We start from the raw sequence: 115,343 nt of genomic DNA on the forward strand, positions 1-115,343 counted from the left end.
CCCGCAGAGCAGGTATTTTGTCAGCAAGACCCTCGAGGGCAAGATCTCTATTGGATTGGCCCTCCAGGAGAAAAATTTGATGTGGCGGAGGACACTGATTTTGCGGCGGTTGAGCAAGGTTATGTGTCGATCACGCCATTGCAGGTTGATTTAACGGCCTATGGGGCTCAAGACGTAGTTGAAAACTGGTTAGCCAGCAATCAACATGAGGTTGACGGGGAATGGTAAATAAACGCATGCAAACATTGTTGATGCAGTTACGTCAGCAAGGTATCCAGGACGAGCGCTTGTTACAAGCTATCGAAGCGGTGCCGCGCGAGCGTTTTGTTGATGAGGCATTGGCGCATAAGGCGTATGAGAACACTGCATTGCCGATAGGTTCCGGGCAAACTATTTCTCAGCCTTATATGGTGGCACGAATGACCGAGTTGCTGCAATTGACACCCACTTCGCGCGTATTAGAGATAGGCACTGGGTCAGGATATCAGACTGCTATTTTGGCGCATTTGGTCGAACATGTATGCTCAGTCGAACGAATCAAAGGGCTACAGTGGCAGGCAAAACGCCGCCTGAAGCAGCTGGACCTGCATAATGTCTCCACCCGCCATGGTGATGGCTGGTTAGGTTGGGCATCGCGCGGGCCATTTGATGCGATCATTGTGACGGCTGCTCCACCAGAAATACCGCATGCTTTACTTGAGCAATTGGATGAGGGGGGGATATTGGTGCTGCCGGTAGGGGAACAGGCCCAGACCTTGAAATATGTGCAGCGCCGAAATCATGAGTTCCAGGTTGAAACGGTGGAAGCGGTGCGTTTTGTTCCTCTGGTTAAAGGGGAATTGGCGTAAATAAATACCTTGATACCCGGCATATTTCAAGCTGCATCAGTGTTGGCTGCTTGCGTTCACCCCAGTCACTTACTCGTGTAAGCGCTAGGGGGTTTATTCAATCGCCGCCCTCCTGCAACTCGAATTATTTGGGGTATATTCAGTCTTAATCGTTGACTAAAGTCGAAGTGCAGTTTTCTTGTGCTAAAGATGAGACAAAAATCAGTAACATAATTGTATGGCATGGCTGGGGCGCTATTGATAGCATGCGCGCATCTATATTGGATATATCGCTTAATATTGCTGTCATGGGGGAAGCATGAGCACGGGAAGCCCAATGATTACATTACGCCGGGTTGCGGCATGTACGGTTATGAGTTTATGGTTGGTTGGTTGTAGTAATGATAATACCACATCAGCACCAATCAGCAGTGTTGGTGGCGATCGTTCAGGCACGATGCTGAGCGGCTCGGACACCAATAGTTCGGGTGAGCGCATCGTTTATAACCGTAGTTACGACAATATTCCCAAAGGAAGCTACAGCGGTAATACTTATACCGTTAAACGTGGTGACACACTGTTTTATATTGCCTGGATAACGGGGAATGACTTCCGTGATCTGGCGGCAAAAAATAATATTGCCGAGCCTTATAGCCTGAATGTGGGGCAATCTATTCAGTTGGGCAATGGTTCTGGCGGCGGAATGTTAGCCGCGACGGACGCCACATCAGGTGGAATAACAAAACCGCCTGCAAATATTCAGAACACAACTACAACGGTTGATTCTCAATCAACTAGCGGGTATTCTGAAAACTCGGGTAAACAGAATGTTGGCAAAATGTTGCCATCGGCAGGGGCAGTTGCTGCGACAACCGCACCTGTTACCGCGCCAAGCAGCCCTATCAGTGACCCTACCAGTAATGGTGGCCCAGTCAGTAGCTGGAAATGGCCAACTGAAGGTAAAACGATCGATAGTTTCTCTGCTTCCGAAGGGGGCAACAAAGGGATTGATATCGCCGGTTCTCGCGGGCAACCCATCTTCGCCACAGCAAATGGGCGAGTTGTGTATGCCGGGAACGCACTGCGTGGTTACGGTAATCTTATCATCATCAAACACAATGATGATTACCTGAGCGCCTATGCTCACAACGATACAATGCTGGTCCGGGAACAAGAAGAAGTGAAGGCGGGTCAAAAAATAGCCACCATGGGTAGCACCGGAACCAGTTCAGTAAGATTGCACTTTGAAATTCGTTACAAGGGGAAATCCGTAAACCCGCTGCGTTACCTTCCGCAGCGATAGATTGGGCAGAATACGCTGTATTCTGTTCGCCGGATTCACGGGTAGGAGCAGCATATGAGCCAAAATACGCTGAAAGTTAACGAGTTGCATGAAGATGCTGATTTTGATGAAAACAGTACGGAAACTGAAATTTTCGACGAAAAAGCATTAGTAGAAAATGAGCCTACTGAAAGCGAGTTAGCAGAAGATGAGCTGTTGGCGCAAGGCGTTACCCAGCGAGTGCTGGACGCGACGCAGCTCTATCTTGGTGAGATTGGTTATTCGCCGTTGCTGACCGCGGAAGAAGAGGTTTATTTTGCCCGGCGTGCATTGCGCGGAGATGTGCCTTCACGTCGGCGTATGATTGAAAGTAACTTGCGGCTGGTAGTGAAGATTGCCCGCCGTTACAGTAATCGCGGTTTAGCGCTGCTGGATTTGATTGAAGAGGGTAACCTTGGTCTGATCCGCGCAGTGGAAAAGTTTGACCCTGAACGCGGTTTTCGTTTCTCCACTTATGCCACTTGGTGGATACGCCAGACCATTGAACGGGCGATAATGAACCAAACCCGTACTATTCGTCTGCCTATCCATATCGTCAAAGAATTAAACGTTTATTTGCGTACGGCACGAGAACTTTCTCATAAATTGGATCATGAACCGAGTGCGGAAGAGATTGCTGAGCAACTCGACAAACCGGTCGATGACGTGAGCCGTATGTTACGCCTTAACGAACGTATCACTTCTGTTGATACACCTTTAGGCGGCGATTCAGAGAAAGCCCTGCTAGATATTCTGTCTGACGAAAATGAAAACGGCCCAGAAGACACCACGCAAGATGACGATATGAAGCAAAGTATCGTGAAATGGTTGTTCGAATTGAATGCTAAACAGCGTGAAGTTCTGGCCCGTCGATTTGGTCTGTTAGGATATGAAGCAGCAACGTTGGAAGATGTGGGCCGCGAGATTGGTTTAACACGTGAACGTGTTCGCCAGATTCAGGTTGAAGGTCTGCGTCGTTTGCGGGAAATTCTGCAAGCTCAGGGCCTGAGTATTGAAGCATTGTTCCGCGAATAAATATTGTCTGAAAACAAAAAAACGGTGAACTAATGTTCACCGTTTTTTTATGCCTAAAATTGTCAGTGGCTAATGGTTTTTGTCCGGTTACACCATATTCTTCAGGCGATAAATCCACTCCAGTGCCTGGCGTGGTGACAGTGAGTCTGGATCCAGCGCTTCTAAGGCTTCGACTGCAGGTGATACTTCTTCATTGAGCAATGTCAGTTGCGAGCCATCAATCTTGCTTGCCGCGGCATTATTAGACAAAGATTCCAGCTCTTTCAGCTTTTGCCGCGCGCGCTTAATCACTTCCCGCGGTACACCGGCCAGAGCGGCTACCGCCAGACCATAACTTTTACTGGCCGCGCCATCTTGTACACTGTGCATAAAGGCGATGGTTTCGCCATGTTCCAGTGCATCAAGGTGAACATTAACCACACCCTCCATTTTTTCCGGTAGGGTTGTTAGCTCAAAGTAGTGGGTTGCAAATAGCGTCATGGCTTTGATACGGCTGGCCAGATTTTCAGCGCAGGCCCAAGCCAATGATAAACCATCATAAGTTGAGGTGCCGCGACCAATTTCATCCATTAACACCAAACTTTGCTCGGTAGCATTATGCAAAATATTAGCAGTTTCAGTCATTTCGACCATAAAGGTGGAACGACCTGATGCTAAATCATCAGCAGCACCGACTCGGGTGAAAATACGATCAACCGGCCCGATAGTGGCTTGATCCGCAGGAACATAACTTCCCATATGAGCCAGTAAGACGATCAATGCCGTTTGGCGCATATAAGTGCTTTTACCGCCCATATTGGGGCCAGTAATGATAAGCATGCGCCGCTGAGGTGATAATGTCAGCGGGTTAGAAATAAATGGCTCGCTGAGCACCTGCTCCACCACCGGATGACGACCACCGGTAATTTTTATCCCCGCTTTGTCACTCAGAACAGGGCAGTTATAGTTAAGTGTTTCTGCTCTTTCGGCCAAGTTCGCCAACACATCGAGTTCAGCCAGCGCATTGGCACTGATTTGCAATGCAGAGAGATGCGGTAACAGTAAATCGAAAATTTCTTCGTACAGCCCTTTTTCAATCGCCAGCGCTTTTCCCTTAGACGTCAGAACCTTATCTTCATACTCTTTCAGTTCTGGAATAATATAACGCTCGGCATTTTTTAGGGTTTGTCGGCGGACATAATGAATAGGTACCAGATGGCTTTGGCCACGGCTAACTTGGATGTAATAGCCATGGACACCATTAAAACCGACTTTTAGTGTATCCAGCCCCAACTTTTCGCGTTCACGAATTTCCAAACGATCAAGATAATCGGTTGCGCCGTCAGCCAGTGCCCGCCATTCGTCTAATTCTGCATTATATCCTGGGGCGATGACGCCGCCATCACGCACTAATACTGGCGGAGTTTCGACGATGGCGCGTTCCAGTAGGTCTTGTAACTCATCAAACTGGCCGACTTGTGAGCATAAATTTTGCACATGGGGAACATTCACCGGTTGCAATAAGCGGTGAATCTCTGGCAATTGTTGAAAAGCATGGCGCATTCTTGCCAGATCTCTTGGGCGAGCCGTCCGCAGAGCCAGGCGTGCCAGAATACGTTCTAAATCCCCGACCTGGCGCAACGGCGTTTGCAGTTCAGCCGTAATATCTTGCAGACCACCAATGGCTTGCTGGCGATCAGTCAACATTTTAAGGTCACGAATGGGGGCATGTAGCCAGCGTTTTAGCATGCGGCTGCCCATCGCGGTCACACTGCAATCAAGAATCGCAGCCAGTGTGTTCTCCGTCCCCCCTGACAAGTTTTGGGTCAGTTCGAGATTCCGACGGGTCGCGGCATCCATAACAATGCCGTCTTGCTGGCGCTCCATGGTCAAGCCACGGATATGGGGCAGTGAAGTTCGTTGGGTATCTTTGACATATTGCAGCAAGCAGCCGGCAGCCCGCAGTGCCTGATGCGCATGTTCAACACCAAAACCGATTAAATCTCGAGTGCCGAATTGCAGATTGAGCTGCTGCTTGGCGGTTTCCAGCTCAAACTCCCATAATGGGCGGCGGCGTAAGCCATGTCGCGGTTCGATTAACGACATTTGCTCGAAGTTTTCTGGATAAAGTAACTCTGCTGGATTGGTTCGTTGCAGCTCGGCCGCCATGGTTTCAAGGTCTGCGGGTTCTGCAACCCTAAAGCGCCCTGAACTGATATCCAGTGTTGCATAACCAAACCCACGAGCATCCTGCCAAATAGCTGCCAGCAGATTATCCTGCCGTTCTTGCAGCAAAGCCTCATCGCTCACCGTGCCAGGGGTGACAATGCGCACCACTTTGCGCTCAACAGGCCCTTTACTGGTGGCAGGATCACCGATTTGTTCGCAGATAGCTGCTGACTCACCCAATTGAACCAGTTTTGCCAGATAGTTTTCTATCGAATGATAGGGAACCCCGGCCATCGGAATCGGTTCACCGGCAGAAGCACCGCGTTTCGTCAGTGAGATATCCAGTAACTGTGATGCGCGTTTGGCATCATCGTAGAACAGCTCATAGAAATCTCCCATCCGATAAAACAGGAGGATTTCAGGGTGTTGGGCTTTGAGCCGAAGATACTGCTGCATCATCGGCGTGTGATTTTCCGTGCCTTTAATTATAACATTTTTGTCGTTGATTTTACTGTGTTTTTCCATTTTAGAAAACTCTGGAGTGAGTGTGTTTTAGTATACATAAACACACTCACTGCGAAAAAATGTATACTATATGTATATCAGCTACTCTTGCTGCTGAACAAAAAAAGAACTGGTATACAAATCATATGAAAATCAATCTAAATCAACAGCTTGTGGCTAAGACATTATCTATTGATTATAAGCCGAGGATCTTACCTGACGGCCAATTGATCTTTGAACTTAACGAAGACCGTAAACCGTACTTTATCACAGATGCTCATCGTGACGCGCCAGTCGGATTTGGTATAAAGGTTTCAACCAACAAGAAGGTGTATTATATCCAGAGAAGGGTTTCTGACTCGGATTCTGGTATGCAAGTGATTAGAGCTACCCTTGGAAGCGTTAGCGACTTTGATAACATCGCACAAGCCCGCGATGAGGCCCGTCGTTATGTTCAACAGATGAAACAGACGAAGCGCAATCCAAATAAAGTCAAACGAGAAACACATGCTTCAGAACTAATGATAAAAGAGATCTTTGAGCAATATAGAAGGCATTTAACTACCCGGTCAAGTATTCAATGTGTTGATCATGCGGTAGAATCACTCTTTTTGAAGTGTGCATCTGATGGCTAAAGTTGACGTAAAATGCCCGTTTTGTGAGCAAATCGAATCTGTTAAAAAGCATGGCCTGGGTAAGGCCAAACTTCAGCGCTATCGGTGCCAGTCGTGCTGCCGTACTTTCCAGCTCGATTATGCTTATCGCGCCTGCCAACCCGGCATGAAATCACAAATTGTCGACCTTGCAATGAACAATGCCGGTATTCGAGACACTGCCCGAGCTTTACATATCAGCATTAATGCCGTTGTGCGCACACTAAAAAACTCTCGCCGAGAGTTGTAACCACGCTTCCTCTGGATAACCTGCAAATTCAGCTTATCTGTGAAGTTGATGAAATGTGGTCGTTTGTTGGCAATAAAAAGCGTCAGCGTTGGCTGTGGTATGCATGGGAGCCTCGTCTCAAACGTATTGTTGCTCATGCTTTTGGGCGCAGGAGCAAAATGACGCAGTGCAAATTACTGGGTTTACTGTCGGGCTTCAGAGTCGCCTTCTGGTGTACAGACAACTTCAGTGCTTATGAGATGTTACCGGCTACAAAAGACATCACAGGTAAGCTTTACACCCAGCGGATTGAACGCAAAAACCTGAATCTTCGTAACCGGTTAAAACGACTGAATCGCAAAACGCTTGGGTACTCAAAATCGGCAGAAATGCATGACAAGATAATCGGCACGTTCATTGAGCGTGAGCATTACCTGCAATGACCCTATCTACACATTGAATACGTGACCCAGTTTTATCAACAATATTGTGGTGTTAGGTGTAACGGCCTGATGCCACGAAGATGACAGTAGTATCAGATAAAAGGCGCCTTTTTCTGTTTTGGATAAAAGAAAATCGTGTAGACGAGGTATAACCATACAATCATAGTGGAATATTGTGTCAATTAATCAAGAACAATAAAAAGATGTCGAAACACTAATTGAAAACAGAGCTTGACCAGATTAATTAAAATGATATTTATCACAAATATTTTTATGCGAGATATTGCGGCTGGGATATTTTAATTAATATTATTATGTAGTTAGCGTTTACTTCCCTCCTATTAACAAGATTAATCTTGCCTTTCCCGAGACTTTGTAGAATAAATAATAAGAAAACTATCAACTATAATCTCAACCACAACATCCTGATTCTGTGAATTTTATCCAGGCCGCACACGCGGGATCTCTCATTAATATAGACAAGAAACATCTGAAAATAATAAGCGTTACTTAATAATCGACTACTTTTCATAGTCACTTTTCATTATTCGCTATAGTGACTACACAAAGATGTATCAAAAATAATATTTGAGGAGATAAGAATGTCAGAATCCCCAATCAGTCAAACAGATAGCAAACATTCCAAACAACGTCGTGCCTTATTAAAAGGTGCAGTCGGCATGTCTGTACTGGGTATCGCCAGCGGGTTAACTTTAGCCGTGCCTGGGATATCTTATGCGGCAGCATTAACGCGTGAGGAACGCGATAAACTCACGCCGGATCAAATTATTGCCGGAATGAAGGAAGGTAACGTTCGTTTTAGAAGTGGCAAGATTCAACAACATGACTATTTGGCGCAAAAACGTGCCAGTGCTGAAGGTCAATTTCCGGCTGCAGTCATTTTAAGTTGTATTGATTCACGTGCACCGGCTGAGATTATTTTTGATACTGGGATTGGTGAAACATTTAATGCCCGCGTTGCCGGTAATGTTTCCAATAACGATTTACTCGGTAGCATGGAGTTTGCCTGTGCCGCGGCGGGAGCAAAAGTTGTACTGGTGATGGGGCATACTGCGTGTGGCGCAGTACGTGGGGCTATCGATGGTGTAGAGCTTGGTCATTTGACTGGGCTGTTGAACCAAATTAAACCTGCTATTGCTAAGACTGAATTTAGCGGTGAAAGAACCGGCAAAAACGCTGAGTTTGTTGATGCTGTCGCTAAAAGTAATGTGCTGCATACCATCAATGAAATACGCAAACAAAGTGAGATCCTTAGCGGATTAGAGAAAGAAGGGAAAATTAAAATCGTTGGCGCTATGTACAACCTCAATGGCGGTGCGGTTGAGTTTGTGAGCTAATTGTTTGTGAGATGATTGTTTGTGAGATGATTGTTTGTGAGATGATTGTTTGTGAAATAATTGCTTGTAAAGTAATTGTTTGTCAGCGTCGAGTGTAATAACTCGACGCTTATTATTAATGAGTCACGTTTAAACGCGATAATGTTTATTGATAAAGCTATGCCATGAATATGTTTCCTATCCCTAGGATTTCAGGAGCCTCACGATGATTCCTCCTATATCAACTTGTTAAACCTATCCAAAAACTCAAATAACAGATCATTATTTTAAATAGGTGAGGCTTCGATATGTTTCAATTTGATGCCAATGGCACGCTCGTTATCGCTTCGCTGGTGTTATTGCTTGGACGGCAATGCGTCAAGCACATTTCTATCTTGCAAAAATACGCCATACCCGAACCCATTGCGGGGGGATTATTACTCGCATTACTCTTTTTGCTTATTCATCAGACCACAGGTTGGGAAGCCAACTTTGATACCTCGCTGCGTGACCCATTAATGCTAACGTTTTTTGCCTCCATTGGGCTGAATGCAAATTTGGCCAGTTTACGGGCGGGCGGTAAGGTTTTGGTTCGATTTTTTGTCGTCGTGATAGGGCTATTGTTGCTGCAAAACATGGTGGGTATCGGTATGGCGACCTTGCTAGGACTGGATCCGCTGATGGGGCTGCTGGTCGGCACCATCACCCTTTCGGGAGGGCATGGAACCGGTGCGGCGTGGAGTGCTGTTTTTGCCGATGATTACGGTTTAAGTAACGCAACGGAAGTTGCTATGGCCTGCGCAACATTCGGTTTAGTCTTGGGCGGATTGATTGCTGGCCCAGTCGCACTTTATCTTATCAAGCACTCTGCTACGCCAGAGGGGAGGGCGGAAGATAGCTTGCAACCGACGACGTTCGAAAAACCTCAGTCTGGGCGAGTGATTACTGCATTGGTCTTGGTCGAAACTATCGCCATGATTACCATTTGTTTGATGGCGGGTCGCTATATTGCGGGATTGTTGGCAGAGACTATTTTCGCATTGCCGGTATTCGTGTATGTGCTCTTTATTGGGGTTATTCTCAGTAACTTACTTCTTTATACTGGATTTTATCAGGTATTCGATCGCGCGGTTTCGGTGGTGGGTAACGTCAGCCTTTCACTTTTCCTCGCCATTGCACTGATGAGTCTAAAATTATGGGAGTTGGCTTCTTTGGCATTGCCCATGTTGGCGATTTTAATTGTGCAGATGCTGACGATGGCGCTGTATGCCATATTTGTGACTTATCGGGTGATGGGTAAAAATTACGATGCGGCAGTGCTTTCTGCAGGGCATTGTGGTTTAGGTTTAGGGGCGACACCTACCGCTATTGCTAATATGCAGGCGATTACCGAGCGTTTCGGTCCCTCACATGTCGCGTTTCTTATTATCCCGATGGTCGGTGCATTCTTCTTGGATATAGCCAACGCGATTGTCATCAAACTTTCGTTATTATTGCCGATGTTTACGCCATTGGGGTAAAGCGAAGTACTCAATAGCAAACTTCAAAAATATTTTGGGTGCTATTAGGTGGCGCAATAACAATAAGAAGGTCATGTGATGACCTTCTTATTCATCCTTATAAGCGTCCCTATTCTTAAACCGGGAATTAACCACTGGGGCTTTTCTGTATCCATCACATACATCATCGGTAATAGTAAAAAGGAATTTTACCTTTCACGGAGATGAAGATGAAAATACAGGCATGGACAGAAAAGCTGCACGATGATCGTATAGAAAATATATGTATTCGAAACCGGATATTGCTGCGTTACTGGCTGACTGAACAGATCATGACCGGAGAGGCGGTATGAAAAGAATTCAGTTGTCTGGCGGCGTGAAGCCCCTTTATTTGATGATTCCTCTGCTGTTATCGGCATGCCACACCCCTCCATTCCAATCGCAAGTGCACAACACAATGTCTGTATCAGCAGAAAACATTGACCCGACCAAATCGCTTTTTCCTCTGGAGAATTATTCGCAGTCTGTCGATAAATGGCTCCCACCTGGCCCTGAAATGCATGTTCCAGTCATCGATGCCGCCACACAGCAACGGCATTTTTCTGCCCTACAATCCCACTATTTTGGCATGGGACAAGATGAACAATCGCCTTGGAATCCTCATCACATCAGTTCCATTCTGAGTCATGAAGCTGAAAGTATCCGAGATGCCAACATTAACAAGTACCTCAGTAAAAGCAGTGTTTCTTGGGGAGAAAACTTTAGGGTCCATTCTGATGACTGGAAACAGGCGATAAGAGATAACGCGAATACCAACATTGACCCTATTTATCGCCCCTATGCTCGGGGTATTACCGTCAAGGAGGCACTGGTCAGGATTCTCCCAACTGTCGATCCGGCTTATGACGACCCTCGCAAAGCTGGGCAGGGATACCCATTTGACAATTTACAGGAGTCCTCCATCCGTACTGGCACCCCTGTGTACGTCATCGCAGATAGTCGCGACAGAAGCTGGAAATACGTCATATCCCCATCTGTCACTGGATGGGTTCACAGCGAAGATATCGCGACAGTAGATCAGCCGTTTGTCACCGAATGGTTGGCGCTGGCGAAAGGAAACCTCGGCGCGTTCATTAATGAGCCTGTTTCCGTCCATGAAAATGGGCAGTATTATTTCACGGCTCGTCCTGGCACTATCTTGCCATTTCGTAATAAACAGTCGGACCTTTTTCTGACCGCAATACCAGTACGTGACGTTGACGGCCGCGCAAAAATTCGGTGGGTCAGCCTGAAAGAAGGCGAGTTCATTGCAATGCCTTGGAAAATGACGCCCAGTAATATTGCAACGCTGATGAAGTCGATGAAAGGCAGACCCTATGGTTGGGGAAATTATAATTTCTATAACGACTGTTCTGCCGAAATACGCAGCTTACTGATGCCTTTCGGTATATTTCTTCTCAGAAACTCCGCAAGTCAGATACAGGCGGCGACCAGAGTCGTTGACCTCAGTCAAGAGGATACCAACGCGCGGATCCGTTATCTCATGGAACATGGCAAGCCATTCACCACGCTGGTCTACATTCCGGGGCATATCATGTTGTATATCGGCAACGCGGTGATTAACGGGCAGAATGTACCGATGACCTATCAAAATATATGGGGGCTGCGACCAGCAGGATCTAATAGCCGGAGTATTATTGGCGGTTCAGTATTCTTCCCGTTATTAGCCTCCTATCCAGAGAACCCTGAATTGATGTCGCTGGCAGGTAAAGCGCAGTTTAAACTGGGATTTATTGAATAACGGATACGGTTTACTGTTCTGCGTGATTATTTTCTCGATGAGAATCACAGTCGCTCATTATTTACAAAAACTAACGCCAGCAATGATGTCTGGCGTCTTTCGAGGGTCTTCAGTTGTATTGAAAGTGGCCGCTGCGTTTGGTGTTATCTGGTCGCAGCGGCAGGGAAATGGAGGTATTTAGGGCGTAGCAGTAGTAACCCGACCAACTTGGCCGGGGTATTCATTAAAATGGTGAAAATAAAATACTTTTACTATCGCTATCAGCTTGGTCGATTAATGCAATTACAGATAATAAATAATCCTGAACATCTTGTCCTGATAACTCATATTTCATTAGGTTTCTAATCTCTTCGCGAAGCTCCCCAAGCTGCTCATCACTAAAAAGCTCCATATCGCAATTAGATAGCTCAGATAGCAAAGGATATCTACAGCGATCATTCCTAATTAAAAAGTTTTCATTCCCTGGAAAGTCTTCCAATGCGGTAATACTTTCGCCCAAAACCTTATCCCATAAATATACTATAAACATATGGTCACCTAATCACCGTTTTACCTGGGAACGTATTAATCAAATTACCTTGTTTGTCAGTGATGACTGTCATTATCGACGTTGGAGCACCGTTGCTCATAGCATCAACCCCGATGTTTTTCCCCATATCTACAGTACGAATATAGTTACCTGTCGAAGGTGAATATTGGGTCGTGACGCAAACTTAGTGTTGGTGTACTCTTTACCCTTTGGATGATTGATGGCAAAGATTGATGTGGTTTGTCCTCGCTGTTCTGAAACTCATGGGGTTATCCGAAACGGCCACTCCGGCTCAGGGGCGCAGCTCTATCGCTGTAACCAATGCCTGAAGACCTTCCAGCTCAGCTATCGCTACAACGGAGCTAAACCCGAAACCCATCAGGCCATCGTTGATATGGCGATGAACGGCTCCGGATGCCGCGATACAGCACGGGTTCTACGGATAAGCCTCAATACCGTTCTGCGTCATCTAAAAAACTTACGCCGCACCAGGTAGCGCAAAACGTAGAGCCTAGCGCAGAGGTGGTTATCTGCTGTGAAGCCGATGAGCAGTGGTCATATGTCCGCTGTAAAGGCAATCAACGCTGGCTGTTTTATGCCTATGACCGCATCCGAAAGCGCGTTATCGCCCATGTATTTGGCCCGCGAAATGCTTTGACATTAAAGCGTCTTCTGGTTTTGCTGAGCCAGTTTAGCATTGCCTTCTACATGACCGATGCCTGGCCGGTATACCGCACTTTATTGTCCTCAACCAGTCATGTTATCAGCAAGAAATACACCCAGAGGATAGAGCGACATAATCTGAACTTGCGAACCCATCTCAAACGGTTAGCCCGCAAGACTATCTGCTTCTCAAAATCAGAAGAAATGCACGATAAGATCATCGGATGGTATCTGACAATTAACCATTACCACTAAATCTGCGGCACGACCGAATATTGTACTGACGTTTTAACAACTGTGTCTGATTGCAATATCGTCTTCAGTTCATCTTGGGTGACAGTAAAATGTGATTTATTAGCTCCCCACTCACCACCATGTTTCTTCCAGGCATATTCCAATCCTGAGCCTGTAGAACCATCCCCAACTCTGAGGTTAACTCTCGACTGAACAATTGAACCTTTCCAGATTGGCTGCGCTGAGATCTCATCACTGGCCTTGTTAATCAGCTTAGATGCTTCTGTAACATCACCTTTCTTCAGCGCCGATTCCGCTGCTTTAATCGCCTTGCCCGCGGCATCGCCAACACCTGGTATAATACTTATCGCGACAACAAGGTAATCCAATGCACTTTGGGCTTCCGCAAGGCTTTTGATATCGCCGATGATAGGAACGAAGTCTATTCCAAATTCAGCAAATCCCTTCAGCAATTCATCACGATGTTCACTTATCTTCGCTGAACAAGCCTCTGCACTTAACCCGGCGCAGTTCTGCGCCTTGAACTCTTCAACTGCGGCAACCAACTCTTTCTGCGCATTTTGATATTTCTGTTCCTGCGATACACCAGCGGTTTTATTATCAATAATGTCATGGAGTGCATTATTCTCAACCGCATTTTTCCCAGCCTGCGCACCCGCAACCGTATCAGCGGTGCTGTCACCGGTCAAGCCACCCGCCAGCCCTGCTGCCAGTGTTGCCAGTGCACTGACCGTCTGTTTCTGGTCTTCCGAGAGAGTGTTTTTGTCCCAGCCCATTGCCGCGATGATAATCGGTGCCATCAGTTCTGCCGTCGCCGCACCCGCAGCGCCTGCCAATGCACTGTTACCACTGGCATAGGCAGTGACTGCACCCAGCACGGCGTGTGCCATGGCATTGGCGGCCTGATTATCGCCGGTGCTTTTCTTAATCACTTCTGCCAGATACGGTGCTGAAGCGCCCGCCAGTGCCTGCGCCATGTTACCGCCCGCTAGCCCCTGTATCGCTGCCGTTGCTGCTTGAATGCCTTGTTGCAGGGCACTGCCAGTACCGTAAGGCGCCATGGCGGTATTGCGTATCTGGTTGGTCAGTTGTTCTTCCGTTGGCGTCAGAATACCTTTTTGAGCCAGCGCTTCTTTTGCCGCCTGAATAGCTTCTGGGTCTTTCAGCGCTTTTTCTTCCGCTATTCTGCCCTGAGTGCGAACAATATCGCTGACCTGACCACCAATCTCGCCAATAAGCTGCGCTTCCCGCAGCCGGTTTTGCTCTTTCTCTTTATCAAAGATAGGGCCGATACTGCCGTTGGCGTTGTCGGTATCGCGACTCAGGTCATCGACATTCTGCTGCTGTTTATCGGTATCGCGAATAGTGATAGTGCCATCAGCGATGGCTGCTTGCGTCGTGCCCTCGGCATGACCATCATTGCCCAGACCCGACAGCACCACGCCGCCCAGATTACTCAGCAGGTCAGACCCCACCGGGCCACCGGTGCTCAGGCTTCCGCCCTGATGCTCGGCCTTGAAATCAGCTTTGTTTTCGATGTTACTGAAGCCCAGCGTACCGGTATCCAGACTGTTTTTGCTCTTGTCGGCGGTGCTGGCAATCACGGCACCATCCAACTGGGTATGTTCACCAACGGTGATATCAAAGCCACCTTTGCCTGCGAAGATACCGGTCTGCTCCTGCACCGAGTCATAATTACTGTGCAGCCAAGCGACCATTACTTTCTTCACTGGCATCTTTGGCGGTGGTCACCGCGGTGTTCAGTGCGCTGCCGACTGCGCCAGACAGGGCCAGCGTCAGGCCGCTACTTTTTTGCTCGATGCTGTGGGTTTGGCTACTTTGGTTAAAGCGATCGCCTACACGCTGAAACGACGGGCCACGCTCAGCCGGTTCCTGAAGGATGGCGGGTTGCCACTGGACAACAATCGCTGCGAGAGGGCCATCAGGCCGGTGGTGATGGGGCGTTCAAACTGGCTCTTCGCAGGTTCGTTTGCAGCGGGTGAGCGCGCAGCCAGAATCATGAGTCTGCTGGAAACGCCCAAGATGAACGGTCTTGAGCCGCATGCCTGGCTGACGGATGTTCTGCAACGGTTACCGGGATGGCCGGAAGATAATCTGGATGCGTTGCTACCTATGCAGGGGTTCACCTTCGGGGAGAGAGACTCCTGACAGAGAGCCCGATGTCCGCACTAAGGACTTGCGCACCTGACAACGTAAATAGCGGCAAGCAGCGTCTCACCTAGCTTCAGAGCCCTTACACAACTGACTCCGTTCCTGCGTCACAGGCGCAAAACACCTTACTCAGAACTTCACCACCTGACGAGCGCTTCCCGAGGAAAGCTGAAGCCGACCTCATAGGGCATGTCAATATGAGGTCACCGGATGCTTACCCTAATACACTGATTTTAAATGTTAATCAGCAAAAAGTTGGTTTTGCATGGGGTGTGGGGATTTGGGGATTTTGAGGTGAGAAGCAGGCTATCGTTAAATAGCCTGCCGGGAAGGATTAACTTATTTCTGCTAGAGTTGCGGAGCAAAAAAATCCCACCAACTATGGGCGGGATTTTCGTTATTTCAAAATATAGTCAAACTTCTCATCCCAGTTAAATAGAATATCTTGTTGTTTTGTTTGTTCGAAGATTTGAACAATTTTATCAAAGCATTCACCAAGACATCTTTTTGATTGCTCAGAGTTTAGCCAAACTATCGTTACTGGCCTTTCTACGTCATTACTTAGACGATCCCTGAGAGCATCAAGATTCTTCCCATAATAAGGGCCAAAATCTAATAACGTGGACATAACCTTATGGAAGTCAGGCTCAGTTTCTACGCTCGCCCCATCTAAAATTACTTCATTCATACTCACTTCCATTTGCCTATTGAAGTCGCGGTTTCATAGTGATCTGTCGTGATATATAGCAAACCATCATTTGAATACAATAGCCTTGTTCCTGGTTGATTGCTTCTCGATATAGTATTATTTAATCCTATATCCGCTTCTTGCCACACTCTTCCTGGTGCAGAAGGCAGTAAGTTAGTCGAGTTTTCAAAGATATCGCCCCCCAACTGACCTCCAGGATTCGTATTATTTAATGCCTTTCCTGGCTTCCACCCATTAGCCGCAGCTTGTACTTTATTTACATAGTTTTGAGGCAATTGAATCGCCACTGATAATCTAGACACTTCCGAGCCGTTGATAATACTGGTTTTCATATTCTGTCGGTGACATCTGATCGCTAGAACCATGCCGACGCTTACTGTTATAAAACATTTCGATGTAATCAAAAATATCGCTGCGGGCTTCTTCCCGCGTTCCGTAGATCTTTTTCTTTATCCGCTCGCGTTTCAATAATTGGAAAAAGCTTTCTGCAACCGCATTATCGTGGCAGTTACCGCGACGGCTCATACTGCCCTCCAGGCCGTGTGATTTCAGGAACGACTGCCACTCATGGCTTGTGTACTGACTGCCCTGATCCGAGTGAACCAGCACCTGTTTTTGGGGATTACGCCGCCATACAGCCATCAGCAGTGCGTTCAGGACAATGTCCTTTGTCATCCGGGATTGCATGGACCAGCCGATAATTTTGCGTGAGAACAGATCAACAACCACGGCAAGATACAGCCAGCCTTCGTGGGTCCTAATGTAGGTTATGTCCGTTACCCAACGCTCATCCGGAGCATCCGGATTGAACTGCCGCTGGAGCCTGTTGGGCGACACGATACTGGCCTCGCCTTTACGTGCCCGCGGGCTCCGGTATCCGACCTGAGCCTTTATCCCGACACGTTTCATCAGTCGCCAGACTCTGTTGACTCCGCACTGTTGCCCGCAGTCCCGCAGTCCCGCAGTCCCGCAGATCCAGATGGATCTTGCGATAACCATAGACGCATCCCGATTCCAGCCAGAACTGTTTTATCTGTCCTGTCAGTCTCAGGTCTGCCTGATGACGTTGTGAATGCGGCTGCTGAAGCCAGGCGTAAAAGCCACTGGGATGAACATCCAGCACCCGACAGAGCAGGCGAACAGGCCAGCAAAAGGTGTTGTCACGGATAAAGGCGTACCTCAGTCGGACAGCTTTGCGAAGTACGCCGCGGCTTTTTTTAATATGTCCCGTTCGTCGGTAACCCGCTTCAGCTCTTTCTGGAGACGGCGGATCTCGGCCTGAGCATCTGACTGTTCTTTATTAGTGGAAGAATCCGGACCGTACTTCTTTATCCAGGCGTAAAGGCTGTGGGTGGTGATATCGAGACGTATTGCAACGCTGGAAACAGAATGACCACGATCAACAACCTGTTTGACTGCTTCAATTTTAAACTCTTCGGGATAACGCTTACCGCTCATGGGCACCTCTCTTTAAGCCATCTTAAATGACTCTGAGGTGTCTGTTAAACCCGTGGCGATTCAGTATTAATTATGCAAAACAATGCAAGAATACACATCAGTAAATAAAATAACGCGCCAGAGAATATATAAATTATTATCGGCGGCGACTGGCTCACCGAGTCCGGCATCACCAACGCTGAACAACTGCAACTCACCGCCGCACCGGGGATTATTCGGGTGCAGCGGGGGGAAGAGGAAGGATTTAGGGCTTAAAAGCAATGTCCCGGCCAGTTGGCCGGGACATTTCATCTAATACACTTAAAGGTACTCTTTGGGGATACTTATTAACTGTTCATCTAACAACCAATTCTCTGGTTTAGATTTAGCGATGTTCCATTTAGCCCCACTAGTAAGCCACTTCTCTCTATATCGTTTTATCCCTGTTAACGTTGCATCCTCATAGCCAAATTCAACGCCACAACAATCACATATATTAAAAGTCGGATTCTTTCCATCATCTCCCCAAGGAGGATCTGACTGTTCAGCTCCACAGACTCGACATACATAAAACTCATTTTTACTGTGCATTAAAATAGTCCAGATTTGTTTCATAACCATGATCCGCCGGATTAGGTTTGAACATAGTCCGAGGAACGTTATCAGTTCTTTTTACTGCAAATGTGTTCGTAGCAGGATTGTAATATACAGTTTCCCCATTAGGTCGAACTTTGACCAAGGTTCCCGGTGGAGGATTGTTTACAAAGTCATGCGCAGCCTCTACATATTGCTTTGAGTTCTGAAGTTCAGGGAATTCCTGCTTATGCTTATCCCAGTGCCCATAAGCATTTGAGACTGGATCATTTTTCTTGGTTTCAGACCATATTTGAACGTCTTTAGCTTTTGAAGATACCTGTTGACTGCCTTCATTAATCAGCCTAGACGCTTCAGCAAGGTCGCCCTTCTTCAGTGCTGCTTCTGCTGCCTTGATCGCTTTACCCGCGATATCACCTGCACCAGGAATAAACCCTATCGTCGCAATCAAGTAATCCAATGCACTCTGGGCTTCCGCAAGGCTTTTGATATCTCCGATAATGGGAACGAAGTCTATCCCAAAACCCGTAAATCCTTTCAGCAGTTCGTCGCTATTGGCCTGCATCTTGGCTGAACACGCTTCTGCACTTATTCCGGCACAATTATGCGCCTTGAACTCCTCGACAGCAGCAACCAGCTCTTTCTGCGCATTCTGGTATTTTTCAGCCTGTGATACACCAGAAACATTCTGATCAATGATCTCGCGTAGCGCATTATTCTCCACCGCATTTTTCCCGGTCTGCGCACCCGCAACCGTATCAGCGGTGCTATCACCGGTCAAGCCACCCGCTAGTCCTGCTGCCAGTGTTGCCAGTGCACTGACCGTCTGTTTCTGGTCTTCCGAGAGAGTGTTCTTATCCCAGCCCATCGCCGCGATAATCACCGGTGCCATCAGTTCTGCCGTCGCCGCACCCGCTGCACCCGCCAGTGCATTGTTACCACTGGCATACGCTGTTACCGCACCCAATACCGCGTGCGCCATGGCGTTGGCTGCCTGATTATCCCCTGTACCGGCCTTTATCACTTCCGCCAGATACGGTGCCGAGGCGCCGGTCAGTGCTTGCGCCATATTGCCACCCGCCAGTCCCTGTATTGCCGCAGTAGCCGCCTGCATCGCACGCTGCACCGAGCCGCCTGTTCCCAGACCTGACTCGTTAAATGCCTGATTGTAAGCAGTTTGGTATATCTGGTTATTGATATCTTCAGCGGTAGCTACTTTGCCCGGATTGGCTTTTTCCCACTGTTCTTTTGCTGCCGTAATATCTTCAGGCCTGACGTCCTTCATCTTCTCGTTAGCCGCATTGGTCGCAATAATCTTGCCCTGCGTGCGCGCAATATCCATCGCCTGACCGCCAATCTCGCCAATCAACTGGGCTTCCCGCAGGCGGTTTTGCTCTTTCTCTTTATCAAATATCGGGCCGATGCTGCCGTTGGCATTCTCGGTGTCACGACTCAGGTCCTCAACATTCTGCTGCTGTTTATCCTGGTCACGGAGGGTGATAGTGCCATCCGCGATTGCCGACTGAGTGGTGCCCTCGGCATGGCCATCATTACTCAGACCTGACAGCACCACGCCACCCAAATTACTCAGCAAGTCAGACCCGACCGGGCCACCGGTACTCAGGCTGCCGCCCTGATGTTCGGCCTTGAAATCGGCCTTATTCTCGATATCACTGAAACCCAGTGTGCCGGTATCCAGGCTGTTTTTGCTCTTGTCGGCGGTGCTGGCAATCACGGCACCATCTAACTGGGTATGTTCACCGACCGTGATATCAAAGCCGCCTTTGCCTGCAAAGATGCCGGTCTGCTCCTGCACCGAATCATAATTGCTGTGCAGCTTGTCCTTACTCATGCTCAGGTTGGCAGAGCCACCGCCGCCGACCACTGCCACGCTGACACCACCGCTGGTACTGGTCTGCTTCGCATCATAGTTATCGCTGTCTTGCTGGCTTTGCAGCAGCAGGTCACGGCCGACATCCACCTTGACGGTTTCACCGCCCGCCTGAGCGCCCACCAGTGAGGTATCGCGGCCACTGTGCAACGATAGCGTGCCACCGGTGTCGACCTGGGTTTCCGTCCAGAAGGTGCCGTCTCCGTGCTCATTGCCCTGACCCTTGTTGGCGTTAGCAAAGATGCTCAGACCACCGCCAGAGCTACCGAACCCCAGACTGACACCCACACTGCCGCCGCTGCTGCTGTTACTGCCGTCAGTTTTTTGTGTATTGGCCGCGCCGAGTAGCAACACATCACGAGCCGCATCCAGAGTGGTATCGCCACCGGCTTTGAGTTGGCTGCCCTGCACCACGATATCGCCGTTCGTTGGGTTGCCATCACCGGTTGCGTTGATGGTTAGATTATTGCCCGCCGTCAGGGTCGAACCGGTCACGCTGGTCTGTTCCTGATGCTGCTGTGAGGAGGATTTTTGTGAGCCTAATGAGGCGCTGACGCCGAACATGCTGGTGGCATCGCCTCCCTGCGCCTGCACCAACTGCCCGCCTTGCACCGCCTGTACACCACTCAGCGCCGCTTTGACACCTTGCAATGCCGCCAGTCGGCCATTGCTTTCTTCACTGGCATCTTTGGCGGTGGTCACCGCGGTGTTCAGGGCGCTGCCGACTGCGCCAGACAGGGCTAGTGTCAGGCCGCTCGATTTTTGCTCGACACTGTGGGTTTGGCTACTTTGGTTCTCTGCCGCCAGAATACTGACGTTTTTCCCGGTCAGATTGATATCTTTACCGGCTAACACATCAGAACCTTTTACCGTCAGGTCTTCACCGGCAGTCATGTTGACATTGCCCAGTACGCTGCCGACGGTGCTGCCGACATTGGAAATTGATTGACCGGTGTCGGTGACTTTGGTGCTGTTGCTGCCGACCGTGACCCCAATACCGCCGGTGCTCATCAGGCCAGATTTTTTCTGCTCATACAGGTGAGACTCGCTTTCACTCTGCTGCGCGGTGCCGACGATAATGTTCTCTTGCGCCCGCAGATTGATATCGTTGTCGGCCACCACATTACTGCCAATGACCGCGATATTTTTACCACTGACATCGATAGAGCCGGCTGACAGCATGGAGCCAATCGCCAGCGTCTGGCTAATACTGTCTTCGGTGCGGGTGGTGGTGCTGGAGGCCAGTCCTTTTTTCGTGCCGGTATGATTGCGCTGCTCGTCATGCTGCTCAGTCTGGGTGGTGAGGGTGATATCGCCGCCCGCCGCCAGTTTTAGCGCGCCATCGGTTTGTATGCCACTGGCACTGATATTGATGTCTTTTACCGCATTAAGATTAATATCGCCCGTGGCATTCAACTGGCTGCCACGCAGGGTTTCATCATAGAGTTCCACTGAGCTGGCATGGCGCTTGCTCGAAGATTCACCGGTCACTTGCAGGCTGTCCGCTGCGGCACTCAGGTTGATATTTTGTGCCTGCACATCAATAGTATCGGCATTAATATTGGCCCCCACGGCGGTCAGATTGTTGACGTTAGCGGTCAGCGCACCGCCAACATTCACTTCGCTGCCCAGATGGCGGATATGTTCACTGGTCGAGCTGCTACGGCCAGAATTCGCCGTTATCTGGTCGCGGGTCTCCACTGTATTGAGTAGCCAGTCGCCGCCGGTATTGACCTGCAAATCCTGGCCGACATTGAGGCCAGCGCCTTGCATGATAAAGTCACGTTCAGTATTGATAACCGCGTTGTTACTGACATTGATGCTCGCCAGCGGCCCCAGCACGGTTTGGTTGCGCTGGACAGCCCCATTATCGCTGCTGAGTTGCTCACTGGCGGTGCGCAAAATGATATCGCGGCCGCTGTCCAGTTGCAGGTTGGTGGCAGTTAATCGGCTGCCGGTCAGGTCAATATCACTGTTCAGTGTACTGAGTAACATATTGCCACCGGCCTGAAGTAAGCCGCCACGGTTATTGAGTGTGATGTCTTGCGCCATGCTGAGGTTCAGGTTATTGGTGGCGATCATCGCCCCTGAGTTATTGAACCCCTGCATATCGGTTAACGTGATATTCTCTGCTGCAATCAATGATCCGTTAGCCTGTAGGTCACCCGGCTTCACGCCCGCCAAATAGACCACCGGCACCAGCACGGTTTGCCCGGCGACTTCACGGCTTTCCATCAGCACGATATTGGTGGTTAATGCCGCCATTTGTTCAGCACTGAGGTGAGTACCAAGGGCAATATTGAACGCTTTGCTGTACTCCAGGCCCGCCGCAAAGAGTGCTTCGAACTGTTCCTGCGCACTACGGTAATCATTGGCCACAGCCTGGCCGGTCAACGCCAGCACCTGGTCGCGTACTAAACGCTGTTCATAGGCGTTATCTCCCAACCGTTTGAATATCACATTCGGGTCATTATTCAATTGCTGGAGAAGGTAGTCTGATCCGCGCCAGTTATTCAGGTTGGCAAAGGCAGGATTCGTTTCTATCAGATACTGGCTGTTGACGGTGTAGTCAGTACTGAACTGATACAGCCCACCATTAGGTTGTGTCAGGGAGATACCGTTAAATTCGACAGCCAGATCTTTGCCAGTATTGCTGCTCCCTCCGGGAGGCGTAACAGCACCGGGGTTGGCCCCATTATTGATAGTGCTCCCGCTGCCACTGATGGTTTTTGCGGTGAGGCTGGAGGCGTATTGGTTGGTCGCCTGTTCACTCACCTCCGGACCCCAAGCGGTACCCCATAAATCACCTTTATAGGTACGATAACGCCACACGCCTGTGGAGGTTGTTCTTTCGATCAGCCGTTGCGCATTCCCCCAACCATCTTGTTGCACAGTGACACCGGTCAGATCAATCTCGCCTTGCGCACTGACTTTACTCCAGTAGTTTTCCAGTGTGCCGACTTGAGCGGTCAAGTTCCCGCCAGCCAATAGTTGCGCTTCAGGGCTGATGTTATCGATGCTGTTATAGGCGATAGTCGACGTATAATCTGTGCCGATATAATCGCTGTTCATCGAGCCACCATGAGGGGGCTCAGCATAGCGTCCCCCCGGAATATCGGGGTTATCTTCCGTCCAATAAGCCGAGCCATTCACCGTGTCGGCCACGACAAAATCACTGTTAGCGGTGAGAATATGGCGGCGATTGGTCAGCGTATTGGCGTAAACCAGCAGATCTTTGCCTGACTCAATTAAGCCAGAGATATTGAGTACCTGAGCAGCTTGCTGGTAGAGGCCATTACTGTCTAAAACGCCAGCCAGAATGACGTTACCCATCCCTAAAATGGTGGTCGTTGGCGCCGTGTCGGTGTCAGTGACGGTATCACTGTTTTCAATCACCGGAGCCAGTAAGGCTAAAGTACCATTTTCATCCGTGGCACCGATCAGGGCGTTCGGGCCGGAGTTAGTGATGCGCTCGCGTGCTTTGAGTGTGGCCTGTGCACTAATAATGGTGCCCGTATTGAACAGGGTGTTAACGTCAGTATTGAGCTGGCCACTGGTCAATATCTGTCCGTTGTTGACCAGTGCCCCTGCCGTTGTGAGGCTGGCTTGCGCCGCGATAATATTGCCGTTGTTCAGTAAGCTGTTTGAATCTGTGCTGAGTTGACCCCCTGACAATATCTGCCCGTCGTTGGTGAAGGAACCACGGGTGTTCAAGGTTAAATCCCGCCCAGCTTGAAGTATTGAGTCAGCTAGATGGCTGAAATCGCTCTGTAATTGAATGCTCAGATCCTCGCTGGCCGTTATCTTGCCTGCGTGGTTGTCCAACTGACCCAGATTCAACGACATGGTGTTCGCCGCCAATGTGCCGCTCTGGTTATCGAGGGTTTGACCGGCATTCGTGTTGGCATTGATGGTCAGTGCGCCAAGGGATGTGATATTGGCGCGTTGCGTGCTGATATCGCCCTGAGTGGCAGTGATGTTTATCTCACGGGCTTGCGTGTAGCTGTCACTCAGATCAACCCGGCTGCCCGCTAACGTCATGGCGCCTGCGGCGATGGTTTGCCCTTGTGCGATTAATTCTTGCCGGGTGGTGACTTTCAGATTGCCTGCATCCATCAGGCGACCATCACTTTGCACACCCGCGCCCAATAGGCTGCTACGATCGCTGTCTAGGCGCTGCGCATTGATGGCGATATTGCCCTTAGAGAGGAGGGTGCCGCCACGGTTATCCAGCGCACCGGCCAGATTCAGGTTAAAATCTGTTGCTCCCGTTTGCGCTATCACGCCGCCCACATTGGAGAGTGAATGAGTGTCGAGCGTCATTTGCTCGGCAACCAAACGGGCGCTGTCAGTGCGTAACATCAAGGCGGTCGAGGCGGACAGTTGGTTGGCCGACAAGTCTGCCCCCGTGAGATCGATATCCCCACCTTGGGCGGTCAGCGCCAAATCACTGCTTTGCGTTTGGCTGCCGCTGAGATCGAGACTTTGCCCGGTGAAGTGCTGCGCCGTCCCGCTAATATTCTTCCCTTGCGCGAGTAACTTTCCGCTGGCCTCAACACGCAGTGTGCCGCTGGTAATGCGGCTGTTGTCGGATTTAACGCCCGCCCCTAAGACGGAGTGGCGGCTGCTATTGACTTCAGCGGCGCGCAGCGAAGTGTCACCGGCGGCGGCAAGGGTACCGGTGTTACTGAGTTTGCCTGCCGTGGTGAGTTGGGTGTTGCCCTGCGCATACAGCACCCCCGCGTTTTCTATCTCGCCAGTGGTCTTCACCGTCAGTTGTTGGGCGCTGTTGATCTGCCCGCTGTTGACCAGCATGCCATCGGCGGTTATCGTGATATCACCCGCTGAAGCCCCTATCTTTCCGGCATTGCGCACGCCGACACCGCTTTCAGTACCGATCAGGCGAATTTTACCGGCGTACATGCCGCCCAAACTGGCGACATCCACTGCCACGGTAGGGCGCGGGCTGCCATCGCTGGCTTTGGCATTAATGGCCTGATGCGCGGCATCCACCTGATTACGCCCGGTGGTGACATTCAGTTCTTTGGCCCAAATACCGGCATTCACTTTGACGGAGCGCGCGATCAGATCGGTATGGTCCTGACGGCTGCTGTCCAGACCGTTGCCCTGAATAACAATTTCGCCCCGTTCGACATCGTAGCCGGTCAGTTGGCCGTTATTGAGTTGCACCTGACCGGTGGTCAGCGTGGCGCGGTTGGCGTTGATAAAGCCGCAGCCTTCACAGGTAATGCCAGCGGGGTTGGCAATCACCACCTGCGCTTTGCGCCCGGCCACCTCGATATAACCATTGAGCTTGCTGGGGTCGCGGCTATTAACCTCATTGAGAATAACGCTGGCTTCACCGCGCGCCAGCCACGGGTTACCGTCAACGACGCCGGCGATTTGCGTTTGATTGGGACCGTGGCCGTTATTGAGGATCACCCCGCGATTATCGACATCAAACTGGCTGTAGACGTTGCGAGAAACCCCGCCACTGCTGGGCGTTTGAATATTGACCTGTGGCGTACCGTTGGCGCTGTTGATAATGGTCGGCTGCTGGTTACCCGGTGCACTGGTATCGGCGACAATATTGGCCTGCACGGATAATGAGACGCAGCCCAATGCCAATAACAGGCTGAAGCTTAATGTTGATAAAGAACTGATACGGCGGCTCTGAGTATGACCCACACCTGACGAGGGCGACGAAGCCGCCCGACCGGAAGCCGCGATATCCGCGACCACCATCAACAGGCCTCGCGCCTTGTTGAATACGATTCGGTACAGGTTTTTATTCATGGTTCATTCTCAAAAAGTCAGGACTCATCAGGTACATTAGTATTGCCAGTTCAGGTTAAAGCCGAGGGTCACCGAGTCGGTTTTGAAGCCATCGGGTTTAGACAGGGGTTTACCGGCAAACAGGTCATATTGGGTATGAAACACGTGGCCACGCACACCGACAGCACCGCCCGCTAAGTGTTGGCCCAGCAGATAAGGGTCACTGCGACCACCCACCTCGCCATAATCAACACCGACATACAGCTCATGCCCTGGCAGCGGGGTATACCAGCCCAGATCATTGCGTACCGTCCAGCCGCGATCGGCATTGAGGGTGCGTTCGCCGTCAAACCCGCGCACTGACCAACGACCACCGATAGCGAACTGATCCTGCGGGGTCAGTGGCGTGTTGGTGCTCTGGCGCTGGTATTGCAGGTTGTAATGGAAGTTTTGTTGCTGGATCGTAAAAGGAATATCCAGTTGCGCATTCAGTCGCAGAATTTTGCTCAATGCAGTGGCTTCGCCAAAATATTCTTCCTGCGCCGGCACCGCGCCAAACCAGCGGGTGCCGCGCTGATAACTAATCCCCGCGTCCAGCGTGGACTGCGCGATAAAATGGCGATGTTGTAGCCCGACGCGCCAAGCCGAGGTGCGGCGGCGCTGGACTTCCACTTCGGTATCATTGATGTAGTTTTTCGATGAGCGGGTTAGCACATCGTAGGTGAAGGTGGTTTTCTGGCTGGCGTTGCGGTGCAGCAAACGGCTGAGTTGCAGCGAAACATTCTCACTTTCGCCCCGGTAGCTGTAGTCGCCATTCAGGCCCGCCACCGTTTGGTGGTAGTCATAGCTGCTGGCGGTAATACCTGCGGTCCAGTAACCGAACGGCAGAGAGTAATGCCCTGTCAGGTTGTTGGTGCCTTTTTCGCCCCGATTCTTAATGGAGCCGCCGGCAGAAACATAAAACTGGTCACTCAGGGATAAAGGATTATCGAGAAACAGCGTTGCACCGCCTTGATAACGGCCGGTGCTGCGCGTGCCCGAGTCATCCAGTGAAGCAGCCAGTCGCCACATTTTGCTCTGCTTCCAGCTCAGGGCGATATCTGTCTCACCGGGGGCATCGCCGGGGATCAACTCCATGCTGGCTTGCACAGTGGGGATACGTTGGAGATTCTCCAGCCCCTGCTCGATATCGCGCAGATCCAGCAGGTGACCGGCGCGGGCAGGGAAAGCGGTGAACAGCGTGACATGGCGATCACTCTCGGGTGTCAGGGCCACATGGCGTATCTTGCCGGGCACCACGTGTAGCACCAGCGTGCCACGGTTCAAATCTTGCTGCGGAGCCAGCACGCGTGTGGTGACATAACCGTGGTCGATCAGGCGGTTCTGCATCTCGCTCATCAGCAGGTTAATGCCTTTCGCGCCCAAACAGTGGCCTTGCGCCTGATTGGCCAGCCGTTGTAATGGCAGCCAGCGCGGCAAGGGCTCTGTTCCGCTCAATGTGATGTGGTCAATGGCGAAGCACGGTTTTTCCAACGGAAAAGAGAGGCGACCCAAAGAGGTTGAGGGTTCAGATAAACGCACATCCGGTGTTGAGGGGGCCAAACGCTCTTCCAGGGCACGTTGCCGTTCCTGTTGGTGAATACTTTGTTGGACTGGTGGTAATTCCGCGCCAAAGCTGGCGAACGGTATAGCCAATGCTGGCGATAATACACCCGCGATTAATATAAAATAACAGGAACGCGACACAATAAAAGCCTTCCCCCCTATTTTGGGGTAGGTAAATATAAGATGATTTGCGCGCATTATGCCTGCAAAAACGTTATTTTCAATGTATTTTTGTCGATAAAATGAGCGGGCAAGAACCCGCCCTTACTGGTGTGGGAAATATCCTACAATGCAGGAGTTAGTGCGGGAATATATTATTAAAAGATATTTGAATGGCAGCTCGAAGCCTGGGAAATAATATTCCGTCGACGTTTAAAAATGGGTCACGTATTCAATGTGTAGATAGGGTCATTGCAGGTAATGCTCACGCTCAATGAACGTGCCGATTATCTTGTCATGCATTTCTGCCGATTTTGAGTACCCAGGCGTTTTGCGATTCAGTCGTTTTAACCGGTTACGAAGATTCAGGTTTTCGCGTTCAATCCGCTGGGTGTAAAGCTTACCTGTGATGTGACTTTGTGCGTAACGATGCTAAGCATAATAAATTTGGCTTATTATTTAATGAATTGGCTGTTGCTGATGGTGCCGCCTTATTTCATTGCACTGCGGGTAAAGATCGTACCGGATGGACCGCGGTAATCCTGCAAAGTATTGCCGGTGTGGACCGCCAAACTATTATGGAAGATTATCTGGCGACTAATGAATATACCCAGGTGCGGGTCGATGCGACGTTGGCAGTACTCCCTGCGGAGGCTTCGGCTATCTATAAACCGATGCTCACAGTAGATGCCAGTTACCTTCAGGCTGGATTGGATGAGATTGTCACCCAATATGGGGATATGAATAACTATTTGAGGACAGGTCTTGGACTGTCGCAAGAAACAATTTATGTATTGCGTGCAAAAATGGTTGAATATCATTCTCTCCCAGGTCAAGAAGATAGTTACGGTAATACTGAAGCCGGAATACAGTTATTGAGTCAATTACAGAATAGCGATTTATCGGGCCGTAACACTGCTTACAATTATTATTTACAATCTGCTATTGATGCAGAAACATTAAGTGGCGTTGAGACAAGAGTTGGTGGTCAAGTATATGCCGATACGGCAAGTTACTTGCTACGACAACCTGCAACTATTGACCAAGCTTTGCAACCTTATCTTACTGGTATAGAACTTAGTGAGGGGCAAAATAAAGTATGGGCTCATATGTTGGCCGACGTTATTAGTGTTGATGGGTCGAGACAGGCGGTCAGTAGTGATGAACGTACTTATGGCGTTGTCGTGGGTATAACTCACCGGGTTAGCGAAAATTTGAGTGCTTACGGCGATCTTGGGTATGCGCGAGGAAAGGTAGAAAGTGGTGGAGGCCAAATTGACACTAACTCGACTTTTCTCGGTTTAGGGGGACGTTATGGCGTCGATAATCCCGAACAGGGGCTATACACGGAGCTTGGATTTAATGCGGGGGTTATCGACTACCAGAGCCAACGGGAGCTAGGAAGTGGTTTGGGGAAAACTAGCGGTGATACTGATGGCCATCAATTGGGAGCTAAATTATCACTGGGATATCTCTATACCACATCCACGATAACGCTGGAGCCATCAATAGGAATGAGAGTATCACACCTTCATCTCGATAATGTCCAAGAGACCGGTAGTGAATTATCACTCAATATGGACGGTTTTGATAACACGATGACGAGTGCTGTTACCAACATCAATGTAGGAGTTAAACCTTTTATCTCTGGACGTTGGTCTGTGACGCCTGTTATTCGATTAGGTTATGAACATACACTCAGCTCACCATCAGTCCACAGTAAAGGGCAGCTTTATGATTACGATATAGAGCAAAGTGCCGCATTCAGTAGCCGCAACCAGTTTCGGGGAGGAGTCAATTTGGCCGTTAACAATGGACCACTCTCTATGATTGCAGGGGGAAATATAATTGAGGGACAGGGTAATCATGGTCTGAGTGGAAACTTAGCTCTGGTTTATGCATTTTGATAACCGACTAAGTAAGTTAGTCGAATAATAACTTACCTGCGGCGTGAGCAAAGGCAAACTCTCGCCGATTGTGTAGCATTAGCCACGTGAGGTCAGCAAAAGTTGTGCTGTCGGTTTTCCAGGCAGCCAGCAGATAAAATGGCTCTGTCGCATTAACGGTGAGAAGACGAAAAGATGGAAGTAGCCTATTGATTCTCAAGCCTACACTTGTAGGCTAAATCCTTCATTAAAATAATACCCCGCCTATAAATTCCGTAAACGTATGCTAAAACCTTATCCTTTTGAAAAACTAACTAAAATACTCAATATCGATAAACATTCATCATACGGTTAAGCTATCACTCGTTTAATGAAATAAGGAAAGCGGCGGGGTGATGCGAAGCAACGGTATCCACCCATTCCTACATCATCACTTTCTGTTCATCGAGATAAATTGCATGGTTAAAATAATAATGAATCTGATGTTGGGTTTTAAATCAGACGGCGCAACATTTATTTTGTGAGCTAATAGAGACTGTAATTAAAATTGTGTAATTGCCTGTTTTTGATATGTTCACTCCAACAACGGAGACAGGCAAATTATGGACGAGAAGAAACTTAAAGCTCTCGCTGCAGAACTGGCTAAAGGCCTCAAAACCGAGGCCGATCTCAATGCGTTTTCCCGTATGCTGACGAAGCTTACCGTCGAAACAGCGCTCAATGCAGAGCTGACTGAACACCTCGGACACGAGAAAAATGCCCCAAAAACCGGTTCAAATACCCGCAACGGCTATTCATCCAAAACGCTGCTGTGCGACGATGGCGAGATTGAACTGAGCACGCCTCGTGACCGTGAAAATACCTTCGAGCCACAGCTTATCAAGAAAAATCAGACGCGTATCACGCAGATGGACAGCCAGATTTTGTCCCTGTACGCCAAAGGCATGACAACCCGTGAAATCGTCGCCACATTCAAGGAAATGTACGATGCGGACGTGTCACCCACGCTGATATCTAAAGTCACCGATGCGGTTAAAGAACAGGTTGCTGAATGGCAAAGTCGGCCTCTGGATGCGCTGTATCCCATTGTTTATCTTGACTGTATCGTGGTGAAAGTTCGTCAAAGTGGTAGCGTGATAAACAAAGCGGTGTTCCTCGCTCTCGGCATTAATACTGAAGGTCAGAAAGAACTTCTGGGCATGTGGCTGGCTGAAAACGAAGGGGCGAAGTTCTGGCTCAGTGTGCTGACGGAGCTTAAAAACCGGGGCCTTCAGGATATTCTGATTGCCTGTGTGGACGGCCTGAAAGGCTTCCCGGATGCGATAAACAGCGTGTATCCACAGACGCATATCCAGCTTTGCATCATTCACATGGTGCGCAACAGCCTGAAATACGTGTCGTGGAAGGACTACAAAGCCGTCACCAGCGGACTGAAAACGGTGTATCAGGCTCCGACAGAAGCGGCGGCACTGATGGCGCTGGATAACTTCGCGGCAACCTGGGACGATAAATACCCGCAAATCAGCAAAAGCTGGCGTGCGCACTGGGGAAATCTCAATACGTTCTTTGGCTACCCGCCCGACATCCGCAAAGCCATCTACACCACTAATGCTATCGAATCGCTGAACAGCGTGATCCGTGCAGCTATCAAAAAGCGCAAAGTGTTCCCGACAGACGACTCAGTGAGAAAGGTTATTTATCTGGCGATCAAGGATGCTTCAAAAAAATGGAGTATGCCGATCCAGAACTGGCGGCTGGCGATGAGTCGTTTTATTATCGAGTTCGGTGACCGCCTGAGCGATCACCTTTAATATGGTGGCAGTTACACAGAATTATTTACAGGGTCAGCTAATAGCAATTTTGTACAGGCTCACAATATTCAAATTAGTTGAGCGAATATTATCTATCTGCACCCGCAAACTCATAAGGCGTGATTATTTGCTCTCTGTTTGCATCCAAATAATCAGCCCACCATTGCATCATGAGTAATCGCTCTTCCATATGAACGGCCAAATGAGTGTAGGCTCCCCGAACTTCATTGCGCTCCATATGGCTCATCTGCCGCTCTACGGCATCTTTTGACCACAGTCGTGACTCAGTTAACGCACTGCATGCCATTGCTCGGAAACCATGTCCACATACTTCAGTTTTGGTGTCATAGCCGATAGTTCTTAATGCTTTATTTATAGTATTTTCACTCATCGGCTTATAGGGATTGTAATCACCGGGGAAAACTAATTCGTAGTCTTTTGATATCTCATATAGCTGGCGAAATAAGGCTAATGCCTGTTTTGATAACGGTACTAAATGAGGTAAGCCCATTTTTGCTCCTCGGCCAGAATAACGAACTTCAGGCAGCTCCTCCCTGTTTCCTGGAATAATCCACAGCGCTTTATCAAAATCAATTTCACACCAACGGGCAAAACGTAATTCACTGGAGCGGACAAATACCGTCAATGTTAGCATCACTGCCAAACGAGTTAATTCACGGCCTTTGGTATAGTTTTCTATACGTTGTAATAGCTCAGTCAGCCGGTTGAATGGTAACGCTGGGCGGTGTTGTGTTTTTCTTGGTTGAACCGCACCTTTTAAGTCATGCGCGGGATTATAACTAATCAAACCCTCCTGTACGGCATAGCGGAATATGGCAACTAATGTCGGCCCTAAGCGTGCAGCGGTAACTGCATTTCCTTTCTCAGCAACAGCGCGTAATGGTGCAATTAAATCGCGAGTCTGTAACTTTGCGATACCGTGGGAGCCAATTAGGGGGAATAAATGATTCTCCATCGCGCTCAGTATTTTTGTTGCGGTGATGGGTTTCCATTCAGCATGTCCCAGTGTTCCTGTATGCCATCTACGCGCTACTGTTTCAAATGTATCTCCTGGCTGGGCAATTTGCTTATCTGCTTTTTTTTGTTCTTTTGGATCAACACCTGCCACAATAAGTGTCTTAGCTGCATCACGTCTTTTTCTCGCTTCACTAAGTGAAACATCGGGATAGACGCCAAAAGCTAAAGTTCCCTGACGACCACCAAACCGATAATTCATCCGCCAGTATCTGGCACCGTTGGGCTGGATAAGTAGATATAAACCCGCACCGTCAGTGAGTTTGTATGCTTTATCTTGAGCGGTAGACGAACGTACTTTCAAATCAGTTAGTGGGGCCTTAGCCATTATTGATTGCTCCAGATGCTAAGTTGAAGGTGGGTTTTATTATGAAAATGATTGGTAACCGAATGATGAATAAGAGGAAAAAATTTATCGGATAGCGGTGCCTGATCTTGACATATGGCTAATGAACAGTAAGTAAGGACAGTAAGACACATAGGTTTAGCCTCTTATTTGATGGTATCTCAATACCAAACCAAATAATACCATCATAAATACCATCATCAAAATGAGCTCTGGAGAACCCGATTGAGATGTGGTGAGACGACGGATAACTGAATGGTCTTTGTTTTTATTTGATTTTTAAGTGATTTGAATCTGAATGAGACACTATGATAATCGGTTGTGGTGTCCCCGACTGGAATCGAACCAGTAACTAGCCCTTAGGAGGGGCTTGTTATATCCGTTTAACTACGGGGACCCGTTTATCGCCGGGTTTTACCACTAATGCAGTAAGCTGCCGGAGCATTATACGCATTTTGACCCAGATAATAAGCAGTTAGCTGCCTGTTTGGTTACTCTGTCACCAATTAGTCGTGAATAATGGGTACCGGTAAGCAAAAAACGCCCGCGTATAACAGCCAAATTCGAGCAGTTACTCCTGTGGGGGGATGAATCCCTGTCCACTTTGCTGCCAAGGTATTGAGCCATTAAAGACTAAATAGAAGATTTCCAACGAGCCAATCACAATATGAGTTAAGTCGCATAAAGCTACTAACTAAATAGTGCAAAGCTGTCGCGCTCTAGCTCTTTTTCACCATCCATACGGATAATCTTATGAATGGCCGCGGCTTTGGAGGGCAGTCTTTTGGCATTCACTGCAATTTCCTTTCCTTCACGTAACTCGTCACTTTCCACTGTCAAATCGCCTTTATCTTGAGGCTGTTTTTTATCCCTCATAGGGATCCCTAGTCAGTAAAGAAAATAAGCGAATAACCAAGTAATAAGCATAGTTGTAAATGATTGCTTGCCAATTTTGGCGTGATGAAGCGGACGTAAAAAGTCAGTTATTTGCGGCGTTGGCGGTTTTTTCTGCAGAATATTGATCTTAACCCGAATATTACCTCTATAAGGGTAGGAATAGCGTTAGGCCCATACTACGTAAGGATTAAGCCTTTATGTTATCATTTGGTTTTCCTGAACTGGCAATCCTACGGCGGAAGATAATCCCTCATGCTGGAAGCTAAAAATCTGACCTGCATCCGAGATGACCGCAGCTTATTCCAACAGCTGAGTTTCTGTGTGACTGCGGGGGAGATTGTGCAAGTCGAGGGGCCTAATGGCGCAGGTAAAACCAGTCTATTACGTATTTTGGCGGGGCTTGCCGATGCAGACGTTGGGCAGGTGAATTGGCTGGGGGAGAATATTCGTCGCGATCGGGCCCGCTATCATCAGGATTTACTCTTTTTAGGTCATCAGCCGGGAATCAAGTCTGTACTGACTCCTTTTGAAAATTTGGCATTTTATCAGTCTGTTTTTCAACAGGTTAATAGTGACGCTATCTGGCAAGCATTGTCTCAGGTGGGGCTGGTGGGATACGAAGATTTGCCCGTGTCACAGTTATCTGCAGGCCAACAACGACGGGTGGCTTTGGCCCGCTTATGGCTGAGTCAGGCTCCGCTATGGATTTTGGATGAACCGCTGACAGCAATTGATAAACAGGGCGTTAGCAGCTTATTGGCTCTGTTTGAGGAACATGCTGCCACCGGGGGCTTGGTGCTACTGACCACCCATCAGGATTTAGATGGGATGGGGCAGCACGTCCGTAAAATCCGTTTGACCAACACGCAGGAGAGTTAATGTTTATCAGCGTGTTGCGCCGTGAATTGAAAATTGCCTTCAGAAAAGGTGCAGAAATTGTGAACCCGCTCTGGTTTTTTCTGATTGTCATCACCTTGTTTCCATTGGGTGTTGGCCCTGAACCGCAATTATTGGCGCGTATTGCGCCGGGTATTATTTGGGTTGCCGCATTATTGGCATCGTTATTATCACTGGAGCGGTTATTTCGTGATGATTTCCACGATGGCTCTCTTGAACAGTTGTTGTTATTGCCCAGCCCGCTGGCACTCACGGTGTTAGGCAAAGTGTGTGCTCACTGGGTTGTTACCGGGCTACCTTTACTTATTTTATCGCCGCTGGTGGCTCTATTGCTTTCCCTCGACAGTAACACGGCCATCGCGATGGCGCTGACACTGCTTTTGGGGACGCCGACCTTAAGTTTTATCGGGGCGATTGGTGTGGCGCTGACGGTTGGCTTACGTAAAGGCGGGGTTTTGTTAAGTTTATTGGTGCTACCGCTGTATATCCCGGTGTTGATCTTTGCCACTGCGGCCATTGATGCCGCTTCGATGGCTCTGCCCATTGATGGTTATTTGGCTATTTTGGGGGCGATGTTAGCAGGAAGCGCGACATTGGCCCCTTTTGCTACCGCTGCTGCATTGAGAGTGAGTGTGCACTAGCTATTTATGGTGGCTGGCAAGCTGGCTATCAGCTAATACGATTTATAAAAAAGAAAAGAGTGCCGATTTTCAGAAGCTTAAAGGCGTTAGTTAACGCAGTCAGAGCTGATTGTGCGCCTTACCCTGCACCGGTGTTGCCAATGGGGCGATGCTCGGCCAATTTTAACGTGAGCAATGAAAAATGTGGAAATGGTTTCATCAATTCGCTAAACCCGAACGGCTTTATCAGTTGTGTGGCCGGTTTATTCCATGGCTGAGCATGGCGACAGTTATCTGCCTGATTGTGGGCTGGGGGTGGGGATTGGGGGTTGCCCCAGCGGATTACCAACAAGGTAATAGCTTTCGTATCATGTATTTACATGTGCCAGCAGCGATTTGGTCGATGGGAATTTATCTGTCGATGGCCATCGCGGCGTTTGTTGGTTTGGTCTGGCAAATGAAAATGTCCGATAACCTCGTGGCGGCGATGGCCCCGGTGGGCGCGGTGTTTACCTTTATTGCCTTGGTTACCGGTTCGGCCTGGGGGAAACCCATGTGGGGAACGTGGTGGGTTTGGGATGCGCGGCTGACCTCCGAGCTGGTGTTGCTGTTCCTGTATTTGGGTGTGATAGCGCTGTATAACGCCTTTGAAGACCGCAAACTGGCAGGGCGAGCCGCCGGTATTCTGGTGCTGGTTGGCGTGGTGAATATCCCCATCATTCATTTCTCCGTCGTGTGGTGGAATACCTTGCATCAAGGTTCGACCAACATGCAGCAAAGCATTGATCCGAGTATGCGCTCTCCGCTGCGCTGGGCTATTTTTGGCTATCTGTTTTTCTTTATCACTCTGACATTAATGCGCCTGCGTAATGTGATTTTACAGCAAGAGCGTCAGCGCCCTTGGGCTGCCGCTTTATTGCGAAAGGAGCCTCGTGTATGAATCCGGCCTTTAACTCTTGGGCGGCATTTTTTGCCATGGGCGGTTATGGTTTTTATGTCTGGCTGGCAGTGGCCGCAGCCCTATTATCCCTGTTGGGCCTGTGGGGGCATACCCGCTGGCAATATCATCAATTATTAGCAGATATTCAGCGCCGTGAGGCGAGAGAGCAACGCATTCGCCAGGTAAATCAGTCCCAACGTGATCAAGTCAAAAATGTTCCCCGTTCGCAGGAGAAACAGTCGTGAACCCTCGTAGAAAAAGCCGGCTCTCTTTAGCGATTGTGGTTCTCATTGGTATCGGTTTGACCACCACTCTGGTGCTGTATGCGCTGCGTTCTAATATTGATTTGTTTTATACCCCAAGTGAAATTTTACAGGGTAAAGGCGAGCGCCATGAGAAGCCAGAAATCGGCCAGCGCCTGCGCATTGGCGGCATGGTGATGCCGGGATCGGTGAAACGCGATGATAAAACGCTGGCAATGAGTTTCAAGGTTTTCGATGCGCGTGGTGCGGTTACCGTGACTTACACTGGCATTCTGCCCGATTTGTTCCGCGAAGGGCAGGGCGTGGTGGCGCAAGGAGTATTTGCTGAGGATAACACCATCAATGCCAAAGAAGTCTTGGCAAAACATGATGAAAAATATACCCCGCCGGAAGTGCAAGAAGCGATGAAAGAGAATCACACCCGCCCAGCGGAGGCTTACCGCAGCACCCACGGCGAGGGCACTGGCTCATGATGCCTGAAATTGGCAATTTCTTATTATGTCTGGCGCTGGCTATCTCACTGCTGCTGAGTTGGTACCCGCAGTGGGGGGCCGCGCGTCAGGATGCTCGCATGATGGCAACTGGTAGGCCATTGACCTATGGAATGTTCGCCACCATTACCCTTTCATTTATCTGCCTTGCATATGCATTTGTGGTAAATGATTTCACTGTCTCCTATGTGGCGGCAAACTCGAATTCACATTTACCGGTCTATTATCGGATTGCTGCTACTTGGGGGGCGCACGAAGGGTCACTGCTGTTGTGGGTGCTGCTGCTCAGTGGCTGGTCACTGGCGGTTGCGCTGTTTAGCCGCTCTATGCCGGATGATGCGGTGGCCCGAGTGCTGTCGGTGCTGGGGATGATAACGGCGGGCTTCTTGCTATTTATTATTCTGACCTCGAATCCGTTCAACCGCACCTTGCCGGACTTCCCCATTGATGGCAACGATTTGAACCCGTTGTTGCAGGATGTCGGGTTGATTTTCCACCCGCCTTTACTCTACATGGGCTATGTCGGCTTTTCGGTCGCATTTGCGTTTGCCATTGCCTCGTTAATGGCCGGGCGACTCGACAGTGCCTGGGCGCGCTGGTCACGCCCGTGGACTCAGGCGGCATGGGTGTTTCTGACCATGGGCATCGTGCTCGGCTCAGTCTGGGCTTATTATGAGCTTGGTTGGGGCGGTTGGTGGTTTTGGGATCCGGTAGAAAATGCTTCCTTTATGCCTTGGCTGGCGGGCACGGCACTGATTCATTCATTGGCCGTCACCGAAAAACGCGGGACATTCAAAGCTTGGACGGTATTGCTGGCTATTACCGCATTTTCTCTGTGTCTGATGGGGACATTCTTGGTGCGCTCCGGGGTATTGGTTTCGGTGCACTCTTTCGCCTCTGATCCGGCGCGCGGCATGTTTATTCTGGCTTATCTGGTGATTGTCATCGGCGGTTCCTTATTGTTGTACGCCGTTAAAGGCGCGCAGGTGAAGAGCCGCACTCAGCATGAAGTTTTCTCGCGCGAGACTTTCCTGCTCGGCAATAATGTGTTGCTGATTGCCGCCATGCTGGTGGTGTTGCTGGGCACATTGCTGCCATTGGTACACAAACAGTTAGGGCTGGGCAGCATCTCAATCGGCGAACCTTTCTTTAATACTATGTTCACTTGGTTGATGGCGCCGATGGCACTGTTAATGGGGATTGGGCCCTTAGTTCGCTGGCGGCGGGATGAGCCGAGTAAATTGTACAAACGCTTGGCTGTGGCGCTGGTGGTCACTTTATTGACATCGATATGGCTGCCGTGGTTGCTGCAAGATACTCTCGCCGGCATGACGGTGGTCGGGCTGATAATGGCCATCTGGGTGATTATCCTCACCTTGATGGAGTTGCACGAGCGCGCGACTCATCGCCATGGCTTCTGGCGCGGCTTAAGCCACCTTTCCCGCAGCCATTGGGGCATGGTGTTGGGCCATCTTGGGGTGGCGGTAACGGTGATTGGCATTGCATTTAGCCAGAATTACAGTGTTGAGCGCGATGTGCGCATGAAAGCCGGTGATAGCATAGATATCCACGATTATCACTTTGTCTTCCGTGATGTTCACGATATTAAAGGGCCAAACTATACCGGCGGTGTCGGCATTATTGATGTCACCCGCAATGGTAAGCCAGAAGCCACGCTACATGCCGAGAAACGTTATTACGCGGTGGCGCGCTCGATGATGACTGAGGCGGCCATTGATGGCGGGGTAACCCGTGATCTGTACGCCGCCTTGGGGGAAGAACTGGATGACGGTTCGTGGGCGGTGCGCTTGTATTACAAGCCATTTGTCCGCTGGATTTGGTATGGCGGGGTGTTTATGGCCATCGGCGGTATCTTCTGTATGTTCGACCCCCGTTATCGGATGAGTAAAAAGTTAAAGCGCGACGCGGCAACGGAGGCTAAATAATGAAACTCAATAAGCTGATGTTTATTCCGTTGGTGCTGTTTTTACTGCTAGTCGTCGCTTTTCTCGTCCAATTGACCCGCAATGCCAATGGTGATGACCCCACCATGCTGGAATCGGCGCTGGTGGGTAAACCGGTGCCGGCATTTAAGTTGGAATCTCTTGAGCAACCCGGGAAAGTTTTTGATCAAGCGGTATTGCATAATGGGAAACCAATGTTGCTCAATGTATGGGCGACTTGGTGTCCGACGTGCCGTGCTGAGCATGAATATCTGAATAAATTGGCGGCACAGGGTATCCGGGTGGTGGGGCTGAACTATAAAGACGATCGCAGCAAAGCGGTACAGTGGCTCAATTCGCTGGGAAACCCTTATGCCCTCAGTTTGTATGATGGTGACGGCATGTTGGGGCTGGATCTGGGGGTTTATGGCGCGCCAGAAACTTTCTTGATAGATGGCCAAGGCATTATTCGCTATCGCTATGCGGGCGACCTTAATGACCGTGTTTGGCAGCAGGAAATTTTACCACTGTATAAAAAGTATCAGGGGGGCGCATGAGATTATTTCATCTGGCACTCGGCCTGATATTCAGCTGGAGTATTTTGGCGACCAATGTTTTTGCTGCCATTGATACTTATACCTTTAGTTCGGTGGCGCAGGAACAGCAGTATCGTGAGCTCACCGAGCAACTGCGCTGCCCTAAATGTCAGAACAACAGCATTGCTGACTCCAATGCCACCATTGCTGCTGATATGCGGGGCAAGGTGTATGAACTGCAACAGCAGGGTGATTCCAAACAGCAAATTATTGACTATATGGTAGCCCGATACGGCAATTTCGTGACATATGAGCCGCCGGTCACCGCCGCTACGTTGATTTTATGGGTGGGGCCAGCACTGTTTGTCTTGATTGGGGCGTTGATTGTGGTGCTACGTGCCCGCCGGCGGGGAGAGAAAAATACGGCATTTTCGCTGCAGGAGCAGCAACGGCTACATACTCTATTGGCTGAGCAAGATGCTCGTGCGCCAACACCGCTCTCGGCGCAAGATAAAAAGATGAAGAGGAAACAACCCTAATGGCTTTTTGGCTGATAGTCATTATTTTGCTGGCGGTCGCGGGTGCCTTGCTGGTCATACCGGCGATGCGCCAAGAGACGAATTCACCGCTGACCACCCGAGATGAGCTGAATAAGGCGATTTATCAAGACCGATTATCTGAATTGGCTGCAGACGAAGCCCAAGGTGTGGTGGCGCAGCAGCCGGAATTGATTCAGGAATTGCAACAAAACCTGCTGACAGATATCCCCGCGCAATCATTTGAACAAGCCAGCCCAATTAACCGCTGGGTTTTATTACCGGGTATGGTGATTCTGGTCGTGGTGTCCGTTGGGTTATATCTGAAAACTGGCGGTTTGGCGCAAGTGCAGGCGTGGCATCAGGTTGAGGCACAAATGCCTGAATTACGGGGCAGAGTAGCCAATGAGCGGGCTGAACCTCTGACGATGGAGGAAATCGCGCGTTTGGGGTTGGGGTTGCGCACCTCATTGCAGCGAGATAGCGGGAATCTCAATGATTGGATGATGTTGGGCCGAGTGGGCATGGCACTGAACAATGCCAGCACGGCAACACAGGCTTTCGCTAAAGCTTACCAACTTGCGCCCGATAATAATGATGTCAGGCTCGGTTATGTTGAAGTGCTGATTCGCTCCAATGATCCACAGGATAATCAATTAGCTACCACGATGCTGCGCACCATCGTCGGGCAGGATCACACTAACTTGCGCGCCATGAGTTTATTAGCTTTTAATGCTTTTGAGCAGGGCGATTTTAAACAAGCCATTGGCGCGTGGGAAGTTATGCTAAAATTGCTGCCAGCTGGTGATTCTCGCACAGAAGTGATAAAACGCAGTATTGCGCAAGCGAAATCACAGGCAGGGCAGGAAACAGCTACACTGAAAATAGAGCTCTCATTGTCACCTGAGGCCGCACAGAAATTACCCCAACAGGGGGCGCTGATTATTTCGGTAACAGACGGAAAAAGCCCAATCCCGGTTGCTGTAAAACAGCTGCCTTTGAGCCGATTCCCGTTATCAGTCATTCTGGATGATAGTAATGCAATGATGCCGGAGCGTTTGCTCTCCTCTTTGCCGCAAGTGAATGTGCGTGCCCGAATTTCATTGGATGGCACTGCTAATGCGCAATCGGGTGACTGGTTTGGTGACAGTGGTGTGCAGGATTTCGGTACGAAAGGGCAGCCCCAGACAATTAATGTTCAGATAAACAAACAGATCCCTTAAATATAAGGGGTTGAAAGAATTTCATGGAGAAAAATATGAACTACCGCCTGATTGGGCTGGCTTTTGCAACCGTACTGTTAGTCGGATGTGCCAGTAGCTCGCCGGATCACATTGAGCAGGGCCGCTCTGATCCACTAGAAGGTTTTAACCGGGCAATGTTCAATTTTAACTATGAGGTTCTTGACCCGTATATTGTGCGCCCGGTGGCTGTTGTTTGGCGTGATTACGTGCCACAACCTGCGCGTAATGGGATGAGTAACTTCCTGGGTAACCTTGAAGAGCCCGCCAGCATGGTCAACAGTTTCCTAGTTGGCGACCCGTACAATGCAATGAAGCACTTTAACCGCTTCTTCCTGAACACTATTTTGGGGATGGGGGGCTTGATTGATGTGGCGGGTATGGCTAATCCAAAACTGGCGAAAGAAGTTCCGCACCGCTTTGGTAGCACGTTGGGTCATTACAATGTCGGTTATGGTCCTTATGTGGTATTACCGGGCTATGGTAGCTTCACCATTCGTGAAGACGGGGGCGATGCTGCGGATTATGTCTATCCGGTGCTGAGTTACCTGACTTTCTGGATGTCAGCAGGGAAATGGGTGTTGGAAGGGGTAGAAACACGTGCGCAGCTATTGGATTCTGATGGTTTGCTGCGTAATTCATCCGATCCGTATCTGATGGTGCGCGAAGCATACTTCCAACGCTATGATTTCCTGGCGAGCGGCGGCCAGTTGAAACCGGAAGTTAATTCTAATGCTCAGGCTATTCAGGATGAATTAGAAAGTATCGATTCAGCTAACTGATAGATTGTTGGTCTCGGTAAATAAAAAAGCGCCTCACGGCGCTTTTTTATGGGCATCATTGATATCAATGATGCTGTTAAGCATAGCTATCAGAAGGCGTAGTTGAAGTTCACGCCATACAGCATTGCCGTACCTTTCGAGTCAAACTGATAGGTTGTCCCGCGCAATGCCGCAGGGGTTTTTTCCGAGATATGTACATTCTGACCGTGCATATAGGAAATCCCGACGTCAACTGAGGCATCTTTGTTGAAAGCGTAGGTCGTACCGGCACTTATCCAGAAGCGGTCTTGGTCTGGAATCGAGATAGTGCGGTTATCGGCGGGAACTGGGCTGTCATCAAAGGCAATACCAGTACGGAACGTCCAGTTATCATCGTAATAATAAGTGGTACCTAGCGCGATACGGTAAGCATCGCGGAAACCTTCTTGCTTCTCAAACAGTGTTTGGCCGTTGGTTCCGGTGGCTTTCAGCTCTTTGAACTGACTCCAACTGGTATAGGCCATGCTGTAGTGAACCGCCCATTGTGGTGCCACTTTATTATAGCCAGACACTTCCCACACTTCCGGCAAGTTCAGGGTTAATGCCCCTGGAATAACTCGGCCGCCGGTACCACTTGGTGGTGGTAACTGGCTGCTGAAATCACCATCAAAATCGATTTTCACTTTAGAGCGATAGGTGAAGCTGTAACGGTTTTCTTTATCAACTTCATACAGAACGCCCGCATTCCAACCATAGCCCCATTTTGTCCCCTCCATACGGGTCACTTCAGTGCTGGCTGGGATAACCCCACGGCCCGCTTCACCAATATGACGGACAATTTTCGCATCGGCATAAACTGCATTAAAACCTAAACCAAAGCTGAAGTTTTCATTCAGGCGATAGGCAGCAGCCAAGTTCAGGTTAGCGGTTTTCAGGTCAGTCTGACCGCCGAGAGAACCGGCAATATAGTCATCATTAAATTCAGTTGCTAAACCGTAGTTTGAAGTACCAGAAGCCCCAATTGCCCATTGTTCATTCAGCGGCATAATAAAGTGGATATTCGGGATCCACGCTGATGGCGCGATGTTTTTGGCACTGGTACTCCTGCCTGATACCGGGGATGTGCCACTGATATCAACATTTGGATCAACATACACCGCACCGCCAGAGAAAGAGGGGCGGTCGAATAAAGTCATTGCGGCGGGGTTGCGGCTACCCACGGAAGCATTGTCAGCAACAGCGCCTTCACCAGAGAAAGAGCGGCCCAACGCAGCTGCTGAATATTCATTTAGCTGAAAACCAGCCGCAGAAACGTTCGAAGAAACCAGTGCTACTGCAGCTGCCAGAGCTGATCGGGTAAACAGGTTTTTCTGGTTCATGACCAAAACCTCATTGTTTTATTTAAACTATGTTACATACCGTAACAAGAGAATGCGGGATTGTAGGGTCCGTTATCGGTCAGACAAAGCAGACCAGTGGCTGAAGTATAGGTCTGACCTGTGCGAGTGTTGCAAGCATGTTTTAGCATTTGGTCAATTTTGATTGCAAAAAATAGACGTAGTTAACAAAAAACTCACAATTTAGTAGCAACTGATACATCATTGATGAGTTGGCTAACAATTTTACTGTGATTTCCGTCACTTAATAGGCTTATAAACAGTAAGTTCTAGTACCCAATGATTGACGGTAGTAAAATGGTGTTAGAGAAAATATTTTTTTGCGCTAATGGTCATTTGCGCTATCAGATAGGCAATTTGCACCTATTTTGAAATATCCGCTGAGGAGAATTGAAGATGTCAGATGCAACTGTTGGATCAACAAACAAGCGCTGTAATGCTGAAGAAACAGCGGCATGCTGTTGTGTCGATGTTGGCACAGTAATGGACAATACCGACTGCACCGCATCTTATAGCTGTGTATTTGGCAACCGCGCTGAAGCTGAAACAATGCTGAAAACGCTGACTGAAAAAGCACGCGCGGTTGAATCGGAACCTTGTCTTATTGAGCATAAGCTGGAAGAAACGGAAGGTGGCGTGCGCTTAACCATTGATTTCACTTTCTCTTGCCAGGCAGAAACCATGATTTTCCAGCTGGGTTTGCGTTAATCAGCCCTTTGGGCTGAGAAGATTCAGGTACGTCGAGTAACCTTAAAACGCGGGGCTTTTTGCTTCGCGTTTGTTTTTGTATTATTTCCGCTGTGAATTTATTAGGTTATACCCGCCCCGCCAGCTCTTAATTCTCCTTATTTTTATTGCGAAAAGTTGCTCCTGCTCTCACTTTCCTATTCTATAGGTTTACCAAATGTAAATGTTTGGTTAACAATAATTGGATCAGGTCAGACCTGTTATTTGTTATGCTTTCATCAAAGCCACTTTGACTTATCAGGAGCATTTATGAGTAAGCCATTACCGCTAGTGACGCGTCAGGGCGATCGCATTGCCATAGTCAGCGGCCTGCGCACCCCTTTTGCCAAGCAGGCAACTGCTTATCATGGCGTGCCAGCTGTAGATTTAGGCAAAATTGTGGTCAGTGAATTATTGGCCAGAAGTGGCGTTGCTCCTGAACTCATTGACCAACTGGTGTTTGGCCAAGTAGTACAAATGCCTGAAGCGCCGAATATTGCGCGCGAAATCGTTCTGGGCACGGGCATGAGTGTGCATACTGATGCTTATAGTGTTTCCCGCGCCTGTGCGACCAGCTTTCAGGCGGTGGCTAATGTTGCGCAGAGCATCATTGCCGGCTCTGTCACGCTAGCCATCGCGGGAGGGGCGGATTCTTCTTCTGTTTTGCCCATTGGGGTCAGCAAAGCACTGGCGCGAACCTTGGTGGATGTGAATAAAGCCCGAACTTTATCCCAGCGATTGAAGTTGTTCAGCCGATTGAAATTGCGCGATTTGCTCCCGGTGGCCCCCGCCGTCGCCGAATATTCAACCGGTTTGCGTATGGGCGATACGGCGGAGCAGATGGCGAAAACCTATGGTATCAGTCGAGAAGATCAAGATGCTTTAGCACTGCGCTCCCATCAAATGGCGGCACAGGCTTGGCAACAGGGGTTATTGCAAGATGAAGTGATGACTGCTTATATCCCGCCCTATCGTGATGCTATCACTGAAGATAATAATATCCGCAAAGACTCCACCATGGCGCAATACGCCAAATTACGTCCGGCGTTTGATAGAAAACACGGCACTGTCACGGCCGCGAACAGTACGCCACTGACCGACGGTGCGGCTGCGGTCATGATGATGAGTGAATCAAAGGCCAAGGCGCTGGGTTTACAGCCGCTAGGTTATCTGCGTAGTTTTGCTTTTTCGGCCATTGATGTCTGGCAGGACATGCTGTTAGGCCCATCTTATGCCACCCCCCTCGCATTGGATCGCGCCGGAATTAGCCTGGCAGATTTAACCCTTATTGACATGCATGAAGCCTTTGCCGCGCAAACACTGGCTAACCTGAAAATGTTTGCCAGCGACAGTTTCGCGCGCGAAAAACTAGGGCGCAGTCAGGCCATCGGTGAGGTTGATATGAGTAAATTCAATGTATTGGGAGGTTCGATTGCTTATGGACATCCCTTTGCTGCGACTGGCGCGCGTATGATTACTCAAACATTGCATGAATTACGTCGCCGTGGAGGGGGATTAGGATTAACGACGGCATGTGCGGCGGGTGGTTTGGGTGCCGCAATGATTTTGGAGGTGGAATAATGAGCCAGCAACATACCCTTAATAGCGGTGAAAAGGCAGCCACAGTGGCGGTCGCCTCTCCGGCCCCTTCAGTGTTCACACTCAGCATCCGGCCCGATAATATCGGCGTTATCACCATCGATGTTGTTGGTGATAAGGTGAATACCTTAAAAGCTGAATTTGCAGAACAAATCTCTTTAATATTGCAACAAGCACAGGCTTTGAATCAATTACAGGGCTTAGTGATTATTTCGGGTAAGCCGGACTCTTTTATCGCCGGTGCTGATATCACCATGATAGCCGCTTGCCGTACTGCGCAGGATGCTCGCGCTCTGGCTCAGAAAGGGCAATCCGTTCTGGCGCAAATCGCTGCATTCCCTATCCCTGTCGTCGCGGCTATTCACGGGGCTTGCCTTGGCGGTGGCCTGGAACTGGCGCTGGCATGTCATAGCCGCATTTGCTCGCAAGATGATAAAACCGTGCTCGGTTTGCCGGAAGTACAGCTCGGGCTGCTACCTGGTTCCGGTGGCACCCAGCGCCTGCCGCGTCTGGTAGGGGTGAGTAGGGCGTTGGACATGATATTGACGGGCAAGCAAATCCGTGCGCGTCAGGCACTGAAAATGGGGCTGGTGGATGACGTCGTTGCAGCGGAGATTTTGCTTGATGTGGCTGTCCAACGGGCAAAAGCGGGTTGGCTTGATAAGCCAGTCGTGCCCTGGCAGGAGCGGTTGCTCAGTGGCCCATTGGGTAAGGCATTGTTATTTAACATTGTGCGCAAGAAAACGCTGGCGAAGACCAAGGGGCACTATCCGGCGGCCGAACGTATTATTGAGGTGGTGCGTAAAGGGCTGGATCACGGCGGGCCAGCCGGTTATGAAGCCGAAGCCAAAGCTTTTGGCGAACTGGCGATGTCCCCTGAGTCAGCCGCATTACGCAGTTTGTTTTTTGCAACCACCGCGCTGAAGAAAGAAACCGGCAGTCAAGCACAACCACGTGCTATTCATCGCGTCGGAGTACTAGGCGGTGGTTTGATGGGGGGCGGTATTGCCAATGTAACCGCAACGCGTGCCGGTTTACCGGTACGCATTAAAGATATCAACCCGACGGGGATTAATCAGGCGCTGAAATATACCTGGGATACTTTAGGCAAGCGGGTGCGCAGCAAGCGGATGCGCCCGGCACAGCGGCAACGGCAGATGATGTTGATTTCCGGCAGCACCGATTATTGTGGTTTTGGCAATGTGGATATCGTCATTGAGGCGGTATTTGAAGATTTATCGTTGAAGCAACAAATGGTCGCCGATATTGAGCACTTCGCCGCGCCGCACACTATTTTCGCCTCCAATACATCGTCACTGCCCATCAGCGATATTGCTGCGCAAGCTCAGCGGCCAGAGCAGGTTATCGGCCTGCATTACTTTAGTCCGGTGGATAAAATGCCGCTGGTAGAAGTTATTCCGCATGCAAAAACCAGCGAAGAAACTATAGCAACAACCGTAGCTTTAGCGAGAAAACAAGGGAAAACGGCGATTGTGGTGGCAGACCGGGCCGGATTCTATGTAAATCGTATTTTGGCACCATACATCAACGAAGCCGCCCGCTGTATTTTAGATGGTGAACCCATTGACTCAGTAGATAAGTCCTTGGTGGATTTCGGCTTCCCGGTTGGCCCAATAACCTTGTTGGATGAGGTTGGAATTGATGTCGGTACCAAGATAATGCCCATTCTGGTTGAAAAATTAGGCCCGCGCTTTGCCGCACCGCCTTCATTTGAGGTGATCTTGAAGGATGGGCGCAAAGGGCGTAAAAATGGCCGGGGCTTCTATCTTTATCCCGCTAAAAGTACCGGCTTTACGTGGAAAAGAAACCCGGCTAAGCAAGTTGATACCAGCGTTTATACCTTGCTTGGTGTCAGTCCGAAGGCCCATATCGAGTCAGCCGTGATAGCTCAGCGTTGCATCATGATGATGCTGAATGAAGCCGCGCGCTGCCTGGATGAAGCTATTATCCGTAACCCGCGTGATGGGGACATTGGCGCGGTATTTGGCATTGGGTTCCCTCCGTTCTTAGGCGGGCCTTTCCGCTACATGGACAGCTTGGGTGCTGAAAAAGTGGTGAAAACGCTTAAGTTACTCGCGCAGCAGTATGGTGAGCGTTTTGAGCCTTGCCCATTATTGGTGACGATGGCGCAGCAACAGCAAACGTTTTATCCATCAGAAAACAGCACCGATGAAGGGGCCGTCAACGCCTAAAATTAAGAGTGTGAACAAGATCACCACCTGCAACTCTTAGCGATAAGGTGGCTATACATCGGGGGCAACCCGCGCTACCTTAAGCCAGAATCACGCAGAGTGACTATTCGTGGCAAAATGAATGAATCGCCACTTATTGTACAGGTGATAGAGTTTGGATTAAGCTGTTGATATGGTTACTCTGTAACCAATCAAGGTTGGCTGCCTAGGTTAGTGGTGTAAAAACAGCCATTTTCTTTATCTTAAGTTTCAGGCAAAATGCCCGGCCGCCATAGAGAGACGGCGCGTTATCGTTATGAAGTTTCTTTGCTTTCCAGCAAAGGTTTCGGCGGTACAGCACGCAAAGCGTTTCTGTATAGCGTTATTTGGTTAACAAAAACGGTGCAATATGCAAGTTTTCATTATGCGTCACGGTGACGCGGCCCTTGATGCAGCGAGTGATGCGCAAAGGCCCCTTACTCTGTGTGGTCAGGATGAATCACGTCAGATAGCCGGCTGGCTAAATGAGCAGTCAGTTGATATCGATCAGATTTTGGTTAGCCCATACTTACGCGCAGGGCAGACACTGGAAGTGGTGCGCGAGGTGATGGCGCTCCCGGCAGAGCAGGAAGTGATGCCAGAACTCACCCCTGGTGGGGATGCCGCTTTTGTTTGCTGCTATTTACAAGCATTGGCAAAAGAAGATTGTGCTGCGGTGTTGGTTATTTCGCACTTGCCGCTGGTCGGGTATTTAGTGGCTGAACTTTGTCCGGGGCAGTGCCCGCCGATGTTTGCGACTTCAGCAATTGCTTGTGTTGATTTGGATGGTGCAACCGGCAAGGGGACTTTTGATTGGCAGGTTAGCCCGACACAGCTGTTAGCGAAAGCTTGTCACGGCTAATATGAGTCGATTATCCATGGGCGCGGCATCACCGCCGCGCCTTTGTTATTGATGCTACCCCTGCCATACTTCAAACCGAATGTGTTAGTTGCACTCATTACTTGTCCCATCTATGGCCAGCTTCGCCAAGGCCGCGAAATCTATCCCGCTACTGTTCTAACTCGATTAATACCAATAATGCCGCCGTCCCTCCCCATTCTTTTGGTGCCTGATGGAATGCCAGCACATCGGGATGTTGCGCCAGCCACAGCGGGGTTTGCTGTTTTAACACATGTTTGCCGTGACCATGCATCACACAGGCGCAATGCACATGCTCACGTTTGCAGGCGGCGATTAATGCCCCCAATTCTTGCTTAGCTTGTTTCTGGGTCAACCCGTGTAAGTCTAAAAACATGTCGGGCGAGTAATCACCACGCCGCAGTTTTTTAACCTCAAAATGGTCAACACCCGGCCGCACATAGCGCGTGGGGCCCTCAGTATCCAATTGGGGTTGGAATTCATCAGAAAAATAATAACTGGCATCAACCTGTTCTTGCAGCAATCGCTCTGGCGCAATTTTTTTGCCGATTTTAGGGGGGGCACGGTGAACAATAGTGTCTTGTTTCAGTCTCTTTGCCCCGGCTATCGACTCTTTAAACAGCTGTAATTCATCCGTGGTCAGGTGATATTTATTTTTCATTGTCTATTCATCGTGCTTATTCATTTTCCCCAGTTTACCTAATGTCCCGCGCAGATTAACCACTTTAATCAGTCTTAAATGTGTCTTTCATTATTTGGTTATCATGCAACTGATGTATTGCTGCTGATTTGTGGCGGGCTTCATGGCAAACTAGAGAGATAGATAATGATTTTATGCCCTAGCTGGAGAATACCTTGGACAAGATTTTCGTCGACGAAGCCGTAAATGAGCTGCACACCATTCAGGATATGTTGCGTTGGGCGGTCAGTCGCTTTAATGCGGCCAATATTTTTTATGGTCACGGGACAGATAATCCGTGGGACGAAGCGGTGCAATTGGTGTTCCCAAGCCTCTTTTTACCCATTGATATTCCAGAAGATATGCGCAGTGCGCGCCTGACATCCAGTGAGCGCCATCGTATTGTTGAGCGGGTTATTCGTCGGGTCAATGAGCGTATTCCAGTGGCTTACTTGACGAATAAAGCCTGGTTCTGTGGCATGGAATATTATGTCGATGAGCGCGTATTGGTGCCGCGCTCACCTATCGGCGAACTGATTAATAACAACTTCGCTGGGCTGATTCGCCATCAGCCTAAGCACATTTTGGATATGTGTACCGGCAGTGGCTGTATTGCGATTGCTTGCGCCTATGCCTTCCCAGAAGCGGAAGTGGATGCGGTCGATATCTCCAATGATGTGTTGGCGGTGACGGAACACAATATTCAGCAGCACGGCATGGAGCATCAAGTAACGCCGATTCGCTCTGATCTGTTCCGTGATTTATCGCCAATTAAATATGATTTGATTGTCACTAACCCGCCATATGTCGATGCCGAAGATATGGCCGATTTACCGCAAGAGTTCCGCTTTGAACCTGAGCTTGGTCTGGCTGCGGGCAGCGACGGCCTGAAATTGGCCCGCCGTATTCTGGCCTGTGCGCCAGATTTTTTGCAAGACGATGGCATCCTGATTTGTGAAGTGGGTAACAGCATGGTGCACTTGATGGAGCAATATCCCGATGTGCCGTTCACTTGGCTAGAGTTTGACAATGGCGGTGATGGTGTCTTTATGCTGACCAAACAGCAATTAATTGATTGTGCAGCATATTTCAGTATGTATCGCGATTAATCATTCACTTTTAAATTGGTCAGGGTGATAAAAATCAGCCTGACAAAATGCTTATTAGAGAATTCAAGGAGCCGTGATGGCTGGGAACAGTATTGGGCAGTTTTTCCGCGTCACCACTTTTGGTGAGTCTCACGGCATCGCCTTGGGATGTATTATTGACGGTGTTCCCCCGGGAATTCCTATCACTGAGGCGGATATCCAGTGGGATCTTGACCGCCGTCGCCCCGGCACCTCGCGCTATACCACGCAACGCCGTGAACCGGATCAGGTACGCATTTTGTCTGGCGTATTTGAGGGGGTGACCACCGGTACCAGCATCGGGTTGATGATTGAAAATACAGACCAGCGTTCACAAGATTACAGCGCCATTAAAGACGTATTTCGCCCAGGCCATGCCGACTATACCTACGAACAGAAATACGGCGTGCGCGATTACCGCGGTGGTGGCCGCTCTTCTGCCCGCGAAACGGCGATGCGGGTTGCCGCCGGCGCCATTGCCAAGAAATATTTGGCACAGAAATTTGGTGTGCAGGTGCGGGGTTATTTAGCACAAATTGGTGATATCAGCTGTGACGTGGTTGACTGGGATCAGGTGGAGCAAAACCCATTTTTTTGCCCGGATGTCAGTAAGTTGGAATCACTGGATGCCCTGATGCGCGAGCTGAAAAAAGCCGGTGACTCCATTGGCGCCAAAATTACGGTCGTGGCCGAGCATGTGCCGGTCGGTTTGGGCGAGCCGGTATTTGACCGGTTAGATGCTGATTTGGCCCATGCGCTGATGAGTATCAATGCGGTGAAAGGGGTGGAAATTGGCGATGGTTTTGCGGTGGTGAGCAAACGTGGTAGCGAAAACCGCGATGAGATTACGCCACAAGGTTTTCAAAGTAACCATGCGGGCGGTATTTTAGGCGGAATTAGCAGCGGACAACCGATTGTCGCGCATATTGCATTGAAACCGACTTCCAGTATTACGGTGCCGGGGCACACAATTAATCGACAGGGCGAGGCGGTTGAGATGATTACCCGTGGCCGCCATGACCCGTGTGTCGGTATCCGCGCAGTGCCGATTGCTGAAGCAATGATGGCTATTGTGTTAATGGATCATCTACTGCGCCAACGTGCACAGTGTGGTGATGTGATTTCAGACGTTCCGCGCTGGTAAGCACAATGAAAAAATGGATCGCGGGCTTATTGGCGCTGTTTGCCATCAGCCCGGCAATGGCTGTGACGCCGTGGCAACAGATTACTCACCCAGTGGCAGGTGCTGCGCAGTCAATTGGCGGATTTGCTAATGGCTGCGTGATTGGTGCGATGCCGTTGCCACTTGAGTCGGCAGATTATCAGGTGATGCGCCCAGATCAGCGCCGTTATTTTGGTCATCCTGATTTGCTCAACTTTATCCACCGCCTGAGTGATAAAGCACAGAAAAATCAGTTGGGTACCGTCTTGATTGGTGATATGGCGATGCCCGCTGGCGGGCGTTTTAGCAGTGGGCATGCCAGCCATCAGTCTGGTTTGGATGTGGATATTTGGCTGCAACTGCCAAAGCAGCGCTGGAGCCAGCAGCAACTGCTAAAACCGCAACCTATTGATTTAGTCGCCGTAGACGGGAAACGCGTAGTGCCAGCATTATGGCAACCGCAAGTTGAAAGCCTGATTAAACTGGCGGCGAATGATAACGAAGTCACACGTATTTTCGTCAATCCGGCGATTAAAAAGCAGCTTTGTCTGGATGCAGGGGCGGATCGCACTTGGTTGCATAAGGTGCGGCCGTGGTTTGGTCATCGCGCCCATATGCATGTGCGTTTACGTTGCCCGGCAGATAGCTTGGAATGTCTGGATCAAGATACCCCACCACCGGGTGATGGGTGTGGCGCGGAATTAGAAAGCTGGTTCCAGCCTCAGCAACCAAGTGCTAAACCGGGTAAAAGCTTACCACCACCATTGCCACCTTCATGTCAGGCTTTGCTGGATAACCATTTCGCTGCGGAATAAATCATGGACTGGTTTACCCTGGGCCCTGCAATTTTAGCAATATTGTTTTTAGTCGCTTTATTGGCCGGTTTCATTGATTCCATTGCGGGTGGCGGCGGGCTATTGACTGTCCCGGCACTGCTGGCTGTGGGATTGCCCCCAGCACAGGTTTTGGCGACCAATAAATTGCAATCGGTCGGCGGATCATTCTCCGCCAGCCTTTATTTTATTCGCCGTGGGGCGGTTAATCTAAAGGAGCAAAGACTCACTATCGCTTTAACCGTGGTGGGGTCGATGTTGGGCGCTATCTTGGTTCAGCATATGCGGGCAGATATTTTGCGGCAAATCCTGCCGTTGCTGGTGATTGGCATTGGCGTCTATTTTCTGGTGACCCCCAAACTTGGCGCAGTTGACCAACAGCGCCGTTTGTCTGCACTGCCATTTGCCTTGATAGCCGGTGGCGGTGTGGGTTTTTATGATGGTTTCTTTGGCCCCGGAGCCGGTTCTTTCTATGCGCTGGCTTTTGTGACTTTGTGTGGTTTTAATCTGGCGAAATCTACCGCTCATGCCAAAGTCCTCAATTTCACCTCCAATTTGGGTAGCCTGATTTTCTTTATTGTCGGCGGCAAGGTGGTGTGGAGCATCGGGTTGGTGATGCTGGTAGGGCAAGTTCTGGGGGCACGTCTGGGAGCCCATATGGTCTTAACCAAAGGGCAGAAATTGATTCGTCCAATGATTGTCGTGGTGTCATTCGTCATGAGCTGCAAACTGCTGTACGACAGCCACGGTGCTGAGATCTCTTCCTGGCTGGGATTACACGTTTTCGCCTAACTTAAGGTATCAAACATAGAACAGTGAGCTTGAATGCCGCTGCTGATACCGCTCTGACGGATCTAAGTATGACGCATGATTATCAACAACTAATTGACATTTTTAATGCTTGTTTTAGCGATAAATATAATACGCAGCTGGTGAAAGGCGATGATGAGCCGATCTATCTGCCCGCTGATGAGCAGTTTGCTTACCACCGGGTGATTTTCGCCCATGGCTATTATGCCAGTGCGATGCATGAAATTTCTCATTGGTGTATTGCCGGGGAAGAGCGCCGCAAGTTGGTGGATTTTGGCTATTGGTATTGCCCCGATGGGCGTGATGCATTAACTCAGAGCCAGTTTGAAGTGGTCGAGATCAAACCTCAGGCCTTGGAGTGGATGTTTTGTGTCGCGGCGGGTTTCCCTTTCAATGTCAGTTGCGACAATCTGGAGGGGGATTGTGAGCCAGACCGCATCACATTCCAACGTAAAGTACGCGAACAGGTGCTGTGGCATCTGGAAAATGGAATATCCCCACGACCTGCGGGCTTTATTCAGGCGCTACAATCGTTTTACAATACGCCGCCGCTGGCAGCCGAACTTTTCCCTTACCCGGAAGATTTAGCTTAATTTTCTGTTTGACGGAACACCCATTATTTTTGGATATAAAATATAACCCTATAGATTTCATGATGCAGGAAGGCGGCAAGCAAGATAATCCCGATGAGCTCACTCAAGTTAGTGATTCGGGTTAGTGAGGTCAGCCAACACATCTGCGGTTTGAAATATGACGGGTTATTGAGGAAAATTGATGATCGCAGAGTTTGAAACACGCATCTTGGCGCAGATTGATGACATGGTAGAGCACGCCAGTGATGATGATTTATTTGCTGGTGGCTACCTGCGCGGCCATCTCACGCTAGCAGTGGCTGAATCCGAAGAGTTTGGCGAGCACACCGCCGAGCAGTTACACGCACGAGTGCAGACCAGCCTGGATAAAGCCATCAAAGCCGGTGAACTCTCTCCACCGGATCAGGCTTTGGTATTGGGGCTGTGGGATCGTTTATTAGAACAAGCCCAATTACCACACTGAATACTTAATAGCCCTCAACTCAGGCCGCTAATCAGCTAGATAGGGCGGGGAAATGTGCCGAATGGGCCGTAGTCGCGTAAGTGACCGGAGTGCCCATCGGTGCAGTCGCCCCGTTAGTTTTTGGACATACAAAACTTCAATAACCGTTATCCAGAGACCGGCGAAGCTTGATGCTGCACTGGCCGGCCTTTCAGCAATTTTCGCATCCAAAACCGGTTAGGATTCAGCGCTGCCAGTGTGGCGGCATCTAATGGCTGCGGTTCAGCAAACATTTGCGCCGCCAGAATTTCAGCCACCAATGGCGCACTGCACAAACCGCGTGACCCCAATGCTCCGACCATAAATAACTCCGGCCACACTGGCGCGAGCGCTATCTCTTCCCCATGTTGGATTTTTCGTGGCAAATCTTGATATTGCGCCAGTGTGGCGTGGTAATCCGGCACTGCACCGACCATCGGTAAATGGTCACGAATGGCACAACGCACCCCACAGCGCGCCTGATTATCACTGATATCAACCTGTTGTGGCCAACTCACATCCGGTAAGCAACGTATCAGACGATGCCGATTCTCTTGCTGTTCGTCGGCACGAAAATCAGTAGTTGCATCACCGCGCTGGTAACTGGCACCGATACAGTGATGCTGATTAGCCGGATTGACTGGCGTCAGGTAACCGTCATAACACAGCACCTGCCGCAGCTGGCTAAGTATTGGTGTAGTAGGAATGTGTGAAACCTGCCCACGTACGGCTGTTAGGGGGAGATGCTGAGTTTGTTGCCACTCGGGTAAGCGGTGACCGGCAGCAAGCACCACAGTGGCATGCTGCCGGTTTATCAACGGTTGTTGGAATGTCAGCTGCCATAATCCATCAACACGGTCGAGTTGGCGCAATTCATGCTGGTAGTGGCAGGTCATGCCATGTTGTTGTGCCCGCGCCATGAGCGCTTTAGTCAGGTCTGATGGGCACAGCCAGCCGCCGGCGGGGTAATGGATACCGTCATGAGCGCAATCTAACCCTGCCAGCGCACTCAGTTGCTCGCGACTCATTGCTTCAGCCAGTGGTGTTGGCCAATTTATTTGCAGCATTTTATTAATCTTGCCACGGCTTTTCTCATCAAAGGCCAATTGGCTGACACCGCACCACTGATGATCAAAGTGAATACCTTGCTCAAGCAATTGATCATATTGACGGCGGGCGTAGGTAAATGCGCTGGTGAAAAAGATTTCTAGTGCATCATTTTTGCCGTTAAGCAGTGGATAAAGCGCGCCTTGTCGATTGCCAGATGCGCCTTGGGCTGGTTGTGCGTCGGTGCAATAAAGTGTGACTTTAGCCCCACGGCGCAGTAAAGCTAATGCGGTTAATGCGCTGACAATTCCTCCACCGATAATGGCGATATCATCACAATGGGTGGCGGATGGCCGGTGATACCAAGGTGCGGGTTGGGTGCTGAGATTTTGTCGCAAAGTGCCGGTCAACATTTCGCGTTTCTGACCAAAACCCTTTACTTTCATGACGTCAAATCCCGCTTGCTGCAAACCCCGGCGCACAAATCCGGCAGCCGTGAAAGTAGCAAATGTGCCCCCCGGCCTCGCCATGCGCGCCATAGTATTAAACAGTGCATCATTCCACATATCAGGGTTTTTGGCGGGAGCAAAACCATCAAGGAACCAAGCATCGACCTGATTTATCAAACTGGAGTCTAACTGTGGCAGTAGGGTGTTCACATCACCAAACCATAAATCCAGTGTGATAGCTCCGTCAGCCAGTAAAATTCGCTGGCAGCCCGCAAGGGGCAATGGCCATTGGGCGCGTAGTTGTTCGGCAAAAAAGGCCAACTCCGGCCAACGGGCATGGGCCGCGGCTAAATCGGCGACCTGAAGCGGGTATTTTTCAAAGCTAATATAATGTAAACGCTGGAGTTTAGCAGTGGGATGTTGCTGGCGAAATTGGGCGAAATCTCGCCATAATGTTAGGAAATTCAACCCGGTGCCAAACCCTGTTTCGGCAAAAATAGTGTTATCACGCGGGTGTTGGGCGAAGCGCTCTGGAAAACCATTCCCCTTGAGAAAAACGTAGTGAGTCTCTTCCAGCCCATCTTCATTGGAAAAGTAGATATCACCAAATTGTTCCGATACAGGTGTACCCTGTTCATTCCAGCTCAAGGTTGCAGTTTGGATTGGGGTTTGGCTCATGTTCAAAGACTCGTATCTCAAGGGGTAGGGCGATTCTAACTATGTGATCCGCTGCGTGCAAATTGCAAAATTATCTGAGTATATTACGCTGATCGGACTTGTTCGGCGTACAACTGTACGCTAAAGTGCGTTGCAAAATCCCGAATGTAAAATAAGTGGAAGAGGTATTGAATGAAGCGTGCAGTAATTACTGGCTTGGGTATTGTCTCCAGCATTGGTAATAACCAGCAGGAAGTTCTGGCATCTTTGCAGGAAGGCCGCTCTGGCATTACTTTCGCTCAAGAATTTAAAGACGCAGGTATGCGCAGCCATGTATGGGGCGATGTAAAACTTGCTGCTGAGCCTAAAGATCTCATTGACCGCAAAGTGCTGCGTTTTATGAGCGACGCCTCAATTTATGCTTATCTTGCGATGCAAGAAGCTATTGCAGACTCTGGCCTGACTGATGAGCAGGTTTCTAATTTCCGTAGTGGTCTGGTGGTTGGTTCTGGTGGTGGTTCACCCCGTAACCAAGTGGCAGGCTCCGATGCAATGCGTACCCCACGAGGCCTGAAAGGTGTTGGCCCTTACATGGTGACCAAAGCCATGGCATCCGGTGTGTCCGCTTGCCTGGCAACGCCTTTTAAAATCAAAGGTGTTAACTACTCCATCAGTTCAGCTTGTGCAACATCCGCACACTGCATTGGCCATGCGTTGGAACTGATCCAACTGGGCAAACAGGACGTGGTCTTTGCTGGCGGCGGTGAAGAACTGTGCTGGGAAATGGCCTGTGAGTTTGACGCGATGGGTGCATTGTCGACTAAATACAATGAAACTCCGGCTAAAGCTTCGCGTACTTATGACCAAGACCGTGATGGTTTTGTCATTGCTGGCGGCGGCGGTATGGTTGTCGTGGAGGAGTTGGAGCATGCTCTGGCTCGCGGCGCACATATCTACGCGGAGATTGTTGGCTATGGTGCAACTTCAGATGGTGCCGATATGGTCGCGCCATCAGGCGAGGGTGCGATGCGTTGTATGAAGATGGCAATGGAAGGTGTTGATACGCCAATTGACTACATGAATGTACACGGCACTTCTACTCCTGTGGGTGATGTGAAAGAGCTGGGTGCGATCCGTGAAGTGTTTGGTAATAACACACCGGCTATCTCCTCTACCAAAGCGATGACCGGTCACTCTTTAGGGGCCGCTGGCGTGCACGAAGCTATCTTTAGCTTGCTGATGGTTGAGCACGGTTTTATCGCGCCAAGCATCAATATTGAAAAGCTGGATGAACAGGCTGAGGGGATGAATATCATCACTGAGCCAACCAAACGTGAACTGACTACTGTTATGTCTAACAGCTTCGGTTTCGGTGGCACTAACGCCACATTGGTGATGCGTAAATTCCAGAAATAAGATAAAACGCAGATGCTTCTGCTGGTTTGTTCTTAATAATTAGGCCTGCGAGAGATCGCAGGCTTTTTTATTCGATATAAAATAAAGATGGCCCTTGATAATAGCTTAATATCGGGGAAATAGGCTTTTTGGCTTAATTTTATCTTTTTGTATAAAAGAAGGTAGGTTGATCACATGTTATTCATAAAAACATCTTATAATAAATATCCTATATGAATAACTTTATAAAAAGTAGGTGATTGAATCGTAAAGTATTAAGATAAAACTGATCCTTTTTTAGTGTATTTATATTCCTTTAAAATCAAATTTAGAGTTAAAAAGTCCTTGCCTGCTCAAAAACGTTAATTCACAATATTAGAACAATAATTAAACAAATTTATTTGTGTCTTCAATTTACCAACACAGCAGGGTAGTTTAATGAACCATAATCAAAGTGATCAGAAGTTTAAGATTGCAGATTTAAATGAGCGCGTCGTTCATGAAATTCTTGAAGTTATAAGTGATGGTATCTGGGATTGGAACGCAAACAGTGGATTTGTTTACCGTAATACGGGCTGGTATGAAATGCTGGGATACCCAGCTCATGCTTTTGAGAATACAGTCCATACCTGGGAGAAAATCATCCATCCGGATGATTTTGAAAGGGTAATGTTTCAATTTGATGCTTATATTAATCAGCAGGCGGAAAAATATCAGATAGAATATCGCTGTCGAACTTATGATGGTGACTATATCTGGATTGAGGATCGCGGCAAGGTGATTGAACGTAACAGTGACGGTACTGTATCAAGGATGATTGGTGCGCACAGGAATATTCATGATAGAAAACATCGCCTCGAAAAATTGGAATTAAAGAATAAGTCATTGGAAGCATTAGTCGAAGAACGAACGGCCGAGCTTCTCGAAAGTAATTTTCAACTTCAACAGCAATTAGATATCAAAAAAATCCTTTCGGAGACAGATGTATTAACATCTGTTGCGAATCGCTATTTACTGGAGAAAGTACTAAAGCATGAATATAACCGTGCTAAGCGTTTCAGCCAGCCACTATCATTACTTTCTCTGGATTTAGATAATTTTAAGTCGATTAATGACAAATACGGCCATTCCGCCGGGGATTTAACCCTGACACATATTGTTGATGTTATTGGTAATAATATTAGAGAAGTTGATGTTTTAGGCCGTTGGGGAGGCGATGAATTTATGATTGTTTTACCTAACACCCAATTAAATGAGGCTAAAAGCATTGCGGAGAAAATCAGACACCTGATTGAGATAATGCCCGTAGATGGCAATATTAATGTGACAATGAGTTTAGGTGTGGTTGAGTTGGAACAAAAAGAATCCCAAGAACAGTTATTAATTCGTGCAGATAAAATGCTCTATAGCTCAAAAGCGGCGGGCAGGAATATTATCAGTGGTTGATATTCCTGCCCCGGGACGTCAACAGATTTAAGTATTGCTATGGCTGAAGTGCATATTGAGCCGCGGCTGTGGCGTGTATTGCTGTAGTATCAAATACTGGCACAGCGGCATCTTGTGTATTAACCAGCAGCGTAATCTCAGTACAACCAAAGATAATCCCTTGAGCACCGAGTGTTTCTAATTTTTTGATAATTCGGCGATATTCCTGACGGGACACTTCACTGATAATACCCAAGCAAAGTTCTTCATAAATAATGCGGTTTATGATTTCTCGGTCCGCACTATTGGGCGTAACGACATCAATATTATGCTGCTGAGTTAAGCGGCCACGATAGAAATCTTGCTCCATAGTATAGCGGGTACCCAGCAGACCGATTTTGCTGATCCCTTGCTGCTTAATTTGTACCGCAGTAGCATCGGCAATATGCAACAAAGGTAAGCCACTGGCCGCTTCAATATCATCTGCCACTTTGTGCATGGTATTGGTGCACACCACGATAACCTCAGCACCGGCACGTTTTAATGAAACGGCAGCATCAGACAACAATTGACCCGCAGTTTGCCAATCACCTTTGGTTTGAAGTTGCTCAATTTCATGAAAATCTACGCTGTAGAGAATAATTTTGGCGCTGTGTAGTCCGCCTAATTGCTCTTTTACTTGCTGATTGATCATGCGGTAATAGGGAATGGTCGATTCCCAACTCATACCGCCAATAAGACCCAAAACTTTCATTATGATCCCTATCCATTACCGTGGCAGCAAAAACCTGCTGTCTGTTATTACTAATATACAGGTATTACCAAGATAACAGCCGGATAGGATTTTTATCAATGCATTATAATTTCAGGATAACCGCTGAAGCGGCTATCCTGAATATGTTCTAGAACCAAGCTTCCCACATTGCTCCGATATTGAAAGAGTCAAGACGAGTGTCTTCGGTGTCAGTGGTGGTTGCCGTATGTTTATTGTCGACTTCGCCCCCGGTGACGTAGAAGCGCAGCATTGGCCTGAAGTCGGCCCCCATTGCGATAGAAATATTCTGGGATAGGGTCAGTTTCCAGCCTTTATTATCGCCCCCAGTATCATAATCTACGCGCTGATAACCGGCTTCAAGCCAGGTCGAATGTACATCGTTCCAGAAATGCATCGGACGAATAATCACCCCGTAGTTGCGGCGATTGTCCTCATTATGATGACTTCTGTCGTAATCATGGAATGCAGCAAGGTAGGTTACTGACGTTTGAGGTGTGAACTTATAGGTTCCCTCAAGGCTGGTATAAACAGTGCGAAGATCGTCGGTTTTGTTATAGACACTATTATCCGAATTGTCTGAATAGCGAGTAACCCATTTGTTCTCAATGTTTTCCCCGGTGTGGCTAAGCACAACGGCTGTTTGCCAAGCTTTTAGTTTTTCTTCACTCTCAATAGCTTTAGAATCAAAACCATAGTTGGTATAAAGTTCAAAATCGATCGCCCCTAACTTCACGCCATGTATTTTAGATGTCAGAGCATAATGGCCGTTATCACCCGTGCCCGAGCCGCCGGTACAGGTAATGCGTGATGGGTTAGATTGGTCTGCAACGACTTGCGGACTACATGATTGTACTGAGCCGACTGCTGCGGCATCAAGTTGAACGCCACCGAGATCCAGATTCTTTATCCCGGCACCTTGCCCGTCATGGGTCATCCAGAAATAGTCGTTGATGCCTTGTTGTGGGCGCTGATGAAAATCTCGACCCGCCCATAAATAAGCATTAGGCTGAGACTCAAATAGGTTGGTGACTCCGGCATAAGCTTTTTTAAGATTAACTTCGTCGCCCCAGTGGTCCAACATCACTACCACATCCCATATTGCCCCATTATCGCCCTTAAAGGCTTTGGATAGCTGGAATTCACCCCCATTGCCCTCATTACCTAGACGGCCAATCGCGGAGGAGCCATTATAGGAGCCATCAACACCAACATATTTTTGGTCACCCGCTTGGAAGTGCGCACCATAACGGGCATATGCATTAAATTTTAGGCCATATGGGATAGCCATATCCGGGCTTGGCGGGATAGACGCTTTCTCAACCACATCTACGCTAGGTTTTTGTAGGGTTGCAGCCTCTATTTTTTCCTTACGTTCAGCCAGTGCTTTTTCCACGGCTTCAGCAACTATTTTATTTAATTGTTCTGTGGTTATCGTTGTCACTGTTTCTTGTGCCAATACAGAAATTGGACAAAGTGCGGCGATAACCGCCATGGCTAATGGAAGTTTTTTATATATTGTCATCGCTATCTCAATTTAATTATTATCCCCTTCACATTAGAAACTACAGCAACGTTAGCTACGGCCACTTACCCGAATGACTGATTTTAATTGTCTTATCGGGATGAGTTTACTTGTTGTCTGCCTGTTACTTCATGTTCTGTGGGGTAGGTTTAGATAATGGTTATCCCGTCTGGATTTGACAGGATAATAATGCCATTACCATAGTGATTTTATTTTATAATATAATTGGAATGTGATTTATTTAAAGTTTAGGCGTAATGATTTCTCCATTTAATTGGGTGATATTATGTTTTTGTCTGAGTAATATTAACGCTGATAAAGATGAATAATCTCTTCCGATAATTCACGTGCCAATAAAGAGGTCATTAAATGATCCTGCGCGTGAACCATAATTAGTGTCATTGGCTGCCTGGCTTCACCGGCATCCTGTTCAATTAGCTTGGTTTGCATATGGTGCGCTTGGCGAGCAAAACCATCCGCTTCTTGTAACAAGCTTTTAGCTTTATCTATATCGCCTTTCCGTGCCGCCTGTAATGCTTCGAAACACAAACTACGTGATTGTCCAGCATTAACAATAATTTCCATTACTGCTTCTTCTAATTCAATCATTATTTATTCCTACTTTAATCAAAACCATTATTTATAGCTGTAGTTGCAAACCATTCGCCGCTTTTCTTGACTGTACGTTTCTGACTTGATAAATCTAATTGAACAAAGCCATAACGGTTTTTATAGCCATTACACCAAGACCAATTATCAATAAATGTCCACATGTGGTAGCCAAGGCAATTGCAGCCTTCACTTATTCCTTTATGCAGCCATTTCAAATGGTCAGAAACAAAATCTATTCTATATTGGTCGTTAATTTGTCCATCTTGTAAGAAACGCTCTTCATTTTCGACGCCCATGCCATTTTCGGAAATAAAGCAGCGCGGGTTGCCGTAATTAAGCCGTAAATTAGTCAAGATATCGTAAATTCCAGCCTCATAAATTTCCCAACCACGGTAAGGATTCATTTTACGGCCCGGCATTTCGTAGGCGTCAAATAGCCATTCAGGCATAAAAGGGGCCTGTGGATTTACCGCGCTGTCACGGCATTTTACCCGCCGGGGTTGATAATAATTGATGCCTAGCAGATCAATTTTACCCTCAGCAATCAGGGCTTTGTCTCCTGGCTGGCGTGTTGGCATCTGGTCGTAATCGCAAAGTAAATCAATCAGTTCCTGCGGATATTCGCCGCGCAATGCCGGGTCAAGGAAGCTGCGATTAAACAGCAAATCTGCATATTCAGCCGCTTTAAGGTCCGCTGGGTTCTGTGAGCGGGGATATGAAGGTGTCAGGTTAAGCACGATACCAATTTCCCCCTCATAGTGACCCGCGCGGTAAGCTTTGACCGCCGTCGCGTGTGCCAGTACGGTGTGGTATGCCACTGTCGCCGCACGTCTGAAATCCACCACATTGGGATAGTGGAAGTCGTACAGATAACCGCCTTCTACCGGAACGATTGGTTCATTAAAGGTAAACCAATGTTGCACCCGGTCACCGAACAGTTCAAAGCACACTTGCGCATAGTGCTTCCAGGCCTCAATGACTTCACGGTTTTCCCAGCCGCCTATCTCTTGCATCGCCATCGGCATGTCAAAGTGGAATAGGGTAATAAAGGGAGTAATACCTTGCGCCAATAATTCGTCTATCACATTGTTATAAAAGGCCACAGCCTCGGGGTTAACTGCACCGACTCCATTTGGAATCAGGCGCGACCAACTCAGTGATGTACGAAAACTGTTGTGATTCAGCTGCTTGAGCAGCGCAATATCCTGTTGCCAGTGGCGATAGAATGTTGATGTTTCATTCGGGCCAATCTGCTGGTGAAAGCGCGACGGTTGGCTGGCGTACCAGGCATCCCAGGTTGTCGGGCTTTTGCCGCCGTGCAGGCTTGCCCCTTCAGTTTGCAGTGCAGAGCTGGCACTGCCCCACCAGAAGTTCTCTGGAAATAGATATTTCATTAATCTGGTCTCTTTATTTATGAGTCATTATCAGTTGCTACGGACGGTATCTGAAAGTGATGGGGCGCTGTTCATGGCTTTTTCCCCTTCGGTTTTCAATAAAGAACGTTCATAAGCACGCAGGAATGGCAGATAGATTAACGCGGAAACTGTCATACATATCAAACACATAACTACCGGGCTGAAGGCCCAATTTGCCGCCCAGGATGCGCCAATGGGGGCCGGGGTAGTCCACGGAGTTAGAGACACAACTTGCGCTAACCATCCCAGTTTGGTGGCGCTATAAGCCAGAATGGCATTAATCATCGGTACACAAGCAAATGGTATGAACATGATTGGGTTCATAATAATTGGAGCGCCGAACAGGATGGGTTCATTAATATTAAAGAAGCTCGGCACAATCCCCAATTTGCCAATCGTCCGTAAGTGAGTGACTTTGCTGCGCAATAAGAGGAAAGCCAGTGGTAATGTGGAGCCAACGCCGCCAATTAATAAGTAGTGATCCCAAAAACCTTGCAGGTATATATGTGGCAAGGCTGCACCTGCTGCCAGAGCCGCTTGGTTTGCCGCCAGGTTGGTCATCCAGAATGGGCTCATGATACCGGTGACAATCAGTGAACCGTGGATGCCTGAGAACCAGAAAATTTGGCACAATAGCACTGACAATAACATTGCCGGTAAAGAGTCTGATGCTGAAACCAATGGTGCCAGTAAATGCATGATAGCTTCTGGAATAATCATGCCAGTCTGGGATTCAATGAATAAATTAAGTGGGTGTAGGGTGGCAATAATAACTAATACGGGGATCAGAATTTCAAAAGAGCGCGCGACCCCTGTCGGCACCTCTTTGGGCAAGCGAATCGTGATATTGTGCTGCTTTAGAGCGGCATAAACACGAGTGGAATAAATTGCAGTAATTAGTGCCGTGAAGATCCCTTGACCAGAAAGATATTGAGTAGAAATTTTGCCATCAGCGAATGGTGCGGCAACAAGCAGAAATGCCATAAATGCCAGCAAGCCGGTCATTACGGGGTCGAGATTAAATTGTCGTCCCAGACTGGCCCCGACCCCGACTGAAATAAAGAATGTCATGACCCCCATGCTTAAATTAAAAGGCAACATGAGTTGTGCACGATATGTCTGAGAAAAGTCCAGCCATGCTCGGGCGAACCCCATCGTGGTATCGGCAGAGAAGGGCGGGAAAATAAACACCAACATAAATGACCCGATGATCATAAAAGGCAGTGCTGCAGTAAAACCATCACGGATAGCAATAACATATTTTTGCTGCCCCAGACGCCCGGCTAACGGAGTAATAGATTGTTCAATAACAGCAATCATCGATTGATAGAGAGAACTCATGTGAACACCTTCTTAGTGGGTCGCGTTAATGAGCGACAGTGCATAGTCCAGGACTTTATCGCCACGCTGCATTCCGTAATCCATCATGTCAATGGACTGGACGGGAATACCGTGAACTGCAGCCTTTTCTGAGAGCATACCTAACATATATTTTACTTGCGGCCCGAGCAGAACAACCTGATAGCGCGGAAATTGAATATCAAATTCAGACACGCCAAATGCATCAATTTCGACAGGTATTCCTCTTTCCTCGGCAACAGCTCGCATTTTTTTCACCAGCATGCTGGTGGACATACCGGCGGAACAGCACAACATAATCTTGAACATCGACAGCCATCCTCAAAATATAAAAACATTAGGGACCACGGTTTTGACACTCTACGGAAACCGTTTTCCAATTAGGTAAAGCGGTTGTTTCGAGAATGATTGGATATCATGCGGAAACCGTTTTCCATTTAAAGTGGATGGAACTGTGATAGCCATCAAAGTCCAATGGATAAAGGGATTATTTATTTGATGAACATCACAGCTTTGGGGTTTTGATAACTATTTTGGATGGTGATGGAAATTCGGTTTCCATGGCAAATGGAAACGATTATACTCAGGTAGCTGCAATAGTTTGACCAGCGCTGTATTTAGGAATGACAGGTAAGGACGAAAGCCTGCCGAGGAGAGAATCATGTCTACAATCAACGATGTATCACGTTTAGCTGGGGTTTCTAAAGCCACAGTATCACGGGTGTTGAGTGGTTCGCGTGGCGTTAAGGAAGCTAGCCGCCTGGCCGTACTAAAAGCGGTTGAGGAACTCAATTATCGGCCAAATGTTATCGCGCAATCATTATTAAGCCAGTCAACAGGCTGTATCGGTGTTATTTGCGCGCAGGAAAATATTAACCAAACAACGGGTTATCTGTACGCACTTGAAAAACATTTAAGTCAGCATCAAAAGCATTTATTGCTGCGTTTTGCCAATAATAGAGCTGAGGTTATGCAGGCGCTCGATGAACTGACCTGTGGTCTGTGTGATGATGTGCTGATTATTGGTGCCCGTTTCCCGCTTAATCTCTCTGATGACGATATTATTCTGGTCGATTGCATGGATGTTGATGCCACCAACAGTATCCATTTCGATCATGCTTTTGCCGCCGAAACTGCCTGTAATTATTTAATAAAACAGGGTAGAAGAAAGATTGCCTTAATTAATACCGATACCAGCGGTTATGTTGACGAAGTGCTGTTGGGGTATAAGCGAGCACTGGAAAATAACTTTTTACCTTTTAACCGCGATCTTATTTTCATGGATTCACCCTCTTCATCAGTTGCATTACAAGTGTTGCTTAATAACAGCGCCACACTCAATTTTAATGCATTGCTGGTGGCGGATGAGCGCGAGGCTCAAAGTGTTATTCCACAACTGCAAGCATTTAATAAATCCGTTCCTGATGACATCATGGTATTCAGCCTAGCTGGAACGTTACATTATCCGGGTATTCCGACAATTCCTGCGATTGAGTATTCGATGGATGCGATGGCGGCGAAAATAGTGGCATGGCTTAATGGGAAAACCAAAAGTGTGCTGGGTTCATATGCATTACGTGGGGATTTAATTATTCCGGATATGCTTGGTAGGAAATAATTCCTGATTAAAATAGCGCGGTGTCAATTTCAGCACAAAGCAATGCGAAAATAGCAAGCCAGCGCTAACATCCAGATTACTCGATATAAAAACAATTAGCGGAACTGTGATGAGGCTCCGCTTTTACCCCTGCTCTGTGTCTATTATGTCTGTTGTAACAAATCTGTAGCAATTAAAAGTCTACTGATTTTTTATGCCTATTGCTATTGATGTTACGGCTATCCCAGTAACAGCAAGTGAGCAGGGTATATACCATCAACTGGATGACGGAGCTTGAGATGATAAAAGTAAAGACGGCGTATACCTTGAGTTTATTGGCAATTCTCCTACCTGCTTCACCCCATATTATGGCTCAAGATAAAAACGATAATTATAAACTTGAACAGGTTTTGGTGATGAGCCGCCATGGTATTCGTGCACCTCTGGTGAATTATGGCGATATGCTTTCCAGTGCAACACCGGATAAATGGCCACAATGGACGACCCCAGGGGGGTATTTGACGCCAAAAGGCGCAGAGCTTGAGGCGATGATGGGCGGGTATTTCCGCGAGTGGTTAGCACAGGGTAAGTTAATAAAATCAAGTGGATGCCCCGCACCCAGCACGGTATTTACTTACGCAAATAGTTTGCCAAGAACGATTGATACCGCGCAGCATTTCTTATTTGGTGCTTTTCCTGGCTGTAATGTTCCGGTGGTTCATCAAAAAGAAATCGGCAAAATGGACCCGGTATTTAACCCGATTATTACGCTGGATATTACTCCAGAGTTTAAAGAGAAAGCGTTGGCTTCTATTAACCAACATGCAGGGCCGGGTGGCGTAGCAGGTTTAAATAAGCGCTTGCAACCTAACTATGATTTGCTGTCCAACGTTTTAGATTATAAGAACTCACCGGCCTGTCTGATAGATAAGAAATGTGATTGGAGCACGCAACCGACAGATATTGTATTAGTGCAAAATAAAGAACCGGGTATTACCGGCCCGCTGAGATTGGGCACCGGTGCATCGGATGCTTTCATGTTGCAATATTATGAGGGTTTCCCAGCAAAAGATGTCGCCTGGGGACGAATTCAGTCCCCGCAAGAGTGGCGCAAACTCATCGATATTAAAAATCTCTACCATGAAACCTTATTTGGTTCTCCAGCCATTGCGGATAATGCTGCTAAAAAGTTGGTCGGTTTTATTAGTTCCGCCCTTGACCCTATAGGTGAGAAAACGCCAAATGAATTAGCGGCACAAAAAGCTAAGTTGGCAGTTTTGGTCGGTCATGACTCCAATATTGCATCTTTGCTGGCGGCGCTTAAGACGAAAGAATATCAACTGCCAGATCAGTATGAAAAAACTCCGATCAGTGGCAAAGTAGTATTTGAGCGCTGGAAGGATATCAAACAAAACAAAGAGTTGATGAAAGTTGAATATATCTATTTGTCGACTGAGCAAATCCGAAATAAAACACCGCTGTCACTTCAAAACTCCCCAAAACGAGTCACATTAGAAATAGAAGGTTGCCCGATTGATGCTAAAGGATTCTGTGCAATGGATGATTTCAGAAAAGCGATAAAACAAAATACCCATATCTAGTTTGAAGTTACCGAACATAGGTTTGGTCAGGAGTAGAGAATAGGGGCTGGCATAAAATGATAGGCTGCGCTAACGTGGCTTTCTTTGTCAGCCTCAGTTATTTGTAGATCTCCTGATGACACTATTTGCAACCACTTGTCGCGCAGTAACAACTGTTTTCAGGCCTTTTTTAAAAGACCGCCTGCTGCATATTTTATTGATTTTAGGTATCGGCCTAACGGCGCTGACGCCAACAAAGATTTCAGCTTTTCCACAGTTTATTGACTGGACAACTATTGTCACGTTATTGGGATTAATGCTACTGACGAAAGGGGTTGAAATCAGCGGTTACTTCGATTTTATTGGCCGAAAGATCATCAATACATTACACACCGAGCGGCATTTGGCACTGTTTTTAGTTATGTCAGCTGCAGTGTTGTCGTCTTTTCTGACCAACGATGTGGCTCTGTTTATTATTGTGCCACTGATTTTAACGCTGAAAAAAATATCGTCTTTACCGGTTTCCAGGTTGATTATTTTCTCTGCACTGGCAGTGAATGCGGGCTCGTTATTAACGCCAATCGGTAACCCTCAAAATATTCTATTATGGAGCCGCTCCGAACTGTCGTTTATTGGCTTTACTCTCCAAATGGCTCCGCTGGCGGCGCTGATATTACTGACGTTATTGGCTGTGACCTGGTGGCGTTTTCCTGCCCGGATTATCAATAAACAGAGCGCTAGCCCCATTTATCCTTACCAGTCTCGGCTATTATTGAGCTGTTTGGCGTTGTATGTGATTTTTATTATTTGCGTGGATTTAGGCTGGGCAATTTACGGATTATTGATTGTTTTCATCGGGTTATTATTACTGGCCAGACGTGTTTTACTGGCGATAGACTGGAGCTTGATTGTGGTCTTTATGGCGATGTTTATCGACGTGCGCTTATTGACTGAATTACCTGGCTTACAGTCACTTTTTGGCGAGATCAAAACCTTATCGGCCGGGGCGGCTTATATGCTGGGTATTGGTTTGTCCCAAGTGATAAGTAATGTTCCTGCGACAATTTTATTGCTTAATTATCTGCCCTCCAGTTCATTGGTGGCCTATGCCGTTAATATTGGTGGTTTCGGCTTTGCATTGGGCTCTATGGCAAATTTAATTGCACTCAGAATGGCCGGTGAGCCAGCCATCTGGTTAAAATTCCATGCTTATTCGTTGCCATTCTTATTCTGGAGTGCATTGGTTGGCTGGTTGTTATTGATATTTTGAGGTGATTGCTATCAGACGGTTGGCTCAGGAGTTATATACTGAACCAATGGTCTGTAAGCTGGCACCAATTAAAGAAAAATAGCCAGTAAAAAAGCCATGACAATAATAAACGCGACAAAAGCCAGCGACGGTTTTTGCAACAATGATTGCGGTAGGGCGGCAATCAACGGGTTAATTAATGGCTGCGGAGTTTTTTGCTCTTCGGCCAAACGTTGAGCAACATTCACTCGGTCTAATCTGGCGGCAAATAGAACATTGATAATGTCATTTAACTGCGCTTGAGTCAGAGGTGTACTCGGGCTGGCTTGAAAACGATTCTGACTGTAATCAACCAATAACTGCTGCTCCTGCGCATCCGCGGGCTGTTTTAGCGCTGCCTGCAGATTAACCAATGTGGGCGCGCTTTGCTGGCTAAGAGCCACCTTGGTCTGCAAAAATTGGCTGAGTATCTGAAAATGGCGCGCGGGCAGTGGGTCATTACTTTTCACCCCCACCATATCAAAGAGTGCTTGCCAGATTTTGGCGGGTTGCTCGCCCGTTGCTGCACTGAGTTTAGCCACCAGCGATTGAATATGCTGATGTTCCGCCGGTAACAATGGCCTGTCAGTTATTGTTGTCAGCTGAGGTTGGGGAATATTCAATGTGCCGGATTGCAGTAACACCAGCACCTGTTGCAGCTCTGTATGACTTAACTGACTCAATACCGTGTGACCAAATTGCTGGCGAATGAAGTCACTCACTGCCTGGCGGTTATTCCCTTGCGGCAGTAACTCGGTGAGCTGTTGGCGCAATTGGTGATTAACATGATTTTCTTGGGCCTGCGACAAGCGGGTTTGCAGCAATTGCTCCGCCGGTTGGAAGTGGCGGGCGAGTAAATCACTGGTGCTACTAAGGGATAAATCGTGGCGCAAGCCAGCCCAAATTTCGGCCGATTTTATCGGGCTTAGCGCCATGATCCGCACAATCAGTTTTTCCAGCGTGGTGCGCTGCGCGGGAGTTAATGCCCTCTCTTCCACTTGGCCCGCAGAGGGTATTTTGGCGGGGGTGACATTGCGATCACTGGCAATGGGAACACCTGGGCCGTTCAAAGGTTGCATATAACCCGTCCTTCGCTGTGGGGGCGGCAGTGTGGAAGATATTTCGGTGACCCGCTGATAGAAACAGGCTGCGGGTATAATACCTGTAAATGTGAGTAACCAATATATTCTTCTTACATTTGGTTTCTGTTGCGCTTTGGCGCAGTGGCAGCGGTTAAATGTCCAAGCTAAATATCATCCTATTAACAAACCGTTTAAGAACCAGACATTGATAATGATAATTATACCCGGCATACTCCCGGCTGCATGTTGGTGGGCGATATTGGTTACTCGGCCCATCCATGGCGTGCTTGCAACCATCCGGCAAGCAGATTGGTTAGGTTATAAAATGCGCCGCATAACAGAGCGGCAAATTGATAGGGATTATTCAGTCATCAGCATGTTTAAACGACAACGCGCCGCCAAGTGGTTCCTCTGTCTGGCTTGCTTGGTCATACTGGTTTGTATGACACAGCGTATTGCCAGTTTGCACGCGTTGGAAAAAAAACTCCTGCTGACGTCGTCGTCACAGATGGTTGCGGATGCCAATGACTCCCCAACACCTTGTGAGCTAAGCGCCAAGTCGCTATTGGCATCGCCACCGGTGTTGTTTGAATTAGCCATTTTCTCTCTGGGCTTGCTGCTGCTGTTGTTGGTGCCCGTCATACCAACCCGTATGCGCTTCCCTCCGCCCAGAGCCATATCACCCAGTGGTTTGAGGGTGCACCTGCGGTTATGCATTTTCCGGGAATAGCACAGCAACTCTCTATGTTGCTGTAATTAATCTATTTCTGGAGAAAAATAATGCTCAATTTAAGCAAGACAGCCTGGTTCTGTCTGTTGCTGTTATGGATGCCTGCTCTGTGGGCAGCAGATAGCGGCTGGTTGGTCAGCGGGCAAAATGACCACGCCAAGGTTCGGGTTCGTGCCGAACCCTCTGCTGGCGGCAAAACCCGCCTGCTACTTAACGTTCAGCTGGCAAAAGGTTGGAAAACCTATTGGCGTTCGCCTGGGGAGGGGGGGATTGCGCCCACCATTGCCTGGTCAACACCTCTGGACGCGGTCAACTGGTATTGGCCTGTGCCACAACGTTTTGATGTGTCTGGGATTTCTACCCAGGGCTATCATGAACAGGCCGTCCTGCCGCTGGTGATTTCCGGCCAAGTCCCCACCATACTAAGTGGAATATTGACCTTGTCGACCTGCAGTAATGTCTGCATTTTGACCGACTATCCATTTAGTCTTGATCTGTCTGCGGCTGTCAGTGCGGAAAGCCAGCAGCAATTCGCACACGATTTTGCCCAGGCAATGGGGCAGGTGCCGATTGCCAATGCATTGACTCAGCATATTCAGGCCGGTTTTAGTCAAGGAGAAGTGCAAATACTTGCTCAGCGCGCTGAAGGTTGGCAGCGGCCTGAGCTGTTCTTCGATACTTTGGCAGATGTCGACCTTGGCAAGCCTATTGTCACTGTGCAGGGTAATCAATTGTCGGTACGGGTACCCGCGACTGACGGCTGGGGCGAGAGCGCTGGGGATCTGCGCGGCAAGCCACTTACCTTGGTCATGACGGATGCCGGGCTGGCGCAAGAAGCTACGGTGACTATCGGGCAAGCGCTGACTTTGCCGCAATCCTCTGCCACGTTTTGGTCTTGGGCGCTAATGGCATTGGCGGGTGGGTTGATTCTTAACCTGATGCCATGTGTGCTGCCGGTATTGGCGATGAAACTTAGCTCGATTTTGCAAACTGAGCAGCAAACTCGCCGTCAGGTGCGCTGGCAATTTCTGGCCTCGTCTGCTGGGATAATCACCTCATTCTGGTTGTTGGCCCTGCTGATGACCGCCTTGCGCTTGGGCAACCATACCCTTGGCTGGGGGATTCAGTTCCAAAACCCGTGGTTTATCGGCTTTATGGTGTTGGTCACTGCACTGTTTACTGCCAACTTGTTTGGTCTGTTCGAGATTCAGCTTTCTTCGGCGTTAAATACCCGCATTGCCGCGCCCCGAGTGGAGAGACCGGGCGTGCGGGGCATGGCCGGGCATTTTGGCCAAGGGGTGCTGGCGACCTTGTTGGCGACGCCATGCTCTGCGCCATTCTTGGGCACCGCAGTGGCTTTTGCGCTCGCGGCCCCTTTGCCTGCGTTGTGGGGCGTTTTTACCGCACTCGGTGTTGGGATGAGTTTGCCGTGGTTGGCAGTTGCGACATGGCCCAAATTGGCATTGTGCTTACCACGGCCCGGCCGCTGGATGAATCATCTGCGCATAGCAATGGGCGTGCTGATGCTGGCATCCAGCCTGTGGTTACTGAGCTTGCTGGCGAGCCACGTGGGTTTGCTCACGGTCATGGTCATTGCCGGAATATTATTGCTGGCGCTGTTATTGGCTATCGGCTGGCGTTATGGGGCTCGCATTGCCGCCATTGTCAGTTTAATCGCCGTGCTGGTGCTCGCAGGGGGGCTACTGGCAGGGGCACTAAGCGCCGATTTATGGCGTAAACCGCTGCACGACAATATCCCCTGGCAACCATTAACAGAGTCCGCCATTAAAAAGGCCCTGACTGAGCACAAAAGCGTGTTTGTTGATGTCACCGCAGATTGGTGTGTGACCTGCAAAGTCAACAAGATACATGTGCTGATGCGCGATGATGTGCAACAGGCCCTGCAAGCACCCGATGTGGTGGCATTACGTGGGGATTGGACTCATCCGTCTGCTGATATCACGGCATTTTTACGCGAACGTGGCAGTGTTGCCATCCCGTTCAATCAAATTTATGGGCCACATCAGCCGCAGGGGATCGTGCTTTCTCCGCTGCTAGACCGCGCTGTTTTATTAAAAGTATTGGCTGATGCTAAAGGAAATGAAAAATGAGAATTCTGTTTGTGTTGTTGATTGCCTTACTTTCAGCGCCATCATGGGCGGCGGCCCCTTTTACCCCGGAACAAGAGGTGCGGATTAAAGAGCTGATTCGTGAAACGCTGATAGCGAATCCGGATATTTTGGCGCAATCAGTCAATGCTTGGCAGCAGCAAGCTGATGAGGCGCAGGGGCAACAACTGAGCCAATTTATTGCGGCCAATCAGCAAGCCCTGTATCAAGACCCCGGTAGCCCTCGCTTTGGCTCGGCAAGCCCGCAACTGACCTTGGTTTCGTTCACCGACTACAATTGCCCTTTCTGCAAAACATTTGATCCCTTGCTGGAAAAACTGGCCAAAGAGTACCCTCAGGTGGCGGTGGTGATAAAACCGCTGCCATTTAAAGGGGAAAGCTCAGTGACCAGCGCGCGATTGGCGCTGACACTGTGGCAGCAGCATCCTGATCAATGGATGGCTTTTCATCAACGTTTGATGGCGAAAAAAGGCTTCCATGATGCCAGCAGTATTGCCGCGGCACAGAAAAAAACGGGCGTCACGCCAGTGGCACCGAGTGAACAAAGCTTGAGTGTGCTGCGCACTAATCTAAAACTCGCCGATCAGTTGGGGATTCAGGGCACTCCCGCCACTTTGATTGGCAATCAAATGGTTCCGGGCGCTATTTCTTACGAACAACTGGAAGAGATAGTGAAACAACAGCTGGCGCAGGCGGGTAAATGAGTCGCTTAACACGCTGGGGCAAAGAGCTGGTGGTTTTATTGCTGTTGGTGGCGGTGGCTTCATTCGCCATGGATTGGCTGCGCCGCCCACAAGCCCCAACACAGTGGCCGGATGCAGCATGGCAAACGCTAGCGGGAAAGACCGTCTCCTGGCAGGAAATGAGTCAGGAAAAACCGCTGCTTATCTACTTCTGGGCGACATGGTGCGGAGTGTGTAAATTCACCACCCCCAGTGTAAATCAGCTGGTGCAAGAGGGGGAGAATGTGCTGACGGTGGCACTGCGTTCAGGTGAGCCGGCGCAAGTTGAGACTTGGCTGCGTAAAAAAGGCTATCTATTGCCCGTGATTAATGACCCGCAAGGCCAGTTATCAGCCCAGTGGCAAGTTAATGTTACGCCGACAGTCATTATTCTCTATCAAGGCCAGATGGTGCAGCACACCAGCGGCTGGACCAGTTATTGGGGAATGAAACTGCGCTTATGGTTAGCATCTTTCTAATTTAATATTTTCTCATCTCAAGCCCGGAGCCACTACGCCGGGCTTTTTTGTGTCTGACACTGCCGGATGGCCGCACTTAGCCGGCTAATCCCTTGAGCTATCAGTTCTGGGGAGTTGGCGGCAAAATTCAAGCGCAGGGTAAACTCCCCGCCTGATTCTTGGCTATAAAATCCGCCCCCTTTCGCGAAGGTTACACCGGCTTGCCAGGCCCGCGGCATTAATTGTGATATTGGTGCATTTTCAGGGAGTTGCAGCCAGATAAATAAGCCACCATCAGGTATTTCAAACTGGCAGCCCGGCGGTAATGTTTGTGTTAGTGCCTCGGCCATAGCATCGCGGTGTTGGCGATATAAACGGCAAGCTCGGCGCAACTGTTTGTCATAACGCCCGATGGTGACAAAGGCATCCAATGCCCGTTGGATCAGATTCGAACTGGTAAAACTATCGACATGTTTTAAGCGCGCCAACTGTGTGTAGTGGGGTTGGTCGGCGACCAGATAGCCAATACGCATGCTGGGCAGCAACATTTTGGAAAAAGTGCTGACATAGATAACCTCGCCTGGAGCAGCCAGTGAGCGCAGTGACGGCAACTTTTTACCGCTGTAACGTAAGTCCCCCACATAATCATCCTCAAGAATGACGACTCCAGCGGCTCGAGCTATATGCAGTAGCTGATGGCGACGGCCCTCACTCATACAGCGACCAGTGGGGTTATTGAAGTTGGGAATGCAATAGATAAGTTTAGGGCGGTGTTCAGCTAACTGCGCGGGCAGGGTATCGAGTTGCATGCCCTGTCGATCACTGGGCAGCGCAACAATATTCACTTTATGCAGGCGAAACAGCGCCAGTGCTTCGGCATAGGTGGGTTCTTCCACCAACACCGTATCACCCGGGGCTAATAATGATTGGCTCACCAGGCTAATGGCGTGTTGGGAGCCATTGGTTATCAGTAATTGCTCAGGGCGCGACGGGATACCTTGGGCCGAAAGAATCCGGCTGAGAGTATCGCGCAATGGGTAATAGCCGCAGTAGTCGCCATAACTGAAAGCTTCTTCAGCATGACGCCGCAGTATTGATTGTAGTGTCTGGCGAAATGCATCCAGCGGGAAAATCTTCGGGTTACCAATACCGGCAGCAAAATTGATGGTGTCCGGGGGCAGAGGGATATCTGCATAGCCATCAAGCCGCGAGGTCAGTGTGGTAAAACGATCGAGTGGAAACTCTCCTTGTAACCGCGGTTGTGGCTGACTTGGCGGCGGCGGTAAGTGGCGAACATAGGCCCCGCTACCACGGCGCTGTTGTAAAAAACCTTTGGCAGCTAACTCGGCATAGGCGCTATCCACGGTTAGACGACTAACTGATAATTCGGCCGCTAGGGTGCGAGTTGATGGCAATTTATCGCCGTCAGCGAACACTCCACTGAGAATTGCCCGGCGTAATGCTTCTTCAATTTGCAGATACAGCGGAATATCTTGTTGGCGATCTAAAGGAATATGCATGTCATTACGCCGAAAGTGGCTCATATAAGAAATGATATGTTCACTATACCCAATGCTAGTAGGGCTTCAAGCAAGAAAAAGTGGCCTGCATCAATTGACGGCGAAGTGGCTCTGGTGACAAAAAAACGCCGGAGTAAAATCCTATCAAGTTAATCAATGCATTGAATCTAATGAGGCTGTTATGGCAATACCGGCGGGATTACCCCCATCAACGATGGCTACGCCGCTGACCGGCGGTAGTTTTTTTTCCGGTAGACGGCAAGGTTATGTCTTAGCGATTATCAGTGCCATGTTATTAGGGTTTACCGGCATTATTATTCGCATTCTGACGGCACATTATTATTTGCCCACATCGGTTTTGGCTTTTTGGCGCGCAGCATTAGTGGCGGCGGTATTATTGCCGATTCTATTGGTGACCAAGCCGCAGTGGGTTAAATTACGCCGTGACCAGGTGAAATTCTATCTCTCGTATGGGCTATTGCTGGCGGTATTTAATGGCTTATGGACAGAATCTGTTGCCTTAAATGGCGCATCAATATCTACTATTTTGGTTTATTGCTCTGTGGGCTTTACAGTTTTTCTTGGCTGGGTTTTTTATCATGAATATATGGGCTGGCGTGAGCTGCTGGTCATTATTATCAGCCTGATAGGCTGTTTTTTAGTCAGTGATGGAATGAATATCACGGCGACAGACTTTAATTTTATCGGCCTATTTATTGGGCTAGCATCGGGAGTGGGTTATAGCTTTTATACCTTAGCCGGGCGAATTGCCACTGACCGTCGTTATCCGGTGTGGAATACCATTTTGTATGTATTTGGTTTCTCCGCCGTCTATCAATGGATATTTAATCAGCTGCTATTGTGGTTCCCGGTGCAAGGGTTACAGCACATGGTGGGCAATGTATTTTTCTTATCCTCAGGGGCTGAGGGCATCCAATGGTCGGGGTGGTGGCTATTGCTGATTTTGGCGGCAGGCCCGACATTACTGGGGTTTGGCCTATTTAATCTGAGTTTGAAAACTCTCCCGTTGGCTGTCGCCAGTTTGATATTAACTTTGGAGTTGGTGTTTACTGCGGTGATTGCTTATTTTCTGCTGGGGGAGGTTTTATCGGCTTCACAATTACTTGGCAGTGCATTAGTTTTATTCGGCGTCTTAATGTTGCACAGGAAAGATAATGCGCAATTAGGCGGCGAAATAGTGGCAGATAATAACGCCACTATCTCATCTTGATATTTATTGGGTTATTTTTCGCCGCAGCGGAGTGCGCAGGCGCTGAGCTAAAATCACCCCTGCAAGGGTAATACCGCCGCCAATCAGATGGTAACTGTGTAATTGCTCATGCAGGAAAGTGACGGCAATAATGGCTGTAAACACCGGAGTCAGATTCATAAATATCGAGGCGGTGTTTGCCCCCAGCCGCATGACGCCGTGAATCCATAAGTAAGGCGCAATAATAGAAGCAGGAATGCCGGCAAATAATACCAATGGGATATTCTGCGCGGTTAATTGCACATCAGGTGCCAGCAGGAAGTTAGGTAATAACAACACCACGCCGAAGGCAATTTGCATGTACAGAGATTGCCAGTTGGGTAACTGAATCGCCCAGCGCTTGGTTAATACGCCATACAGGGCATAGGATGCTGAGGCACCGAACATCATCAATTCCCCCTTGCCAATTCCCTGTTGCAACAGTTGTGCCGGGTTGCCCGCACTGACCAGCCATATTAATCCCCCGAGTGACAACACACTGCCCAGTGCAATTCCAACGGTAGGGGCGACGCGTAACAGGAAAATACTGATAAGCACGGTTAACAGCGGGATCAGTGAGCTAAGGATACCCATAAATAGGGCGCTAACACTGTGGGCGGCGTAATACGCCAGGCTTTGATACAGCACCATACCTAGCAGCCCCAGAATCATCAGTTTCCACCAATAGACCCGTATTGCCGGCCAGTTGCGGATGACGCCCAGCAGTAAAAATGGCGTCAAAGTCAGGAGCGCCAAGACCCAGCGATAGAAAGAGATCGCCGCCGGATCAATGGCTGTGGCGGATACTTTGCTGACAACAGCATTAATTGACCAGATAATCACTGCGAATAAGGGAAATAACACATTCATGCGAAAAATTCTCATCCATATACTTATGTGATGTAGTCTACAGTTGTCTGATTCATTCTATATACTGATAATCAGACAATGGTTGCTGTGATTAGGACAATTTCAGCCGATAGATGCGCAGCCACAAGAGATGAATCACGATGACAAAACCTAATTTCCCGGTGGTTGCTGCCAGCGCGCCGCAGAACTTGTCTTTCCGCTGCGAGATATACAATGCCAATACTGAATTCCTGCCGCACACCCATACCTACGGGCAATTGATCTGCGTTAAATCGGGGGTGTTGGCAATGAATATTGGTGGACAGCGTTTTCTCGCCCCCCCTGAATTTAGTGTTTGGGTTCCTGCTGGGGTAGAACATTCCAGTTATAACCGAAAGCCGATGCATTTCCGTGCCATTGATATTGCACTGGAATTTTGTGATGAACTGCCAGCCTCTGCGTGCCTTATCAATGTCAGCCCGATTTTTAACGCCATTGTGGAGGATTGTTTCGCGCGCGGGTTATTTATGCCGGAAAGTGAGCAAGATATGCGCTTGGGCCGGGTGTTGATTGACCAGCTCAGAATCTCGCCGGTGCAATGTACCTATTTGCCTACTTCACAAGATAAATTGTTGTCGCCCATTTTAACGGCGCTGGAGCGCTGCCCGTCGGACAATACCTCGTTGGCACTCTGGGCGAAACGGGTCTATACCACGGAGCGAACACTATCCCGCCGTTGCCAGCAAGAGTTGGGGATGGCGTTTAGTGAATGGCGGCAGCGATTGCGTTTTTTACATGCGATTTCTCTGCTAGAACAAGGAAAAACGGTGCAAAGCGTGGCGCTGGATGTGGGCTATAGCTCAGCATCCGCATTTATTGCGATGTTTCAGCAGATTTCTGGCACTACCCCTGAACGTTTTCGCCGAACTTGAGGCCGGCGAGTGAGCTGCAACGTCGTATTTTTTGGGTATATACTAAGCCCCCTGTTTGGTAGGGCAGCAAGCTGTCGGAGAACAAAGTGAAAATTCTGGTTGATGAAAACATGCCGTACGCCACGGCGCTATTCCAGCGCTTAGGTGATGTCCAGGTGGTGCCGGGGCGGCCCATCCCCCTCGAGGCACTGGCTGGTGCCGATGCGCTGATGGTGCGCTCGGTCACTAAAGTCAATGAGGCACTGTTGCAAGGCTCGTCAATTCGCTTTGTGGGCACGGCGACGGCGGGCATTGACCATGTCGATGATAACTGGTTACAGCAGCAGGGGATTGGTTTTTCAGCAGCACCTGGGTGTAATGCCATTGCGGTGGTTGAATATGTTTTTTCCGCGCTCATGATGATGGCCGAACGTGATGGTTTCCAGTTGCGTGATAAAACTGTCGGTATCATTGGTGTCGGCAATGTTGGCTCACGGCTGAATGCTCGCTTACAAGCTTTGGGGGTGCGCACTCTTCTGTGTGACCCGCCGCGTGCGGGTCGGGGTGATAAAGCGGCGTTTTGGCCACTGGAAAAACTGGTACGGGAGGCTGATGTGCTCACCTTCCATACGCCACTGAATAAAACCGGTGCTTACCAAAGTTGGCACATGGCCGATGATGAGCTGCTGGCCGCTCTGCCGGATGGTCGCATCCTGATTAATGCTTGCCGCGGGGCGGTGGTCGACAATGCTGCTTTGCTTGGTGCGCTGGAGAAAGGGAAAAAACTCAGTGTGGTCTTGGATGTGTGGGAGCCAGAGCCGGAGTTATCTTTGCCGCTGTTGGCCCGTGTTGATATTGCCACCCCGCATATTGCTGGCTACACATTAGAGGGTAAAGCTCGCGGCACCACTCAAGTGTTTGAAGCATTTAGCCAATATTTGGGGCAGCCGCAATCTGTCGAGCTGGCTTCCTTACTGCCAACGCCGGAATTCAGCCAGTTACAGCTAAATGGTGCGTTGGATGAAGGCAAATTAAAACGATTGATGCACTTAGTGTATGATGTGCGCCGCGATGATGCGCCGCTGCGCCGTGTTGCAGGCCAGCCGGGTGAGTTTGACCGCCTGCGCAAGCACTATCAGGAACGGCGTGAATGGTCGTCGCTCAGTGTGCAGTGCGACGATGCCGCCAGTGCGGAGTTATTACAAAAATTAGGGTTTACCGCTCAGTTACGCTAACGGGTTTGCCGCCTTCCTGAAACTCGAATTATTTTGGGTAGATATAAATTAATCATTATTGAATATCAGGCGGTACTTTACCGCCTTTGTCTTATCAATCATTAGTGGAGAAAACCAACATGTCTGACGGCTGGAATATTGCTTTGTTAGGAGCAACGGGCGCAGTAGGTGAAGCTTTGCTGGAGCTGTTAAATGAGCGCCAGTTCCCGGTTGGTGAATTGTATCCTCTGGCCAGCGAGCGCAGTGCGGGTGCTACCGTGCGCTTTAACGGCAAAAGTGTATTAGTTGAAAATGCCGCCGAATTTGACTGGTCGCAAGCACAACTGGCTTTCTTTGTTGCAGGTCGGGAAGCCGCGCAACAATATGCAGAAGAAGCGGGTAATGCAGGTTGTCTGGTCATTGATAGCAGCGGTTTGTTCGCCATGGAACAAGATGTGCCGCTGGTGGTGCCCAGTGTGAACCCGCAAGTGTTGGCGGATTATCGCAATCGCAATATTGTTGCGGTGGCCGATAGCCTGACCAGCCAGTTGTTAACCGCGATTAAACCATTGATTGAACAGGCCGGTTTATCCCGTCTGCATGTCACTGCACTGATTTCTGCCTCCGCTCACGGTAAAGCCGCAGTGGATGACCTCGCGGGGCAAAGTGCCAAACTGCTTAATGGCATTCCCGCCGAGCAAGGTTTCTTCACCAAACAATTGGCATTTAACGTTTTGCCACTGCTGGCTGATGAAGAGGGCAGTGTGCGCGAAGAGCGCCGGTTGGTGGATCAGGTGCGTAAAGTCTTACAAGACGAAGGTTTGCCTATCTCCGTGAGCTGTATTCAGTCACCGGTATTCTACGGCCAGGCACAGGTGGTTCACTTGGAAGCTTTGCGCCCGATCTCCTCGGATGAAGCGCGCAGTGAGCTGGAGAATTGCGAAGATATTCAATTATCTGAAGAAGATGATTACCCCACTCAAGTCAGTGATGCTTCCGGCAGTGACGTCTTAAGTATCGGTTGTATCCGCAATGATTATGGTATTCCCGAGGTATTGCAGTTCTGGTCGGTAGCCGACAATATTCGTTTTGGTGGCGCATTGATGGCGATTGAAACGGCGGAGCGCCTGTTGCAGGAGCAACTATACTGATGTCCGAACTTGAGTTGGCTCAGCCTGAACATGCCGTGGCTGAAGCCGCGGGTATTAAAATTGCGCTGGGCATTGAATATAACGGCAGCCGCTATTTTGGTTGGCAACGCCAGCAAGAAGTTATCAGTGTGCAGGGGTGCCTGGAAGCCGCGCTATCAAAAGTGGCCAATGAACCTATCGGCGTGTTTTGTGCTGGCCGCACTGATGCCGGTGTACATGCCACCGGGCAGGTAGTCCATTTCGTCACCACCGCTGAGCGCAAAGATGCGGCGTGGACCATGGGGGTGAATAGTCATTTGCCGCCAGATATTGCCGTGCGTTGGATAAAAACGGTTGATGATGATTTCCATGCCCGTTTCAGTGCCACCGCTCGCCGCTACCGCTACATTATTTTTAACCATCGCTATCGCCCGGCGGTCTTGGCGCAAGGGGTAACCCATTGTTATATGCCGCTGGATGCCGAAAAAATGGAACAGGCTGCGCAATGTTTGCTCGGTGAGAATGATTTTACCTCGTTTCGTGCGGTACAGTGCCAGTCGCGTACCCCATGGAGAAATGTAAAACATATCAAAGTTACCCGACATGGCGCGTATATCGTGGTAGATATCAAGGCCAACGCATTTGTACATCACATGGTGCGTAATATCGTCGGCAGTTTGATTGAGATTGGTTGCGGTAATCAGAGTGTTACCTGGATGGCGGAGTTACTGGCGCTGAAAGACCGAACTCGTGCTGCGGCGACGGCAAAAGCGGAGGGGTTATATTTAGTCGCAGTTGACTATCCTGAACACTTTGCGTTGCCACAAGCGCCAATGGGGCCACTTTTTTTAGCGGATGATTGATTCGTCGCCTCATTTTTATCTAATTGATCGTGAGTTTGGCTGACAGATTACATAGGCCTAAGGAATACCTAAGGAAGTTCAGCTAAACTCGCGCAATCAAAGATTAAGCTCGTTTACCACTCGAGAGTATTTATGGAATTTATACGTTTCGTTATTGATTTTATTTTGCATATTGATGTTCATTTAGCAGAGTTGGTGGCGCAGTATGGGGTCTGGGTTTATGGCATTTTATTCCTGATTTTATTCTGTGAAACCGGCTTGGTGGTAACACCATTCTTACCGGGGGATTCTCTGTTATTTGTGGCCGGCGCATTGGCCTCATTGCCCTCTAATGATATTAATGTTCACGTTATGGTGGCTTTGATGGTCACCGCCGCCATTCTTGGCGATGCCATTAACTACACCATTGGCCGCGTGTTTGGCGAAAAGTTATTCAGCAACCCAGACTCCAAGATTTTTCGTCGCAGTTATCTGGATAAAACTCATCAGTTTTATGAAAAACATGGTGGTAAAGCGATTATCTTGGCGCGATTTGTGCCGATCATTCGTACTTTTGCACCGTTCGTTGCCGGTATGGGGAAAATGTCCTATCGTCACTTTGCCGCTTATAACGTGATTGGGGCATTGGTATGGGTGCTGTTATTCACTTATGCTGGATACTTATTTGGCAATGTGCCTATTGTGCAGAACAATCTGAAATTGCTGATTGTCGTCATTATTGTGGTGTCAATTTTGCCGGGTGTATTCGAGGTTTGGCGGCATCGGCGTGCAGCTGCACGTCAAAAAAATCAGTAAAAGCGTTACCTAAGCCGTGGGTTAGACCAGTTTTTTATCTACACTGTCGAGCCGATATGGTTTAATGAGTAACATTTGTGGTCTGTTCCTGCGGACAATCTGAGTTTAGTGCCTTAGTGACGCTGCACTGGCGTATGTCTTAGGCATTTTTTATTGGGTCGTTTTCAGGGAGATGGTTAAAGCATGAACAGCGGACTGGCAACAGCCAGGTTCAAACAGAAAGGTCATCGATGAGCTGGATTGAACGAATTCTTAACAAAAGCAATATCACACAAACCCGTAAAGCGAGTATTCCTGAAGGGGTGTGGACGAAATGCGACAGTTGCGGTCAGGTACTTTATCGTGCTGAATTAGAACGTAATTTGGAAGTGTGTCCTAAGTGTGATCACCACATGCGTATGTCAGCCCGTGCACGGTTACATATGCTGCTGGATGCAGGCAGTGAAGTTGAATTGGGTAGCGAACTGGAGCCGAAGGACATCCTGAAATTCAAGGATTCCAAAAAGTATAAAGATCGCCTCTCAGCTGCACAAAAAGAGACGGGCGAGAAAGATGCTTTGGTTGCCATGAAAGGGACCTTGCAAGGGATGCCTATTGTGGCTGCTTCATTTGAATTCGCCTTTATGGGTGGGTCAATGGCGTCAGTTGTGGGTGCCCGCTTTGTTCGCGCGGTAGAACAGGCGCTGGAAGATAATTGTCCACTGGTGTGCTTCTCGTCCAGTGGCGGAGCCCGTATGCAGGAAGCATTGATGTCCCTGATGCAGATGGCAAAAACCAGTGCTGCTCTGGCTAAAATGCAAGAGCGTGGCTTGCCTTATATCTCAGTATTGACTGACCCGACCATGGGCGGTGTTTCCGCCAGTCTGGCGATGTTAGGTGATATCAATATCGCTGAGCCAAAAGCATTGATTGGTTTTGCTGGCCCCCGGGTTATTGAGCAAACCGTGCGTGAAAAACTGCCGCCGGGCTTCCAGCGCAGTGAGTTCTTGATTGAAAAAGGCGCTATCGACATGATAGTTCGCCGCCCGGTTATGCGTCAGACGCTGGCCAGCATCCTGTCGAAATTGACTCATCAGCCGCAGCCAAGTGTGGTTGAGGTCAAAACGGATGCAGCTGTGACTGATAATCAGGCTGATGCCTGATTAACCGAACCGGGCACCTCCTGATAAGGTGGTGCTCGGTTATTGTGCATGGTCGGAGCTTGAGTTTTATCGCTTTAAGCCTGACTTTGTCGCTTTAAGAAAAGGCCAGTGACGGGACTTATGAACAACCATCAAATCCCCCAAGCCACGTCGCCTTTGGCCGCGTGGCTTTACTATCTTGAGCGTTTGCATTCTCAGCCAATCGAGCTGGGGCTGGAGCGGGTAAAACAGGTTGCTGAGCGGTTAGATTTGCTTCAGCCAGCCCCTAAAGTATTTACCATTGCCGGCACTAATGGCAAAGGCACCACTTGTTGTACCCTGGAATCAATTTTACTCGCAGCGGGTCTGCGTGTCGGGGTTTACAGCTCACCCCATCTCTTGCGTTACACCGAGCGCGTTCGTATTCAGGGGCAAGAACTGCCTGAAGCTGAACATAGCCATTCCTTTGCCAAAATTGAAGCTGGGCGTGAGGGTATCTCACTGACTTACTTCGAGTTCGGCACCTTGGCGGCGTTACAATTGTTTAAGCAGGCTAAACTTGATGTGGTGATTTTAGAAGTTGGTCTGGGAGGACGTTTGGATGCGACTAACATTGTTGACTCAGATGTCGCCGCCATCACCAGCATTGCGATAGACCATACCGACTGGCTGGGATTCGACAGAGAAAGCATTGGTCGTGAAAAAGCCGGGGTTTTCCGCGGCGGTAAACCCGCTATTGTGGGCGAACCCGATATGCCTCAGTCTATTGGCGATGTCGCGGTAAAACTCGGTGCGCAACTGTACCCGGGTGATAAAGCCTGGCAGTTCAGTCTGCAAGAACCCTTTGAGCAACAAAAAAACCGTTGGAACTGGCAATGCGCTGACCGCCAATGGAGTGATTTGCCGCTGCCGAATGTGCCGTTGGCTAATGCCGCGACCGCGCTGGCCGTGTTGCATTATTCCGGATTGCCCTTGAGCGAGGACGCTATACGTCAGGGTCTGCAAACCGCTAATTTACCTGGGCGTTTTCAGATAATCAGTGAGCAGCCCCTGCTGATTTTAGATGTTGCCCACAACCCGCATGCGGCGCGTTATTTGACTGACAAACTCGCGCAATTGCCAAAACAGGGCAAAATTCGGGCGGTGGTGGGGATGCTATCAGATAAAGATATTGGTGGTACTCTGGCATGCTTATCTGAGCAGGTTGATGAATGGTACTGCGCGCCACTAGAGGGGCCACGCGGTGCCAGTGCCGAGCAGTTAGCCGAGCATTTAGCACAATCACGCCAGTTCAGTGATGTTGAAACCGCCTGGCGTCAAGCGATGCAAGATGCAAAAGCACAGGATGTGGTCATTGTCTGTGGCTCTTTCCATACTGTTGCTCATGTGATGGCTGCATTGAATCTGTAACCGCATTAGGTTGGTCATGGCCGGATTGGTAAAGGTATCGGGGTCTGTCAAGGAATTGAAGGAGTGCGCGTGGCAAGTAAGTTCCAGAACCGTTTAGTTGGGACCATCATTTTGGTGGCCTTGGGCGTGATTATATTGCCAGGACTACTGGATGGTAAAAAGAAGCATTATGAGGATGAGTTTGCTGCCATCCCATTAGTGCCGAAACCCGGTGATAGTCAGGAAATTGATGCGGTTGGGCCGGTCAGTCAGCCCCTGCCTATTGCGCCGCCAGAAGGGGCCGCACTTGCCGTGGAAGCCCCCAAAGATGATTCTGTCTCTCAGGCCGCTAATGATGCCGGTAAACTGCCGTCTGAACCGACTCTCGTGACACCGCCACCGGTACAAAGTAAACCGGTTGAGGTGAAACCTGTCGAGAGGAAACCGCTGGAGGCTAAGCCTGCGGAAATAAAACCGGTAGAATCGAAGCCCATCCCGGTCGAGAAAAAACCGCCAGAAGTTAAGCCAAAGCCAGAAGCTCAGCCGGAGAACAAACCGGCCACAGAAGAGAAAGCACCGGTAGGGCAGGCCTATGTCGTCCAACTGGGGGCGCTGAAAAATGCGGCCAAAGTGAATGAAATTGTTGCGACGCTGCGCCTGTCTGGACATCGGGCATTTACCGTGCCAGCGACCCCTGTGCAGGGGCAGATTACCCGGGTGTATGTGGGGCCGGACGCATCAAAACAAAAACTGCAATCGGCTTTGCCAGAGCTTAATTCGTTAAGTGGTCTGAATGGTCAGGTTAAGCCCTATGGCACGGGGCGCTAAAGTTTAAATTAGGGTTAAGATATCTGGGTGTACGGGGGGCTGGTGGCTTCATTGGTGCGGCGATTGTTGTTTTTAAAATCGCCGCACTTTAATTTGTCGCTGGTCATAATTCCTCTACGCAAACGTTTTCTTTTTCTGTTAGAATTCGCCGCGAACAGGATGCAGCGGCGATTTCGTCATTGGAATAGTCATGGTCTGGATTGATTACGTCATTATAGGGATTATCGGATTTTCTGCTGTAGTCAGCTTGATCCGAGGTTTTGTCCGTGAAGCATTGTCACTTGTAACATGGGGATGTGCGTTTTTTGTTGCCAGCCATTTTTACACTTACCTTGCTGTCTACTTCACTCGTTTTGAGGATGAAGTGGTGCGCAACGGAATTGCTATCGGCATTTTGTTCATCGCGACATTGATCGTCGGGGCTATTGTTAACTATGTGATTGGTTCACTGGTTGAACGTACTGGGTTATCGGGAACTGACCGGGTGTTGGGCGTCTGTTTTGGCGCACTGCGAGGTGTGCTGATTGTCTCCGCCATGTTGTTCTTCCTCGATACGTTTACCGGCTTCTCACAGAGTGCTGACTGGAAACAGTCGCAATTAATCCCGCAGTTCAGTTATATCATCAGGTGGTTCTTTGACTACCTACAGAGCACGTCGAGTTTCTTACCGAATCAATTACCGATTCGCGGCAGCTTATGAGGAAAAGACAACATGTGCGGTATTGTCGGTATCGCCGGTTTTGCACCGGTAAACCAGTCGATTTATGATGCGTTGACGGTGCTTCAGCACCGAGGCCAGGATGCTGCGGGCATCGTTACCATTGATGCCCATAATGGGTTCCGGCTGCGTAAAGCAAACGGCTTGGTGAAGGATGTATTTGAAACCCGGCATATGCTGCGCTTACAGGGGAATATGGGGATTGGTCATGTTCGTTACCCAACCGCGGGCAGTTCCAGCGCTTCCGAGGCTCAGCCTTTCTACGTTAACTCACCGTTTGGCATCACTCTGGCTCATAACGGTAATCTGACTAACGCTCACCAGCTGAGAAAGAAATTATTCGAAGTTTCTCGCCGTCATGTGAATACCACTTCTGACTCAGAAATTCTGCTGAATATTTTTGCCAGTGAATTGGACCGTTTCCAGCATTATCCGTTGGAATCTGACAACATTTTTGCCGCTGTTGCTGCTACGCATCAGTTGATTCGCGGTGCTTATGCTTGCGTCGCGATGATTATCGGCCACGGTATGGTTGCGTTCCGTGACCCTAATGGTATTCGCCCGCTAGTGATTGGCAAACGCACTTTAGCTGATGGTCGCAATGAATACATGGTGGCGTCTGAAAGTGTGGCGCTAGATACCCTCGGTTTCGAATTCCTGCGCGATGTTGCGCCGGGCGAAGCGGTGTATATCACTGAAAAAGGCCAGTTGTTTACTCGCCAGTGTGCTGAAAATCCGAAATACAATCCGTGCTTGTTTGAGTATGTTTATTTTGCCCGTCCAGACTCCTTTATGGATAAAATTTCTGTTTACAGCGCGCGTGTGCGTATGGGGCAGAAGTTAGGCGCAAAAATTGCTAAACAGTGGGAAGACTTGGATATCGATGTCGTTATTCCTATCCCAGAAACTTCCTGCGATATCGCACTGGAAATCGCCCGTATTTTGGATAAACCGTATCGTCAAGGGTTTGTGAAAAACCGCTATGTTGGCCGTACTTTTATCATGCCGGGCCAGCAGGAACGCCGTAAATCGGTGCGCCGCAAGCTCAATGCTAATCGTGCAGAATTCCGTGATAAAAATGTGTTATTAGTGGATGACTCCATTGTGCGCGGCACCACCTCGGAACAGATTGTCGAAATGGCCCGTGAAGCAGGTGCGAAGAAAGTTTATTTCGCGTCTGCGGCTCCTGAAATCCGTTTCCCAAATGTGTATGGTATTGATATGCCAAGTGCTAATGAGTTAATTGCTCATGGCCGCGAAGTGGACGAGATTCGCCAGTTAATTGGTGCGGATGCGCTGATTTTCCAGGATCTTACCGACCTTATCGAAGCTGTACGCGAAGATAACCCCGATATTACTCAGTTTGAGTGTTCGGTCTTTAATGGCGTTTACGTGACTAAAGATGTGGATCAAAGCTATCTGGAGTATCTGGAATCGTTACGTAACGATGATGCGCAAGCACTACGTAATCATAACGAAGCAGAAAATCTAGAGATGCATAACGAGGGGTAATATCCTCCGAGCACCTCAAGTTGGAGCGGCAGCATCCCCGTCGCTCATAATCCTGCTGAGTATTAATGAATCAAAAAGGTGCAACTGACGTTCAGACGCGGTGCACCTTTTTTGTTATTGTGCGGGGCGCTATTCTAATTTGTTCACTGCCTAAGACAGTAAATTGGCCTGATTTCTGGTTATACTGTGGATAATTCGTTATCCGTCATTTGCTTGAGGCAGTTCCCATGAAACGACTTATTATCGGCATCAGTGGTGCCAGTGGTGCTATTTATGGCATTCGGCTATTACAGGCGCTGCAACATGTCGAGGGTGTGGAAACCCATCTCATTCTCAGTAACGCAGCACGTCAAACATTGGCGCTTGAAACCGAGTTCAGTGTTAAAGATGTGCAGGCATTAGCGGATGTGGTGCACGATTCTCGTGACATTGCCGCTTGCATATCATCTGGCTCATTCAAGACCAGCGGCATGGTCATTTTACCTTGCTCAATCAAAACATTATCTGGCATTGTCCATAGCTATACCGATGGTCTGCTGACCCGAGCTGCGGACGTGATATTAAAAGAGCGGCGGCCATTAGTGTTATGTGTGCGCGAAACCCCACTGCATTTAGGGCACTTACGCCTAATGGTACAAGCTGCCGAGCTAGGGGCGGTCATTATGCCGCCAATGCCTGCGTTTTATCATCGCCCACAAAGCATTCAAGATATTGTTGATCAGACAGTTAACCGAGTTATCGATCAATTTGATATTGAACTGCCTAACGATTTGTTTATTCGCTGGCAAGGTGGTAGTTAACAAATTTCCCTTAATTGATACATTTGTGCAACATCGCACTGAAATGGGGCGAATTATGCACCACAATGATGCTGTGTTAGGGCGCATGTTGGTGCATGGTATTCGCATTCAGTTTCTGTTGATGGCCAGATGCCTGCATTTAGTCGTAATTACGCGAAGAAGTCGGTAATGGAATTTGCTTTCTCTGCCAATGATTACTGGCACGATTACTGCAAATTGATTTATGAACGCTCTGGGTTGTACAGAAAACTAACGCGCTTTATGGCATTGAAAATCAATTTGAGGGTTATGTATGAATAAGAAGATTTTGGTTCTGCCTTTAGTATTAGCATTGGCTGCTGCCAGCAGTGCTTTTGCCGCCATTCCTAAAGATATCAAAATTGGTACAGATCCAACTTATGCTCCTTTCGAATCGAAAAATGCCAGCGGTGAGTTGGTTGGTTTTGATATCGATATAGCAAAAGAATTATGTAATCGGATTGATACCAAATGTACTTTTGTTGAAAGTGACTTTGATGCATTAATCCCGTCGCTGAAAGCTAAAAAAATTGATGCCATTATCTCCTCGCTCTCCATCACTGAAAAACGTCAAAAAGAGATTGCCTTCACAGACAAACTCTACGCCGCCAATGCCCGCTTAATTGCGCCGAAAGACAGCAAAATTGAACCAACATTGGTGGCTTTGAAAGGTAAACGTGTTGGGGTATTGCAAGGTTCGACTCAGGAAGCATTCGCTAATGCAGAGTGGCAACCAAAAGGTATTGATGTCGTTGCCTACCAAAATCAGGATTTGATTTACTCTGACTTGGGTTCTGGTCGTATCGATGCCGCGTTCCAAGATGAAGTTGCCGGCAGTGAAGGTTTCCTGAAACAAGCGGCAGGCAAAGGTTATGCTTTCGCTGGCCCATCAGTCAAAAATGACCAATTCTTCGGCGTGGGTACCGGTATGGGCTTACGTAAAGATGATGTTGAACTTAAAGCCGCGTTGGATAAAGCCTTTGCAGAAATGCGTAAAGATGGCACTTACGACAAACTCGCGAAAAAATATTTCGACTTTGATGTTTACGGCGGTTAATCCTATTTGCCGCTATGGCCTCAGCCTATTTAGGTTGAGGCCAACACAGAGCAATTAACCAGACTCCTTACTCAGTAAAACAGGATAACCCAGATGCTGGATGGATATTCGAAACTGATATTTGAAGGTGCGCTGGTGACGCTGGAGCTAGCACTGTGCTCAGTGCTGCTATCAGTGATTATCGGCTTAATTGGTGCCGGTGGGAAATTATCATCAAACCGGCTGTTATCCGGTTTATTTGAGGGCTACACCACGCTGATTCGTGGGGTGCCTGATTTAGTTTTGATGCTGCTTATCTTCTACGGCTTGCAGATCACCCTAAATAGCATTACTGAATCACTAGGTTTTGAACAAATTAATATTGACCCTCTCTCTGCAGGGATTATTACGCTTGGTTTTATCTATGGTGCTTATTTCACCGAAACTTTCCGTGGCGCTTATATGGCAGTTCCTACTGGCCAAATTGAAGCTGCAAGGGCCTTTGGTTTTAATTCCAGCCAGATTTTCCGTAGAATTATGTTTCCTGCCATGATGCGCTATGCCTTACCGGGGATTGGTAATAACTGGCAAGTTATCCTCAAAGCGACAGCATTGGTCTCTATTTTGGGATTAAATGATGTCGTTAAAGCCACACAATTGGCAGGGAAAGGCACTTATCAGCCATTCTTCTTTGCGCTTGTGGCCGGTGTGGTTTATCTGGTATTTACCACCGTCTCAAATGGTATTTTGCTATGGTTGGAACGGCGCTATTCCCACGGGGTGAAGAGGGCCGAATTATGATTGAAATCCTACATCAATATTGGCAAGCCCTGCTTTGGAGCGACGGCTACCGATTTACTGGCATGGCCGTAACCCTCTGGTTACTCATTTCTTCGGTAGTGATGGGCGGGTTACTTGCTATTCCACTGGCAGTAGCACGTGTAGCAGAACGGCGCTGGATTCGTTTGCCCGTCTGGATTTTTACCTATATCTTCCGTGGTACGCCACTCTACGTGCAATTATTAGTGTTTTATTCCGGCGTATACAGTTTAGAGATTATCCGAGGTAATGACCTACTTAATGCATTCTTCCGAAGCGGGTTGAATTGCACTATTTTGGCATTGACGTTGAATACTTGTGCTTATACCACAGAGATATTCGCAGGTGCTATTCGTTCAGTGCCACATGGTGAAATCGAAGCTGCCCGAGCCTATGGTTTCTCTCGTTTTAAAATGTATCGCTGTATTATTTTACCTTCAGCACTGCGTATTGCTTTACCGGCTTACAGTAATGAAGTTATTTTAATGCTGCATTCCACCGCATTGGCTTTTACCGCCACGGTGCCAGATATACTGAAAATAGCGCGTGATATTAACGCCGCGACTTATCAGCCGTTTTATGCTTTTGGTATTGCTGCCGTACTTTATCTGATTATCTCTTTCACGCTAATTAGCCTGTTCCGCCAGGCAGAGAAACGTTGGCTGGCACATATAAAACCTCAGGCATCGCATTAAGTACGGAGAGATTATGACTGACACATCAAGAACTATGACTGACATGTTAGAACCTAAAATAGCTGAAACCAAATTGTCTGTGACAGAATTACATAAGCACTATGGCGAACATGAAGTTTTAAAAGGGGTGTCACTTTCAGCGAAAGCCGGGGATGTGATTTCTATTATTGGCTCCTCTGGTTCAGGGAAAAGTACTTTTTTACGTTGCATCAACTTTTTAGAAAAACCCAGTGAAGGTTCAATTAGCGTCAATAATCAGGATATCCGCCTAGTGCGTGATAAAGATGGGCAATTAAAAGTCTTTGATAAAAAAGAGCTGCAATTATTACGCACCCGGCTAACGATGGTATTCCAGCATTTCAACTTGTGGAGCCACATGACTGTGCTGGAAAATGTCATGGAGGCCCCAGTTCAAGTATTGGGGTTGAGTAAGTCAGTGGCAAAAGAGCGCGCTATTCGTTATTTGGATAAAGTCGGGATTGATGAGCGCGCGCGGGCCAAATATCCCGTGCATCTTTCTGGTGGTCAGCAGCAGCGTGTTTCTATTGCTCGGGCACTGGCTATGGAGCCAGATGTATTATTGTTTGATGAGCCCACCTCGGCGCTGGATCCGGAATTAGTGGGGGAGGTTTTGCGGATTATGCAGAAGCTGGCAGAAGAGGGGAAAACGATGGTCGTGGTGACTCACGAAATGGAGTTTGCGCGCCATGTCTCCAGCCATGTTATTTTCCTGCACAAAGGTGTCATTGAAGAAGAGGGGCCGCCAGCCGAGCTATTTGGCAACCCAAAAAGTACCCGGCTGCAGCAGTTCCTGTCTGGCGCACTGAAGTAACCATTTATTGCCATCATCCTTCAAGCTGCGGCGGTGTTGGCCGCCATTATGCACCCAAGTTATTGAGTTATCTCAACTCCTTGGGTGCATTTGTTGCCGCCCAGTTGCAACGCGCAATCTATCGAGAAGGCTGGGGTAACTCACAAATCTATCTGGCTGATTTTTTCAGCACATTGCGTAAAGCTTCTTCCAGTTCAAAATAGCGGAATGCGAAGCCCGCCTCTTCCAGTCGTTTCGGCACTGCTCGTTGCCCACCAAGCACCAATGCTGCGGATTCTCCCAGCAATAGACGCATGGCCGCAGCCGGGGTGCGAATCACCGCTGGGCGATCCAGCACTTGCGCCAATGTGGCAATAAATTGTTCATTATGGACTGGATAAGGGGAAACCATATTGAACGGGCCATTTAATCCATCCGTTGTCAGTAAATAATGGATACCGTGAACCATATCATCAATATGTATCCACGGCAGATATTGGCGACCATCCCCGATCGGGCCACCCAAACCCAGGCGTAATAGCGGTATCATTTTAGCTAATGCACCACCATGAGGGGCCAGCACGATGCCGGTACGCAGTAGGCAAACTCGTGTTTGGTGGCTGTGGGCCGCCAGCGCCAAGCTTTCCCAGCGCGCGCATAACTGATGAGTAAACTCATCATGGGGTAGTTCATCTTCAGTGACCAATGCTTGCCCCTGATCACCATAAAATCCGACTGCCGATCCTGAAATAAATACCGCCGGAGGCTGACTGCTGGCTTTAATTAATGCAGTTAATCTCTCGGTTATTCGCCAGCGACTTTGACACAAAATTTCTTTCTGTTGCGAAGTCCACCGCTTCTCAGCAATAGGCTCACCCGCTAGATTGATGACAGCATCAAAATTATTAAGGTCATGCTTATCATCCAAGGTTGACCAATAGGTGACTTGTGAGCCAAGCACATCATTTGCTCGCTGCGGGTCGCGAGTTAAAACGGTTATTTGATGGGCTTGCGACAAAAGGAATGCGGTCAGACTGCGCCCGATGAGCCCTGTGGCTCCAGTGATTAAAATACGCATAGCCAATCTCCGTTAATACCCTTTTTACTTGATTGCTTACCTGCACTCCAAGTTCTTGGGGATAGCGGTAGCCTAGTTTCTTTTTCAGCATAGGCTAACTTGCGTGCTTCTCCCACGACACTGAGCACATCCTGAGTGAAATTTTTAACAAAATAAAAAATAATCACTAAATAAATTACCCGAACTATCCGATTAATACAGTATTGAATGCTCGGCTATTACTTATTTAGTTGTAGAGCCATCGCGTCTATGTACTTTATTGTTTTGAACACCAACAATGGTATATCCCATACCGGTGACTTTGACGCTGAATTCGCGATTTTCTGCTAGAGTCAATATACTCATCGGAATGGAAAAGTGGCAGGCAGCCTCTTTCACCTTGTCACGTTGGATGTTTTTATAAAAAAGTTGAGTATTTCATAAAAACTCACGGTGGTTTATAAAGCCTCCGGCTGAGATCAGGTTGTGATCTCATTGTTGCCCATACACTTTTCAGGTGCGCATGAAGCTAAACATCGAAGTTAATTGTTCTTATGTATGTGAGCCAATACATAAGCAAGACGGCAGCTTATTAGCAGTGGAACTATTAAGCCGATTCTCAGCTAAATCAGTAGATTTACCGATTGATGTTGAAAATTTTATTAATAAATTGGATGTCGATGGAAAGACCGATTTATTTCAAGACCAATTACGGGCGGTGAAAGCTTATCGCGATTGGTTTATCACTCACCATGTTTTGCTCTCGATTAATATCGATTTTGACTTGGCGAGTGTGATTGTTACTGATGAGTTAACCCGCCAGATGCTTGATGAGTTACCTTTCCTACGGCTGGAAATTATGGAGACATTCTCCAATTTATCTGATGGAATGAATAACCCTTTGTTACGTGATCTTGCTGAGCGGTATCCACTTTGGTTGGATGACCTAGGCAGTGGTGGCTCTACTTTAAATGCGGTCACGGCTAATATTTTCGAATATGTGAAGATTGATAAGCATTTCTTCTGGCAGCACAATAAACATACTTTTCCCGTCTTGATAAATAATATTAAGAAATATTGTCTTGGGGTGATTGTGGTTGGCGTAGAAAATCAGGATGAGTCCGAACAGCTCAAAGGCAGTAATATTGATGCCATGCAGGGATATCTATTCAGACAATTAACTCTGGATGAATTGGTATCGCAATCTTCGCTATAACGGCTCTTCTTCCGCACTATCTTGCATCATGCTGGCATTATTTGTCATGTCAGCATTGTTTTTTACGATAAAATTTTCTTATGGTAGATAGTGGCTTTTCTCGGATTAATCCCACGGATTGGATGATAGAATGAAGCCACATTTAATTCTCATTACCTATTACGGCGGCAGGTGTCGCCAGATTTCCTGAGATTAGACCTAAGAGAAGACAATGCCATGAAGTTAATGTTTGCTTCTGATTTGCATGGGTCGCTACCGGCCACTGAAAAAGTTCTGAATATCTTTGATAGCAGTGGGGCGCAATGGCTGGTGCTATTGGGGGATTTACTCAACCATGGGCCACGTAATACGTTACCGGCCGGTTATCAACCCTCCGCTGTTGCAGAATGTCTTAACCCCTATAAAAACCAGATTATTGCTGTGCGCGGTAATTGCGACAGCGAAGTCGATCAGATGTTATTACAGTTCCCCATGATGGCCAGCTGGCAGCAGATTATTATGCCAGAAACACGTCTATTTTTGACGCATGGTCACCTTTATCATCCGGGGGCGCTTCCTCCGTTGCGTCGGGGGGATGTCTTAGTCTATGGTCATACTCATCTACCTCAGGCAGAGTGGCAAGATGATGTTATATGCTTTAATCCTGGCTCCGTCAGTATCCCTAAAGGGGGCTATCCGGCCAGTTATGGCATGCTGGATGAGGGAGTTTTACAGGTTCTAGCCCTACAAAATAGTGAGCCTGTCACCCAGCTGGCATTAAAAAATTAAATAATACAACGAGTTAAAAACTCTTGATTAACAATTGCGCGTCACTAAGCGCGCCCAGATAGAAGGTTTCAGAGGATGGTGGAGCAAAATCCAGCAGCAGTCATCGAGTGGGTTGATATTGTTGATGAGCAAAATGAAGTCATTGCTCAATCCAGTCGCCAGCAAATGAGAGCTCAACGACTACGCCACCGTGCTACCTATATTGTGGTGCACGATGGAATGGGCAAAATACTGGTACAACGCCGTACTGAGGGCAAAGATTTCTATCCTGGGAAACTGGACGCGACAGCCGGCGGTGTGGTGCAAAGTGGTGAGAACTACCTTGAGTCTGCCCGCCGAGAGGCGGAGGAAGAGTTAGGTATTGCGGGAGTGCCTTTTGCTGAACATGGTCAATTCTACTTTGAAGAAGAGTGCTGCCGAGTGTGGGGGGCCTTGTTTAGCTGTGTCTCCCATGGCCCATTCGCATTACAGGCAGAAGAGATAGATGAAGTTCGCTGGATGCTGCCAGAAGAAATTACTGCCCGCTGCGACGAATTCACACCGGATTCCCTGAAAGCGTTGTCATTGTGGTTAACCCGCAATAATGAACAGGATTACGGAAAAATCACACCGCGGGAAGATTGATTCCAACCTGCCATAAAAAAGCCCCTTTTCAGGGGCTTTTTACATTTATCTGACTGATTATTAAATAACAATTAACGAACGATAATACCCAGCAAGATACCCAGAGCACCAAAGTCAGCATCACTGAACGTGGTGTTAGCGAACCCAATATCACCCAATACTGGCAGCAGGAATACTGGCAGGAAGGTAATTAACAAGCCTTGCGCAAATGCGCCCAGGATGGCACCACGACGCCCACCGGTGGCATTACCGAACACCCCAGCCGCCGCGCCGACGAAGAAGTGAGGTACAACACCCGGGATAATTACCGTCATGTTCATCAGATACAGCGCGAACATCCCGATAAGACCTGCGGCGAAGCTGCTTAAGAAGCCAACCAATACGGCATTCGGCGCGTAAGGGAAGACGACCGGGCAATCCAGCGCTGGTTTGGCATTCGGCACTAACTTGTCGGAAATCCCTTTAAACGCAGGAACAATCTCGGCAATAACCATACGCACACCTTGCAAGATGATGTACACGCCAGCGGCGAAAGTAATGGATTGCATCAATGAGAACATGAACCAGTTTTTACCACCGCTCAGGCTTTTCACCACTTCCGGCCCAGCAAACAGGCAGGTTACGATGAAAATAATGCACATGGTAAAGGAGATGGCGACCGGCGTATCACGCAAGAACAGCAGACTTTTCGGCACATTCATGTCTTCAGTCGAATGCTCTTTATTACCAAATTTACTGCCGATAAAGCCTGCTAATACATAAGACAGGGTGGAGAAGTGGCCGATTGCCACGTCATCAGAGCCAGTCACTTTTTTCATGTAAGGGTGGGCGATAGCAGGGAAGAACACCATCGCAACCCCCACCACCAGCGAACCAATCACAATCAGTGTCACACCACTGATGCCAGCGGTAGCCAGAATCACCGCCACCATCATCGACATAAACAGCGTGTGGTGGCCGGTCAGGAAGATAAATTTCCACGGCGTAAAGCGGGCAATCAGAATATTGATAACCATAGCGAAGAACATAATCATCGCCATTTCTTTACCGAAACTCTTCTGCGCGACCGACACAATAGCTTCGTTATTCGGCACGACGCCCTGAATACCGAAGGCCTGTTGGAAGATGTTGGCGAAATCACCCAGCGATGACACCACCAAACCAGCACCAGCACCTAAAATCACAAAACCCATGATGGTTTTTACGGTGCCTTTAATGCACTCGGTGACCGGTTTTTTCTGTGCAATCAAACCGATTAAAGCTATCAGACCGACCAGCACCGCCGGTTCGGAAAGAACATCGCTCATTAAAAAACGAAAGAAATCCATGCCAGCCTCCAGTTACAAAGCGCCTAATTCGGTTAATGCCACAGACAAACGCTCTTTCATGGCTTTCTTATCAACCATATTGTCTAACGCAACAATTTTGCCGCCGACGGCTTGAGCAACGAGTTGCTCAGCAATATCTTTAGTGCCAACGAAAATGTCACTTGGCGTCCCTTTGGCTGAACCCAGGTCAACATGGTCTACTTCGGCACTGACGGCCAACTCTTTCAGAATGTTTTTGATGCTGATTTCCATCATGAGGCTGGTGCCTAAGCCGTTGCCGCAAACTACTGTAATTTTCATTTTCTTTCCCCTTAAAATTATTATCCGAACCTAATGTGGTGATTAATAACGTGCAATAACGGATAAAATATCCTGCTGCGTTTTAGCATTAAGTAAGGCTTGTACATCATTATCGTTATCGAACAACTGTGCGAGTTGAGAAATAACCTCAATGTGGCTAGTGCTGTCTGTCGCCGCTAACACTATGAGTAGTTTTACTGGGTCGTTACCCTCAGCATTGAAAGTCACACCCTCAGTGATGATGGTCAAGGCCAGAGAGAGTTTATTCGCCCCCTCTTCCGGGCGGGCATGCGGCATGGCAATTCCTGGCCCGACCACGTAATACGGGCCGATGGCCTCATGGGAGCGATAAATTGCCTCGACATAACCGGCTTCAATGGAACCATTATCAATAAGTGGCTGACATGAAATCGCGATGGCGTCACGCCAATCTTTTGCGTGATTGACCACCTGAATGACGTCTGGCGTTAACAATGTTTTTAACATGATATTTATGACTCCCAATGACTGTTAACAGGAGAGTAGATATTTATCACGGTCATTAATGTGATGAACATCCCAATTGATAGCGCTACCTGATAGCGCTATCAAATTTTGTGATAGCGCTATCATTTGTCGCACCATGGGCTTTGGCTATCGCCAGATAAGCCATATACAATGCAGTATATTGTCGAGGGCCAATGCGGGAATGGCTTGACCAGACAAGAAATTTTAATCAGGCAGGAATCAGCATGGAAAAAACACGCAAGCGCCGTAATACCGGGCGGGTCACTCTATCGGATGTGGCGAATTACGCCGGGGTAGGGTCGATGACTGTTTCCAGAGCGCTGCGAACGCCGGAGCAGGTTTCAGATAAATTACGTGAGAAAATAGAGCAAGCGGTTGAAACTCTGGGCTATATTCCTAACCGTGCTGCCGGAGCATTGGCCTCCGGTCATAGTGATATTGTTGCCGTCCTGATCCCATCACTCACGGACAAAGCCAGTTCGCAATTTATGCAGGCACTGCAACAGATTTTGAACAAAAATGAGTTTCAGTTATTACTGGGTTGCCATGAATATAATCAGCGCAAAGAAGCCGAGATATTGATGACCTTGCTGCAAAGCAGCCCCGCAGCGGTAGTGATATTCGGCTCACAACTGGCGGACAAAACCTATCAACTGCTTGAGCGGGCAAATATCCCCACAGTCAACGTGGTTGGCTCCTATTTTAAAGCGGCAAAAATCACCCTTGAGGCGGCTTTCTTTGAGTCAGCCTATGAACTGAGCCGCCATTTGCTCGCGCGCGGCTACCATAATATTGGGTTTATTGGCGCACATATGGATAACCGTCTGCAGCGCCAGCAACTGAATGGCTGGCACAAAGCTATGCTCAAGCATTATAAAAATGGTGACCAGACCGTCACAACACCGGAGAGTGCCAGTTTGCAGTTTGGTCGTTATGCACTGACAGAAATCCTCCAGCGCCAGCCCGAATTAGATGCAGTGATATGCAGCCATGAAGATATTGCCCTCGGGGTATTATTTGAGTGCCAGCGGCGGTTGTTGAAAATCCCCAGCGGCATTGCCGTGGCCTGTTTAGATGGCTCTGACAGTTGCGACCAAACCCATCCAACCTTGACTTCTATGCGGATTGATTACAAAAAAATGGGGAAAGAAGCCGGTAAGATGCTGATTAATATGCTGGATAATGACGACGATGGCGAAGAGCAAGAGCCGTTGAGCCAGAGTTTTAGCTATAAGTTCGAACTACGGCAAAGCACCTGAGCGCGTTAGTCAAAGAGATAACCAAACAAAAACGCCAGCACGAAGCTGGCGTTTATTCTTAGCAACTTAACCTGAAGATTAAGAGGCGTCAGCTTGCGCTGATTGAATGGCGGTCAGCGCGACAGTATAGACAATATCGTCAACCAGCGCACCACGGGACAAGTCGTTAACCGGCTTGCGCATGCCTTGCAGCATCGGCCCGATAGAGATAAGGTCGGCAGAGCGCTGCACCGCTTTATAGGTAGTGTTACCGGTGTTCAAGTCTGGGAAGATGAACACGGTCGCTTTACCTGCAACTGGTGAGTTAGGCGCTTTGGATTGCGCCACATCAGCCATGATTGCCGCATCATACTGCAACGGGCCATCGATGATCAGATCTGGGCGTTTTTCCTGTGCCAGGCGGGTTGCTTCGCGAACTTTTTCGACATCACTACCCGCACCAGAATTCCCGGTGGAGTAAGAAATCATCGCCACACGCGGTTCAATACCGAATGCCGCCGCAGAATCAGCAGACTGGATAGCAATTTCGGACAGTTGCTCAGCCGTTGGGTCTGGGTTAATCGCGCAGTCACCGTAAACCAGCACCTGGTCAGGCAGCAGCATGAAGAACACAGAAGACACCAATGAGCTGCCCGGTGCCGTTTTGATCAGCTGTAATGGTGGGCGGATTGTATTCGCGGTGGTATGAACGGCACCAGAGACCAGACCGTCGACTTCGCCTTTCTCCAACATCAGAGTGCCGAGCACCACGTTGTCTTCCAATTGCTCGCGGGCCACCACTTCGGTCATGCCTTTGCTTTTGCGCAGTTCAACCAGACGCGGAACATACTGCTCGCGCACAGCAACTGGATCGATGATTTCAACACCTTTGCCCAGCTCAACACCTTGAGCCGCCGCAACACGTTGAATCTCTTCTGGATTCCCTAACAGCACGCAAGTTGCGATGCCGCGTTCAGCACAGATAGAGGCTGCTTTCACGGTACGCGGCTCGTCGCCTTCTGGCAGCACGATACGTTTGCCCGCTTTACGCGCCAACTCAGTCAGCTCATAACGGAATGCTGGTGGAGACAGGCGACGTGAGCGCTCAGATGTGGCAGTCAGAGAATCAATCCATTCGCTGCTGATATGGCTGGCAACGTAGTTTTGCAGCTTCTCAATACGTTCATGGTCATCTGCTGGCACTTCTAGGTTGAAGCTTTGCAGGCTCAGAGAGGTCTGCCAAGTGTTGGTATCAACCATAAAGACTGGCAGGCCAGTTTGGAAGGCACGTTCACATAGACGTCTGATAGGCTCGTCAATGGCGTAGCCGCCAGTCAGCAGGATAGCGCCGATTTCAACGCCATTCATCGCCGCCAAGCAAGCAGAAACTAACACATCAGGGCGGTCTGCGGAGGTAACCAGCAGAGAACCCGGGCGGAAGTGTTCCAGCATGTGTGGGATGCTGCGAGCGCAGAAAGTCACCGATTTAACGCGGCGAGTTTTGATGTCACCTTCGTTAATAATGCGCGCATTCAAGTGCTTGCACATGTCGATTGCACGGGTCGCGATCAGCTCGAAACTCCAAGGCACACAGCCCAGAACTGGCAACGGGCTGTTGGCAAACAGCTGCTTTGGATCGATTTTAGCAACACTGGCCTTGGTTGAATCATCAAAGATTTCAGACAGGTCAGGGCGGGTGCGGCCTTGTTCATCCACCGGAGCATTCAGCTTATTAATGATAACGCCGGTGATATTTTTGTTTTTGCTGCCACCGAAGCTGGAACGTGCCAGTTCGATACGCTCTTTCAATTGGTCCGGTGAATCATTACCCAGCGAAATGACAAACACGATTTCGGCGTTCAGAGTTTTGGCGATTTCATAGTTCAGGGCATTAGCAAACTGATGTTTGCGAGTTGGCACTAAACCTTCCACCAGCACGACTTCAGCATCTTTGGTGTTTTCGTGGTAGCGGGCAACAATTTCTTCCATCAGCACGTCTTGCTGGTTGGAACTCAGCAACGCTTCCACATGATTCATATTCAGTGGCTCAGCAGCAGTGATGCTGGAGTTCGCGCGAATGATGGTGGTGGTTTGGTCAGGTGCATCGTTACCAGCGCGGGGCTGGGCGATTGGCTTGAATACGCTCAGGCGCACACCTTTTTGTTCCATGGAACGGATGACACCCAAGCTGACGCTGGTTAAACCAACGCTGGTGCCGGTAGGGATCAACATTATTGTACGGGACACGGCTAAACCTCTTTACGGTTGCTCGTTAGTCAAAAGCAACACCGCCAGCCTTGGCTGACGGTGTTAAGGATACTTACGCGGTTAGACGAGAGGCGTCTTGCGCGATAACCAACTCTTCGTTGGTTGGGATGACCAGAGCCAGGCGGCTGCCATCTTTGGTGATGGTGCCAGACTTACCAAAGCGTGCTGCCAGGTTACGCTCATGGTCAATTTCAAAGCCCAACAGGCCCAGTTTGTCCAACGTCAGTTCACGCACCATTGCGGCGTTTTCACCGATACCGCCGGTAAATACCACTGCATCCAGGCGACCATCCATCAGCGCAGTATAAGCACCGATGTATTTCGCCAAGCGGTGGCAGAATACATCCATAGCGCGGCGCGCATCTGCTTTGGTTTCATAATTATCTTCAACATAGCGGCAATCACTGGTGACTTCAGTCAGGCCCAGCAGGCCAGATTCTTTGGTTAACAGTTTGCTTATCTGTTCCATGCTCATGCCCATCGCATCATACAGATGGAAAATGATGGCCGGGTCGATATCACCACTACGAGTTCCCATGACCAGACCTTCCAGTGGCGTCAGGCCCATAGAAGTATCCACACATTTACCGTTACGAACCGCAGTCACTGAGCCGCCATTGCCTAAGTGACAAGTGATGACGTTCAGTTCTTCCAGTGGTTTGTTCAGGGTTTTTGCTGCTTCCTGACTGACATAGAAGTGGCTGGTGCCGTGTGCGCCATAGCGACGGATACCGTTTTCTTGGTATAAACGGTACGGCAGGGCATAGAGATAAGACTCTTCCGGCATGGTCTGATGGAAGGCAGTATCAAAAACGGCAACATTTTTATCAGCCAGATTCGGGAAGGATTTCAATGCTTCAGCGATACCGATCAGGTGTGCTGGGTTATGCAGTGGTGCAAACGGGATGGAATCTTTGATACCCTGAATAACTTCGTCGGTAACGATAGCTGATGCAGTAAATTTCTCGCCACCATGAACAATACGGTGGCCGATAGCGGTCAGCTGAGCGGAAAGCTCTGGTTTTTGTGCCAGAATAGTATTAACAATGAAATTCAGTGCTTCGCTGTGTGCTGCACCAGCACCCAATGCTGCTTCCTGTTTGCCGCCATCAATTTTCCATTTGATGCGGGCTTCCGGCAGGTGGAAACATTCGGCTAAACCAGAGAGGTGTTCTTCACCATTGGTCGCGTCGATGATAGCAAATTTTAGGGAAGAGCTACCGCAGTTAAGAACCAGTACTAGCTTACTCGACATGGAAGTACCTATTTATAGTCGTGTTCGATGTTTGTTTTTGATGTAACCGATGCTAATAATGCATCAAGCGGACAAAACAGCAAAAAACACGTGGTTAATAAAACGTCAATCTGTCCAAAAGCGTAGCGCATATTGGCGTCGACATTAATGATTAACATCATGCGATAGCGAAAAAGGCATGATGATGAAAAAATCGCTGATAAAACGTTAATGCCTGGTGATGAAAACCTGTGCGATTTAACAAAATTGATTTAAATGCTGCGAAAAGTTGACATATTTAGCGTCATCTTCTAGCGGCCAAAAGGCCGAACTAGGATACCGATAGCGCCGCCTAAAAACAAAATATATTTAACAGACTAATTTTTAGTTTGTGGATTGCAAAAAAAATTTTAATCTTTGCTTGTGAAGTTGAGGTGAGCCATGACAACAAAACCCTCTGATACCGTAAGTTGGTTTCAGGTACTGAAGCTGGGTCAACACTATATGAAGACCTGGCCCGCTGACAAACGCCTGGCACCAGTGTTTCCAGAGAATCGAGTGGTGACAGCCACCCGTTTTGGTATCCGCTTTATGCCGCCGCTGGCCATCTTTACCCTGACCTGGCAGATAGCACTGGGTGGGCAGTTAGGGCCGGCAATTGCCACTGCGTTGTTCGCCTGCGGTTTGCCGTTGCAAGGGTTATGGTGGTTAGGTAAACGTGCTATCACGCCGTTACCGCCCACTTTATTACAGTGGTTCCATGAGGTACGAAACAAACTGGCTGAAGCCGGGCAAGCTATCGCCCCCATTGAACAAACGCCGACTTACCAATCTTTGGCGGATGTGCTGAAACGTGCCTTCAAGCAGTTGGATAAAACATTTCTTGATGATTTGTAGTGCCTGTGACGAGTTACCACTTGTATGGTGCCTAGCGTGGCGATTGCCGGGCAATAGATACCGGGGCTTTATTGGCCGTCGGGGCTTTTTGTGCATCTGAAACACAGCAGTGCAAAATCCCCTGTCAAATCAAAGTATGACCCGACTCTGTGTGCGATGATTTCCTCATTATTTATGTCTTAGGAGTTTAGTGATGGATATGACAAACGCCCAACGGCTGATTCTGTCGAATCAGTACAAAATGATGACCATGCTGGATCCAGAGAACGCCGAGCGTTATCGCCGGCAGCAAACGATTGTCGAACGCGGCTTTGGTTTGCAGATGCGTGAGCTGGACCGTGATTTTGGTGAAATGAGCGAAGATACTTGCCGTACTATCATTAATATCATGGAGATGCACCACGCGCTGCAAGTCTCTTGGGGGAACTTAAAAGACCAGCAAGATTTGGATGAGCGCCGTATTGCGTTCCTCGGTTTTGATGCGGCCACTGAATCCCGTTACCTGAGTTATGTGCGCTTTATGGTCAATACCGAGGGCCGCTATACTCATTTTGATTCAGGAACCCACGGTTTTAATTCCCAAACCCCAATGTGGGATAAATACCAACGTATGCTGGCTATCTGGCAATCATGCCCACGCCAGTATCATTTAAGTGCTGTTGAGATCTCGCAAATTATCAATGCCTGAAGTTATTCATCACTGTAGCGCATAATGACTGCGACATAGTTTTACTGACGAGGATGTGCTTGTGGAGTGTAAAGGTTTTCTTTTTGATTTGGATGGGACTTTGGTTGATTCATTACCGGCGGTGGAAAGAGCCTGGATTGGCTGGGCGCAGGGTCGCGGCATAGATCCCGCCGAAGTGTTGGAATTTATCCATGGCAAACAAGCAATTACCTCTCTTCGCCACTTTATGCCAGGAGCAAGTGATGCTGAACTTCAAGCAGAATTTCTGGCATTAGAGCACATTGAAGCCAATGACACTGATGGCGTGACAGCATTGCCGGGAGCGGTATCATTGCTGGAGCGGCTTAACAAACTGTCTATTCCGTGGGCGATTGTAACTTCAGGGTCAGTACCGGTGGCCTTTGCTCGTCGTGCTGCCGGTGATTTGCCAGAACCTAAAGTGTTCGTGACTGCCGAGCAGGTGAAACATGGCAAACCAATGCCGGATGCTTACTTGCTCGGTGCTGAACGTTTGGGGCTGACTCCGGCAGATTGCATCGTGGTGGAAGATGCCCCCGCGGGCATTTTGTCAGGGCTGGCGGCGGGCTGCCAAGTGATTGCGGTCAATGCGCCAGCTGATACCCCCAAGCTGGATCAAGTCGATTTAGTCCTCAGTTCACTTGAGCAGCTTGCAGTTGAAAAGACAGCGAATGGTGCGCGGGTGCGCTTTATCGACTAATCCTGTTGGCTGAGCATGTTATCGAGAGCGCCTAATGGCGCTTTTTGGCTTTTTAGGGCAAAGAAGACAGTGATGGTGTGGGGAGGGGAGGCAGAGTGTCTGCTAGGCTATGAAGGTTTTGCGGTTTTACCCGAATAATCCCTCCGCGCGGGCTATCAATATCGGAGATGAGCATAAAAGAGAATGAAATCACTAGCGGCAATATTAAGGTCATAATCTTGCCACTTTTGCCTTGCTTAGAGCCATAGCCAACCAAGGTACAACTGCAAACCGCGATAATCAGCATCAGTAACCAGGCGGCATTCGGGATCCGATTCCACCATGCTGCTTGAGTGTAACCTGCGGAATTCAAAACATCATTCATCCCAGATACCACCAACGCCATAACCGGATCAGGATGTTGACTGACAGGCGCTAGCAATTCGCCCCACAATGCATTCTCCAGCTGATTGGTTTTATTATTTATCTGTGCCAGATGGGCTTCATTACGGGTGGTATAAAAAAGTATCCGTTGATCAAAATATTGCACCAATAATGCTTTGGTTACCGTTCTGGCTCTCTCAGGCAAGTAATCAACGCGCAGATATTCAGTTCCAATAGCATTGGCCTCTGCCTCTTCATAGTTTTTCCGCAAGTCATAGCGGCTGATGGCCATCGAAAAACTAAAACCAATAATCAGGCCGAGTAAGGTGAGTGTAGCCCCTTGAATAACGGTAAAATTCTCACGAATATTATCATCCAGATCCCGCCCTCGTCGGAAAAAAGCCTGGCCGACGTAAGCCGCCCCAGACAGCAGAGCAAATGACAATAGAGAAAGTACAATCGGATAATCAGTGATATTGCCCATTCAGTACTCCAGCCCAGGTAGCACCCACGACGGCCTGCGATTCAGTATTATTAGTATAGTCAGGCGGTTAAATCCTATTGAATATCAGAATATTTCATGCAGATTCTTTTAGGTGGCAAATACTTTATCGCTAACTTGGCGAACTATTTTTCAAAAAAAATACAAAATTAATGCTGTTGTGGGATGGTAACCGCATAAATTTACAGTCATTATTGATCTCAAACAGCGGTGTCGCGTTAATTTGATGTTTTACTACCAGAGCCGGATATTCTCTTTCACCTTTTGCCAATGAGGCCATTTTGAACAGCGAACTATTGTGGGTGTTGACGCTACTTCTGATAGCTATTGTGCTGTTTACCACCAATAAACTGCGAATGGATGTCGTGGCACTATTGGTGATTATTGCCTTTGTAATGAGCGGCACATTGTCATTAGGGGAGGCGACCAGCGGATTCAGTGACCCTAATGTGATATTGATCGCGGCACTGTTTGTGATTGGTGAAGGGTTAGTCAGAACCGGCGTGGCCTATCAGGTCGGTGACTGGCTGGTTAAAGTGGCCGGCCACAGTGAAACCAAAATGCTGGCGCTGCTGATGGTGACCGTGGCGGGGCTGGGGGCTTTTATGAGCTCGACCGGCGTGGTGGCGATTTTTATCCCGGTGGTTTTAAGTGTCGCCAGCCGCATGAAGATTTCCCCGGGGCGATTAATGATGCCGCTGAGTTTTGCCGGGCTTATCAGTGGCATGATGACACTGGTTGCGACGCCGCCAAACATGGTGGTGAACAGTGAGTTGCTGCGCGAAGGTATTAAAGGTTTCGGCTTCTTTGGGGTTACGCCGATTGGCCTTATCATTTTGCTGATGGGGGTCGGCTACATGCTAGTTGCCCGCCATTGGTTAGGAGGGAAACAGGAAAGTACGGAAAAAGAGCAGCAATGGAAGCGCCGCACCTTCCGTGATCTCATCCGTGATTATAAACTTACGGGCCGCGCCCGCCGTTTGGCGATTCGCCACGATTCCCCTTTGATTGGCCGCTCTCTTGATGAGTTGCACCTGCGCGCCCGCTATGGTGCCAATGTGGTTGGGATTGAACGCTGGAAACGTTTTCGCCGAGTGATGGTGAGTGCGACCGGGTCTTCTGAACTACGCGAAAATGATGTTTTGCTGATTGATATGTCCGATTGCGACATCGATTTGCGCCAGTTTTGCGCCGAGCAGATGTTAGAGCCGATGGTGCTGCGCGGTGAATATTTCTCTGAACAAGCGCGTAATGTTGGCATGGCTGAAGTTTCTCTTATTCCTGACTCCGCCCTGATCGGTAAAAGTTTGCGTGAAGTGACTTTCCGTAGCCGCTATGGCTTGAATGTGGTGGGTATCCGCCGCAATGGTAAGGTACTGGAAGGTAAATTGGTCGATGACAATTTACAGTTTGGCGATATTTTATTGGTGATCGGTGACTGGAAATTGATCCGCCAGTTGCAGCAAAAAACACGTGATTTTATCGTCCTAAACCTGCCTGCTGAAGTTGATGAAGTGGCGCCCGCTATCTCACAAGCGCCTCACGCCCTGTTCTGCCTAGCGCTGATGGTGGCGATGATGTTAACTGACGAAGTGCCAAATGTGATTGCGGCGCTGGTGGCCTGCTTATTGATGGGGCAGTTCCGATGTATTGATATGGAAAGTGCCTATCGCTCAATTCATTGGCCGAGCTTGATTCTGATTATCGGGATGATGCCTTTTGCACAAGCACTGCAAAAAACCGGTGGGGTTGATTTGATTGTGCGCGGGCTGATGGACGTGGCGGGAGACATGGGGCCAAGGGTGATGTTATTGTGCTTATTTGTGCTGTGCGCCGCCATCGGGCTGTTTATCTCAAATACGGCAACGGCGGTGTTGATGGCACCGATTGCGATTGCCGCCGCTCGCGAGATGTCGCTCTCTCCATATCCATTTGCGATGATTATTGGTATTGCCGCCTCTGCGGCCTTTATGACACCGGTTTCATCCCCGGTGAATACACTAGTATTAGGCCCCGGCGGTTATAAGTTCGGTGATTTTATCCGAATAGGGGTGCCGTTCACGGTATTGGTGATGATAGTGAGTGTGATGGTGGTGCCGCTGTTGTTCCCATTCTGATAATTTTTTGCTCTGGCGTAACACCATGGCCAGTAACTTATATTCATCAGAGTTGCTGGCTGGGAATAATTCACAAGCGCTTTATATCTGTTGGGTGAAAATTGTTTATTGACCCCGCCATATTAATTATTTTTCATCAAATATCCTTCGTTTCCATTAATTCGTTGTGATGGTTTAAACAGTGTATGAAATTATGCCCATATTCAATTGAAACCAATTGAATTTTTCTTACGTATTTAAATAACTCAACGAGAAGGGGTGTTATGAAAACTCCATTATTTTCAACGTATTGCATCGCGGTATTGAGCTTTATGCAAGTGGAGTATGTACATGCGATAACAGCTACAGAGTTTCTTGTCCAAAATAAAAAGATTGCTTGTCAGAATTACTGGTCCAATAAACATTGGAGTGTGAAAAGTAATCTCGCCGCCTACAGCAGTATTATGGATCCAGTCACAGCTCTGAAACTGCATCACATTCAACAGAATTATAAGGCTTGTTAGTACCTCATGTTATAGGTCATATTTCAAACTCTAGTCATTTAGAGTATATAACTTACTGATAATATTTATTTTTGGGACTGTACTGAATGGGCCGTCATGGTGTAAGCCGTTAGAGCACCGACTGGTACAGTCGCCCCGCGATAAACCTCAGTCCAGTGAATCAAGACTGATTTCGTCCAGCGACAGACTGAAGCTTGGCACAAACACTTCAATGAAGTAATCCATTTCCGGGCTTTGGCGTATGGCGAGGGTTTTCTCCAGCCGCGCTTTGGCTTGAATGAACTCATTATTGCCTGCGGATAATTCTTCCAAACATTTTAGATAAGCACACAAGGCATCTGCTTGTTTAACCAGTGCTTTTTCTTCTTCACTGAAATAATGCTCATCTAATAGACAACGAAAATCATGTTGCAATTCTTTTGGCAGCATTTCGATCAGTTTCTGTTGAGCAACTTTTTCTATCTTTTTGTATTCATGAGCAATTTGCGGATTGTAATATTTGATAGGGGTGGGTAAATCCCCAGTTATGACTTCACTGGCATCGTGATACATCGCCAGCAGCGCAATACGGTCGGCATTAAGATTGCCATTAAATTTCCGGTTTTTGATGATTGCCAATGCATGAGCGACAAATGCCACCTGCAAACTGTGCTCAGAAACATTCTCGGTGCGGACATTGCGCATTAGCGGCCAGCGGTTGATGAGTTTCAAGCGGGATAGGTGGGCGAAGAAGTGACTCATAGTTTTCTCTCTTTATCTATTCAAATGCAGGTCTGGGGTAGTTTATCAGAGTCGTTCGATTGCGCTTAAGGTCAAAACCCTGGTTTCAGGGTTTGCAATTAAAAGCACATTTGAGCAGCCGAAACAATGAGTGAGGGCCACCCACGAAGTGGGCTAGCGCTGCATGTGCAAGCACGAGGATCCCACCAAGGGTCACGCGCTTGTGACCCCTTTGGCGGTTGAGGTGACGGGGATTAAGTTGCGGTTGATCTCACGACCCACGCCAATAAAAACTTACTGGTGGTATGTCTCTAAGAAACGCCCCAACTTCCTAACCGCCATCTCTAATTCATCCACACGCGGCAATGTCACAATCCGCACATGATCCGGATACGGCCAGTTGAAAGCACTGCCTTGCACCAATAACACTTTTTCCTGCAACAGTAAGTCCAGCACCATCTTCTGGTCATCATGCAGATTAAATTTCTTGGCATCAATGCGCGGGAACATATATAACGCGCCCTGAGGTTTCACACAGGAAACACCGGGAATCTGATTGATTAGCTCCCAGGCGCGGTCGCGTTGCTCATATAAACGGCCACCCGGCTGGATAAACTCGCTGATGCTCTGATAGCCACCCAATGCGGTTTGAATCGCGTGCTGCATTGGCACGTTGGCGCACAAGCGCATGGATGCCAGCATTTCCAAACCTTCAATATATCCTTTGGCATGCTTCTTCGGCCCATTCAGTACCATCCAGCCCTGGCGGAAACCGGCCACGCGGTAGGTCTTGGATAGTCCATTGAATGTCACGGTCAGCAAATCAGGGGCCAGAGCAGCAATAGAATAATGCTGGGCTTCGTCATATAAAATCTTATCGTAGATTTCATCAGCGAAAATAATCAGGTCATTCTGACGGGCGATTTCGACAATCTCCAGCAGCAGCTCTTTGCTGTATACTGCGCCAGTCGGGTTATTTGGGTTGATAATCACTATCCCGCGAGTCCGTGGGGTGATTTTACTGCGAATATCATCCAAATCAGGGAACCAACCTGATTCTTCATCGCACATATAATGCACGGCTTTACCGCTTGAAAGCGACACTGCCGCTGTCCATAACGGGTAGTCGGGGGCGGGTACCAGCATTTCATCACCAAGGTTTAGCAATGCTTGCATGGACTGCACGATAAGCTCAGAAACACCGTTGCCAATGTAGATATCCTCTACCGTCAGCTCGCGCATCTCACGGGCCTGATAGTGCTGCATAATGGCTTTGCGCGCCGAAAATAGGCCTTTGGAGTCGCAATAGCCCTGGGCCGTCGGCAAATTACGGATCACATCCACCAGAATTTCATCCGGTGCATCAAAACCAAATGGGGCAGGGTTGCCAATATTCAGTTTCAGAACCTTGTTACCTTCTTCTTCAAGACGCTTAGCTTCTTTTAGCACTGGGCCACGAATGTCGTAACAAACGTTGTCCAGTTTGCTGGATTTCTCAATGGGGGACATAAAAAATTGAGCCTTTTACTGGTAAAAGCGTGTCCTCAGTGTGGAACACTGCAAGGTCTCCAATGTACTCCGACGCCGCAGATTTTTGAAGTTCTATGCACATCTTTAGTGCAAATGACTGCTAAGTGAAAAGTGTGGGTGACATTGCCGATGTTTTTGCTGTCAAACACCACAAGGTGATGGGTGATTGATGAGTTTGTCTGAAGTTTTCTGCTGGCAGATTTTGCGATTCACAATCGTTAACAAAAAAAGTGTTTTCGCCAAGATAAGGTTAATTTTTGGTTACATGAAGAACTTACGGCAAAACAGTATTCGCTCCCCATTATATGTGGTGCTGCTGCTATAAGAATCTCAATTCAACAGTTTATATCATCATACATATTTTAAAACACAAAAAAATGCTTAATTGTAAATAGGAAAACTATTAAGAATGATTAATGTTATCTCCACGAAATTTCATTGGTTATCAAATCTTAATAGTTGAATTTGCTCAATTCAATAAAAAAAACACACAAAGATACATTGATGTTTTTTAATATTTATTGGTGGGTTAGCTCTAATGACTTAATTAAAATAGGGCTGAATTGTCATATAAACTTCACAAAAAATCAGGTTTTTTAAAGCAAAAAATCTTCATTTATCGAAGATTTAGCTGTTTTTTAAGACCTTTCTTATAAACGAATACAAAATCCAGCCAATAGTTTTTTAAAAAGAGATAGCGGTAACGAAATATAAGTAAATTTTTTGCCCTACTCGAATGAGTGGGGTACTGTCATACTTAGCGTTGTCCCTTATTGATGGCGCTAATACATAAACACCAGGGTAGTTTGTAATTAGAATTCAAAAAAGTGAAGAATACACTATGACAAATGCAAATCGTCCGATAATTAATCTCGACCTCGATCTGCTTAGAACCTTTGTAGCTGTTGCTGATTTAAATACTTTTGCCTCTGCTGCGGCAGCGGTTTGTCGAACACAGTCAGCAGTTAGCCAACAAATGCAACGGTTAGAACAGTTAGTTGGTAAAGAGTTATTTGCTCGTCACGGGCGTAACAAATTATTGACTGAACATGGTCTCCAGTTACTTGGCTATGCCAGAAAAATTTTGCGTTTCAACGATGAGGCTTGTACGTCACTGATGTATAGCAATGTAGAAGGGTCACTAATTATCGGCGCATCTGATGATACTGCCGATACGCTGCTGCCTTTCTTGCTAAGTCGAGTGGCAACACTATATCCTCGGCTTGCCATCGATGTGCGGGTAAAACGTAGCCCATTCATTGCTGACATGTTGAGTCATGGCGAAGTGGATCTGGCAATTACGACTGCCAAGGTCGACACTCATCCTCATGTGATTTTAAGAACATCACCGACACTTTGGTATTGTGCCGCCGATTATCAGTTTCAGCCCGGCGAATCAGTACCATTAGTTGTTATGGATGAGCCAAGCCCATTCCGAGATATGGCAATAGAACATCTGACCAGAGCCGGGATAGCATGGCGCATCGCCTATGTCGCCTCTTCGCTTTCTGCCATTCGAGCGGCAGTGAGAGCAGGGCTGGGGATTACTGCCAGGCCGATAGAGATGATGAGCCCTGATTTACGGGTGTTGGGTGAAACTGAAGGGCTACCCCGCCTGCCAGAAACTCATTATTCATTATGCAAAGACAGTGAGTGTGGCAATGAATTGGCCTTGGCCATTTTTGATGCTATGCAAACAGGCCATCAACATGGTTTGCAATCCGGCGCGGATTTAATGCTAGATTCTGATTGTTTGGTAGACAATCAAAGTTAAGTATTTACTCGCCAAAATCATGATAAGCCCCTAATTTAAGGGGCTTTTTTTATTTCTATTTTGGGTAAAAACCCGTTTTATCTAGTTCATTTAATTTAAGGGAAAAAACGCCGTTTTATTTTATTTATAGGTGCTTATCGCGAGTAGATAGTAGACAATAAACCTGATTGATATTGTGGTTAATATAACAATCCAATATGCGTTATTTATTTTTTATTAAAACGATGTTTCATTATTTATAAATAATAAAGTGCAACTTTTCGTGTTGAATATTTATGAAATAACACTCAAAACGTGTTCTGGATCAAAAAAATACCCCTAGCTAGTGAGTGGAAGAACCGGTTATTCCTGAGACAATGGTATAGTGAGTAGGAACTATTCATGTTGGTTTATATGTGTATGTTCTGACTTAACAAATTACTGACTCGATTTAGCTTACAGCTTCGCACCAAATGTTAAGTAAGATCGTGCGTTTGTAAATTAATCTGTAGTTACTTTTGTCAAAGTTGACAAAAGGTTACTGAAAGGAGTAAAAAGCCCACAGTAAAACACTGGCTAAACAGTTGTTAAAACAGTGTGTTTTGTGTGGTTTTTATCCTTCCCTTTGAATCGATGTGGTGCACTAACTGCCAACACAAGAGCAGGATGTCCGACGCCACTTTTGATGAGTAAGCAATGAGTATGTCAACAACCACTGAAGTTATCGCTCATCATTGGGCGTTCGCTGTATTCCTGATCGGCGCAGTCGGGCTGTGCGGTTTGATGCTGCTAGGCGCGTTCTTCCTGGGTGGGAGAGCTCGGGCCCGCGCCAAAAACGTCCCTTATGAGTCAGGTATTGATTCAGTAGGCTCGGCGCGCATGCGCCTGTCTGCTAAGTTTTATCTGGTCGCCATGTTCTTCGTGATTTTCGATGTTGAAGCCCTGTACCTGTATGCGTGGTCAATCTCTATTCGTGAGAGCGGCTGGGTAGGCTTTATCGAAGCAACCATTTTCATTTTGGTGCTCTTGGCTGGTTTGGTTTATCTGGTGCGTATTGGCGCTCTGGATTGGACTCCTGCGCGCTCTAATCGTCGTGTGAGTAAACCGAGCATAGTCAAATACGCCAGCAGTCATCCAGATATACCCAAGAACTAGGTGTTGTCAGTCGGCAGCCAGCGGATGAATTCCGATAACTTATCAATAAGTAAGATTGACTACAGGTAAGTGACTCGGATTAGGACGCATAGCTAACAACCCTGCGGCTCCAAGTACAAAGGGTATAGTGGTCAATAAATACAGCGAGGCATTAACATGGACTATACGCTCACCCGCATAGACCCTAACGGTGAGAATGACCGTTACCCCCTGCAAACTCAGGAAACCGTCAGCGGCGATCCTCTCGAGCAACATGTCCACCGTAGTGTTTACATGGGTAAACTTGAGAACGCCATGCATGACATGGTGAATTGGGGGCGTAAGAATTCTCTTTGGCCGTATAACTTCGGCCTTTCCTGCTGTTATGTGGAGATGGTGACTTCGTTCACTGCCGTACATGACGTGGCGCGCTTTGGTGCCGAAGTCTTGCGTGCCTCCCCACGTCAGGCCGATTTCATGGTAGTGGCCGGCACCTGCTTTACCAAGATGGCCCCAGTTATTCAGCGTTTGTATGAACAAATGCTGGAGCCCAAATGGGTTATTTCCATGGGGGCCTGTGCTAACTCTGGCGGCATGTACGACATCTATTCCGTGGTACAAGGCGTGGATAAATTCCTACCGGTAGACGTGTATATCCCAGGTTGCCCACCGCGCCCGGAAGCTTATATGCAAGCTCTGCTGTTGTTGCAGGAATCTATCGGTAAAGAGCGCCGTCCTCTCTCTTGGGTTGTGGGTGATCAAGGTGTTTATCGCGCCAATATGCAGCCAGAAAGAGAACGTAAGCATGCTGAACGAATTGCAGTAACTAACCTGCGTACACCTGACGAAATCTAACACGATTTAAGTGTAAGGTTTTGGTGCGTAAGTGATTTGTTTTTGGAACGAACCGTTTTTCTTCCAAAACATGTGTGCGGCAAATGACCACAAAATGACACATTCAGTGTGGTGAAAAAACAGTGTGGTGAATAAATAATGACCGATTTAACGACGTCCGACAGCACCCAGCCTGCATGGCAGACCCGAGATCATC

99 protein-coding genes, 1 tRNA gene and 4 pseudogenes (2 of these 104 cut by a window edge) are annotated in these 115,343 nt (G+C 48.5%); 70 read left to right on the plus strand and 34 right to left on the minus strand.

Features of this window, described 5'->3' with window-relative positions; translation table 11 throughout:
* The 4 genes from surE to rpoS form a co-directional block, all read left to right on the plus strand.
* Nucleotides 1-228 carry the 3' end of a 5'/3'-nucleotidase SurE gene (surE, locus tag D5F51_RS04680; protein ID WP_025379429.1) on the plus strand. Its footprint begins 543 nt before the window's first position, so the window shows 228 of its 771 coding nt (coding positions 544-771); its start codon lies beyond the left edge, outside the window; its stop codon occupies nt 226-228.
* On the plus strand, nt 222-848 hold the full coding sequence (locus D5F51_RS04685; RefSeq protein WP_025379428.1) for a protein-L-isoaspartate(D-aspartate) O-methyltransferase: 627 nt from the start codon (nt 222-224) through the stop codon (nt 846-848). The genes surE and D5F51_RS04685 overlap by 7 nt, the downstream gene beginning before the upstream one ends.
* 316 nt (nt 849-1,164) lie before the next feature.
* A complete protein-coding gene (nlpD, locus tag D5F51_RS04690; protein ID WP_025379427.1) occupies nt 1,165-2,130 on the plus strand; it encodes a murein hydrolase activator NlpD in 966 nt (321 codons plus the stop codon).
* A 54-nt stretch (nt 2,131-2,184) separates the two neighbouring features.
* The gene (gene rpoS / locus D5F51_RS04695) at nt 2,185-3,183 is read left to right on the plus strand and encodes an RNA polymerase sigma factor RpoS (protein ID WP_025379426.1); all 999 of its coding nucleotides are present in this window, start codon (nt 2,185-2,187) and stop codon (nt 3,181-3,183) included.
* An 87-nt stretch (nt 3,184-3,270) separates the two neighbouring features.
* On the opposite strand, the gene mutS is transcribed toward rpoS, so the two are convergent.
* Nucleotides 3,271-5,856 carry a DNA mismatch repair protein MutS gene (mutS, locus tag D5F51_RS04700; RefSeq protein ID WP_129195745.1) on the minus strand — a complete coding sequence of 862 codons (2,586 nt, stop codon included), beginning with the start codon at nt 5,854-5,856 and terminating at the stop codon, nt 3,271-3,273.
* Nucleotides 5,857-5,981: 125 nt separating this feature from the next.
* Here mutS and D5F51_RS04705 point away from each other — a divergent pair, with 125 nt between their 5' ends.
* From D5F51_RS04705 to D5F51_RS04725, 5 genes are all read left to right on the plus strand, one after another.
* The gene (locus D5F51_RS04705; protein ID WP_129195746.1) at nt 5,982-6,470 is read left to right on the plus strand and encodes an integrase arm-type DNA-binding domain-containing protein; all 489 of its coding nucleotides are present in this window, start codon (nt 5,982-5,984) and stop codon (nt 6,468-6,470) included.
* A protein-coding gene (locus D5F51_RS04710; RefSeq protein WP_129195747.1) for an IS1 family transposase occupies nt 6,463-7,160 on the plus strand; the annotation gives its coding sequence in 2 pieces (ribosomal slippage) (nt 6,463-6,712 and nt 6,712-7,160; 699 coding nt in all). Before D5F51_RS04705 ends, D5F51_RS04710 begins: the two co-directional genes overlap by 8 nt.
* Before the next feature lie 602 nt (nt 7,161-7,762).
* Nucleotides 7,763-8,518, plus strand: a complete 756-nt coding sequence (locus tag D5F51_RS04715) for a carbonic anhydrase (protein WP_129195748.1) — start codon at nt 7,763-7,765, stop codon at nt 8,516-8,518.
* Nucleotides 8,519-8,805: 287 nt separating this feature from the next.
* Nucleotides 8,806-10,017 (plus strand): sodium/glutamate symporter, encoded by a 1,212-nt coding sequence (gene gltS / locus D5F51_RS04720; protein WP_129195749.1) that lies wholly within the window; start codon nt 8,806-8,808, stop codon nt 10,015-10,017.
* A 328-nt stretch (nt 10,018-10,345) separates the two neighbouring features.
* On the plus strand, nt 10,346-11,797 hold the full coding sequence (locus D5F51_RS04725) for an SH3 domain-containing C40 family peptidase (RefSeq protein ID WP_245994886.1): 1,452 nt from the start codon (nt 10,346-10,348) through the stop codon (nt 11,795-11,797).
* A 223-nt stretch (nt 11,798-12,020) separates the two neighbouring features.
* Here the strand turns inward: D5F51_RS04725 and D5F51_RS04730 are convergent, their stop codons facing one another.
* Entirely contained in the window at nt 12,021-12,326 is a 306-nt protein-coding gene (locus tag D5F51_RS04730; protein WP_049605169.1) for a hypothetical protein, read from the minus strand.
* 220 nt (nt 12,327-12,546) lie between these two features.
* Here D5F51_RS04730 and D5F51_RS04740 point away from each other — a divergent pair.
* Nucleotides 12,547-13,244, plus strand: a protein-coding gene (locus D5F51_RS04740) for an IS1 family transposase (protein ID WP_100273935.1) whose coding sequence is annotated in 2 segments (ribosomal slippage) — nt 12,547-12,805 and nt 12,805-13,244 — 699 coding nt in all. Because the reading frame shifts where the segments join, the coding sequence is not laid out codon by codon here.
* On the opposite strand, the gene D5F51_RS22865 is transcribed toward D5F51_RS04740, so the two are convergent.
* Complete coding sequence (locus tag D5F51_RS22865; RefSeq protein WP_281279623.1) at nt 13,241-14,974, minus strand: VENN motif pre-toxin domain-containing protein; 1,734 nt, start codon at nt 14,972-14,974, stop codon at nt 13,241-13,243. The two genes, D5F51_RS04740 and D5F51_RS22865, sit on opposite strands and share 4 nt — an antisense overlap.
* Before the next feature lie 109 nt (nt 14,975-15,083).
* Between D5F51_RS22865 and D5F51_RS04750 the strand changes: the two are divergent.
* Nucleotides 15,084-15,413: pseudogene (locus tag D5F51_RS04750) on the plus strand (IS66 family transposase); the annotation flags it as partial.
* A 400-nt stretch (nt 15,414-15,813) separates the two neighbouring features.
* Here the strand turns inward: D5F51_RS04750 and D5F51_RS04755 are convergent.
* The 7 genes and pseudogenes from D5F51_RS04755 to D5F51_RS04785 all read right to left on the minus strand — a co-directional run.
* Nucleotides 15,814-16,104 (minus strand): barstar family protein, encoded by a 291-nt coding sequence (locus D5F51_RS04755; RefSeq protein ID WP_129195750.1) that lies wholly within the window; start codon nt 16,102-16,104, stop codon nt 15,814-15,816.
* Nucleotides 16,105-16,106: 2 nt separating this feature from the next.
* On the minus strand, nt 16,107-16,457 hold the full coding sequence (locus D5F51_RS04760) for a ribonuclease domain-containing protein (protein ID WP_245994888.1): 351 nt from the start codon (nt 16,455-16,457) through the stop codon (nt 16,107-16,109).
* A pseudogene (locus D5F51_RS04765) lies at nt 16,420-17,583 on the minus strand (IS3 family transposase). Before D5F51_RS04765 ends, D5F51_RS04760 begins: the two are co-directional and overlap by 38 nt.
* A gap of 300 nt (nt 17,584-17,883) precedes the next feature.
* The gene (locus tag D5F51_RS04770; protein ID WP_245994889.1) at nt 17,884-18,177 is read right to left on the minus strand and encodes a hypothetical protein; all 294 of its coding nucleotides are present in this window, start codon (nt 18,175-18,177) and stop codon (nt 17,884-17,886) included.
* On the minus strand, nt 18,143-25,843 hold the full coding sequence (locus D5F51_RS04775; protein ID WP_245994891.1) for a hemagglutinin repeat-containing protein: 7,701 nt from the start codon (nt 25,841-25,843) through the stop codon (nt 18,143-18,145). Before D5F51_RS04775 ends, D5F51_RS04770 begins: the two co-directional genes overlap by 35 nt.
* Nucleotides 25,844-25,879: 36 nt before the next feature.
* Nucleotides 25,880-27,568: a ShlB/FhaC/HecB family hemolysin secretion/activation protein gene (locus D5F51_RS04780; RefSeq protein ID WP_129195752.1), complete on the minus strand. Its 1,689-nt coding sequence runs from the start codon at nt 27,566-27,568 to the stop codon at nt 25,880-25,882.
* 267 nt (nt 27,569-27,835) lie between these two features.
* Nucleotides 27,836-28,006: pseudogene (locus D5F51_RS04785) on the minus strand (IS1 family transposase); the annotation flags it as partial.
* On the opposite strand from D5F51_RS04785, the gene D5F51_RS04790 reads away from it, so the two are divergent.
* Both D5F51_RS04790 and D5F51_RS04795 read left to right on the plus strand, forming a co-directional pair.
* Nucleotides 28,006-29,493, plus strand: coding sequence for a tyrosine-protein phosphatase (locus D5F51_RS04790; protein WP_129195753.1), 1,488 nt, complete (start codon nt 28,006-28,008; stop codon nt 29,491-29,493). The pseudogene D5F51_RS04785 and the gene D5F51_RS04790 overlap by 1 nt on opposite strands.
* Nucleotides 29,494-30,074: 581 nt before the next feature.
* On the plus strand, nt 30,075-31,283 hold the full coding sequence (locus tag D5F51_RS04795; RefSeq protein ID WP_129195537.1) for an IS256 family transposase: 1,209 nt from the start codon (nt 30,075-30,077) through the stop codon (nt 31,281-31,283).
* Nucleotides 31,284-31,371: 88 nt separating this feature from the next.
* Here D5F51_RS04795 and D5F51_RS04800 read toward each other — a convergent pair whose 3' ends face one another.
* From D5F51_RS04800 to D5F51_RS04810, 3 genes and pseudogenes are all read right to left on the minus strand, one after another.
* Nucleotides 31,372-32,646 carry a tyrosine-type recombinase/integrase gene (locus D5F51_RS04800; protein ID WP_129195754.1) on the minus strand — a complete coding sequence of 425 codons (1,275 nt, stop codon included), beginning with the start codon at nt 32,644-32,646 and terminating at the stop codon, nt 31,372-31,374.
* 340 nt (nt 32,647-32,986) lie between these two features.
* Nucleotides 32,987-33,061: transfer RNA gene (locus D5F51_RS04805), tRNA-Arg, on the minus strand.
* A 302-nt stretch (nt 33,062-33,363) separates the two neighbouring features.
* A pseudogene (locus D5F51_RS04810) lies at nt 33,364-33,540 on the minus strand (formate/nitrite transporter family protein); the annotation flags it as partial.
* A gap of 273 nt (nt 33,541-33,813) precedes the next feature.
* Between D5F51_RS04810 and ccmA the strand changes: the two are divergent.
* The 10 genes from ccmA (at nt 33,814) to mlaA (ending at nt 41,810) form a co-directional block, all read left to right on the plus strand.
* Nucleotides 33,814-34,440: a cytochrome c biogenesis heme-transporting ATPase CcmA gene (gene ccmA / locus D5F51_RS04815; RefSeq protein WP_025378996.1), complete on the plus strand. Its 627-nt coding sequence runs from the start codon at nt 33,814-33,816 to the stop codon at nt 34,438-34,440.
* Nucleotides 34,440-35,099: a heme exporter protein CcmB gene (ccmB, locus tag D5F51_RS04820; RefSeq protein WP_025378995.1), complete on the plus strand. Its 660-nt coding sequence runs from the start codon at nt 34,440-34,442 to the stop codon at nt 35,097-35,099. The genes ccmA and ccmB overlap by 1 nt, the downstream gene beginning before the upstream one ends.
* Nucleotides 35,100-35,280: 181 nt before the next feature.
* On the plus strand, nt 35,281-36,018 hold the full coding sequence (locus D5F51_RS04825) for a heme ABC transporter permease (RefSeq protein ID WP_129195756.1): 738 nt from the start codon (nt 35,281-35,283) through the stop codon (nt 36,016-36,018).
* Nucleotides 36,015-36,263, plus strand: coding sequence for a heme exporter protein CcmD (gene ccmD / locus D5F51_RS04830; RefSeq protein WP_129195757.1), 249 nt, complete (start codon nt 36,015-36,017; stop codon nt 36,261-36,263). The genes D5F51_RS04825 and ccmD overlap by 4 nt, the downstream gene beginning before the upstream one ends.
* Nucleotides 36,260-36,754 carry a cytochrome c maturation protein CcmE gene (ccmE, locus tag D5F51_RS04835; protein ID WP_025378992.1) on the plus strand — a complete coding sequence of 165 codons (495 nt, stop codon included), beginning with the start codon at nt 36,260-36,262 and terminating at the stop codon, nt 36,752-36,754. Before ccmD ends, ccmE begins: the two co-directional genes overlap by 4 nt.
* Nucleotides 36,751-38,718 (plus strand): heme lyase CcmF/NrfE family subunit, encoded by a 1,968-nt coding sequence (locus D5F51_RS04840; protein WP_129195758.1) that lies wholly within the window; start codon nt 36,751-36,753, stop codon nt 38,716-38,718. Before ccmE ends, D5F51_RS04840 begins: the two co-directional genes overlap by 4 nt.
* Nucleotides 38,718-39,272 (plus strand): DsbE family thiol:disulfide interchange protein, encoded by a 555-nt coding sequence (locus tag D5F51_RS04845; RefSeq protein WP_129195759.1) that lies wholly within the window; start codon nt 38,718-38,720, stop codon nt 39,270-39,272. Before D5F51_RS04840 ends, D5F51_RS04845 begins: the two co-directional genes overlap by 1 nt.
* The gene (locus D5F51_RS04850; RefSeq protein WP_129195760.1) at nt 39,269-39,790 is read left to right on the plus strand and encodes a cytochrome c-type biogenesis protein; all 522 of its coding nucleotides are present in this window, start codon (nt 39,269-39,271) and stop codon (nt 39,788-39,790) included. Before D5F51_RS04845 ends, D5F51_RS04850 begins: the two co-directional genes overlap by 4 nt.
* A complete protein-coding gene (gene ccmI, locus D5F51_RS04855) occupies nt 39,790-41,010 on the plus strand; it encodes a c-type cytochrome biogenesis protein CcmI (protein WP_129195761.1) in 1,221 nt (406 codons plus the stop codon). Before D5F51_RS04850 ends, ccmI begins: the two co-directional genes overlap by 1 nt.
* 35 nt (nt 41,011-41,045) lie before the next feature.
* On the plus strand, nt 41,046-41,810 hold the full coding sequence (gene mlaA, locus D5F51_RS04860) for a phospholipid-binding lipoprotein MlaA (RefSeq protein WP_025378988.1): 765 nt from the start codon (nt 41,046-41,048) through the stop codon (nt 41,808-41,810).
* Nucleotides 41,811-41,899: 89 nt separating this feature from the next.
* On the opposite strand, the gene fadL is transcribed toward mlaA, so the two are convergent.
* Nucleotides 41,900-43,168 carry a long-chain fatty acid transporter FadL gene (gene fadL / locus D5F51_RS04865; protein WP_162301687.1) on the minus strand — a complete coding sequence of 423 codons (1,269 nt, stop codon included), beginning with the start codon at nt 43,166-43,168 and terminating at the stop codon, nt 41,900-41,902.
* 414 nt (nt 43,169-43,582) lie between these two features.
* Between fadL and D5F51_RS04870 the strand changes: the two genes are divergently transcribed.
* The 4 genes from D5F51_RS04870 to sixA all read left to right on the plus strand — a co-directional run bounded on the left by D5F51_RS04870 (nt 43,583) and on the right by sixA (nt 48,604).
* Nucleotides 43,583-43,894 carry a YfcZ/YiiS family protein gene (locus D5F51_RS04870; protein WP_025378986.1) on the plus strand — a complete coding sequence of 104 codons (312 nt, stop codon included), beginning with the start codon at nt 43,583-43,585 and terminating at the stop codon, nt 43,892-43,894.
* Nucleotides 43,895-44,182: 288 nt separating this feature from the next.
* Complete coding sequence (gene fadI, locus D5F51_RS04875; RefSeq protein WP_129195763.1) at nt 44,183-45,493, plus strand: acetyl-CoA C-acyltransferase FadI; 1,311 nt, start codon at nt 44,183-44,185, stop codon at nt 45,491-45,493.
* A complete protein-coding gene (gene fadJ / locus D5F51_RS04880) occupies nt 45,493-47,724 on the plus strand; it encodes a fatty acid oxidation complex subunit alpha FadJ (RefSeq protein ID WP_162301688.1) in 2,232 nt (743 codons plus the stop codon). Before fadI ends, fadJ begins: the two co-directional genes overlap by 1 nt.
* Nucleotides 47,725-48,112: 388 nt before the next feature.
* Nucleotides 48,113-48,604, plus strand: coding sequence for a phosphohistidine phosphatase SixA (gene sixA, locus D5F51_RS04885; protein WP_025378984.1), 492 nt, complete (start codon nt 48,113-48,115; stop codon nt 48,602-48,604).
* Between the two features lie 148 nt (nt 48,605-48,752).
* Here sixA and smrB read toward each other — a convergent pair whose 3' ends face one another.
* On the minus strand, nt 48,753-49,283 hold the full coding sequence (gene smrB, locus D5F51_RS04890) for an endonuclease SmrB (RefSeq protein ID WP_025378983.1): 531 nt from the start codon (nt 49,281-49,283) through the stop codon (nt 48,753-48,755).
* Nucleotides 49,284-49,477: 194 nt separating this feature from the next.
* Here smrB and prmB point away from each other — a divergent pair, with 194 nt between their 5' ends.
* The 6 genes from prmB to D5F51_RS04920 all read left to right on the plus strand — a co-directional run bounded on the left by prmB (nt 49,478) and on the right by D5F51_RS04920 (nt 54,289).
* Nucleotides 49,478-50,410, plus strand: coding sequence for a 50S ribosomal protein L3 N(5)-glutamine methyltransferase (gene prmB / locus D5F51_RS04895; protein ID WP_025378982.1), 933 nt, complete (start codon nt 49,478-49,480; stop codon nt 50,408-50,410).
* A 76-nt stretch (nt 50,411-50,486) separates the two neighbouring features.
* The gene (aroC, locus tag D5F51_RS04900) at nt 50,487-51,572 is read left to right on the plus strand and encodes a chorismate synthase (protein WP_025378981.1); all 1,086 of its coding nucleotides are present in this window, start codon (nt 50,487-50,489) and stop codon (nt 51,570-51,572) included.
* A 5-nt stretch (nt 51,573-51,577) separates the two neighbouring features.
* Complete coding sequence (gene mepA, locus D5F51_RS04905) at nt 51,578-52,405, plus strand: penicillin-insensitive murein endopeptidase (protein WP_025378980.1); 828 nt, start codon at nt 51,578-51,580, stop codon at nt 52,403-52,405.
* A gap of 3 nt (nt 52,406-52,408) precedes the next feature.
* Nucleotides 52,409-53,215, plus strand: coding sequence for a sulfite exporter TauE/SafE family protein (locus D5F51_RS04910; RefSeq protein WP_025378979.1), 807 nt, complete (start codon nt 52,409-52,411; stop codon nt 53,213-53,215).
* A gap of 68 nt (nt 53,216-53,283) precedes the next feature.
* The gene (locus D5F51_RS04915; RefSeq protein ID WP_025378978.1) at nt 53,284-53,826 is read left to right on the plus strand and encodes an elongation factor P hydroxylase; all 543 of its coding nucleotides are present in this window, start codon (nt 53,284-53,286) and stop codon (nt 53,824-53,826) included.
* Between the two features lie 181 nt (nt 53,827-54,007).
* Nucleotides 54,008-54,289, plus strand: coding sequence for a YfcL family protein (locus D5F51_RS04920; RefSeq protein ID WP_129195764.1), 282 nt, complete (start codon nt 54,008-54,010; stop codon nt 54,287-54,289).
* A gap of 146 nt (nt 54,290-54,435) precedes the next feature.
* Here D5F51_RS04920 and mnmC read toward each other — a convergent pair whose 3' ends face one another.
* A complete protein-coding gene (mnmC, locus tag D5F51_RS04925; protein ID WP_129195765.1) occupies nt 54,436-56,481 on the minus strand; it encodes a bifunctional tRNA (5-methylaminomethyl-2-thiouridine)(34)-methyltransferase MnmC2/FAD-dependent 5-carboxymethylaminomethyl-2-thiouridine(34) oxidoreductase MnmC1 in 2,046 nt (681 codons plus the stop codon).
* Nucleotides 56,482-56,652: 171 nt separating this feature from the next.
* Here mnmC and fabB point away from each other — a divergent pair, with 171 nt between their 5' ends.
* Both fabB and D5F51_RS04935 read left to right on the plus strand, forming a co-directional pair.
* Entirely contained in the window at nt 56,653-57,876 is a 1,224-nt protein-coding gene (gene fabB, locus D5F51_RS04930) for a beta-ketoacyl-ACP synthase I (protein ID WP_129195766.1), read from the plus strand.
* Nucleotides 57,877-58,293: 417 nt separating this feature from the next.
* Nucleotides 58,294-59,301 carry a sensor domain-containing diguanylate cyclase gene (locus tag D5F51_RS04935; protein ID WP_129195767.1) on the plus strand — a complete coding sequence of 336 codons (1,008 nt, stop codon included), beginning with the start codon at nt 58,294-58,296 and terminating at the stop codon, nt 59,299-59,301.
* Between the two features lie 37 nt (nt 59,302-59,338).
* On the opposite strand, the gene D5F51_RS04940 is transcribed toward D5F51_RS04935, so the two are convergent.
* The 6 genes from D5F51_RS04940 to D5F51_RS04965 form a co-directional block, all read right to left on the minus strand.
* Nucleotides 59,339-60,034: an aspartate/glutamate racemase family protein gene (locus D5F51_RS04940; protein ID WP_162301689.1), complete on the minus strand. Its 696-nt coding sequence runs from the start codon at nt 60,032-60,034 to the stop codon at nt 59,339-59,341.
* A gap of 148 nt (nt 60,035-60,182) precedes the next feature.
* Nucleotides 60,183-61,577, minus strand: a complete 1,395-nt coding sequence (locus D5F51_RS04945; RefSeq protein ID WP_129195768.1) for a carbohydrate porin — start codon at nt 61,575-61,577, stop codon at nt 60,183-60,185.
* 306 nt (nt 61,578-61,883) lie between these two features.
* Nucleotides 61,884-62,186 carry a PTS lactose/cellobiose transporter subunit IIA gene (locus tag D5F51_RS04950; protein WP_005171894.1) on the minus strand — a complete coding sequence of 101 codons (303 nt, stop codon included), beginning with the start codon at nt 62,184-62,186 and terminating at the stop codon, nt 61,884-61,886.
* Nucleotides 62,187-62,200: 14 nt separating this feature from the next.
* Complete coding sequence (locus tag D5F51_RS04955; protein WP_129195769.1) at nt 62,201-63,583, minus strand: glycoside hydrolase family 1 protein; 1,383 nt, start codon at nt 63,581-63,583, stop codon at nt 62,201-62,203.
* A 30-nt stretch (nt 63,584-63,613) separates the two neighbouring features.
* Nucleotides 63,614-64,945 (minus strand): PTS sugar transporter subunit IIC, encoded by a 1,332-nt coding sequence (locus tag D5F51_RS04960; RefSeq protein ID WP_129195770.1) that lies wholly within the window; start codon nt 64,943-64,945, stop codon nt 63,614-63,616.
* A gap of 12 nt (nt 64,946-64,957) precedes the next feature.
* Nucleotides 64,958-65,272, minus strand: coding sequence for a PTS sugar transporter subunit IIB (locus D5F51_RS04965; protein ID WP_025378970.1), 315 nt, complete (start codon nt 65,270-65,272; stop codon nt 64,958-64,960).
* A gap of 352 nt (nt 65,273-65,624) precedes the next feature.
* Here D5F51_RS04965 and D5F51_RS04970 point away from each other — a divergent pair, with 352 nt between their 5' ends.
* The 3 genes from D5F51_RS04970 to D5F51_RS04980 all read left to right on the plus strand — a co-directional run bounded on the left by D5F51_RS04970 (nt 65,625) and on the right by D5F51_RS04980 (nt 69,410).
* A complete protein-coding gene (locus D5F51_RS04970; RefSeq protein WP_025378969.1) occupies nt 65,625-66,581 on the plus strand; it encodes a LacI family DNA-binding transcriptional regulator in 957 nt (318 codons plus the stop codon).
* A gap of 278 nt (nt 66,582-66,859) precedes the next feature.
* Complete coding sequence (gene agp, locus D5F51_RS04975) at nt 66,860-68,161, plus strand: bifunctional glucose-1-phosphatase/inositol phosphatase (RefSeq protein ID WP_129195771.1); 1,302 nt, start codon at nt 66,860-66,862, stop codon at nt 68,159-68,161.
* 115 nt (nt 68,162-68,276) lie between these two features.
* Nucleotides 68,277-69,410, plus strand: coding sequence for an SLC13 family permease (locus D5F51_RS04980; RefSeq protein ID WP_129195772.1), 1,134 nt, complete (start codon nt 68,277-68,279; stop codon nt 69,408-69,410).
* Nucleotides 69,411-69,478: 68 nt separating this feature from the next.
* On the opposite strand, the gene flk is transcribed toward D5F51_RS04980, so the two are convergent.
* The gene (gene flk, locus D5F51_RS04985) at nt 69,479-70,507 is read right to left on the minus strand and encodes a flagella biosynthesis regulator Flk (RefSeq protein WP_129195773.1); all 1,029 of its coding nucleotides are present in this window, start codon (nt 70,505-70,507) and stop codon (nt 69,479-69,481) included.
* Nucleotides 70,508-70,886: 379 nt separating this feature from the next.
* Here flk and D5F51_RS04990 point away from each other — a divergent pair, with 379 nt between their 5' ends.
* Genes D5F51_RS04990 through D5F51_RS05005 form a run of 4 tightly spaced genes read left to right on the plus strand, consistent with a single transcriptional unit; the run spans nt 70,887 to nt 74,570 of the window.
* On the plus strand, nt 70,887-71,240 hold the full coding sequence (locus tag D5F51_RS04990; protein WP_129199202.1) for a copper resistance protein: 354 nt from the start codon (nt 70,887-70,889) through the stop codon (nt 71,238-71,240).
* Between the two features lie 50 nt (nt 71,241-71,290).
* Nucleotides 71,291-73,351 carry a protein-disulfide reductase DsbD family protein gene (locus D5F51_RS04995; protein WP_129195774.1) on the plus strand — a complete coding sequence of 687 codons (2,061 nt, stop codon included), beginning with the start codon at nt 71,291-71,293 and terminating at the stop codon, nt 73,349-73,351.
* Nucleotides 73,348-74,073, plus strand: coding sequence for a DsbA family protein (locus tag D5F51_RS05000; RefSeq protein WP_129195775.1), 726 nt, complete (start codon nt 73,348-73,350; stop codon nt 74,071-74,073). The genes D5F51_RS04995 and D5F51_RS05000 overlap by 4 nt, the downstream gene beginning before the upstream one ends.
* Entirely contained in the window at nt 74,070-74,570 is a 501-nt protein-coding gene (locus D5F51_RS05005; RefSeq protein ID WP_025378964.1) for a protein disulfide oxidoreductase, read from the plus strand. Before D5F51_RS05000 ends, D5F51_RS05005 begins: the two co-directional genes overlap by 4 nt.
* A 32-nt stretch (nt 74,571-74,602) precedes the next feature.
* Here the strand turns inward: D5F51_RS05005 and pdxR are convergent, their stop codons facing one another.
* Nucleotides 74,603-76,069 (minus strand): MocR-like pyridoxine biosynthesis transcription factor PdxR, encoded by a 1,467-nt coding sequence (gene pdxR, locus D5F51_RS05010; protein ID WP_162301690.1) that lies wholly within the window; start codon nt 76,067-76,069, stop codon nt 74,603-74,605.
* A 181-nt stretch (nt 76,070-76,250) separates the two neighbouring features.
* On the opposite strand from pdxR, the gene D5F51_RS05015 reads away from it, so the two are divergent.
* The gene (locus D5F51_RS05015; protein WP_129195777.1) at nt 76,251-77,300 is read left to right on the plus strand and encodes a DMT family transporter; all 1,050 of its coding nucleotides are present in this window, start codon (nt 76,251-76,253) and stop codon (nt 77,298-77,300) included.
* Between the two features lie 3 nt (nt 77,301-77,303).
* On the opposite strand, the gene D5F51_RS05020 is transcribed toward D5F51_RS05015, so the two are convergent.
* Nucleotides 77,304-78,188 (minus strand): DMT family transporter, encoded by an 885-nt coding sequence (locus tag D5F51_RS05020; RefSeq protein ID WP_129195778.1) that lies wholly within the window; start codon nt 78,186-78,188, stop codon nt 77,304-77,306.
* A 140-nt stretch (nt 78,189-78,328) separates the two neighbouring features.
* On the opposite strand from D5F51_RS05020, the gene D5F51_RS05025 reads away from it, so the two are divergent.
* The 15 genes from D5F51_RS05025 to hisP all read left to right on the plus strand — a co-directional run bounded on the left by D5F51_RS05025 (nt 78,329) and on the right by hisP (nt 92,848).
* Nucleotides 78,329-79,099, plus strand: coding sequence for an AraC family transcriptional regulator (locus tag D5F51_RS05025; protein ID WP_129195779.1), 771 nt, complete (start codon nt 78,329-78,331; stop codon nt 79,097-79,099).
* An 86-nt stretch (nt 79,100-79,185) separates the two neighbouring features.
* A complete protein-coding gene (pdxB, locus tag D5F51_RS05030) occupies nt 79,186-80,313 on the plus strand; it encodes a 4-phosphoerythronate dehydrogenase PdxB (protein WP_129195780.1) in 1,128 nt (375 codons plus the stop codon).
* A gap of 119 nt (nt 80,314-80,432) precedes the next feature.
* Entirely contained in the window at nt 80,433-81,443 is a 1,011-nt protein-coding gene (locus D5F51_RS05035; protein WP_025378959.1) for an aspartate-semialdehyde dehydrogenase, read from the plus strand.
* On the plus strand, nt 81,443-82,285 hold the full coding sequence (gene truA, locus D5F51_RS05040; protein WP_129195781.1) for a tRNA pseudouridine(38-40) synthase TruA: 843 nt from the start codon (nt 81,443-81,445) through the stop codon (nt 82,283-82,285). The genes D5F51_RS05035 and truA overlap by 1 nt, the downstream gene beginning before the upstream one ends.
* A 132-nt stretch (nt 82,286-82,417) precedes the next feature.
* On the plus strand, nt 82,418-83,080 hold the full coding sequence (locus D5F51_RS05045) for a DedA family protein (RefSeq protein WP_129195782.1): 663 nt from the start codon (nt 82,418-82,420) through the stop codon (nt 83,078-83,080).
* 230 nt (nt 83,081-83,310) lie between these two features.
* Nucleotides 83,311-84,222: an acetyl-CoA carboxylase, carboxyltransferase subunit beta gene (accD, locus tag D5F51_RS05050; protein ID WP_129195783.1), complete on the plus strand. Its 912-nt coding sequence runs from the start codon at nt 83,311-83,313 to the stop codon at nt 84,220-84,222.
* A gap of 120 nt (nt 84,223-84,342) precedes the next feature.
* Nucleotides 84,343-85,611 (plus strand): bifunctional tetrahydrofolate synthase/dihydrofolate synthase, encoded by a 1,269-nt coding sequence (folC, locus tag D5F51_RS05055; RefSeq protein WP_129195784.1) that lies wholly within the window; start codon nt 84,343-84,345, stop codon nt 85,609-85,611.
* Between the two features lie 69 nt (nt 85,612-85,680).
* The gene (gene dedD / locus D5F51_RS05060; RefSeq protein WP_129195785.1) at nt 85,681-86,418 is read left to right on the plus strand and encodes a cell division protein DedD; all 738 of its coding nucleotides are present in this window, start codon (nt 85,681-85,683) and stop codon (nt 86,416-86,418) included.
* A gap of 190 nt (nt 86,419-86,608) precedes the next feature.
* Nucleotides 86,609-87,118: a colicin V production protein gene (cvpA, locus tag D5F51_RS05065; RefSeq protein ID WP_025378953.1), complete on the plus strand. Its 510-nt coding sequence runs from the start codon at nt 86,609-86,611 to the stop codon at nt 87,116-87,118.
* 12 nt (nt 87,119-87,130) lie between these two features.
* Complete coding sequence (gene purF, locus D5F51_RS05070; RefSeq protein WP_025378952.1) at nt 87,131-88,648, plus strand: amidophosphoribosyltransferase; 1,518 nt, start codon at nt 87,131-87,133, stop codon at nt 88,646-88,648.
* Between the two features lie 227 nt (nt 88,649-88,875).
* Complete coding sequence (locus tag D5F51_RS05075; RefSeq protein ID WP_129195786.1) at nt 88,876-89,448, plus strand: UbiX family flavin prenyltransferase; 573 nt, start codon at nt 88,876-88,878, stop codon at nt 89,446-89,448.
* A gap of 292 nt (nt 89,449-89,740) precedes the next feature.
* A complete protein-coding gene (hisJ, locus tag D5F51_RS05085) occupies nt 89,741-90,523 on the plus strand; it encodes a histidine ABC transporter substrate-binding protein HisJ (RefSeq protein ID WP_025378950.1) in 783 nt (260 codons plus the stop codon).
* A gap of 93 nt (nt 90,524-90,616) precedes the next feature.
* Nucleotides 90,617-91,303: a histidine ABC transporter permease HisQ gene (locus D5F51_RS05090; protein ID WP_025378949.1), complete on the plus strand. Its 687-nt coding sequence runs from the start codon at nt 90,617-90,619 to the stop codon at nt 91,301-91,303.
* Nucleotides 91,300-92,016: an ABC transporter permease gene (locus tag D5F51_RS05095; protein WP_025378948.1), complete on the plus strand. Its 717-nt coding sequence runs from the start codon at nt 91,300-91,302 to the stop codon at nt 92,014-92,016. The genes D5F51_RS05090 and D5F51_RS05095 overlap by 4 nt, the downstream gene beginning before the upstream one ends.
* Nucleotides 92,017-92,050: 34 nt before the next feature.
* Nucleotides 92,051-92,848 (plus strand): histidine ABC transporter ATP-binding protein HisP, encoded by a 798-nt coding sequence (gene hisP, locus D5F51_RS05100; RefSeq protein WP_025378947.1) that lies wholly within the window; start codon nt 92,051-92,053, stop codon nt 92,846-92,848.
* A 148-nt stretch (nt 92,849-92,996) separates the two neighbouring features.
* On the opposite strand, the gene D5F51_RS05105 is transcribed toward hisP, so the two are convergent.
* Complete coding sequence (locus D5F51_RS05105; RefSeq protein WP_129195787.1) at nt 92,997-93,905, minus strand: TIGR01777 family oxidoreductase; 909 nt, start codon at nt 93,903-93,905, stop codon at nt 92,997-92,999.
* Between the two features lie 502 nt (nt 93,906-94,407).
* Between D5F51_RS05105 and D5F51_RS05110 the strand changes: the two genes are divergently transcribed.
* The 3 genes from D5F51_RS05110 to yfcD all read left to right on the plus strand — a co-directional run bounded on the left by D5F51_RS05110 (nt 94,408) and on the right by yfcD (nt 96,492).
* Nucleotides 94,408-95,100, plus strand: a complete 693-nt coding sequence (locus D5F51_RS05110) for an EAL domain-containing protein (RefSeq protein ID WP_025378945.1) — start codon at nt 94,408-94,410, stop codon at nt 95,098-95,100.
* Between the two features lie 216 nt (nt 95,101-95,316).
* Entirely contained in the window at nt 95,317-95,868 is a 552-nt protein-coding gene (yfcE, locus tag D5F51_RS05115) for a phosphodiesterase (RefSeq protein WP_129195788.1), read from the plus strand.
* A 75-nt stretch (nt 95,869-95,943) separates the two neighbouring features.
* Entirely contained in the window at nt 95,944-96,492 is a 549-nt protein-coding gene (yfcD, locus tag D5F51_RS05120) for an NUDIX hydrolase YfcD (RefSeq protein ID WP_025378943.1), read from the plus strand.
* Nucleotides 96,493-96,563: 71 nt separating this feature from the next.
* Here the strand turns inward: yfcD and D5F51_RS05125 are convergent, their stop codons facing one another.
* From D5F51_RS05125 to D5F51_RS05135, 3 genes are read right to left on the minus strand one after another with little or no spacing between them, the layout of a single operon-like run.
* Nucleotides 96,564-97,820 (minus strand): PTS ascorbate transporter subunit IIC, encoded by a 1,257-nt coding sequence (locus D5F51_RS05125; RefSeq protein ID WP_025378942.1) that lies wholly within the window; start codon nt 97,818-97,820, stop codon nt 96,564-96,566.
* A 12-nt stretch (nt 97,821-97,832) separates the two neighbouring features.
* Nucleotides 97,833-98,120, minus strand: a complete 288-nt coding sequence (locus tag D5F51_RS05130) for a PTS sugar transporter subunit IIB (RefSeq protein WP_025378941.1) — start codon at nt 98,118-98,120, stop codon at nt 97,833-97,835.
* A gap of 42 nt (nt 98,121-98,162) precedes the next feature.
* Entirely contained in the window at nt 98,163-98,606 is a 444-nt protein-coding gene (locus D5F51_RS05135; RefSeq protein WP_129195789.1) for a PTS sugar transporter subunit IIA, read from the minus strand.
* 245 nt (nt 98,607-98,851) lie between these two features.
* On the opposite strand from D5F51_RS05135, the gene D5F51_RS05140 reads away from it, so the two are divergent.
* Nucleotides 98,852-99,886, plus strand: coding sequence for a LacI family DNA-binding transcriptional regulator (locus D5F51_RS05140; protein WP_129195790.1), 1,035 nt, complete (start codon nt 98,852-98,854; stop codon nt 99,884-99,886).
* 78 nt (nt 99,887-99,964) lie between these two features.
* Here the strand turns inward: D5F51_RS05140 and pta are convergent, their stop codons facing one another.
* Nucleotides 99,965-102,097, minus strand: a complete 2,133-nt coding sequence (pta, locus tag D5F51_RS05145; protein ID WP_025378938.1) for a phosphate acetyltransferase — start codon at nt 102,095-102,097, stop codon at nt 99,965-99,967.
* Between the two features lie 88 nt (nt 102,098-102,185).
* The gene (gene ackA / locus D5F51_RS05150) at nt 102,186-103,388 is read right to left on the minus strand and encodes an acetate kinase (protein ID WP_025378937.1); all 1,203 of its coding nucleotides are present in this window, start codon (nt 103,386-103,388) and stop codon (nt 102,186-102,188) included.
* A 420-nt stretch (nt 103,389-103,808) separates the two neighbouring features.
* On the opposite strand from ackA, the gene yfbV reads away from it, so the two are divergent.
* The 3 genes from yfbV to D5F51_RS05165 all read left to right on the plus strand — a co-directional run bounded on the left by yfbV (nt 103,809) and on the right by D5F51_RS05165 (nt 105,670).
* The gene (gene yfbV / locus D5F51_RS05155) at nt 103,809-104,264 is read left to right on the plus strand and encodes a terminus macrodomain insulation protein YfbV (RefSeq protein ID WP_025378936.1); all 456 of its coding nucleotides are present in this window, start codon (nt 103,809-103,811) and stop codon (nt 104,262-104,264) included.
* 193 nt (nt 104,265-104,457) lie between these two features.
* Nucleotides 104,458-104,952 carry a YfbU family protein gene (locus D5F51_RS05160; protein WP_004391637.1) on the plus strand — a complete coding sequence of 165 codons (495 nt, stop codon included), beginning with the start codon at nt 104,458-104,460 and terminating at the stop codon, nt 104,950-104,952.
* A gap of 61 nt (nt 104,953-105,013) precedes the next feature.
* A complete protein-coding gene (locus D5F51_RS05165) occupies nt 105,014-105,670 on the plus strand; it encodes a sugar phosphatase (protein WP_162301691.1) in 657 nt (218 codons plus the stop codon).
* A gap of 52 nt (nt 105,671-105,722) precedes the next feature.
* Here D5F51_RS05165 and D5F51_RS05170 read toward each other — a convergent pair whose 3' ends face one another.
* Nucleotides 105,723-106,517, minus strand: a complete 795-nt coding sequence (locus tag D5F51_RS05170; protein ID WP_129195792.1) for a bestrophin-like domain — start codon at nt 106,515-106,517, stop codon at nt 105,723-105,725.
* Nucleotides 106,518-106,816: 299 nt separating this feature from the next.
* Between D5F51_RS05170 and D5F51_RS05175 the strand changes: the two genes are divergently transcribed.
* On the plus strand, nt 106,817-108,652 hold the full coding sequence (locus D5F51_RS05175) for an SLC13 family permease (protein ID WP_129195793.1): 1,836 nt from the start codon (nt 106,817-106,819) through the stop codon (nt 108,650-108,652).
* 650 nt (nt 108,653-109,302) lie between these two features.
* On the opposite strand, the gene yfbR is transcribed toward D5F51_RS05175, so the two are convergent.
* Both yfbR and D5F51_RS05185 read right to left on the minus strand, forming a co-directional pair.
* Nucleotides 109,303-109,896: a 5'-deoxynucleotidase gene (gene yfbR, locus D5F51_RS05180; protein ID WP_129195794.1), complete on the minus strand. Its 594-nt coding sequence runs from the start codon at nt 109,894-109,896 to the stop codon at nt 109,303-109,305.
* A gap of 273 nt (nt 109,897-110,169) precedes the next feature.
* Entirely contained in the window at nt 110,170-111,384 is a 1,215-nt protein-coding gene (locus D5F51_RS05185) for a pyridoxal phosphate-dependent aminotransferase (RefSeq protein WP_129195795.1), read from the minus strand.
* Between the two features lie 862 nt (nt 111,385-112,246).
* Between D5F51_RS05185 and rovM the strand changes: the two genes are divergently transcribed.
* The 4 genes from rovM to nuoC form a co-directional block, all read left to right on the plus strand.
* Complete coding sequence (gene rovM, locus D5F51_RS05190; protein WP_129195796.1) at nt 112,247-113,179, plus strand: virulence transcriptional regulator RovM; 933 nt, start codon at nt 112,247-112,249, stop codon at nt 113,177-113,179.
* Nucleotides 113,180-113,854: 675 nt separating this feature from the next.
* Nucleotides 113,855-114,313, plus strand: a complete 459-nt coding sequence (nuoA, locus tag D5F51_RS05195) for an NADH-quinone oxidoreductase subunit NuoA (RefSeq protein WP_025378927.1) — start codon at nt 113,855-113,857, stop codon at nt 114,311-114,313.
* Between the two features lie 156 nt (nt 114,314-114,469).
* Nucleotides 114,470-115,147: a NuoB/complex I 20 kDa subunit family protein gene (locus D5F51_RS05200; protein WP_002210278.1), complete on the plus strand. Its 678-nt coding sequence runs from the start codon at nt 114,470-114,472 to the stop codon at nt 115,145-115,147.
* Between the two features lie 138 nt (nt 115,148-115,285).
* Nucleotides 115,286-115,343 carry the start of an NADH-quinone oxidoreductase subunit C/D gene (gene nuoC / locus D5F51_RS05205; RefSeq protein ID WP_129195797.1) on the plus strand. The gene runs 1,739 nt beyond the window's last position, so 58 of the gene's 1,797 nt are visible here — the first part of the coding sequence; its start codon is at nt 115,286-115,288; its stop codon lies off the right edge, out of view.

Origin of the sequence: Yersinia hibernica (assembly GCF_004124235.1) — a bacterium.
GTDB classification, from domain to species: Bacteria; Pseudomonadota; Gammaproteobacteria; order Enterobacterales; family Enterobacteriaceae; genus Yersinia; species Yersinia hibernica.

Excerpts from the sequence above, each read along its gene's own strand:
- D5F51_RS04685 (WP_025379428.1), top strand. The coding sequence starts at position 222 with ATGGTAAATAAACGCATGCAAACATTGTTGATGCAGTTACGTCAGCAA.
- nlpD (WP_025379427.1), top strand. The coding sequence starts at position 1,165 with ATGATTACATTACGCCGGGTTGCGGCATGTACGGTTATGAGTTTATGG.
- rpoS (WP_025379426.1), top strand. The coding sequence starts at position 2,185 with ATGAGCCAAAATACGCTGAAAGTTAACGAGTTGCATGAAGATGCTGAT.
- mutS (WP_129195745.1), bottom strand. The coding sequence starts at position 5,856 with ATGGAAAAACACAGTAAAATCAACGACAAAAATGTTATAATTAAAGGC.
- D5F51_RS04705 (WP_129195746.1), top strand. The coding sequence starts at position 5,982 with ATGAAAATCAATCTAAATCAACAGCTTGTGGCTAAGACATTATCTATT.
- D5F51_RS04715 (WP_129195748.1), top strand. The coding sequence starts at position 7,763 with ATGTCAGAATCCCCAATCAGTCAAACAGATAGCAAACATTCCAAACAA.
- gltS (WP_129195749.1), top strand. The coding sequence starts at position 8,806 with ATGTTTCAATTTGATGCCAATGGCACGCTCGTTATCGCTTCGCTGGTG.
- D5F51_RS04725 (WP_245994886.1), top strand. The coding sequence starts at position 10,346 with ATGAAAAGAATTCAGTTGTCTGGCGGCGTGAAGCCCCTTTATTTGATG.
- D5F51_RS04730 (WP_049605169.1), bottom strand. The coding sequence starts at position 12,326 with ATGTTTATAGTATATTTATGGGATAAGGTTTTGGGCGAAAGTATTACC.
- D5F51_RS04755 (WP_129195750.1), bottom strand. The coding sequence starts at position 16,104 with ATGAATGAAGTAATTTTAGATGGGGCGAGCGTAGAAACTGAGCCTGAC.
- D5F51_RS04760 (WP_245994888.1), bottom strand. The coding sequence starts at position 16,457 with ATGAAAACCAGTATTATCAACGGCTCGGAAGTGTCTAGATTATCAGTG.
- D5F51_RS04770 (WP_245994889.1), bottom strand. The coding sequence starts at position 18,177 with ATGAAACAAATCTGGACTATTTTAATGCACAGTAAAAATGAGTTTTAT.
- D5F51_RS04775 (WP_245994891.1), bottom strand. The coding sequence starts at position 25,843 with ATGAATAAAAACCTGTACCGAATCGTATTCAACAAGGCGCGAGGCCTG.
- D5F51_RS04795 (WP_129195537.1), top strand. The coding sequence starts at position 30,075 with ATGGACGAGAAGAAACTTAAAGCTCTCGCTGCAGAACTGGCTAAAGGC.
- D5F51_RS04800 (WP_129195754.1), bottom strand. The coding sequence starts at position 32,646 with ATGGCTAAGGCCCCACTAACTGATTTGAAAGTACGTTCGTCTACCGCT.
- ccmA (WP_025378996.1), top strand. The coding sequence starts at position 33,814 with ATGCTGGAAGCTAAAAATCTGACCTGCATCCGAGATGACCGCAGCTTA.
- ccmB (WP_025378995.1), top strand. The coding sequence starts at position 34,440 with ATGTTTATCAGCGTGTTGCGCCGTGAATTGAAAATTGCCTTCAGAAAA.
- D5F51_RS04825 (WP_129195756.1), top strand. The coding sequence starts at position 35,281 with ATGTGGAAATGGTTTCATCAATTCGCTAAACCCGAACGGCTTTATCAG.
- ccmD (WP_129195757.1), top strand. The coding sequence starts at position 36,015 with ATGAATCCGGCCTTTAACTCTTGGGCGGCATTTTTTGCCATGGGCGGT.
- D5F51_RS04840 (WP_129195758.1), top strand. The coding sequence starts at position 36,751 with ATGATGCCTGAAATTGGCAATTTCTTATTATGTCTGGCGCTGGCTATC.
- D5F51_RS04845 (WP_129195759.1), top strand. The coding sequence starts at position 38,718 with ATGAAACTCAATAAGCTGATGTTTATTCCGTTGGTGCTGTTTTTACTG.
- D5F51_RS04850 (WP_129195760.1), top strand. The coding sequence starts at position 39,269 with ATGAGATTATTTCATCTGGCACTCGGCCTGATATTCAGCTGGAGTATT.
- ccmI (WP_129195761.1), top strand. The coding sequence starts at position 39,790 with ATGGCTTTTTGGCTGATAGTCATTATTTTGCTGGCGGTCGCGGGTGCC.
- mlaA (WP_025378988.1), top strand. The coding sequence starts at position 41,046 with ATGAACTACCGCCTGATTGGGCTGGCTTTTGCAACCGTACTGTTAGTC.
- fadL (WP_162301687.1), bottom strand. The coding sequence starts at position 43,168 with ATGAACCAGAAAAACCTGTTTACCCGATCAGCTCTGGCAGCTGCAGTA.
- D5F51_RS04870 (WP_025378986.1), top strand. The coding sequence starts at position 43,583 with ATGTCAGATGCAACTGTTGGATCAACAAACAAGCGCTGTAATGCTGAA.
- fadI (WP_129195763.1), top strand. The coding sequence starts at position 44,183 with ATGAGTAAGCCATTACCGCTAGTGACGCGTCAGGGCGATCGCATTGCC.
- fadJ (WP_162301688.1), top strand. The coding sequence starts at position 45,493 with ATGAGCCAGCAACATACCCTTAATAGCGGTGAAAAGGCAGCCACAGTG.
- sixA (WP_025378984.1), top strand. The coding sequence starts at position 48,113 with ATGCAAGTTTTCATTATGCGTCACGGTGACGCGGCCCTTGATGCAGCG.
- smrB (WP_025378983.1), bottom strand. The coding sequence starts at position 49,283 with ATGAAAAATAAATATCACCTGACCACGGATGAATTACAGCTGTTTAAA.
- aroC (WP_025378981.1), top strand. The coding sequence starts at position 50,487 with ATGGCTGGGAACAGTATTGGGCAGTTTTTCCGCGTCACCACTTTTGGT.
- mepA (WP_025378980.1), top strand. The coding sequence starts at position 51,578 with ATGAAAAAATGGATCGCGGGCTTATTGGCGCTGTTTGCCATCAGCCCG.
- D5F51_RS04910 (WP_025378979.1), top strand. The coding sequence starts at position 52,409 with ATGGACTGGTTTACCCTGGGCCCTGCAATTTTAGCAATATTGTTTTTA.
- D5F51_RS04915 (WP_025378978.1), top strand. The coding sequence starts at position 53,284 with ATGACGCATGATTATCAACAACTAATTGACATTTTTAATGCTTGTTTT.
- D5F51_RS04920 (WP_129195764.1), top strand. The coding sequence starts at position 54,008 with ATGATCGCAGAGTTTGAAACACGCATCTTGGCGCAGATTGATGACATG.
- mnmC (WP_129195765.1), bottom strand. The coding sequence starts at position 56,481 with ATGAGCCAAACCCCAATCCAAACTGCAACCTTGAGCTGGAATGAACAG.
- fabB (WP_129195766.1), top strand. The coding sequence starts at position 56,653 with ATGAAGCGTGCAGTAATTACTGGCTTGGGTATTGTCTCCAGCATTGGT.
- D5F51_RS04935 (WP_129195767.1), top strand. The coding sequence starts at position 58,294 with ATGAACCATAATCAAAGTGATCAGAAGTTTAAGATTGCAGATTTAAAT.
- D5F51_RS04940 (WP_162301689.1), bottom strand. The coding sequence starts at position 60,034 with ATGAAAGTTTTGGGTCTTATTGGCGGTATGAGTTGGGAATCGACCATT.
- D5F51_RS04945 (WP_129195768.1), bottom strand. The coding sequence starts at position 61,577 with ATGACAATATATAAAAAACTTCCATTAGCCATGGCGGTTATCGCCGCA.
- D5F51_RS04950 (WP_005171894.1), bottom strand. The coding sequence starts at position 62,186 with ATGATTGAATTAGAAGAAGCAGTAATGGAAATTATTGTTAATGCTGGA.
- D5F51_RS04955 (WP_129195769.1), bottom strand. The coding sequence starts at position 63,583 with ATGAAATATCTATTTCCAGAGAACTTCTGGTGGGGCAGTGCCAGCTCT.
- D5F51_RS04960 (WP_129195770.1), bottom strand. The coding sequence starts at position 64,945 with ATGAGTTCTCTCTATCAATCGATGATTGCTGTTATTGAACAATCTATT.
- D5F51_RS04965 (WP_025378970.1), bottom strand. The coding sequence starts at position 65,272 with ATGTTCAAGATTATGTTGTGCTGTTCCGCCGGTATGTCCACCAGCATG.
- D5F51_RS04970 (WP_025378969.1), top strand. The coding sequence starts at position 65,625 with ATGTCTACAATCAACGATGTATCACGTTTAGCTGGGGTTTCTAAAGCC.
- agp (WP_129195771.1), top strand. The coding sequence starts at position 66,860 with ATGATAAAAGTAAAGACGGCGTATACCTTGAGTTTATTGGCAATTCTC.
- D5F51_RS04980 (WP_129195772.1), top strand. The coding sequence starts at position 68,277 with ATGACACTATTTGCAACCACTTGTCGCGCAGTAACAACTGTTTTCAGG.
- flk (WP_129195773.1), bottom strand. The coding sequence starts at position 70,507 with ATGCAACCTTTGAACGGCCCAGGTGTTCCCATTGCCAGTGATCGCAAT.
- D5F51_RS04990 (WP_129199202.1), top strand. The coding sequence starts at position 70,887 with ATGTTTAAACGACAACGCGCCGCCAAGTGGTTCCTCTGTCTGGCTTGC.
- D5F51_RS04995 (WP_129195774.1), top strand. The coding sequence starts at position 71,291 with ATGCTCAATTTAAGCAAGACAGCCTGGTTCTGTCTGTTGCTGTTATGG.
- D5F51_RS05000 (WP_129195775.1), top strand. The coding sequence starts at position 73,348 with ATGAGAATTCTGTTTGTGTTGTTGATTGCCTTACTTTCAGCGCCATCA.
- D5F51_RS05005 (WP_025378964.1), top strand. The coding sequence starts at position 74,070 with ATGAGTCGCTTAACACGCTGGGGCAAAGAGCTGGTGGTTTTATTGCTG.
- pdxR (WP_162301690.1), bottom strand. The coding sequence starts at position 76,069 with ATGCATATTCCTTTAGATCGCCAACAAGATATTCCGCTGTATCTGCAA.
- D5F51_RS05015 (WP_129195777.1), top strand. The coding sequence starts at position 76,251 with ATGGCAATACCGGCGGGATTACCCCCATCAACGATGGCTACGCCGCTG.
- D5F51_RS05020 (WP_129195778.1), bottom strand. The coding sequence starts at position 78,188 with ATGAATGTGTTATTTCCCTTATTCGCAGTGATTATCTGGTCAATTAAT.
- D5F51_RS05025 (WP_129195779.1), top strand. The coding sequence starts at position 78,329 with ATGACAAAACCTAATTTCCCGGTGGTTGCTGCCAGCGCGCCGCAGAAC.
- D5F51_RS05035 (WP_025378959.1), top strand. The coding sequence starts at position 80,433 with ATGTCTGACGGCTGGAATATTGCTTTGTTAGGAGCAACGGGCGCAGTA.
- truA (WP_129195781.1), top strand. The coding sequence starts at position 81,443 with ATGTCCGAACTTGAGTTGGCTCAGCCTGAACATGCCGTGGCTGAAGCC.
- D5F51_RS05045 (WP_129195782.1), top strand. The coding sequence starts at position 82,418 with ATGGAATTTATACGTTTCGTTATTGATTTTATTTTGCATATTGATGTT.
- accD (WP_129195783.1), top strand. The coding sequence starts at position 83,311 with ATGAGCTGGATTGAACGAATTCTTAACAAAAGCAATATCACACAAACC.
- folC (WP_129195784.1), top strand. The coding sequence starts at position 84,343 with ATGAACAACCATCAAATCCCCCAAGCCACGTCGCCTTTGGCCGCGTGG.
- cvpA (WP_025378953.1), top strand. The coding sequence starts at position 86,609 with ATGGTCTGGATTGATTACGTCATTATAGGGATTATCGGATTTTCTGCT.
- purF (WP_025378952.1), top strand. The coding sequence starts at position 87,131 with ATGTGCGGTATTGTCGGTATCGCCGGTTTTGCACCGGTAAACCAGTCG.
- D5F51_RS05075 (WP_129195786.1), top strand. The coding sequence starts at position 88,876 with ATGAAACGACTTATTATCGGCATCAGTGGTGCCAGTGGTGCTATTTAT.
- hisJ (WP_025378950.1), top strand. The coding sequence starts at position 89,741 with ATGAATAAGAAGATTTTGGTTCTGCCTTTAGTATTAGCATTGGCTGCT.
- D5F51_RS05090 (WP_025378949.1), top strand. The coding sequence starts at position 90,617 with ATGCTGGATGGATATTCGAAACTGATATTTGAAGGTGCGCTGGTGACG.
- D5F51_RS05095 (WP_025378948.1), top strand. The coding sequence starts at position 91,300 with ATGATTGAAATCCTACATCAATATTGGCAAGCCCTGCTTTGGAGCGAC.
- hisP (WP_025378947.1), top strand. The coding sequence starts at position 92,051 with ATGACTGACATGTTAGAACCTAAAATAGCTGAAACCAAATTGTCTGTG.
- D5F51_RS05105 (WP_129195787.1), bottom strand. The coding sequence starts at position 93,905 with ATGCGTATTTTAATCACTGGAGCCACAGGGCTCATCGGGCGCAGTCTG.
- D5F51_RS05110 (WP_025378945.1), top strand. The coding sequence starts at position 94,408 with ATGAAGCTAAACATCGAAGTTAATTGTTCTTATGTATGTGAGCCAATA.
- yfcE (WP_129195788.1), top strand. The coding sequence starts at position 95,317 with ATGAAGTTAATGTTTGCTTCTGATTTGCATGGGTCGCTACCGGCCACT.
- yfcD (WP_025378943.1), top strand. The coding sequence starts at position 95,944 with ATGGTGGAGCAAAATCCAGCAGCAGTCATCGAGTGGGTTGATATTGTT.
- D5F51_RS05125 (WP_025378942.1), bottom strand. The coding sequence starts at position 97,820 with ATGGATTTCTTTCGTTTTTTAATGAGCGATGTTCTTTCCGAACCGGCG.
- D5F51_RS05130 (WP_025378941.1), bottom strand. The coding sequence starts at position 98,120 with ATGAAAATTACAGTAGTTTGCGGCAACGGCTTAGGCACCAGCCTCATG.
- D5F51_RS05135 (WP_129195789.1), bottom strand. The coding sequence starts at position 98,606 with ATGTTAAAAACATTGTTAACGCCAGACGTCATTCAGGTGGTCAATCAC.
- D5F51_RS05140 (WP_129195790.1), top strand. The coding sequence starts at position 98,852 with ATGGAAAAAACACGCAAGCGCCGTAATACCGGGCGGGTCACTCTATCG.
- pta (WP_025378938.1), bottom strand. The coding sequence starts at position 102,097 with ATGTTGATCCCTACCGGCACCAGCGTTGGTTTAACCAGCGTCAGCTTG.
- ackA (WP_025378937.1), bottom strand. The coding sequence starts at position 103,388 with ATGTCGAGTAAGCTAGTACTGGTTCTTAACTGCGGTAGCTCTTCCCTA.
- yfbV (WP_025378936.1), top strand. The coding sequence starts at position 103,809 with ATGACAACAAAACCCTCTGATACCGTAAGTTGGTTTCAGGTACTGAAG.
- D5F51_RS05160 (WP_004391637.1), top strand. The coding sequence starts at position 104,458 with ATGGATATGACAAACGCCCAACGGCTGATTCTGTCGAATCAGTACAAA.
- D5F51_RS05170 (WP_129195792.1), bottom strand. The coding sequence starts at position 106,517 with ATGGGCAATATCACTGATTATCCGATTGTACTTTCTCTATTGTCATTT.
- yfbR (WP_129195794.1), bottom strand. The coding sequence starts at position 109,896 with ATGAGTCACTTCTTCGCCCACCTATCCCGCTTGAAACTCATCAACCGC.
- D5F51_RS05185 (WP_129195795.1), bottom strand. The coding sequence starts at position 111,384 with ATGTCCCCCATTGAGAAATCCAGCAAACTGGACAACGTTTGTTACGAC.
- rovM (WP_129195796.1), top strand. The coding sequence starts at position 112,247 with ATGACAAATGCAAATCGTCCGATAATTAATCTCGACCTCGATCTGCTT.
- nuoA (WP_025378927.1), top strand. The coding sequence starts at position 113,855 with ATGAGTATGTCAACAACCACTGAAGTTATCGCTCATCATTGGGCGTTC.
- D5F51_RS05200 (WP_002210278.1), top strand. The coding sequence starts at position 114,470 with ATGGACTATACGCTCACCCGCATAGACCCTAACGGTGAGAATGACCGT.